Here is a 112432-nt window from a genome sequence, read left to right on the forward strand (position 1 = left end):
CTCCAATGGCGAGAGCGAGTTGCGCTGGGTGATCCGGGCCGATGTGCGCATCGGCGGGCGCACCTGGCCCATCGAGGTCACGCTGACCAACCGGGAGACCATGCAATACCGCATGCTGCTGGGCCGTTCGGCGATCCTGGACGATATGGTGGTCAATCCCGGCCAGTCCTGTATGCAGGGCCAGCTTTCCTATGACCTGTATGGCGACGTGCCGCGCCGCCCGCCCGTGCCCCGGCCCTTGCGCATCGCCATTCTGACGCGCGAGCCGAAGAATTACTCGTCCCTGCGCCTGAAAGCGGCGGCCGAGGCGCGCGGCCATGTGGCCGAGATGATCAATACCGCGCGCGTGACCATGGCGATCAACACGCTGGCGCCGGCGGTGTATTATGACGGGCGCAAACTGCCGCGCTATGACGCGGTGATCCCGCGCATCGGCGCGTCCATGACCAATTACGGCATGGCGGTGCTGCGCCAGTTTGAAATGACCGGCGCCTATATCCTCAATTCGGCGTCGGCCATCGGCGCCAGCCGTGACAAGCTCTATGCCCACCAGTTGCTGGCGCGCGCCGGGATCGGCATGCCCACCACCGCCTTCGCCCACTCGCCCAAGGACACGCGCAATCTGATCGAGCATGTGGGCGGCGCGCCCCTGGTGGTGAAGCTCTTGGAAAGCACGCAAGGGCGCGGCGTGGTGCTGGCCGAGACCAGGAAGGCCGCCGAGAGCGTGATCGACGCCTTCCGGGGCCTGGACGCCAATTTCATCGTGCAGGAATTCGTCAAGGAGGCGGGCGGGGCGGACATTCGCTGCTTCGTTATCGGCGGCAAGGTGGTCGCGGCCATGAAGCGCCAGGCACAGGCCGGCGAGTTCCGCTCCAATCTGCACCGGGGCGGGGAGGCCGCGCCCGTGCGCATCACCCGCGACGAACGCAGCGCCGCCATCAAGGCGGCGCGCGCCATGGGTTTGGCGGTGGCGGGGGTGGATTTGCTGCGCTCGGAGACCGGGCCGAAAGTGCTGGAGGTCAATTCCTCGCCCGGCCTTGAGGGGATCGAGGCGACGTCAAAGAAGGACGTGGCGGGATTGATTATAGAACATCTCGAAACCCACGTGCGCACGGTCTCGGCGCGTCCTGCGAGACGAAGACCTAAGACTTCGGGCGCGTCTTAGGTCGTGTTTCAACCGCAAACGAGGTGCGGAAGGGGCTCGTTTAGTCGCAGGCGTCCGTCTCTCTAAGGGCGGGTGAAGCGGTCGCATCGCCCAAATGCACAACCGCGTCATAGTTCCTTATCGTCTCTGTACGCACCACTCCGGGTGTGCTGGCCGGTCCTCGATAGCGACCAGGGATATCATGTGTCTGGCAACGTGATCGTTGGCAGTTCCACGCCTGTCCTCCGGAAAAACGCTGCGCCACGCGCGTGATTGGCCGGCCATCATAGGCAGCGTCGACGAGGAGGCGCTCTCGAATGCGAGTCGGATGGGCGGCGCCGACATTAACAATAACTATTGCATGATCAGAAAGCGCTTTGGAGATGCGCTCGGTCATGGCTGCAGCACGGCTCTTGGCGTGCTGAGATAAACTGTGCGCCTCGCTCCGGCCCCAGCTGAGATCATGCGCTCCAAGCGTCAAACCATTCGCGCTCGAGCCTCGCATCTCGGCCAGATTGACCCACGCGCTCAATAGGGCGTGCGTGCCGCGACCATCCCGTGACCAGGCCCAGAATGGCTCCATGTGTTCGCACAGATGGGCCTGTGCTGCCTCGCGCCGGCCCGGCGTTGAATTGAGAATTTCGTCAAATTGACCCGGCGCTTCGAATAATACTGCAGTACGCAGATTCCGAGTGATTGCGGCACAAGCCAGATTGCTCAACAGAGCAGGACCCTCCTCAGTCCCGTGGAGCTCGCCGATAACGATTATGCCGCGGCCAAGGTCATCAATCAGGTGGTCGAAGCCAGGGACATCGCATTGTACGGATGCCGTTTCCACGCCTGCCAGCAGCACCATATGGGAGAAATATAGCGCAGCTATATAATTCATAGTTGTGTTCCGTGGTAAACAGTTATGCAACACTAACGTGTTTCTAGCACAGGCAATGACGCCCACGCGACAGCCGTCGCGTGGGCGTTCCAAAATACAAGGCCCCGCAGCTCGGGATGCAAGCTGCGGGGCCGGGACGTCAGGGCGCGAACAGGGGAGGACGCGCCCCGATAGCGTGCGCCTTACGGCAGGATTACCGCGTCGATGACGTGGATGACGCCGTTTGAGGCTTCGATGTCGGCAGAGATCACATTGGCGCCGTCCACGGTGACCGCACCGTCTTCGCCGATGACGACGGTGACGGTGGAGCCTTGCAGGGTCGGCAGCTCATACGTGCCCGCCGGGGTCTCGGCGGCCAGATAGCGGCCGGACACCACGTGATAGGTCAGAACCGCGGTGAGCTGGTCGCGATTGCCCTCTTCCAGAAGGCTTTCGACCGTGCCTTCGGGCAGGGCGTCGAACGCATCATTGGTGGGCGCGAAAACGGTGAACGGGCCTTCGCCGGCCAGGGCGTCAGCCAGATCCGCCGCCGTCACGGCCGCCACCAGGGTGGAGAAGGTGTCGTCGGCAGACGCGATTTCGACAATGGTCGGCTGGGCTTCAGCGCTATAGCCGTCGCCATGATGATCGGCAACGGCGGCGGCGCCGACCGCGCCAAAAGCCAGAACGGAAGAAGCAAGCAGGGTGGAGATACGCATGGGGAGCTCCTGTTTGGGTTGCTCTTGTCTGATCTCGACGCTGCGGGCGCCTCTGCGCCGCAACGGTTCTATTGCATATAGAACAGACAATAGTACGCGGCCCGGAAGCGTCCGGATCATGGCGAACTGCATTGGGCGCAAAACAGGGTGCTTTATCGGTCCGGGCGGGACGCGGCGCGGTTATCAATCAGACGGGTGGTTCCAACCCTCACCGCGGCGAGCACGCGGGTGGGCCGGTCCGCCGGTCCCGGACCCAGTATTTCAAGGGTCTGCGCACATCTGGCCGTGACATAATCCACCGCGTCGAACGTTTCATGCGCGGCTTTGAGCGCGGCGGCTTCCGCCTCCGCCACGGCGCGCCCTTCGGTCAGATCGCGGGCGAAGTCGTCCAGGATCACATTGAGCCGGGCGGCGCGCTGACGCTCTTGGCCCGAGAGATAGACATTGCGCGAGGACAGGGCGAGGCCGTCCGCCTCGCGCACCGTCTCGCCCGCCTCGATGGCGACCGGCAGGTCGAGATCGGCGGCCAGGCGCTTGATCACCAGATATTGCTGATAGTCCTTCTCCCCGAACACCGCCACGTCCGGGCTGACCTGGGTAAGCAGCTTGGTCACCACGGTGGCCACGCCGGCGAAGAAATGCGGGCGCGCCTCGCTTTCCAGCCCCAGGGCCGGGCCCTTGAGGCTGACCGTGGTGGAGAAGCCGTCGGGATACATGGCGCGCGCCGTGGGCGCGTAGAGCAGGTGGCAGCCCGCTTCAGCGAGCTTGGCGGCGTCAGCGTCGAGCGTGCGCGGATAGGCGTCGAAATCCTCGCCCGGCGCGAACTGGGCCGGATTCACGAACACGCTCGCTGCAACCCGGTCGCAGCGCGTAAGCGCCTGACGGACCAGGGCGATATGACCGGCGTGGAGCGCGCCCATGGTGGGTACGAAACCGATGCTGAACCCTTGCGCGCGCCAGCCGGCGATGACGGCGCGCAAGTCAGGGACGCTGTGAACGCTGGGCAGGGGCAAAATCACCGGCAAGGCTCCGTGCGGGCAGGAGGGTGAGCCAAGGCTAGCGCGTTTCCCGGGCACACGGGACTGGCCTTTCGCAGGCGCATCACGCCGGGGGCGCGCATTGCGCGCGACTCGGTGTAAGCGCATGTTTCATGATGCGATGGCTGATCCTTCTGCCGGCCCTGTGCCTTGGCGCCTGCTCGGCCCTGTCGGGCGCGGACGGGCGTGACGAGACGCGCGCCCAGGCGCTGGCGCGCCTGCTGGTGGAGACCGAGCGCAGCGCCCCGGACCGGGTGCGCGGCGCAGCGCCGGAAATGGCCGCGCTGGAGCGTGCGCTGAGCGCGCGGGCCAGGGCGGAGCACGCCGATGACGCCGGCCAGGATGATAGCGCGCTGATGCCTTACGACCCAACGGCGGGACTGGCTCCGGCGCCCGATCTGACGGGCGCGCGCTCGGTGCTGCACGCCATCCATCTGGCGTCCTATCGCGATCCGGCCCATGTGCGTGCGGGATGGCGGGCGTTGCGCGCCTCTCACGCTACGCTGGCCGGTCTGGAGGCGCGCGTGACGCCCGCCGATCTGGGCGAGCGCGGCGTGTATCTGCGCCTGAAAGCCGGCCCGTTCGACACAAGCCAAGCCGCCGCGCGCGCTTGCGCCGCGCTGCAGGCCGAGGGACTGTGGTGCCAGACGCTTGATTTCACGGGCGAGCCGGTCGCCCCTGACGGCGCATGACCCCTTCCCTGTGCGCCGGACTGGTGTATCCATGACGCCAGCCCGCAACAGGGTCGCCGCGCCATGAGCCATACCGACACCGCTGACCAGATCCGCACCGATGACGCCGCCCGCGCCGCGCCGCAGGGCGCTCATGTCATTGTCGTGGGCAATGAAAAGGGCGGGGCGGGCAAGTCCACCATCGCCATCCATCTGGCTGTGGCGCTGTTGCGCATGGGCAAGCGGGTGGGGGTGATCGATCTTGATCTGCGCCAGGCGACGCTGACGCGCTATCTGGAGAACCGTCGCCGCTGGGCGCACAAGCGCCAGGTCTCCCTGCCCATGCCGGTGGAGCGGCCCGTGCCGGCCTCGGCGTCGCGCAGCCTTGACGATGTCGAGGCCGAGGAGCGCGAGGCCTGGACGGCGGCGCTGGCCGAACTCTCGGGCGCGTGTGATTTCATCATCGTGGATGCGCCCGGCGGCGACACCCATTACGCGCGTCTGGCCCACGCCAGCGCAGACACCATTGTCACCCCGGTCAATGACAGTTTTGTCGATTTCGCCCTTCTGGCCGATGTGGACCCGGATACATTCGAGGTGGGCCGGCCCAGCGTCTACGCCGCCATGGTCTGGGAAAGCCGCAAGATGAAGGCGAAGGCCACACGGCGCACGATTGACTGGGTGGTGATGCGCAACCGGGTCTCCATGCTGGACGCCCACAACAAGCGCCGGGTGTGGGAGGGGCTCAAGAGCCTGTCCGAACGCATCGGCTTCCGCCTGGCGCCGGGCTTTTCAGAGCGCGTCATCTATCGCGAGCTGTTCCCGGCGGGGCTCACCCTCATTGATCTCACCGAAAGCGGATCGAGCGTGGCCTTCACCATGAGCCATGTGGCCGCGCGCCAGGAATTGCGCGAGCTGATCATTATCCTCAAACTGCCAGGCCTTGCCGGCGCGCGCATGCCGTTCTGAGCGGAGGGCTTTGGATGAGCCTGATCATGCCCCTTCTGGCCGCCGCCCTGGCGGTTGCGTTTCTGGCCTATGCGTTTTCGCGCATGAAAACGGCGCAGGCCGCCATGATGCTGCGCGTCTTGCTGGGACTGGTGGGCGTGGGCGCCGGGGTGGTGCTGACCGTGCGGGGCCTGGCCGTGGCGGGCATTCCGGTGCTGGCCGCAGGGCTGGGCCTTCTGGGCGCTTCGCTGCGTCCTGGTCAGGGCAGGGCGCAAGGACAAGGCCAGGACGGCGCGTCCCATGAGCAAACCCGCAGGCCCTCACGGCGCAGCACGATGACCCGGCGCGAGGCGGCGCAGATTCTCGGCGTCGCCGAAAACGCCTCCGCCGACGAGATCCGCCAGGCCCATCGCGAGCTGATGAAAAAACTCCACCCCGACGCCGGCGGATCCGGCCCCCTGGCCGCCCAGGTGCAGGAAGCAAGGGATGTGCTGCTGGGGCGGTGAGGGCTACTTCAACCGCGGCACCGCGATGCCCAGCGCCCCCGCTGGCGCGGGGCTTGGTTTGTACCGGTAGAGCTCGGCGGGGCGCCCGCCGGTGCGGCTTTCGAGCTGACCGGTGCCTTCCACGAAGCCGGCCCGGTCCAGGGCGCGGCGGAAATTCTGCTTGTGCAAGGCGAAGCCGGAGATGGATTCGGCAAGCTTTTGCAGGTGGGAGAGGGTGAACAGGTCCGGCGTCAGCTCAAACACGATGGGGCGGTATTTCACCTTGCCGCGCAGGCGCGACAGCGCGGTGGCGAGAATCCGCCGATGGTCGGAGGCCATGGCCTGGCCGGCCTGCACGCCGCCGGCCGGTTCGCCCCGGTCGCGTGCGGCTTCCGCCACCAGCCCCGCCTCGTAGAGCAGTTCATACCGGTCCAGCGCGCGCTCTTCATTCCAGGGCGCGCCGTCCAGGCCGAACGTGGCGCGCACGCGCTGCAGGCGCGCGGCGCGCCGCCCGGGTGCGGCGGCCTCGTCGGCCCATGAGCGCAAGGCCGGCTCGATCAGATCACTGAGCACGCCGGACCGGCCCTCGCGGTGATCCTCCCAGGGAAAGAAGCGCGTCAGCTCCACCCAGTGCGCTTCGGCGCTCTTGAGCGGGCGCGCTTCATGGGCAAGGCCCAGATATCCCACCGAAATGACGCGCGCGCCCTGGGCGCCGGCGAGTGCGGCCACCGGCGCCTCGCGGCCCATATCCCCGAAGGTGTAGAGCTGCTCCACATAGCCCAGTTCAAACCCGGTCTGGCCGCGCACCCATTCGCGCAGGCCGATCTCGAATGTGCGGTGGGCGTCCGGGTCGAACGGGCCGAAGGGCAGGGCGGCGTATTCGCCTTCCAGGCTCTCGGTGACCAGCACCTGCAGCTCGCCCTCGCCATCCGCGGCGAAGATCACCGCGTTGAGGCCGACCACCAGCCGGCCCTGTTTTTCGGGATCGATGGCCGGTTTCATCGCGCGCGCTCACGCTCGGCGCCGGACAGTAATTGCTCGAACCGGTCGAGGAATTGCGCCTGGGCCTTTGAGGGCGGCAGGGGGTCGATGGTCAGGCGCACGCCCGCAGGCGGACGCCCGAACAGCTTGCGGGCCTCTTCCGTGGTGAAGCCAGCGATCTGGGTGGCCTCGAAGAAGGCACAGGCCTTGTCGGCGCGCTTGATGACGGCCTTGACCCCGGCAGGCAGGACGGCGGGCAGTCCGTAGCGCATGTTCACCGCTCCCTCCAGCCGGGCCTCGACCACCTTGTAATCATAGCCCAGAGCAGCCTTGAAGGGCGAGATCATGTCGCCGATCACATATTCGGACGCGTCATGAAGGAGCGCGCCCAGGCGCCAGGCATAGGGCCAGTCCGGCTTCAGGCGCAGGCAGACGCGCTCCACGATCACCGAATGCTCGGCCACGGAAAAAGCGTGCTCGCCAAAGGTCTGCCCGTTCCAGCGCGCCACCCGCGCCAGGCCATGGGCGATATCGGTGATCTCGATATCCATGGGCGAGGGGTCCAAAAGGTCCAGCCTGCGTCCTGACAGCATGCGCTGCCAGGCGCGGGGCGGAGGGGAGGTGGAAGGCGCGCGCGTCAAAGGGTCTCGCTCCGGGTTATCGCTCTATGCGTTCCGTCCTATCGGGAAACAGCGTAAGTTCAAGAGAGGCTTGGCGCACAGCCGCCAGCACTGCTCCAAACGAAGGAGAGCCGAGATGAAATCCGAACGCCTTCTGGTCGCCCTTCAGGGTACCGAAGCTGACGCCGCCCCGCTTGACGCCGCCCTCAAGCTCGCCGCGATCTTCGACGCCGATCTGCGCGGGGTGTTCGTGGAGCCCGATCCGGCCGCCTATATGTTGTGGACCGGTCCGGGCGCTGCGGGCGCCTCGGTGGTCTCCACCGCGCTTGATGCAGTGCGCGAGGAGGCTGACGTCTACGCCAAGGCGGCCATGGAGCGGTTCAACACGGCTGTGGCCGCATCGGATCTGGCCGACGCGGCGAGCTTCCGGCGCATCACCGACAGCCCGGCCGAAGCCGCACAGCAGGCCCGGCTGGTGCGCCTGCTTGTGACCTGCCCCGAGGCGGCGGCGGGCAAGGGGCCGCTGGCTGATTTCACCACTGCCTGCCTGGTGGAAGAGGGCTGCCCGCTCTTTGTCCCGCGCGGCGGCGCGATCCCGGCGCGCAAGATCGCCGTGGCCTGGGACGGGTCGAAGGAAGCCGCTCGCGCCGCCTTCGCCGCCGCGCCGTTCTTCACCAAGGGTGTGGAGGTCTCCATCCTGCACAGCCCGAAAAACCTTGATTACAACGACCGCGCCGCGGCTGCGCCTAACCGGCTCGCCAACTGGCTGCGCCCGCGCGGGATCGAGGCCAAGGCCGTCGAGATCAAGCCTGACGGCTCGCTGGGGACGGCGCTGCTGGAGGCGAGCGAGGGCGCAGACCTCCTGGTGGCGGGCGCCTACGGCCAGTCGCGCATCGCCCAGTTCATTTTCGGCGGCGTCACACGCACGCTGCTGGGGGCCAAGGACGGCCCGTCGCTGCTGATTGCTCACTGAACGGCGCCCCACAGCCGTGCATGAGCGCTCCATTAGCGGGCGCCAGAGCGCTGCATTGCAACAAAATGTGCGCGGTACGCTGACAATTCATTTCTGACACGCTCCGCTTTGCTGCAATCGCGAAGGGGAGAGCAGCGATGGATGCAACAGGGTTTGCCGGCGGCGATGTGGCGTGGATCCTCACGGCCTCGGCCCTTGTGCTGATGATGACCGTGCCGGGTCTGGCGCTGTTCTATGGCGGCATGGTGCGGCGCACCAATGTCCTGTCCACCCTGATGCAGTCTCTGGGCGCTGCGGCGCTGGTCACCCTGACCTGGGTGATTGCCGGCTATTCCTTCGCCTTCGCCGGAGACGGCGCGTTGTTTGGCGGGTTCGACCGGCTGTTCCTGTCCGGCCTGACGCTGGACAGCGATGCGGACGGGATACCCGAGAGCGCCTTCATCCTGTTCCAGCTGACCTTCGCCATCATCACCGTGGCGATCATCGCCGGGGCGGCGGCCGAGCGCCTGCGCTTTTCGGCCTGGATGATCTTCGTGCCGGTCTGGCTGCTGGTGGTGTACGCGCCCATCGCCCACTGGGTCTGGGGCGGCGGGTTTCTCGATGAAGCCGGTGTGCTCGATTTCGCAGGCGGCGCGGTGGTTCATATCAATTCCGGCGTGGCGGGGCTTGTGCTGGCGCTCAAGCTCGGCCCCCGGCGCGGCTGGCCGCAGGAGGGAGCGCCGCCGCATAATCTTGTCCTGACCGTTATTGGCGCAGGACTGTTGTGGGTGGGCTGGTTCGGCTTCAATGGCGGCTCGGCGCTGGAGGCCAATGCCCTTGCGGCCCATGCGGCCCTGGTCACCCAGATCGCGGCGGCGTCTGCGGCGCTGGCCTGGGCGGGTCTGGAATGGGTGTTCCGGGGCAAGCCCAGCGTGCTGGGCGCGGCTTCGGGCGCGGTGGCGGGCTTGGTCGGCATTACCCCGGCGGCGGGCTATGTGGAGCCCTATGCCGCCTTCATCATCGGTGTTGCGACGGCGGCGGCAGCCTATTTCGCGGTGACCGGCCTCAAGCGGGCGCTCAAATACGATGACAGCCTGGATGCGTTCGGCCTGCATGGCGTGGGCGGGTTCGCCGGCGCGGTGCTGACAGGCGTGTTCGCTGCGACAGCCATTGGCGGCGCCTCGGGCGGGGTGGAAGGCAACTGGCTCGCGGTCTGGACCCAGACCTGGGGCGCGCTGGCGGCAGCCGCCTGGTGCGCCATCGCCACCTTCTCGATCCTGTGGGTACTCGAACGCTTCATGACATTGCGTGTGGACGCCGAGGACGAGGTCACCGGCCTCGACATCGCGCTGCATGGGGAGAGCGCCTGAGGCGCCCTCCCATACCGGTCCTCCCTGACTGGTCCCCGGCGGTTCGCCCGCCGGGGATTTTTTTTTAGGGGCGAGATCAAGCCCGTGCTTCAAGTCTGCAGCTTGCGGCCCTATTCTGGGGGTCACAAAAGACAGGCTGGAGGCCGTGGGGTTGGATAAGCCGGGCGCATCCCGTATCGCGGAGCCTCATATCCAGCAGGCTCTGGAGGGTATCCGCGAGAGGGCGTCGGGTCCGGCCCTGCCGGCGGCCATGTCCGTCACCCTCAATTTCCACCCCGACTGGGCCTATGAAGGCGAGAGCGTGCTGGCGCGTATCGCATCCGAGGGCGTTTACCGGTCCCAGTTCGAAACCGGGACCAGCAATGGCGGTTTGACCGCCTTTCAGGGCGGTGCGCGCTGGATGTGGGAGAGCCGCATCTTCTCCGGCGCCTACGATAGCGCGCCCGCGCCGCTGCGCCCGAAATACGGCGCCTTGAATGATCGCGGCTCGCCTTATGGCGGGTCGCCGCGCTTCGGATCGGCCCATTTCCGTGTGCGCGCTGAAGTCCTGGAGCGCACCACGTTCTGCTTTCCCGACAGCTATCTGGACCCGGTGGATTTCGGGGTGGCCGAGCGCATGGCTCTCATTGAGCTGAAGGCTGCGCAATTGGACAATCTCGAACCGCTCGACCGCTATATTGAAGCCCATGTGCACGGGCCGCTGGAGATCGGCGCGTCCATGGACGCCCTGGTCCTCGATCCCAGCTATCGGGGCACGCAGATTGAGGCCTTCGCCAACGCCCTGGCGTGTCCGGTCGAATGGCATCCGGGCTTCAGGCTGCCGGTTGACCGGTATGAGGACTGCGCCGCCTACCGGGGCCGGGAGGTGGCGGACCTGATCCCGGCGGTGGCGGAAAACGGCTGCATCACGCCGCGTCTGATCGGTCAGGCGCAAAACCGCGGCGTGGGGTCACCGCTTCTGCTCAAACGCCTGTGGCACTGCCTTGCCCATTTCGGCGCGCAAGGCGGGCTGTGACCGCGCGATAATCAGGCCTATTTCGGCCCGATCATCTGTTCAGGGCGCACCACCTCGTCAAACTCTTCCGAGGTGACAAAGCCCAGCCGGACCGCTTCCTCGCGCAGGGTGGTGCCGTTCTTGTGCGCTGTCTTGGCTACTGTCGTGGCGTTGTCATAGCCGATCTTCGGAGCGAGCGCCGTCACCAGCATGAGCGAGCGCTCCATGATGTCGGCGATGCGCGCCTCATTGGCTTCGATGCCGATCACGCAGTTCTCGGTGAAGCTGATCGCGGAGTCAGCCAGCAGGCGGGTGGAGGTCAGCACGTTGTAGATCATCACCGGCTTGAACACGTTGAGCTGGAAATGGCCCTGGCTGCCGGCGAACGTCACGGCGGCGTTATTGCCCATGACCTGCGTGCAGACCATGGTCATCGCCTCGCACTGGGTGGGGTTCACCTTGCCCGGCATGATGGAGGAGCCCGGCTCGTTCTCGGGCAGGGCCAGCTCGCCAATGCCGCAACGCGGACCCGAACCCAGAAGCCGGATATCGTTGGCGATCTTGAACAGCGAGACGGCGAGCGAGTTGAGCGCGCCATGGGCTTCCACCAGAGCGTCCTTGGTGGACAGCGCCTCGAACTTGTTGGGCGCCGTCCTGAAGGGCAGGCCAGTGAGATTGGCGACTTCCTCGGCGAATTTCACATCAAAGCCCGGCTTGGCGTTCAGCCCCGTGCCGACCGCCGTACCGCCCTGCGCCAGCTCGTACAAGGCGGGCAGGGCCGCTTCCACGCGCCGGATGCCATTATCGACCATGGCCACATAGGCGGAAAATTCCTGACCCAGCGTGATCGGCGTCGCATCCATCAGATGGGTGCGGCCGATCTTGATGATGTCCTTGAAGGCCCTGGCTTTGTCGTTCAGCGCATTGCGCAGCACCTGCAGGGCTGGAACCAGGGTCAGGTGCAGCTCGCGCGCAGCGGCGATGTGGGTGGCCGTCGGGAAGACATCATTGGAGGACTGGGAGCGGTTCACATGATCGTTGGGGTGAACCGGGCTTTTTGACCCCATCTCCCCGCCCAGCATTTCAATCGCGCGGTTGGAGATCACCTCGTTGGCGTTCATGTTCGATTGCGTGCCGGACCCGGTCTGCCAGACGACCAGCGGGAAGTGATCATCCAGCTTGCCTTCGGCGACTTCCAGCGCGGCCGCCGCGATGGCTTCGCCCAGCTTCGGGTCGATATTGTCCAGCGCCATATTGGCCTTCGCCGCGCAGTGCTTGACCACGCCCAGCGCGCGCACCAGCGGGACCGGCATGGTCTGGCCGCCAATCTTGAAATTGATCAGCGAGCGGGCGGTCTGGGCGCCGTAATACCTGTCGGCGGGAACCTGAAGCGGGCCAAAGGAGTCGGTTTCAGTGCGCATCTGGGTCATCGGTCAGCTTCCGGTCTTGTCTGGCGGCGTCCGCAGGCGGACAATGGGATGAGAGGCGAGTCGGACGTGTAGCACCCGGTCATGGCAGATCAAGCCGCACATGAAGGCCGGGACTGGCGCGTTGAGGACTGGAACGCCCTCGACTGGCAAGGGAGAGGCAAGGTGCAGGCGGCTACGCAGAACGGTTCGCTCCATGTGCGCGTGGACGCTGTCACCTCCCAGACAAGGCGTTTCAAGAGCCTGATCGGGGAATTCTTCCGCACCGAGTTCCGCCGCGTGCGCCCGCGCTATGGCGCGTTCGAGGTGGTGATCGAGATCGAGCGCGGTCCGGACACGCCGGTCCATGACGTGGACAATGTGGCCAAGGCCGTGCTGGACGCGCTGACCGGGGTGGTGTTCCACGACGACAGCCAGGTCGAGCGCCTGCATGTGGAGAAGGTCACCGGCGAACGCCCGCGGGTGAAAGTGCGCGCCCGCCCGATCCGGGCCGCCGAGCCGGCTTAACCTACGCGCCGGTAAACTCCGTCAATCACCAGCTCGCCTGCGCGCGCGTCCAGATAAGCGCGAATCACGCTTTCGAGATGGTCCAGATCGCGGATGCGGCAAAAGCCGTCATCATCGGTCTCCACGCCCGCCTCTTCGCGAACGGCTTCTGACATCGCGGTGCAGTCGGGCATGTGATAGCTCACCATGGTTCCGCGCTCATAGACGAAGGCCACGCCATAGCCATATCCGGCCTGGCCGGGGAACTGGGCGATATAGATGTCCTCGTGCAGCCGGCGGAAGCGCAATCCCTCATGGGGGAAGTTGGCGTCGCGCGAGGTTAGGCGGCGGCGCTGGTTGCGGATATCCCCGCGCCAGGCGTATCCCCCCCATTCGCTGCCATCGGGATGGGTGGGGGTGTGGATCCATTCGCCTGCGCGGATGGGCGTGTGCGCCGCGCGCCAGCCGATCAGCTCGTCTTGCGAATAGAAACAGCCCGCCAGACACAGCGCGGCGGCCAGCATGACCGCCGCGCGCGCCAGAACTGGCCTCACGGCGTCGCCCCGTAAAGCGGCTCGGTGGCCTTGATCAGCCAGGTGGCGGCCTCGCCGTCCAGACGTGGCAGGACGCGCTTGCGCACCTCGGCGTGATAGGCGTCGAGCCAGGCGATCTCAGACGGGCTCAGCAGCGTGGTGTCGATCAGCCCGCGATGAATGGGCGCCATGGTCAGGCTCTCAAAGCCCAGCATGGCCCGGTTCCCGCCCTCCACCGGCGCGGGCGGGGTCACCACCTGCAGGTTCTCGATGCGGATGCCATAAGCGCCGATCTCGTAATAGCCCGGCTCGTTGGAGACGATCATGCCGGGCCTGAGCGCGACGGCGTTGGGCGCCTTGGCGATGCGCTGCGGGCCTTCATGGACGCCCAGATAGCTGCCTACGCCATGACCGGTGCCATGGTCATAATCGAGCCCGGCCATCCATAGCGGCGCGCGCGCCAGCGCATCGAGCGCCGAGCCGGTGGTGCCTTCAGGAAAGCGGATCACCGACAGGGCGATATGGCCCTTGAGCACCAGGGTGAAATGCCGGCGCATCTCGGCCGTCGGCTCGCCGATGGGCACGGTGCGGGTCACATCAGTGGTGCCGTCAGGATACTGGCCGCCGGAATCCACCAGATAGAGCGAGCCCGGCGCCAGTTTCAGCGCCGAGGCGGTGTTGACCCGGTAATGGGGGAAGGCGCCGTTGGGCCCGGCCGCCGAGATGGTCTCGAAGGACAGATCCTTGAGCTCGGGCAGGGCCTTGCGGAATTCTTCCAGTTTCAGCGCTGCTGTGATCTCGTCCTCGTGGCCGGACTGGGCTTCGGTGTCGAGCCAGTGCAGGAAGCGCACCAGCGCCTCGCCATCGCGGATATGGGCCTGGCGCGCGCCCTCGATCTCTACCGCATTCTTGCACGCGCGCGGCAGGGCTGCCGGGTCGCTCTGGCGCACGACGCTGGCGCCGCCCGCTTCCAATTGCTGGAACACCCAGACCGAAGCGCTTGCCGGATCGGCCAGCACGCGCTTGCCGGACATGGCCTTGAGCGCATCGCCAAACTCGCTCTCGGGCCGCACGGCGACTTCATTGCCCAGATGGGCGCGGGCGGCGGCGGTGAGCTTGCTCTCCTCAATGAACAATGTGGCGCGCGCGTCACTGTCGAGCAGGGCGGCGGCGAGCGGCAGCGGCGTACAGGCCACGTCCCCGCCACGCAGATTGAAGAGCCATGCGATGGAAGCTGGCGAGGTGATCACGCAGGCGTCCGCGCCCTGGGCTTCCAGCTCGCGGGCGATGCGCCGGCGCTTGGCGCCATGGTCTTCGCCCGAGAACATCTCCGGGTGGGGGACTACAGCCGCGCGCGGCGCAGGGGGGCGATCGCGCCAGGCGGCGTCAATCGGGTTGTCGTCAAGCGCGATCAGCTCCGCGCCGGCGGCTTTCGCGCCGTCCTTCAGGCGCGCCAGCGCGTCCGGGGCGTGCAGGCGCGGGTCATAGCCGATGCGCGCGCCCTTCGGGGCGTGAGCCTTGAGCCAGCCCGCCGGGCCGGGCTCCATCAGGTCGACATACTCGAACAGCTTGGCGTCCACCTGGGCCTTGACCTGTTCGGTATAGCGCCCGTCCACGAACACCGCGGCCTTGCCGGTGAGGACAATGGCGGCCCCCGCCGAGCCGGTGAACCCGGTGGCCCAGGCGAGCCGTTCGGCGTTCGCTGGCAGGTACTCGTTATTGTACTCATCCTCATGGGGGATGATGAAACCGTCCAGCCCGGCGGTCTTGAGCGCCGCGCGCAGGAGGGGGAGATGGTCGCGGCCCAGATGCGGGCCGCCTTTGACGTCGAAATTCTGGATGGGCTGGGTCATGGCGACACGCTACGCCTGCGCGCAGCGCTGATCAATCGCGACCTGCGGCGACAGGCTGCTGCGCGCGAAATCGCATGGACGTCTTGCATTTTCGGTGCTGGCGGGCGGGATGGGCGCGGCGCATATCCTGCGCGCAAGCGCCGCATGTTGCGGTGCATAAAGCCTAACGGGAACCCCGCCCATGTTTCACGCTGACGATTATCTGCGTCTGACGGCCACCATCACCGCCGAACCCCGACGCACGCGCATCACCAGCCGCATGGCGGCGCGCAATACCGACGTGAATGCTCTGTTCGAGCGCATGGGCCTGTCGCATCTGGCCCGCCGGGCCTGACAGGCGCCGCTTGTGCTTGCCTGCGCACGCGCCCTTGAGGCATATCAGGCCAGTCGCGGGTATGATGTAATGGTAGCCTGTCAGCTTCCCAAGCTGAACGCGCGGGTTCGATTCCCGCTACCCGCTCCAGCGCCTCTCTCATAATGGACGAGACCCTGCTCGCGCCCGCATCGCGGCTCTCTTCCGGATGGCTGCAACCCACCAGGGTGTGAATGCCGTTAACGCAACTTATTATAATTAATTCAGGCCGTTACCCTAAGACGTCATTAACCAAACCACTTTGGTGTGGCTTAGCGCCGTGTGGCGTTTTTTGCTCCAAGGAAATCAGTCATGATCAAGCTTTCAGATATCAATGTGCAGGGCAAGCTCGGGGTGATCGTGGCGATCTTCCTGCTGGCGCTCATGGTTGTCAGTACAATTAGCTATTTCTCGCTGGGGCGGCTGGCGAACCAATCGGAATATATCGCCGTATCCGGCGCCGAGATCCGGCTTGTCGGCGAGATGAGAGAGCAGGCCATGATCATGAGCCGCTCCGAATACCGTATCGCCCTTGAGCCGGAAGCGATGGGTTATATCCGCGATGTCACATCGCAAGCGCGCGAGACGTTCCAGGACCGCTATGCGCAGCTGCGCGAGTCGGCCAATCCGCAACAGAGCGCCGCGCTGGACCGGGTCGGTCAGGCGTATCGCGATTACCAGCGCGAACTGGAGCATACCCTGAACACGGCGGCCGGCCTGAACGGCGCGCGCGCCGCTGATGATCGCACCATCGTGTTTGAGTCAGCGCGCGCCTCGCGCCCCTTTCTTGACACTCTGGTCACCGAGATTGGCGGTTATGTGCGCCTGACCAACGAGCGGGCCAATGAGGCGGTTGGAGAAGCCCATAGTGTCGCCGCGCAATCGCGCACCGGCATGATCATCACGGCGATTGCGGGCGCCTTGATCGGCGCAGGTCTGGCGCTGGCGCTGGCGCAGATGCAGCTGGTGCGTCCGATCCGGCGCGTCATCGACAATATCGCTCTGCTCAACAAGGGCGATTTCGAGTTTGAAGTGACGGGCGCCGATCGCGGCGACGAGATCGGCGATCTGAACCGGGCTGTGGTGCAGTTCCAGCAGGATGGGCGCGAGCGGGTGCGCCTGCTCGAGGAGCAGGAGGCCGAAGCCCGGCGCAAGGCTGAACGCGCGGCGCGGGTGTCCAATCTCACCGACGATTTCCAGAAGAATATCGACGAGGCCGTCTCGGCGCTGGCTGCTGCGGCCGAGGAAATGCAGGCGACCGCCACCTCCATGTCCTCCACCGCCGAGGAGACCAGTGCGGAAACCGCCAGCGTGTCCTCGCTGACCACCCAGACCTCGGCCAATGTGCAGACCGTGGCCTCGGCCACCGAGGAATTGTCCGCCGCGATCACCGAGGTCTCCAGCCAGATCGGCCGCGGTGCGGATATCTCTGATTCGGCCAGCGCCCGGGTGCGCAATGCGCTTGAACGCATGGACACGCTTGCGGGTTCGGCGCGCGCAATTGATGAGGTGACCACCCTGATCGTCACCGTCACCGAACAGACCAAGCTGCTGGCGCTCAACGCCACCATCGAGGCGGCGCGCGCTGGCGAGGCCGGCAAGGGGTTCGCCGTGGTGGCCAGCGAGGTCAAGCAGCTGGCTGAGCAGACCGAAAAGGCCACCTCTACCGTGGCCGAGCAGATCCAGGCGATCCAGACCGCCACCAGCGCGGCTATGGAAGCGGTGCGCGAGATCGAGCAAGTGGTGGGCGAGGTGCGCGAGATCTCCACATCTGTCGCCTCTAACGCCGAAGAGCAGGTGGGCGCCACCAACGAGATCAGCCGCAATGTGGCTGAAGCCGCCTCGGGCACGGCCCAGGTCGCTTCCTCGCTGGATTCCCTGGAGCGCGCCGCCCAGACGACAGCATCCGCCTCCACCCAGGTGGCCTCCACGGCCGAGGAGCTGTCGCGGCGCAGCCAGGACCTGAAAGTGCGCATTTCCGACTATCTGGCCGCAGTCGAAGCCGCGTAAGTGCAGGGCGGTAACGGGCCTGGCGCCTGTTACCGCCGCATCCCCGTTCCGGTTTCAAGCCCGAAATGGCCGAACAGATGCGCCAGCAGAAACAGGAAGCCGGCGCCGGCGAGAATGGCTGCGCCGGTCCAAGGGATCAGGCGGGGTTTGAGCGGATTGCTGGGCCGCCCCCCCTGCCAGGCGCAGAACAGGAACAGGCCGGCGGCTGCGCCCATGGCCAGGATCGTGTGAAGCAGGGACATCAGGATTGTCTCGCCGGGCGGTGGAGACCCCGTGGCGGGTCTTGACCCACAGATAGGGCCGGGCGGGAAGTTCGCGCAAGGCCCGCATCATGGCCGGCGCCTGCAACAGCCAGTAGGTGGGCATGGATGCCAGATCGCGCCAGGCCGGGCGGAAACCGGCCCGCCTTGCGCCGCTGCGCGCGCACGCGATGGCCGCAGCCAGCGCCGCCAGACCAGCGAATGCGCCGGGCAGGCCTTGCGTCCAGCCGGTCCCGGCCAACACCAGCGCGATGATGATGGCGGCCAGCCCCGCCGGGAAAACCAGCGCGCTGATCGCATTGGCCGCCATGGTCAGATGCAGGCAGGCCAGCGCACCCGGGCCGGCGGCGTCGCAAAGCTGGCGCGCCTGGCGCATTTGCACCAGCCATGTGATGAAATGGCCTTTCAGCCAGCGCGAGCGCTGGCCGGTCCAGGCCTTGAGGGTGACTGGCGCCTCTTCCAGCGTGCTTGGCCCGATCAGCCCGGCGCGCCAGCCATGCAGCGCCAGACGGAAGCCCAGATCGGCATCCTCGGTGACGTTGAACGGATCCCATCCTCCGCACTTATCCAGTGCGGCGCGGCGGAAAACATTACTGGTCCCGCCCAGCGGCAAGGGCCAGCCCAGGCGCGCATAGAGCGGTAAAAGGGCGTGGAACTGGGCGGCGTATTCCAGCGCGAACTGGCGCGTGAGCCAGTTGTCGCGCGCATTATACCACCCCAGCGGGGCCTGCACGACGCCCAGGCGCGCATCGGCGGCGAAGGCTTCGGCGGCGGCGCGCAGCTGGGCCGGATGGGGTGCATCCTCTGCATCATAGACCGCAATCAGCGATCCGCGCGCGGCCTGCAGGGCGTAATTGAGGGCGCGCGGTTTGGTGGTCGGCCCGCAGGGCGGGGCGGCCAGCACCCGCCACCGGCCCCGCCTGCGCGCCGCGCGGGCGGCGGTGCAAGTGGCTGTATCGTGCGCCTCCAGCGCCAGGATGATGTCGAGCTTGCCGCGCGGGTAATCCAGGCGCGAGAGGGCGGCGGCCAGGCCCGGCACCACTTCAGCTTCGTCATGCAAGGCGATGATGACGCTGATCACCGGCAAGCTGGCGTCGTCCAGGGGATGGCGCGCGCTCCATCGCGGAGCCAGGACGCTGGCGCTGGCGCGCAGCGCCGTCACGCCCATCACAAACAGGAGCGCCAGAGTAATCGCCAGGCCCGCCACGATCTCCGGCGCCTCCAGCGCCAATCCGGCCAGGAACACACCTGGCCCTGCCCAGAGAGCGGCAGGCGGCGCAAGCGGCGCGCCGGCGCTGGCCAGGGGCCGGGCGTCCAGCAGATCAAAGGCGGCGCAATACGCGCATGGGCGCTGCGCTTGAACATGATATGCGCCGTGAAGGCTGTCGGGAGATGTGCCGTCCATGCCGCCGCCCGCCCCGTGAGAGGCGAGGACATAAGCATAAGTTCACCTGTAAGGCGAATCAGCGCGCCGCCTTGGGGTCGAAGGCGAAGGTGAGCGCAAGGGCGTTGAGGCTTTTCACGCCTGGGGCGATATCAAAGGCGGCTGCCGCGCTGGTCGGCCAGCCCGCAGGCATGGCGCGCGCGCGTTCGCCGGTTCCCGCCAGATCATGGGCGAGCCCGCCAAGGCCGGGATTATGGCCAACCACCACAATGCTTTGCGCGCCCGCGTCCAGCGCCTCCATCACGGCGCGCGCCAGCATGGAGGCCGAAGCGTGATAGAGCGCCAGCGGATCGCTCACCGGCGGCGCGCCCAGGGTATCGGCCACAATCGCCCAGGTCTCGCGGGTGCGCCGCGCCGGGCTGACCAGCGCCTGATCTGCCTTCAGCCCGGCGCTGGCCATGGCCTCCGCCGCGCGGCGCGCATCATCGCGCCCGCGCTGTGTCAGGCCCCGTTCGAAATCATCCTCGGCCTCCATCCGGTCGACGGCTTTGGCGTGGCGCATGAGGATAAGCTGGGGCATGGCGGGGATTCCGGCAGGGAGGGTTGAGCTTTTCTAAATCCGGCCCGGAGGCCTCTTGTGTGGCGCCGGTCCGCCGCCCACGTTAAGCGGAGTTCGCCCTTGGCGGCAAACATTCGGGATGGAGGATACACATGGGCCTTTTGCTGGGCGATACCGCCCCGGACTTCACCGCCGAAACCAATGAAGGACCGATCCGGTTCCATGACTGGATCGGGGATCAGTGGGCGATCTTCTTTTCTCACCCGGCCGATTTCACCCCCGTGTGCACCACAGAGCTCGGCTTCACCGCCAAGCTGAAGGACGAGTTCGCCCGCCGCAACGCCAAGGCCATCGCCCTGTCGGTGGACAGCGTGGAGGATCACAAGGCCTGGATTGGCGATATCGAGGAGACCCAGAGCGTCAAGCTCAACTTCCCGATCATCGCCGACGTGGACCGCAAGGTGTCTGCGCTCTACCAGATGATCCACCCCAACGCCGATCCCAAGCTGACCGTGCGCGCGGTCTATGTGATCGATCCGAACAAGAAGATCCGCGCCACCTTCACCTATCCGCCCAGCGCGGGCCGTAATTTCAACGAGGTGCTGCGCCTTCTGGACTCTCTGCAACTGACCGACGGTCACAAGGTGGCTACGCCGGTCAACTGGGAGGACGGCCAGGACGTGATCGTGGTCCCGTCCTTGTCAGACGCCGACGCCGACAAGCTTTTCCCCAAGGGCTACAAAAAGATCAAACCCTATCTGCGTGTGACGCCGCAGCCGAATAAGTAGACAGAACAACATGTTGGCGGCACATGGCAGCCAGCCCGGCCCGGGCTGGCTGCTTTTTTAGGTAAAGGGTGCTTGACGCAAAGCGTGCTTTACTTTTAAAGGTAAAGCACGCTTTACAAAGGAGAGCCGTCATGTCCCGCACCAAGAACTTTCGCATCGCATTTGCCGCCATTACCATACTGGCCCTGATCGCCGCCTGGGCCGGCGTGGGCGCGGCCTATTTCCTGGACGCGCCGCGCAGCGTATTCGTCCTGGCGGTCGTCGCCGCAGCCTTCGCCACTGAGGGGGCCTTCTGGATCATCCTCTTCCTTCTTGGCTGGTCGGCGGTGGCCAATCGTCACTGGCTGCTGCGCCTGATAACTCGCCGCAATGCCGGGCGCCCGGCCACCCAGCCGCAGGAGCGCTGAGATGAACGAGACCCCCGACAACCATCCAGCCAGGCCGCTTCATCCCATACGCGCCTCGGGAACGCTGGCCCTGATCTTCCTGTTCATCTTCATCGGCCTGTTCATCGCCTTCACCTTCGCCATCGCATCTGAAGACAGCTGGAAGGTGATCGCCGGGCTGGGGGCGGGCAGTGTGGTGATGTTCGCCCTGTGGGCGCGGGAGAACCACATGGCGGTCACGGCGCCCAATACGCCGCGGCCCGCCCGCAGCGAGTTGCGCACGCTGAAAATGATGCCGGTGCAGGTCGCCCTGGTGATCTTGTATGTGGGCGCGGTTGTGGCGTCCGGGTCTTACGCCCCGCAGCTCTCGGGCTTTCTCAAGGGCATGCTCCAGAGCCTGCCCATCGGCTTGCTGGCTGGATGGGTGGTGGCGTTCGTCTATATCATCGTGGAAAGCGACGAGATGGTGCGCCGGATGCATGTTCTCGCCGTTGCCATTGGCGCCGGGGCGACCTTGCTGGCGGCGACGGTCTGGGGCCTTGTGACCATGCATACAGGACAAGCTGATTTCGCCTCCATCTATCTTTTCCCGGCGTTCGCCGTGTTCCATTCCATCGCTTCCGCTTTGGTGTCGCGGCGCTTCACATGAACAACTCGCTCAAGGATTTGCGCGCCGAGCGCGGCTGGAGCCAGGCGCATCTGGCCGAATTGCTCGACGTGTCGCGCCAGACCGTGATCTCCATCGAGAACGGCAAATATGATCCCTCCCTGCCGCTGGCTTTCCGTATTGCGCGGGTGTTCGGCCAGCCCATCGAGGCGATCTTCCAGGAGGATGAGGCCTGACCAGGATGGCGCGGCCCGGTTGACCCGGGCCGCGCTCAGGCCTAACTCGCCCTCGCCTATATCCTCCAAAGACAGGACGCATGCGCGCCATGACCGATCTCGCTCCGCTCGCCGCCGACGCCAGGGCCTGGCCCTTTGAACAGGCGCGCGCGGTGCTCAAACGCATCGAGCGGTCGGGCATGACGGGCGATAGCGTGATTTTCGAGACCGGCTACGGCCCGTCGGGCCTGCCGCATATCGGCACGTTCGGCGAGGTGGCGCGCACCGCCATGGTGCGCCACGCCTTCCGCGTGCTCACCAACGATGCCTATCCCACCCGCCTGATCGCGTTCTCCGACGATATGGACGGGATGCGCAAAATCCCCGGCAATCTGCCCAATGCGCACCTGCTGGAGCCGCATCTGGGCAAGCCGCTGACCGATGTGCCCGACCCGTTCGGAACCCATGAAGGCTTCGCCCAGCACAATAATGCGCGCCTGCGCGCCTTCCTCGACAGCTTCGGCTTCGAGTACGAATTCTATTCGGCCACCGAGCAATACCGGTCAGGCGCGTTTGACGCGGTGCTGCTGCGCGCGCTGGAGCGGTTTGACGACATCATGAAGGTGATGCTGCCCACGCTGGGGGCGGAGCGCCAGGCGACCTACTCGCCCTTCCTGCCCATATCGCCCACTACCGGCCGGGTGCTCTACGTGCCCATGAAGGCGATCGACGCGCAGGCCGGCACGATCACATTCGAGGACGAGGGCGGGACGGACGTGACCCTGCCGGTCACCGGCGGGAACACCAAGCTGCAGTGGAAGCCTGATTTCGGCATGCGCTGGGCCGCGCTGGGCGTGGATTTCGAGATGTTCGGCAAGGACCATCAGGCCAATGCGCCGATCTATTCGAAAATTTGCCGGATCCTGGGCGTCGAGCCGCCTGTGCAATATGTCTATGAGCTGTTCCTGGACGAGCACGGCGAGAAAATCTCAAAGACCAAGGGCAATGGCCTGGCGGTGGAGGAATGGCTCGCCTATGCGCCCCAGGAGAGTCTGGCGCTCTACATGTTCGCCAAACCGCGCACGGCCAAGCGGCTCTATTTCGATGTGATCCCCAAGGCGGTGGACGAATACCGCCAGCATCTCGAGGCTTATCCCGGCCAGAGTCCTGACCAGCAGATCGAGAACCCGGTCTGGCATATCCATGCCGGCCAGCCGCCTGAAGCGGGCGCGTCCATCAGCTATGCGCTGATCCTCAATCTGGTCGCGGCGGCGAACGCCAGCACGCGCGAGCAGGTCTGGGGCTTCATCACCCGCTACGCGCCTGATGCGGATGCGGCGCGCGAGCCCTTTCTCGACCGGCTGGTGGATTATGCGCTGGCCTATTACGCGGACCGCGTCAAACCGTTCAAGACGCACCGCGCAGCCAGCGCGGCCGAGCGCTCTGCCATGGAAGGCCTGATCGCCCGCCTCAAGGCCCTCGACCCGGGCGAGACCGATGCCGAGGTGATCCAGACAGAGGTCTACGCTGCGGGCAAGGACGCCGGGTTTGAGAACCTGCGCGACTGGTTCAAGGTTCTCTATGAGGTCCTGCTGGGCCAGTCCCAGGGGCCGCGCTTTGGCGGGCTGGCGGCGCTGTACGGCGTGCCCGAAACCATCGCTCTCATTGAGGCGGGCCTGCGCGGCGAGCTGGTTTCAGACCACGCCTGAGCGCGCTATGGACGGGCCGGCTCGCGGCCCAGCGTCTCGGCGTCAGGGGCGGCGAGCTGCACGCCTGCAGGCTGCTGGCGCGCTTGCAGCGCCGCTTGCACTTCGGGCAGGGACATCAGCGCATTGAGGTGAACCAGCGCCTCCACGCCTTCCGCACTCAGGCCGAACAACTGCTGGAAAGCTTCCAGCGCCGTGGGCTGGGCCGGGAAGCGGCGCAGGCGCACCGGCTCGTCAGCATCCAGACCCGCCAGCTCGCGCGCCGCGCTGATGGCCTCCTGCAGTCCGCCAATGCGGTCCACCAGGCCCAGCTCGGCGGCCTGGGCGCCGGTCCACACGCGCCCGCGGGCGATCTCCTGGACCCGGGTCATGGGCAGATCGCGGCCATCAGCCACCTTGGTGGTGAAGTCCTCATAGATCTGCTCGGCCAGGCGCTGATAGGCGGCGCGCTGGCTGTCGCTCCAGCCCGTGGCGCCCGAATAGGCCAGCGCATACTCCCCGCCCACGCTCAAAGGTTCGAGATTGAGGCCGATGCGCTGGAGCGCGCCGTCGATGACGATCTTGCCGCCCAGCATGCCGATCGAACCTGTCAGCGTGCCGGCGTTGGCCACGATCATGTCTGCGGGAGCGGCGATATAGTATCCGCCCGACGCCGCGACGCTGCCCATGGAGACCACCACCGGCTTGCCGTTCTGGCGCGCGCGCATCACGGCGTCCCAGATCTGGTCGGATGCTGTGGGCGAGCCTCCGGGACTGTCGATGCGCAGCACGATGGCGCGCACTGATGAATCGCGTCCGGCCGCATCAATGGCCTGGGCCATGCGGTCCGCGCCGATCACTTCATCGCCGCTGAACCCGCTGGCGGGGTCGCCGGTGACAATGGCGCCCTGACCGGTCACCAGGGCGATCACGGGACGTGAGGCGCTCCCGCCCGAACTCTGGGGCGTGCGGGCATAGGTCTCTATGGGCACGAAGCGGGCCCGGCCGGAAACCTCCCGGCGGGCGGCCTCGCGGGCGTCAAACACATGCCCCAGCCGGTCCACCAGCCGCGCCTCATAGGCCTGGCTGGCGGTATAGGGCCCAGCCTCGATCACGCCGCGCAGCGCATCAGGGGACATGGAGCGGTCGCGCGCGATGCCCTCGATTGCTGTGTCATAGAGATTGGTGAGCAGCGAGAGGGTCGCTTCGCGGTGGGCGTCGGTGAAGCCGGCCCGGGTATAGATGTCAGCGGCGTTCTTGTACTCGTGTAGCTGGACGAACTCGGCCTCGGCGCCGAACTGCTCGATCAGCCCGCCCAGGAACAGGGTCTCGGACGCCAGCCCCACGGCTGAGAAGCTGGCGGTGGGCTGCAGCCACAGCTCGCCCGCGCCGGCCACGGCGAAATAATTCATCACCCCGGTGCCTTCAAAGCCCTGGGCGTGGACCACGGCGAACTTGCCCGATGAGGTAAACTGGCTGAGCGCGCCGCGAATCTCCTCGGCCTGGCCAGGGCTCATGGCGAATTCATTGGCGCGCACGAAAACGCCGGCCACCCGGTCATCGGTGCGGGCGCGCTCAAGCGCCTCCACCAGATCAATCAGAGCCAATGGGCGCGAGAAGGCGAAGGGCGAGCGTGAGGGCTGGTCCAGCCGGGGCAGGCGCAGGTCAAGCTCCAGCACGATGCCGCTGGCGGGCAGGGCGCGGTCGGCTTCGCTCTCGGCGCTCTGTATGGCGGAGGCGATCAGCCCCCCGATCATCAGAACCAGAAAGACGCCCAGCATGATCGCGCCGATTAGCACGCCCAGAACAGAGCCGAACAGCGAAAACCAGAACTGTTTCATGATGATCCCTCAAACACCCTCATCCCGCCTCATGTCCGGGCGGCTGGTGTTGAAGACTAGAGGGCGAAACCGGCCCGGTCGAGCCGCACGCTCGGCGGCGGCGCCATTTAAGGCTTCAGGCGTTGCACGGGAGAGACTCGTGCAGCCAGGGCGTTACGGGGCCGGGAGAAGGGCTGGTCGGAGCAGCAGGATTTGAACCTGCGACCCCCGCCTCCCGAAGACGGTGCTCTACCAGGCTGAGCTATGCTCCGATCAGAGGCGCGGTGTATAGACAAAGGCGCGGTGGGTGGCAATCACCCTGACACAGGGTGATCGCAGGGGGTGCGGCCTTCCGCTCACGTGTTGCAGCACAGGACGTTGCATCGCTCCCAAAGCCGGGCTATCTAGCGCGGCCCGTCGCCGGATCGGCAAGGGTATTGGGGCGTGGCCAAGTGGTAAGGCAGCGGTTTTTGGTACCGCCATTCCCAGGTTCGAATCCTGGCGCCCCAGCCATCCTTTTGATTCTCCATCTTGGACCGGCCTGATCAGGCAAGCCGCGCGCGTTAAGGCCCTGACCGGCGCCCTGTGAGCGGCGACTGACAATTATTTTCAGCACTGTGGCCCTGGCGCCGCCCGGCCCGGGCGCGCCGCCGCTTAACGCGCTGACGCGCTTGTGATAGCGTTCTGGCCAATCTGGTGCAGCGCTGTCGTAATTTGGCAACGCTTGCGCCCTACAACCCCTCTGCATGACTGCTTGATGGCATGCTCATTGCTGTCAGAGCGGTTGATTGATGCGCGAAGCCGGTGCTAGCGTCGCGTCAAACGACACAAGACAGCGGTCAACGCTGCCGAGCCGAGGGGATAATGTGTGCAATTGGTGCATTGTTTCCTCATGTCATTTTGAGCAGCCATAAGGCTGTTTAAGCACGGCGCGCTCCGGTTTTTCCGGGGGAGCTGGATCGGCTGATCGGCCGGACCGCGCCGAAGCGAGGGAAACGGAAGCGCGCGGGCAACCGTCCGCGCCGGCTACTGTGAGGCGAGAAATGTCCAAGACTTTGAAGGCAATCCGCATGGGTATGGCCGCGGGCGCAGCAGCGCTCGTCACGGCGGGCGGCGCGTACGCCCAGCTGGACGAGGCGCTGCGGGTCGCACGTCAGTCCACTCAGGATGGGGCTCAGGCCCAGGAGCAGATCAACCAGCTCGCCGATGCGGCTGATAACGCCGAGCGCCAGTATCTGGCCACGCGCGAAGAGATCGAATCCCAGCGCATCTTCCTGGAGCAGCAGCGGGTCTTCCTGCTGTCGCAGGAAAACGAGCTGACCGCTCTGCGCTCGCAGCTTGAGCGGGTGGGTTCCATCGAGGTCGATCTCGCCCCGATGCTTCTGGACATGTATGTCGCCCTCGAAGAGTTCATCGACTCGGACATGCCTTTCCAGCTGGACGTGCGCCGCACGCGGCTGGACCGCATTCAGACCGCTCTGGGCGACGCCAATATCTCGGCGGCCGAGCGCTACCGTCTGCTGCTGAACGCCTATGAGATCGAGATGGGTTATGGCCGCTCGCTGCGCGCCTACTCCGAGGAAGTCGAGGTGGATGGCACGCCCCAGGAGGCCAATATCCTCCAGATCGGCCGGGTGGCTCTGGTCCGCGACATTGGCGGGCGCCTTGAGATCATGACCCAGGACAATCGCGACTGGCGCCCCGTTTCGGGCAGCATGGCTGTCGACGTGCAGCGCGCCTTCCGCATCGCGCGCGAAGTGACCACGCCGGAGGTGTTCACCGCGCCTCTGCCGGGTCCGGTCGACGCGCGCTAATCGGATAGAGACGGGAGACTGAACCAATGAAACACCTGATCAGCATGATCGCCGCCGTCTCGATCGGGGCCGGCGCCCTCGCCGCCCCGGCTCTGGCCGCGCAGCAGGACCGCGAGCCGGTCCGCTCCATCCAGGAACTGCTCGACCGCGTGCGCGCTGATTCGCGCGACGCCGCCGCGGAAAATCAGCGCCGCTTGCAGGAATTCCGCCAGCGCCGCGATGAGCAGGCCGCCCTTCTGCGCCAGGCGCAGGGCACGCTGTCCTCGCTGCGTTCGGAAGCGGAGCGTCTTCGCGAAGAATTTGAAAGCAATCAGCGCGTCATCGCCGAGCTCGACGCCGAACTGCGCGCTGCGCAGGGCGAGTATGGCGAGCTCTTCGGTGCGGCCCGTCAGGCTGCCGGCGAAGTGGCGGCCCTGATCGAGGGCTCGCTGATTTCCCACCAGTATCCGCGCCGGCACGAGCCGCTGCGCACGCTGGCGGAGACCCGCACCCTGCCTGACCGCCGCGATCTCGACCAGATCTGGCGCGCCCAGATCACCGAGATGGAGGCTCAGGGCCAGGTCGTGACCTACAGCGCCCGGATTGTCGGCCAGAATGACGGCGAGCCGTTGGACGTCACCCGTGTGGGTCCGTTCGTGGCGATGGCTGACCGTGGCGGCGCCAAGTTCGTGCAATGGTCGGTCGACTCGTCCAACCGCGCGGCCGGTTACCGCATGACCGAGCTGAGCCGTCAGCCTCCGGGCCGGCTGGTGAGCGCGGCCAACACGCTGATCAACGCTGAGGCGGGCCGTATCGTGGCCGGGCCGGTTGACCCGTCCCGCGGCAGCCTCCTGCGCGTCTATCTCGAAGTGCCCAATCTGCAGGAACGCTTCAACCAGGGCGGCCTGGTGGCCCAGATCATTCTGGCGCTGCTGGTGTTCTCGTCTGCGTTCGGAATCTTCCGCCTGTTTGTCCTGATGGGCGTGAACTCGGCCATCAACGCCCAGAAGCGCCGCTCGACGGCCTCGTCCTCCAACCCGCTGGGCCGCATCATGCTGGCCTATGAGGAGGTGAAGGATAAGCCGATCAACACCATCGAGCTGAAGATCGACGAAGCGATCCTGCGCGAGACCCCCAAGCTGGAGTTCGGCCTGAACTTCCTCAAGCTCGCCGCCGCCGTGGCGCCGCTGCTGGGCCTGCTGGGCACCGTGACGGGCATGATCCGGACCTTCACCCAGATCACCCTGTTCGGCACCGGCGATCCCCAGATCATGGCCGGCGGTATCTCCGAGGCGCTGGTCACTACGGTGATGGGCCTGATCTCGGCGATCCCGCTGCTGTTCATCCACTCGTTCGCGGCGAGCTTTGCGCGCGGGGCCCAGAGCACGCTCGAAGAGCAGGCGGCGGGCATCATCGCGCGTCACGCCGAAGAAAAGTCCGCGGGCTAGAGGGGACAGACCCATGGATCCCACAACCGCCTTCAATAACCTCCAGATGTTTCTGGAACGGGGCGGACCGGTCCTGAACTGGATCATGGCCCTCACCTTCGTGATGTGGGCGTTCATTCTGGAGCGGCTGGCCTATTTCAGCTTCGCCCATAAAGGCGTGCGGCAGCGGGCGCTGCGGGAATGGGGGGCGCGCAGCGACCACCATTCCTGGTACGCCATGGCCATCCGCGACCAGCTGATCAGCGAGGTCAAGCAGAAGGTCGATCAGAATGTGGAGCTCATCAAGACACTGGTCGCGGTGGCTCCCCTGTTCGGCCTGCTTGGCACTGTGACCGGCATGGTGGCCGTGTTCGACGTAATGGCGATCATGGGGTCCTCGGACGCCCGCGCCATGTCGGCGGGCGTCGCCCGGGCCACAATCCCGACCATGGCCGGCATGGTCGCCGCGCTGTCGGGCCTGATGTTCTCGAGCCAGATCGAGCGCATGGCCAAACAGCGCGTGCACGAGCTGGCTGACGAGCTTGAAGTGGATTAAAGCCCATGCGCCGTAAAAAACAGCGGGGAAATGATCAGGCCGACGTCAATATGACGCCGATGCTGGACATCGTGTTCATCCTGCTCATTTTCTTCATCGTCACCGCCACCTTCCTCCAGGAAGAAGGCATCGACATGCGTCCGCCGCCGCCCTCTGACGAGCCGGCCCAGGACAACCCGGTGATCCTGGTTCAGATCGATGATCAGAACCGCGTGTTCGTGAACCAGGAATCCACCAGCGAATTCCGTGTTCTGGCCGCCGTGTCGCGCTTGCGCGCCGAGCAGCCCCAGTCTGCGGTTCTGATCGAGGTGGCCGATGACGCCCGTCATGGCACTACGGTCATGATCTGGGACGAGATGCGGGCCAACAACATCCCTGTGTCCATTTCCCGCCAGGCGGCGGGTTCGGGCTCGGGCAGCTAGACCGGCAGGAGAGATACCATGGCTCGCCGACAAAGCCGCGTCATGAAAGATGACGAAGAGGTGGAACTGAACATGACGCCCATGCTGGACGTTGTGTTCATCCTGCTGATCTTCTTCATCGTGACAGCTGTGTTCGTGAAAGAACCCGGCATTGAAGTGGAGCGTCCGGAAACAACGACTCAGGAGCGTGAGCGCCCGACCATGTTGTTTGCGGTCAATGAGGCCGGAGAAATTTGGGTCAATCGCCGCGCTTATGATATATCTGAACTGCGCCCGGTGGTGGAGCAGCTCCAGAGCGAGAATCCGCGCGCCGAAGCCATGATCCAGGGCGATATCGGCGCCCCGATCGGCACGGTTCTGGATATCCAGGAGCTGGTGTCCTCCATGGGCATTGACGTGACCATATCAACCGAAGAGACGGGGTTCTAAGGCCATGGCCAGCATCATCCGGCTTATCATCGGCGTTCCGGTTGCAGCAGTGATCACCTTCTTGCTGTTCACGCTGATGCAAATCCTGATCTTCGAAGATGAGACCCCGCTTGAGCAGGAGCGCGAAGAGATTCGCATTACCATCTCGGATGTTGCCGAGGACGTGACCGTGCGTCAGCGTGATCTCACCCTGGATGATGTGCAGGCTGCCGAGCCCCCGCCGCCGCCTCCGACCATCCCGCGTCAGGCCGCCGATGCGCCGTCCGAGGACATGCGCACCACTATGGGCGCTCTGCCGGACTTCGATGCGCCGTCCCTGACGGGCGACCAGGTCAATTTCGACGTGTCTGACCGGGACGCCCAGCCGCTGGTGCGCATCGAGCCGCAATACCCGCCGCGCGCCGCCGAACGGGGCGTTGAGGGCCATTGCACTGTGCAGTTTGATGTGACGCCGGATGGCCAGCCGACCAATATCAGCATCTTGAATTGCTCGAGCTCGCTGTTCCAGTCCGCCACTATCCGGGCCGTGGAGCGCTGGCGTTACGAGCCTCGCGTCGAGGGCGGCACCGCCGTCTGGCGCCGTGGCGTGCAGACGCGTCTCGACTACCGTCTGGAAGGTTAAATCGCGACCAGGGGCGGCGGCGCTGCTGTCAGCGCGCCCCTGAGTTCGAGGAGAATGAAGAGATGATGGCAATCCGTTCCGCTTCGGCACGCTTCCTGACCGGCTTAGGCGTGGTTGCATCAGCGGCTATTCTGGCTTTCGCGACCGTGGCGCCGGCTGAAGCCCAGCGGCGCTCGCAGCAAAATTCCAGCGAAGAGCAAGACCCTTCCGAAAACCGCCAGATGAGTTCAGCCATTGGCGAGCAGGTTCTGCGCGCCAATGAGGCTGTGAGCGAGGAGCGTTACCAGGAAGCGGTGACTATCCTCAACGCCGTCATGAACCGGGAAATGACGGCTTATGAGCGCTCGGTCGTGCTGCGTATCCGGGGGGTCTCTCACTATAATCTCGACAATACCTCGCGCGCGATTGATGACTGGCTCGCCGCTTTGGCGACCAATGCTCTGGTGCGTGATGAAATTGTCGCCCTGCGGACAAATGTCGGGCAGGTGATGCTGATCTCCGACAGGATCGACGAAGGCATCCGGCAGCTCGAGATGGCGCTGTCGGCCGGTGCCGAGCTGACGGTTTCGCTCGCGCGCATGATGGCCCAGGCCTATGTCCAGGCTGAGCGTTTTCAGGACGGGCTGCGCTATGCGGAGTTTATGTACAACAATCAGAGCAGCCGCTCCGAGGGCGACTACAATCTGATGCAGTATTACTACAGCCAGCTGGGCCGGACCCAGGACGAGCTGCGTGTCGTGCGGTCTATGCTCAACTCCTTCCCGGCTTCGCGCCGGTCCTGGCAAAACCTGCGTGCGCTCTACGCCCGCCTGGATCAGGAAGAAAATGCTTTTGAGACCGCCAAGCTTATGTATCTCAACGGCCTTCTCCAGGATCAAAGCGAAATTGTGGGGATGGTTGCCTATTACAGCAACTTCAACAATCCCTATCGCGGGGCGCGTATTCTGGAGCGTGAGATCAATGCCGGGCGCGTTGAGGCATCGGAACGTTTTCTCAATCTTCTGAGCAATATGTGGCGTCAGGCGGACGAGTTCGAGCGTTCGATCGCTCCGCTGGAACAGCTCTATCGTTTGCGTCCGACGGGTGAAACGGCGCTGAAGATCGCCGAGGCGCGCTTCCAGATGCGTCAATGGGCCCAGGCCGAGCAGACCCTGACCCAGGCTTTGGACCGGGGCGGATTGTCTAGCGCGGAAACCGGGCGGGCCTGGGAGCTTCTGGGCAGCGTGCGTTTTCAGCAGGAGCGGATTCAACCGGCGCTGGCCGCCTATCGCGAAGCAGCCCGTTTCCCCACCAGCCGCTCCAACGCCAATGGCTGGATACGCTTCATCAACAGCCAGATCCAGGGTGCCGAAATGCGCGCCGTCCAGCGTGAACAGGTGCTCATCGACGAATGCCGCCTGACGCTGGAATCCGAGCGGCGCTCCATCGTGCTGACCGGCGCCGTGGATGATGATGGCCGTGTCCGCTTTTCGGATATCCCGTCACGCTGCGAGCCTTACTTCAACCTGTTTGGCGAGCAGATTCGTGAAGCGGGCATGTCTGATGAAGAAGCTGCAGAGGCCCAGCGCGAACGCGATGCCCGCCAGGAGGCGGCTGCATCCGGTCAGGGCTGATCTGCGATCTGACAGTTCAAGCCGTCAGGCTGAAAACCCCGCGAGCGCTGCTCGCGGGGTTTTTTCTGTGTAATGGCGGCCCGTTGTGCAAGCGCAGCAATCATGGCGGGTTGTGTGCCTGATATTCGCCTCAAAGGCGCAACATGCTGATCCGGTCATGGTTACGGGGGGCGGACCACCTGTCCGTCCGAGACAGGGAGGACGCCGTCATGACCGCTTTATCCCAGACCACAACGCGCCGCACCGGTTCGCCTGGCGCCGTCATGCGTTTTCTGTTGGCCGGCCTGCTGGCCCTTGGCGTGACGGGAGCACTATTTCTGTTCATGCGCGCCCTGATCGAGGTGGCCGCGCCGCCGCCTGAAGACGCGCCGCCAGTTGAGCGGATCGTGATCAATTTCAAGATTGCGGACCGCGAGCCGGCGCCGGTTGCAGTGATGGACATTCCCGCTGTCGAGCCGCCGCCGCCCTTCGTGCAGATCCGCACGCCAAGTGCTGCGGTTGAAGGCGTCGAGGGCGTCCATTTGACCCCGCCGATTATGGCGATCCAGCTTGATCCGATCACCACACCGCCGGTCGCGTTCACGATTCCGTCCCTGACGGGCCGGGTGGAGCCGGTCTATCCCCAGCGCGAACTGGCGCGCGGCATTCAGGGATCGTGCACCGTGCGCTACGACATCCTCGCCTCCGGTGCGACGGCCAATCTGCAGGTGCTTGATTGCGACAGTCCTGGCTTTGCGCGCGCCTCGTTTTCGGCCGTCCAGCGCTGGACCCACGCCTCCGATCTGGGCCGGCCAGGCCATGAGATCGTGCGCCGGGGTGTGGAGACCCGCCTCGATTTCCAGCTGGAATAAGGACGCAAAAACCCGCCCTGTCAGGCTCAACGGCCAGGCAGGGCGGGTTTGATGCCTTGAGGCTTATTCGGCGGCGGCCGCCGCTTCAGCGGCTTCAGCGTCCGCCAGACCTGCGCTCATCAGGGCGAAGGCGTATTCCTCGGCGCGTTCACGCAGGGCGTCGAACCGGCCCGAGGCCCCGCCATGGCCTGCGCCCATATTGGTGCGCATCAGGGTGAGGCCCTCATCGGTGCGCATCTCGCGCAGGCGTGCAATCCACTTGGCCGGCTCCCAATAGGTGACGCGCGGATCGGTCAGGCCGGCCGTGGCCAGCACGTGGGGATAGGCTTGCGCGCTGACCTGATCATAGGGGCTGTAGGAGAGGATGTAGTCATAGGCCGCCTCGTCCTCGATCGGGTTGCCCCATTCGGGCCATTCAGGCGGGGTCAGCGGCAGGCTGGGATCGCTCATGGTGTTGAGCACGTCCACAAACGGTACCGCCGCAATGGCGCCGGCGAACAGGGACGGGTCCTGATTGATCGCCGCGCCCACCAGCAACCCGCCCGCCGAGCCGCCATGGGCGACCAGCCGGCCTTCGCTTGTAAAGCCCTCGGCCACGAGCATCCGGCCAGCATCCACGAAATCGTTGAAGGTGTTGTGCTTGCGGTCCAGCTTGCCGTCCAGATACCACTGATAGCCCTTGGCCATGCCGCCGCGGATATGGGCGATGGCGTAGATCATGCCGCGGTCCACCAGCGATAAGCGCGAGGTGGAAAAGCCCGCCGGAATGGTGATCCCATAAGAGCCATACCCGTAGAGCAGCACCGGCGCGGAGCCGTCCAGCGGCGTGCCCTCGCGGTAGAGCAGCGTGACGGGGATCATTTCACCATCGCGCGCAGGCGCTATCAGGCGGCGCACCACATAATCGCCGGCATCGTGGCCCGACGGGATTTCCTGACGCTTGATCAGGGTGCGCTCGCGGCTGGCCATGTCGAAATCAAAGATCTCGGTGGGCGTGGACGGGCTCTCATAGGAGAAGCGCAGCCGGTCGACCGCGTACTCATATCCGCCCCAGGCGCCCAGAGCATAGGCTTCCTCGTCAAACGCGATCTCGTATTCGGTTGCACTGGCGAGCTGGCGCACCACCAGGCGGGGCAGGGCGTTGGCCCGCTCCAGCCGCACCAGCCAGTTCTCAAAACCGATCAGGCTGGTGACCAGAACACCCGGGCGGTGATCGATGAAGTCACGCCAGTTCTCCCGGCGCGGATCGTCCAGCGGTGCGGACATGATCTTGAAGTCCACCGCCCCGTCCTGGTTGGTCAGCACATAGAGGCGCCCGCCCGCCTCGGTCAGCGAATACTCCACCCCGCTCTCGCGCGCAGAGACAAGCAGCGCTTCGGCGCCCGGGTCATTGGCATCGAACAGGCGCATCTCGGTGGTGGTGTGGTCGCTGGCTTGCAGGACGATCCAGCTATTGCCGTCAGTCTTGCCCACGCCCAGGAAGAAGCCTGGATCACTTTCTTCATAGACAAGCTCCCGGTCGGTGGACTCGATGGCCTGGCGGTAGACCCGGCGCGGGCGGTTATTCTCGTCGCGCCACACCCAGTAAAGGGTCTGAGAATCGTTGGCCCATTCCATGGAGCCATAGCTCTCCTCGGTCAGGGTGGCGATATCCTGGCCTGTCTCCAGATCGCGGATGCGCAGCTGATAGAATTCCGAGCCCGCCGTATCCACCGCATAGGCCAGCCAGCGATGATCCGGCGAATGCTCCACCGCGCCGAGCTGGTAGTATTCAATGCCTTCGGCTTCCGCGTCGCCGTCCAGCAGGATCTGCTCCTCGCCGGTCATGGCGCCGTCTTCGCCGGCCGCGCGCCGGGCATAGACCGGATACTGGCCGCCTTCGCGGTAGCGCGTGTAGTAGAACCAGGGCCCGTCGCGCTCAGGCGGGGAGGAGTCATCCTCCTTGATGCGCCCGCGCATCTCGGCGTAGAGGCGCTGGTGCAGCGCCTCGGTCGGGGCCATCACCTGGTTGTAATAGGCGTTTTCGGCTTCCAGATGGGTCCGGATATCGGCGCGCAGCACTGAGGGGTCACGCATCACTTGCTGCCAGTCGTCATCACGCATCCAGGCGTATTCATCCACGCGCGTGCGGCCCAGCTGCTCGATGGTCACCGGGCGCTGTTCGGCCACGGGCGGGGTGAGGGTCAGGGCGCGGGCCAGAAGGTCCGGCGCCTGGGAGTGCGTTGCGTCCATATCGGTCGGGGTCTCCGGTGTGGCTCCGCCTGGCGCGTCCTGGCAGGCGGACAGAAGAAACGCCGCGCCAAGGGCGGGCGCGGTCAGGCGGATCAGGCTGTGAAGCATCTCAATCGTCCGGGCGCGCCCGGCTCCCTCAAAACATGATGCGGCATTACGCGCCTGCGCCGGGGCGAAAGTCCAGCACCCGGCCATTGACGCACCAGCGCTGTCCAGTCGGGGGCGGACCGTCGTCAAACACATGCCCGCCATGGGCGCCGCAATTGGCGCAGTGAAACTCGGTGCGCGGCATGATCAGCTTGAAATCGCGCTTGGTGCCCACCGCATCAGGGGAGACCGGTTCATAGAAGCTCGGCCAGCCCGAGCCGGACTCATACTTGGCCGCGCTGGAGAACAGCGCCTCGCCGCAGACCCGGCAGTGATAGGCGCCGGCGCGCTTTTCTGCGTTGAGCGGGCTGCAGCCTGGCGGCTCGGTGCCTTCATGGAAGGCGATGGCCTCCACGTCCGCGGGCAGGGCTGCGCGCAGGCGGGCGATCTCGTCCGGGCTCAGGCGGGGCATGGCGGTGGTCTTTCTGGCGGGGAAGGGAAGGTCAGGCCGGGGTCAGGCCCTTGTCCTTGAGCAGGGCCTGCAGCTCGCCGGCTTCAAACATCTCCTTGACGATGTCGCAGCCGCCGATGAACTCGCCCTTCACATAGAGCTGGGGGATGGTGGGCCAGTCGGAATAGACCTTGACGCCTTCGCGCACATTCATGTCGTCGAGCACGTTCACTGCGGCGTAGGCGACGCCCAGATGGTCGAGCACGCGCACGACCAGCGAGGAGAACCCGCATTGGGGAAACATGGGCTCGCCTTTCATGAACAGGACGATGTCGTTGGCGTTCACGGTGTCGCGGATGGCGTCGAGGGTGGCCTGGTCGGTCATGGGAGAATGTCCTTGGTTGAGGCGGCGCGGGTTACGGCGTGCGGGTTTCCAGGGCGAGGGCGTGCAGCTCTCCGCCCATGCGCCCTTGCAGGGCCTTGTAGACAAGCTGGTGCTGGCGCACGCGCGGCATGCCGCGGAACGCCTCGGCGGTCACCACCGCCTTGTAGTGATCACCGTCGCCGGCCAGATCGATGATCTCGACCTTGGCGCCTGGCACGCCCTCGCGGATCAGGCGGGCGATATCTTCGGCGGGCATGGGCATGGCGTCCGGCTCCGGCTTGGCGTACAGCTAAACTCCAATATAGGTCCGCGCACGCGCGCGGCGCTACGGGGTGATATGAAAATGCTGAGACATGGACTGTTCTTCGCCGCCACCAGTGCGGCGCTCCTGCTGGCGGCCTGCGAGCCGCGCGCAGCCGAGGCGCCGGGTCCGTGCGACGGGCTGACCGCCCAGCCGCTGCGCGATGTGTGCATCCTGGCCGCCGACGATATGGAAGGGCGCATGGTGGGGTCCGAGGGCGGCGCCCGGGCGCGCGCCTACATCCTCTCGCGGTTTGAAGAGATCGGCCTGTCCCCGGCGCAAGGCGGGTTCGAACAGGCCTTTGACGTGACCCGCCCGGTGGACCCCACAGACCGCGACGGTCCGCGCCACAGCCTCACGGGCGTCAATCTCATCGGCGTGATCGAGGGCGAAGACCCCTCTCTCTCCATGGTGATCACGGCCCATTACGACCATCTGGGCATCATGCCGGACGGCCAGATTATGAACGGCGCCGATGACAACGCTTCGGGCGTGGGCGGGTTGCTGGCTGCGGCGGAGTATTTTCTGGCCTCACCGCCGCGCCACACCGTGGTGATCGCAGCGCTCGATGCGGAAGAGGGCGGGCTGGACGGCGCGCGCTATTTCGTGGCGAACCGCCCCGAAGGCATTGGCGAGATCGCCTTCAATCTCAATTTCGACATGCTGGGCCATAACGAGGACGGGCGCCTGATCGCGGCGGGCTCCTATCACACGCCCGAGCTTCTGCCCCTGATCGAGGCGGCGGCTGCAGCTTCCTCCATCACGCTTGAGCCCGGTTATGACCGGCCCAGCGACAATCGCGGGGATGACTGGACCATGATGTCCGATCATGCCGCCTTCCACTTGGCGGGCATTCCGTTTCTGTATCTGGGCGTGGAGGACCACCCCTATTACCACACGCCCGGCGACACGTTCGACATCATCATGCCTGGGTTCTATCTGGGCGCGGTGGACACGGCGATCGACGTGGCCCGGCGTGCTGACGCCATGCTGGCCGAGATCAATGCGGCGCGCCTGGCGCGGGCTGAAGCGGCCGAGTAAGGCGTTTCATCGCGGAGAATGATCCTGGCCGGACGCCATTGCGTCCGGCCAAGTCATTGATGCGCTGCAAAAATGCGCTGCATTACCGGATTTTCACACAGAAATGAACGCTGTTCACTTTTCAAGAGGCGGTGAGCGTACTAATTTGACGTCAGAAATACAGGGGGCCGGGACTGGCCTGGCCGGATTAGGAGATCTCCCCATGACTGCTCTCGTTCGTGTGCTTTTCGCTGGCGCCGCATTGAGCCTCGCCGCCATTCCCGCCGCTGCGGCGCAGGAATGCCCCGCCGGGCCGTCCTTCGTGAGCGTGTCCACCGCCAACGCCAATGTGCGCGCTTCGGCCAGCCGGATCGAGCGCGGCGACTGGTCCACCGCCGAGCATTTCGCGAACTCCGCGATCAATTCGGGCACGACCAGCCGCAACAAGGCCGCCGCGGCGGTCAATCTGTGCGCGGCGCTGGCCAATCAGGGCAGTGAGTCAGCCGCAGACGCCTGCAATGACGCCGCTGAACGTACGGGCGGCTCGTGGGAAGCTCACACCAATCGTGGCGCGGCCCTGTGGCTGGCGGGCGATCAGGCGGGTGCGCGCGCCGACTTCACGCGCGCAGGCGAACTGGCCAGTGGAGAAGCTGCGGTCCAGACCAATCTGACCCTGGCGTCCTGCGCCGGCTAAGCGTCTCATACCGCCTTAAAAGACAAAGGCCGGAGCGGCGCCGCTCCGGCCTTTTTCGTTTGCAGAACCGCCTGCGGCCTATTCGGCGGCGCGCGCTTCGGGCTCGCCGGCCATCAGGCGCTCCATCCAGGTCTCGTGGGCCTGTTTGAGGCCGATGAGATCTATGGCGTGGGCGCCGTTGACGGAGACATGGCGCCCGCCCGCCAGGCCGATCACGCTGACCGGCACGTCCGCCTCGCGGGCGTTCGCGCGGATGGTTTCAGCGGTCTGGGCGTCGGCGGCGATCAGATAGCGCGCCTGATCCTCTCCGAACATCCAGGCGAAATGGGGCAGGGGGCCGCTATAGGCCAGCTTCACCCCGACGCCGGACGCCATGGCCATTTCCGCCGCCGCGCAGGCCAGGCCCCCGTCAGACACGTCATGAACCACTTTGGCGCGCCCGGCGCGGATCTCGGCCCGAACGAAATCGCCATGGCGCTTTTCCGCGGCCAGGTCCACGCGCGGCGCGGCGCCGTCCTCGCGTTCCTCGATATGGCGCAGATATAGAGACGCGCCCAGCGCGCCGTGAGTCTCGCCCACCATGAGGAGAACATCGCCCTCCTTCATGCCGCCAAAGCCGGCGCGCACGGTGACGTCGGGGATGAGTCCCACCCCGCCCACAGCCGGGGTGGGCGGGATCGCCTTGCCGTCAGTCTCGTTATAGAGCGAGACATTGCCCGACACGACCGGGAAGGAAAGCACCCGGCAGGCCTCGGCCATGCCCTCCACGCAGCCCACGAACTGACCCATGATCTCGGGCCGCTCGGGGTTGCCGAAATTGAGGCAGTCGGTGATGGCGATGGGATCAGCGCCCGCAGCGGTCAGATTACGCCAGACCTCGGCCACGGCCTGCTTGCCGCCCTCGAACGGATCGGCGGCGCAATAGCGCGGCGTGCAGTCGGTGCTGATGGCCAGCGCCTTGCGTGTGCCGTGCACGCGCACGATGGCGGCGTCGCACGGGTCTTCGGAGCTCGCCGCCGTTTCAGCCATGACGTGGCGGTCATACTGGCTCCAGATCCAGCGCTTGGAGGCCATGTCCGGCGAGCCCATGAGCGCGGCGATTGTCTCGCCCAGATGCTCGGGTGTGCGCAGGGTCTTGGGATCGATGCTGGCGCGCGCTTCGGCCGGGAACCAGGGGCGCTCGTATTTGGGCGCGTTCTCCCCGATCGGGTCGAGGGGCAGATCGCATACCACCTCGCCCTTGTGGCGCAGCACCAGGCGGCCATGTTCGGCGGTCTTGCCGATGGTGGCCACGTCCAGATCCCATTTGCGGAAGATCGCCTCGGCCACGTGCTCGCGGCCCGGCTTGACGATCATCAGCATGCGCTCCTGGGATTCCGAGAGCATCATCTCATAGGCCGTCATGGCGGTTTCGCGCTGGGGCACATGATCAAGATCCAGCTCGATGCCCAGCCCGCCCTTGGAGGCCATTTCCACGCTGGACGAGGTCAGACCCGCCGCACCCATGTCCTGGATGGAGCTGATCGCGTCCTCGGCCATCAGCTCAAGGCACGCCTCGATCAGCTTCTTCTCGGTGAAGGGATCGCCGACCTGCACGGTGGGGCGCTTCTCTTCCGAGCCTTCGCCGAACTCGGCGCTGGCCATGGTGGCGCCGTGAATGCCGTCACGCCCCGTCTTGGCGCCCACATAAAGCACCGGGAAGCCGGCCTCGCGCGCGGCGGAGGTGAAGATCTTGTCGGCATCGGCGATCCCCACCGCCATGGCGTTGACCAGGATGTTGTTGTTGTAGCCCTTGTCGAAATTGGTCTCGCCGCCCACGGTGGGCACGCCCACGCAATTGCCGTAGCCGCCAATGCCCGCCGTCACGCCGGAGACCAGCTGGCGGGTGCGCGGATGGTCCGGCGCGCCAAAGCGCAGCGCGTTCATCAGCGCCACCGGGCGCGCGCCCATGGTGAACACGTCGCGCAAGATGCCGCCCACGCCCGTGGCCGCGCCCTGATAGGGCTCGATGAAGCTGGGATGGTTGTGGCTTTCCATCTTGAAGATGGCCGTCTGGCCGTCGCCGATATCGACCACGCCGGCATTCTCGCCGGGTCCGAAGATCACGCGCTCGCCCTTGGTGGGAAATTTGGCCAGATGCACCCGGCTCGACTTGTACGAGCAGTGCTCCGACCACATCACCGAGAAAATCCCCAGCTCCACCAGGTTCGGCGCCCGGCCCAGCTCGCGCAGGATGATCTCGTACTCATCCGCCGTCACGTGATCGAGCACGATCTCTTGCGTGATGCCGGGGGCGTAGCGATTGGGGTCGGTCATGGTTATTGGCCTGCTGAATGGGTGCCGCACAGTTTTGTGCGCACACTATTGATGTTTTCGCGTCTGACGCTAGATTGTGGAATGCTGGATGCATGAACGGTAAGGAATTCATCCGGCGCGCCCGCGCCTATGCCTGCGCGCAGGATCTGCCCTTTGAGGTCTCGCCCGAGCGGGGCAAGGGCGGTCACCAGCTGATCCGGGTCGGCGCCAGGCCGACGACGGTGAAGTCGGGCGAGATCGGGACGGGCCTGTTGCACAAGATGCTGCGCGATCCCGCCATCCCGAAAGACGCGTTTTAGGAGCCCCCCATGAGCGAACATCTGGTCTACGCCTACCCGGTAAGCCTTGAACCGGACGAGGACGGGCGCGTCATGGCGTTCAGCGCGGACTTTCCCGAACTGGCTACTGACGGCGCTGATGAGGCCGAAGCGCTGGCCAATGCGGCGGACGCGCTGGACGTGGTGCTGCGAGAGCGCCTGCGCCGGGGCGAGGAGATTCCGGATCCGAGGCCGCCGGGCGATGGCGAATGTTCCGTCGCTGTGGTGCATGTCACGGCCTACCGCATCGTGCTGTCGCAGTGGGCGCACGATCATGGCCGGGGCGCACAGATCGAACTGGCGCGCCGGCTCGGCAAGGGCGAGACCCATGTGCGCCGCCTGCTCTCGCCGGAGGGCGGGGCGCGGGTGGAAAGCCTGGTCGAAGCGCTGCGCGCGCTGGGCTGGTCGCCTGCGCCGTCCATCGCGCTGACGCCGGAGCGCCGGGCGCCGGCAGGCGAGACCCGCCGCGCCAGCTGACCGCCCCGGGCGCGCCATCGCCATCACCCCTTCTCCAAAACGCTTTCGAACACGCCGAGCCCGTCCGTGCCGCCATGCACCGGGTCCACCGCGCGTTCGGGGTGGGGCATCATGCCCAGCACATTGCCCCTGGCGTTGGTGATCCCGGCGATGTCGCGCGCCGAGCCGTTGGGATTATTGCCATAGCGGAAGGCCACCTGCCCCTCGCCCTCGAGCCGGTCGAGGGTATCGGCGTCGGCGAAGAAATTGCCGTCATGGTGGGCGATGGGGATCACCACCTCGCTGGTACCGGCATAGGCGCGGGTGAAGCGGGTATTGGCGCTCTCCACATAGAGCGGCGTCTTCTCGCACACGAAGCGCAGGCCCGCATTGCGCATCAGCGCGCCGGGCAGAAGCCCCGCCTCGATCAGGATCTGGAAGCCGTTGCAAACGCCCAGCACCGTCACGCCCGCTTCGGCCCGGCGGACCAGATCGGCCATGATGGGCGAGCGCGCCGCGATGGCGCCCGAGCGCAGATAGTCTCCATAGGAGAACCCGCCCGGGATCATGATGAAATCCAGACCGTCGGGCAGGCTGGATTCGCCATGCCAGACCATGACCGGCGCCGCGCCGGTGACGCGCTCGATGGCCACGGCCGCATCGCGGTCGCAGTTCGAGCCGGGGAAGACAATGACAGCGCTTTTCATGAGCGCAGCGTTTAGCAGGCGAGTCGCGCCTTGGCGAGCGCTTCGCGTGTGCGGAGTTCAGCCCTTTGCTGCGAACGGAAACCCGGTCACCGCCCCGTCCGAGGCCGAGCCCACCAGCGCGGCGTATTTGGCGTAGGCGCCGCTCTCATAGCGCGGCGCCGGGGCGATGAAGCCCCGCGCCATGCGCGCTTCAAGATCGGCGTCCACGTCCAGGCGGCGCGCGTCCACATCAATGGTGATCACATCGCCCTCCTGTACGAAGGCGATGGGGCCGCCGCGCGCGGCCTCAGGCGCGATATGGCCGACCATGAAGCCGTATGTGGCGCCGGAGAACCGTCCGTCCGTGATCAGCGCCACGTCATCGCCCAGCCCAGCGCCCTGCAGGGCGGCGGTGACGGCGAGCATTTCACGCATGCCCGGCCCGCCCGCCGGACCCTCATAGCGGATCACCACCACATCACCCTTCTGGATGCGGCCCTGATTGATGGCCTTGAAACAGGCTTCCTCGCTGTCGAAAACCCGCGCCGGGCCCGATGCGACCAGCCGGTCATGACCGGCGAGCTTCACCACGCAGCCTTCGGGGGCGAGATCGCCATAGAGCACGCCGAACCCGCCGCGCGCCTTGACCGGCTTGTCCGCCGTGCGGATCACGTCCTGGCCGGCTTTTTCTTCAGCGCTGTCCGCTTCCTCAAACAGGGTCTGGCCGGTGATGACCGGGGCGTTGTTGAGCAGACCAGACTCCTTCAGGCGTTTGACCAGCAGGCGCGTGCCGCCCGCCGCGCTCATGTCCGGCGCCATATAGCGCCCGCCGGGCTTCAGGTCGGCGATCACGGGCGTGGCGCGCGAGATGGCGTCGAAATCATTGATATTGAACGCGTCCTGGGGCACGCCCGCCTCGCGCGCAATGGCCAGCAGATGCAGCACCGCATTGGTCGATCCCGCCGTGGCGGTGACGGCGGTGGCGGCGTTTTTAAGCGAGGCGGGGGTGATGAGGCTGCGCGCATTGCGCCCGGCATTGAGCGCCTCCACCACCAGACGCCCCGCAGCTTCGGCCGCTTTCGGCTTGTCCGGATGGATGGCCGGCAGATCATTGAGCGCCATCGGGCTCAGCCCCATCACGCCCAGCGCCAGAGACATGGTGTTGGCGGTGAACTGGCCGCCGCACGCGCCCGCGCCAGGGCAGGCGGCCTTCTCGACCTCGACCAGCTCGGCTTCGGTGATGCGTCCCGCCGCGCAGGCGCCGACGGCTTCAAACACGTCCTGGATGGTGATTTTGCGTTCTCCCAGAACGCCTTGCATGATCGAGCCGCCATAAAGAATGACGCTGGGCAGGTCGAGGCGGGCCGCCGCAATGGCCGCGCCGGGCAGGGTCTTGTCGCAGCCGACCAGGAACAGGACCGCGTCCAGGCAATGGCCGCGCACGGCCAGCTCGGCCGAATCGGCCACGCAATCGCGGCTCATAAGGCTGGCGCGCATGCCATCGGTGCCCATGGCGATACCGTCCGTGACCACGATCGTATTGAAATCCACCGCCGTGGCGCCGGCGGCCTCAATGCCCGCACGCGCATGATCGGCGAGACCTGCCAGATGCATGTTGCAAGGCGTGACGCTGGTCCAGGTGTTGACGATGGCCACCAGAGGGCGGCTCAGACGCTCATCGTCATAACCGGCCGCGCGCAACATGGCGCGGGCCGGGGCGCGGGCGGGGCCCTGGATCAGGGTGTGGGAGGGGCGCTTGGCGGTCATGTCAGGATGGGGTCTTTCAGGCTGTCGAGATGGCGGATGAGAGCGGAGAGCTCAGCTTTCGCCTGCACGGCGCGGGAGGGCCGCGAGAGCACGGACTTGAGCGCCGGGGGCGGATCGATGGCGCGCCCGATCAGGGGCTCCACGATGTCGGCGAATTTGAACGGATGGGCGGTGGCCGCCACGATCCAGGGCCGCGCGGTCTGTTCCCTGGCGGGCAGCCGGGCGAAGGCTTCCGCGCCCGTGGCCGAATGGGGACACCAGACATATCCCGAGGCGAGGAAGTCGCTGATGATGCGCGCGGCGATGGCGTCATCCTCCACCCGCTCCACGTCCACCCCGCTGAGGGCGGCGGGCAGGGCGTCCAGGCGTTCAAAATTGCTCGGCGCGCCCACATCCATGGCGTTGGCCATGGTGGGAAGCGAAGCGCGCGGGCGGTATGCGCCCGTGGCCGCCCACTCGGACAGAGCCGCGTTAGCGTTGGTGGCCAGCACGACCGGCCCGATGGGCGCGCCCATGGCGCGGGCGTATAGCGCGGCGACGCCATGGCCGAGATTGCCGGTGGGGATGATCAGGCCTGGCGTGATCCCGGTCTTGGCGCGGGCCTGGGCGGCGGCGCGCGCGAGATAGGCGCCCTGGGGCAGGAGCCGGGCGAGATTGATGGAATTGGCGCTGGTCAGGCGGTGGCGGGCGGACAGGGCTTTGTCAGCAAAGGCCGATTTCACCAGCGCCTGGCAGGCGTCGAAATCGCCCTCGATCTCCAGCGCGCTCACCGGCGCATCCCAGCAGGTCAGCTGATGGCGCTGGAACTCTGAGACCCGGCCCTTGGGAAACAGGATGACGGCGCGCACGCCCTTTCGCCCTTCTGCTGCGCACCCCACCGCCCCGCCCGTATCGCCGGACGTGGCCGCGAGCACGGTGAGGGGTTCGTCTGGCGGGGTCAGGCTGGCCAGGCAGGCCATCAGCACCCGCGCGCCGAAATCCTTGAACGCGCCGGTGGGGCCGTGAAACAGCTCCAGCGCCAGCAGTTCGGGACGGGCCGGATCAGGCGTCACCAGCGGCGCTTCGAAACTGAAGGCCTCCGTGCAGATGGCCGCCAACTCAGCCGCCAGAGCGCCGTCGCTTGCGACGGGCGCCAGCAGTTTATGTGCGGCGCCGGCCAGGCTCTCATCGCCGGTTAGGCTCGCGAGCACGCCTTCGGGCAGGCGTTCAGGCGCATACAGCCCGCCATCGGGTGCAGCGCCTGCGCGCACCGCATCCTCGAAGCGGACCGGCGGGCTCTCGCCGCGTGTGGAGACAAATCTCACGCCGCCGCCTCCACGGCCTGTTCCACGCGCACGCCCGCGCTGTCGAGCGGGGCGCGATAGGTGTCGGCCTTGCGGCCCGCGCGCTTGAAGGCGCCGGCCATGGCCGCCTCAACCGCCGCCACATCGCCATCCAGCGCCCAGGCGAAAACCGATGGGCCGGAGCCGGAGAAGGAGCATCCCAGCGCGCCCGCCTCTATGGCCGCCTTCTTCACATGCGGCAATTCAGGCAGCAGGTAGCGGCGCTGGGGCTCGATGAGAATGTCTTCAAATCCGGCGCGGATGAGCTCCGGGTCATTGGTCGCGCAGCCCAGCGTGAAGGCGCTGATGCGCCGGGCGTGCTCGACGGCGGTGTGCAGCGGCACGGAAGGCTTGAGTATGCCGCGCGCGGCGCGGGTTTCGATCCGGGCGTCGGGGTGCAGCAGCACAGCGGTGACCCCCTTGGGCGCGGGCATGCGCCGCACCAGGGCGGGCTCCAGCCGGGCCGCGATCACCAGCCCGCCATGCAGGCTCGCCATCACATTGTCCCAGGGCGGAGGATCGGCTGACACCGCTTCACCCTTGAGGGCGAAGGCGAGCAGCTGATCGGTCCCGAACGGCGCGTCCAGAAGCGCATTGACCGCAGCGGCGGCGGCGACGGCGGAGGCCGCCGATCCACCCATGCCGGCGCTGACCGGAACGCCCTTGCGGATCGATATGGTCACGCCAAAAGGCGCGCGCGCGGCTCTCAGCACGGCTTGCGCGGCGGCGAGCGCGGTATTGGCCTCAGGCTGGTCCGGCAGGGTGTCGACAAGCCCGCTGACAGCGCCTAGCGCGACGCCACGCTTGCCCATGCGCTCGGCGGTGACGGTATCGCGCACGGCGTCAAAGGCCTGACCCAGGACATCAAACCCGACCGAGACATTGCCGATGCTGGCCGGGGCGCTGGCGGTGGCGGACTGGATCATCACGCTGGGCTCCTCTCAGGCGCTGGCGGCGAGGGCCGCGCGCCCGGACGCATCACACGCGCAAGCGCGCGTAATGTCCATCACATCTGCAAACACCGAGGCGGCGGTGGGCCAGCGCCCGGCGCCCTTGCCGTAGAGCGCGTGAACCGATCCGTCATTGAGGGTCAGGACGAAGCGGTTTTCCTCATTGACCGCGCCGGCCAGCGGATGGTCGAGCGGCACGCTCTTGACCTGCACGCTGGCCTCCACACGCCCGTCCGGCAAAAGCGCGCAGCGCCCGATCTGCTTGAACACCTCGCCCTGGCTGGCTGCGCCGGCGAGCCGCTCAGGCGTAGCTTTGCGCAAGGAGTCCTTGGGGATGGCGGCGGGCGGCACGTCCTGGCCGAACGCTTCGCGGATCAGCAGGGACAGCTTGTCCGCTGCATCATGGCCATCCACGTCGGCGCTGGGATCGGCTTCGGCGAACCCCAGGGCCTGGGCTTCAGCCACCGCATCGTCAAACGCGGCCCCGGCGCGCAGGCGCGACAGGATGAAATTGCCGGTGCCGTTCATCACCCCCTCCACAGCGGCCACGCCGTGCGGTTTGAGGCGTTCAAGGGCTTCCAGGATCACCACCCCGCCGCCGACGCTGGCGGCATAGCGCAGCTGGCGTCCGGCGCGCCGGGCGGCGTCATGCAGGCCCTCATAGCGCGCGGCCATGGCCGCCTTGTTGGCGGTGACGACGTGGGCGCCGCCGGCCAGCGCCTCCAGAAGGAGCGAGGCGGGCTGGTCCACCCCGCCCATGGCCTCGATGACGATGTCCGGCCGCTTCGCCAGCGCCTCGCCCGCCTCCCTGGTGAAGCGCGCGCGGGCGTCGCCGCTGCGCTTTTCGGGATGACGCACCAGCACCGGATTGAGCGCGAACAGGTCCGGGCGCGCGGCCAGATGGTCGAGCACGCCCGATCCCACCGCGCCGCAGCCCAGAAGCGCCACCCGCAAGGGCCGGCGGCGCACGTCTGCCCCGATCACCGCCGGGCCGGGCGCGATGCGCGTGGCGTGACCGGCGCCCATGGCCGCGATCTCGATGACCAGGCCCGCTGCGCGCGCCGCCTCGATGGCCTTGGGCTGGATCAGCCCGCGGCTGGCTTTCAGCGCGGCGTCATGATCGAGCCGGTCATAGCGCCGGGCCTGGGGATCGCGGGCCGGGTCATCGGTATAGACCCCGTCCACATCCTTGATCAGGCGCACGCGCCGCGCTCCGGCCTGTGCGGCGAAGAACACGGCGGTCAGATCCGTCCCGCCCCGGCCCAGCGTCACCGCGCCATGGGCCTTGTGACCGGCGGTGAAGCCGGGCAGCACCACCGCCTCCACATCCTCGAGCGCCGCATCAAGGCGCTGGCGGTCAAGGCGGACGAGATCCGCGTCCAGCGGGTCGCCTTCGGCTTCCAGCCCGATCTCATGGGGGTCGAGGACCCGGGCGCGCACGCCCAGCCGGGCGAGCTCCAGACCCATCCGGGCGGCCGAGCGATATTCACCCAGCCGCACCAGCCTGGCGGTCATGGCTGCGCTTGCGCCCGCGCCTGCGGCTTCGGCCTCGGCGAACAGGGCGTCGGTCTCGCCCTGGAGGGCGGAGACGATGATGATCACCGTCTCGCCTGCGCGCACATGGCGGTAGGCTTCAGCGCCCGCCGCGGCGTAATCGGCCGGGGCGGTCAGCACCGAGCCGCCGAATTTCAGCACGCATAGCGGCCGGGCGGCGTCGGGGCGGTCAGGGGCGGCGGTCATGATCGTCAGTCCTTATTGAAGAGGGTCAGGTCTGGGTTCAGTCGGCGGCGTGAAAGCAAGAAAAAACCCGCTTCCGGGGCCGGGAGCGGGTCGGTTCGGTTCGGATTTGAGAAACTCGCCTCAGCCCGCGCCGCACCGCCCGCCAATAATCGTGGTGGTGGTGGTCACGGTCATGGAGCCGCCAAGCATGACAAGAGCGCCGCCAAACATGGCGAGGCCACCCGCCGCAGAAGCGGCGGTGACGGTCAGGCCAGAACGGGCGGCGGCGAGCGCCATGAGACAGGCTCCGGATGAGGCACGGCGTTTGTGCAGTGCGATGGTGACGATGTCCGGCTTTTCCACATGGCGTCAACCGCTCACCTGTTGCGAGAAAGCCACAAACTGGCGTCCTGGCGGCCACGTGTGGAGGATAAGTCGTTGCTAAATAAGATCAAAAATTTTTTCTCATGGTCCGTACATATTTCCTGTTGCCAAGAGAGCGCACTCCCCCTTAGCTTTTCAACACACAGGCGGGCTCGCAAACGCAGCATCGCCGCAGCGCCGGGATGTCTCCGCCGCTGCCCATGAATCGAAGACAAGGTCCGATGCGCAACGCGAAGGCCATTGCGAAGACTGCAGACGCCCGGCTGAACGCCGTGGCGCTGTCCTCGCTCGTCCTTCTCGTCGTCGTCCTTATTACCTCCCTTGGCGGAGCGGCGGCCCCTGTCTGACGGAAGTTGACCTTCCAGAGACCCACAGGACCCCCGCTCTGCCGAGCGGGGGTTTTTTCTTGTTCCGATTTTCACCCTGGAGACTGAAACGTGACCCGCATCCATACCGACGACGACGCCAACGCCGAAGCGATCAGGCCGGGCCCCATCGCTATTATCGGCTATGGTAGCCAGGGGCGGGCCCATGCCCGGAACCTGCGCGATAGCGGCCATCAGGTGATCGTGGGCGCACGCCCTGGCGGCAAGGCTGCCCAGCGCGCGGCTGGCGATGGCTTCGAGGTGTTCGCGCCCGGCGAGGCGGCCAAGCGCGCCAGCTTCATCGCCCTTCTGACCCCGGACATGACCCACCGCGAGGTCTATGAAAACGACATCGCGCCCAATATGGCGCCGGGCGAGACGCTGATGGTCGCCCACGGGTTTTCCATCCATTACGGCCAGGTGCGCCCGCGCGGCGATATCGACGTGATCCTGGTGGCCCCCAAGGGCCCGGGCGATCTGGTGCGCCGGGAATTCGAAATCGGGCGCGGCGTGCCGAGCCTGTTCGCGGTCTGGCAGGACGCCTCGGGAGAGGCGCGTTCGCGTGCGCTGGCCTATTGCAAGGGCAATGGCGGCACTGCAGGCGGCGCCATCGAGACCACATTCGCCGAGGAGACCGAGACCGATCTGTTCGGCGAGCAGGCCGTGCTGTGCGGCGGCGCCAGCGAGCTGGTGGCCGCAGGCTACGAGACGCTGGTGGAGGCCGGCTATCAGCCCGAAGTGGCTTATTTCGAATGCCTGCACGAGCTCAAGCTGATCGTCGATCTGATGTATGAGGGCGGGCTGGCGCGCATGCACGACTTCATCTCGGAGACCGCCAAATACGGCGATCTGGTCTCCGGCCCGCGGGTCATCAATGACGAGACCCGCGCGCGCATGCGCGAAGTGCTGACCGACATCCAATCCGGCGCGTTTGCGCGCGACTGGATCCTGGAAAACCAGGCCGGCAAGCCGCGCTATGACGCGCTTCTGCGCCAGGATCTCGAACAGGATATCGAAAAGACCGGAGCGCGCCTGCGTGCGCGCATGGCCTGGTTGCAGCCAGGCGCCAACACCAAGGCCGCAGAGTAACGCCATGATCCCCGCCGCCGCCCCCCGCACCGTTCCGCCTCCCACGCCCCGCACCGGCGCCCATCTGGTCGTCGAGGCGCTGGAGCGTGAGGGCGTGGACTATGTGTTCGGCTATCCCGGCGGGGCGATCATGCCGGTCTATGACGCGCTGCCCGGCTCGCGCCTGAAGCATGTTCTGGTGCGCCATGAACAGGCTGCGGCGCTGGCCGCGGACGCCTATGGCCGGGTGTCGGGCGAGCCGGGCGTGTGCATGGCCACGTCCGGGCCGGGGGCGACCAATCTGATCACCGGCATCGCCAACGCCTTCATGGACTCTGTGCCAATGGTGGCGATCACCGGCCAGGTGCCCGCGCCCCTGATGGGCACGGACGCGTTTCAGGAAATCGACGTGTTCGGCGTCACGATGCCGATTGTGAAGCACTCCTTCATCGCGCGCAGCGCGTCCGACATTCCTCAGATCTTCGCCGAGGCCTTTGCACTGGCGAAGAGCGGGCGTCCGGGCCCGGTCCTGATTGACCTGCCCAAGGACGTAACCCAGGCGTCCGGGCCGTTCCCCCCTGCAGGTCCGGTCCCGGCGCCCGCCAGCTTTTCGACGCCTGACCCGGACGCCTTGCGCGCCGCCGAGGCGCTGATCCGCGATGCCCGCCGGCCGGTTCTCTATTTTGGCGGCGGCATCGCCATCGCCCGGGCGGAAACGGCGCTGCGCGATTTCCACAGCCGTACGCGCATCCCGGCGGTGGCGACCCTCAAAGGCCTGGGCGGCCTGCCCACCGACATCCCCGATTTTCTGGGCATGCTGGGCATGCACGGCACGCGCGCGGCCAATACCGCGGTGATGGAAAGCGATCTTCTGATCTGCGTGGGCGCTCGGTTTGATGACCGGGCCACAGGCAAGCTGGACACATTCGCGCCCGGCGCGCGCATCATCCATATCGATGGCGACGCGTCTGAAATCTCCAAGCTGCGCCGTGCCGATGTGGCCCTGCCGGGCAATATCTCCGCCATTCTGGCGGCGCTGGAGCCGGGGCGGCTGGAGATTGACGCCTGGCGCGCGCGCTGCGCCCAGAACGCGGCAGACTGGGCCTTCCGTTATGACGCGCCGGGCTCGGGCGTGTATGCGCCGGCCCTGCTGAATGAACTGTCGCGCCAGGCCGGCGAGCGCTTCATCGCCACCTGCGATGTGGGCCAGCACCAGATGTGGGTGGCCCAGCATTGCCGCTTCTCAAGGCCCCAGGCCCATCTGACCAGCGCCGGGCTGGGCGCCATGGGCTATGGCATCCCCGCCGGCATCGGCGCCCTGTTCGCCGAGCCGGACGCCACGGTGGTGACGGTCACCGGCGACGGCTCGATCATGATGAATATCCAGGAGCTGGCGACCCTGCGGCGCTACCGCCTGCCGCTGAAAATCGTCCTGTTGGACAATTCCCAGCTGGGCATGGTGCGCCAGTGGCAGGAGCTGTTCTACGAGGAGAATTTCTCCGAGGTCGATCTCTACGACAATCCCGACTTCGCCGATGTGGCCCGCTCTTTCGGGATCGAGGCGTTCACCGTGGACCGGCGCGCCGACGTGCCCAGCGCCATCGAGCGCCTGTTGAAGACCCGCGGACCCATCCTCGCCCATGTGCGCATCGACCCGGCCGAAAACGTCTGGCCGCTGGTCCCACCGGGCAAATCCAATGCTGACATGATGGAGGCCTCATGACCTGCCGCATCGAGATCGAGTTCCGTCCCGAAGAGGGCGCGGTGCTGCGCCTCCTGGGGCTGGTGGAGCGCCGCGGCTATATGGTGCGCGCCATGACCCTGCCGTCGATCCGCGCCGGATCGACGGCCTGGCTCTCCATGGATGTGGCGCCGCGCGATGCGGGCCGCCGGGTGGAGACGGTCTGCGCCCAGCTGGCCAAGATGCATGACGTGGTGTGCGTGCGCGCCGGTCAGGACGCTCCGGCCCTGGAGGCGGCGTCATGAGTGACCGGGTCATTATTTTCGACACCACGCTGCGCGACGGCGAACAGGCGCCCGGCTTCTCCATGAGCGAGGCGGGCAAGCTGAAAATGGCCAAGGCGCTGGCGGCGCTGAAAGTGGACGTGATCGAGGCCGGTTTCGCCATCGCCTCGCCGGGCGACTTCCGCGCGGTGGAGCGCATCGCAGGCGAGGTCGAAGGCCCGGTCATCTGCTCGCTGGCGCGTGCGGCCCGGGGCGATATCGAGGCGGCGGGCAAAGCTCTCAAGGCCGCGCCCAAGAAGCGCATTCATGTGTTTCTGGGCACCAGCCCGCTGCACCGGGAGTTCAAGCTGAAAATGAGCCGGGCGGAGATACTGGCCCGCATCGCGGAGATGGTCGCCTATGCGCGCGAGTTCACCGATGATGTGGAGTTCTCCGCCGAGGACGCCATCCGCACCGAGCGCGACTTTCTGGTCGAAGCGCTGTCCACGGCGGCGCAGGCCGGGGCCCGTACGCTGAACGTGCCCGATACGGTCGGTTACGCCACGCCCGAAGAGATGAGCGAACTGTTCGCTTTTCTGAGTGGTGCGGTGGAAGGCCCGGACGGGGTGATCTTCTCGGCTCATTGCCATGATGATCTGGGCATGGCGGTGGCCAATTCGCTGGCCGCCGTGCGCGGCGGGGCGCGCCAGATCGAGTGTGCGCTCAACGGCATTGGCGAGCGGGCGGGCAATTGCGCGCTGGAGGATGCGGTGATGGCCCTGCGCACCCGCAAGGACCAGTTCGGCCTGACCACCGGGATCGACACCCGCCAGATCATGGCCGCCACGCGCACCTTGTCCCAGGTCACCAACACTCATCCCCCGCGCAACAAGGCGATCGTGGGGGCCAACGCCTTCGCCCATGAATCGGGCATTCACCAGCACGGCGTGCTGATGAACCGGGAGACCTATGAGATCATGAAGCCGGAAGATGTGGGGCTGGCGTCCAATGCGCTGGTGCTGGGCAAGCACTCGGGCAAGCACGCCCTGGCCGCGCGCGCCGCAGAACTGGGCTGGACACTGGAGGGCGAGGCCCTGCAGCGCGCCTTCGAGGCGTTCAAGGCGATGGCTGACGAGGTGGGCACGGTGGATTCAGCCCGGCTGGCCGCGATCCTGGCCCGTCTGGACGGAGAGGAGGGCGCGGAGATGTGGACCCTGTCCCGGCTGGAGATCCGCGCGCCCATCTCGCGCCAGGATCAGCCTGTGGCGCGCATTGAACTGGAGCACCCCATCCGCGGGCGGATCAGCGATGTCGCCCGCGCCAGCGGTGCGCTGGACGCGGCCTATCAGGCGGTGAGCCAGATCATGGATATGCCTGCGCGCGTGGCCGGCATCGACATGCAATACATCGCCGCCGACCCGTCAGAGACCGGCGCGGACCAGCAGGGCGCGGATGTTCTGGTGGAGCTGGACGCCGAGATTGACGGTGAGCGCTTCCCCGGCCGCGCCCGCGCCCGCGACATCATTCCCGCCTGCGTCAGCGCCTATATCGACGCGCTCAACAACGCCCTTGCCGTGCGCCGCCGCCGCGACGCCCGCGCCGCTGCCTGAAGGACCTGAACACAAATGGCCATTACCGAGACCGACTATATCTGGCGCAATGGCGCCTATATCCGCTGGGCCGACGCCCAGGTGCATGTGCTCAGCCACGCCCTGCACTACGGCACCTCCATGTTTGAAGGCATCCGGGTCTATGACACCCCGTCCGGCCCGGCCGGGTTCCGGGTGCGCGATCATATCCGCCGCCTGATCGATTCCGCGCGCATCTATTCGCTGGACCTGCCCTTTCCCGAGGACGAGATCGTCACTGCCTGCAAGGCGCTGGTGGCCAAAAACAAGCTCAGCTCGGCCTATATCCGGCCCCTGGCCATGATCGGCTATGGCTCTATCGGCGTGGTCCCGGCCAAGGATGCGCCGGTGGATGTCTATATCGCCGCCTTTCCCTGGGGCGCGTATCTGGGCGAGGAAGCGCGCACGCGCGGTGTGGACGTGATGGTCTCGTCCTGGAACCGGCTGGCGCCCAATACCGCGCCCACCGGCGCCAAGGCGGGGGGCAATTACCTCTCCAGCTATCTCATTTCCCGCGAGGCCAAGTCGCGCGGCTATGCCGAGGGCATCGGTCTTGATGTGGACGGGCGCCTGTCGGAAGGGGCGGGGGAGAATTTGTTCCTGGTCCATGGCGGCAAGCTGATGACCCCGCCTGCGGCCAGCTCCATCCTGCAGGGCATCACCCGCGATACGGTGATCACCCTGGCCAAGAAGGAAGGGCTCGAAGTGGTCGAGCAGGCCCTGCCGCGCGAGATGCTGTATCTGTGCGACGAGGCCTTCTTCACCGGCACCGCCGCTGAAATCACCCCCATCCGTTCGGTTGACGACAAGACCACCCGCGCCGCCGGCGCCGGGCCGGTCACGCGCCTGATCCAGGAGCGTTTCTTCGGCCTGTTTGATGGAAGCACCAAAGATGAATGGGGCTGGCTGGAGCCGGTCCGGGCCGTCAGCGCCGATGAAGGAGCCAGCCATGCCGTCGCCGTCTAGAACCCTGTTCGAGAAGATCTGGGACGCCCATATCGTCACCCCGGAAACCGGCGACGCGCCCGCGCTCATCTATATCGATCTGCACCTGATCCATGAGGTGACGAGCCCGCAGGCCTTCACCGAGCTGGACGCGCGGGGCCTGAAGGTGCGCTGCCCTGAACGCACCTTCGCCACCCTCGATCACGCCACCCCCACCACGCCGCGCGCGCCGGGTGTGCGGCCCGTCTACGCCAGCGCCGCAGCGCGCCAGCAGGTGGAGACGCTGGAGGCCAATTGCCGCCGTCACGCCATCGCGCTGGCCGGCTGGGACAGCCCCGACCGGGGCATTGTCCATGTGATCGGTCCGGAGCTGGGCCTGACCCAGCCGGGCCAGACCATTGTGTGCGGCGACAGCCACACCTCCACCCATGGCGCGTTCGGCGCGCTGGCGTTCGGCATCGGCACCACGGAAGTTGGCCATGTGCTGGCGACCCAGTGCCTGTTGCAGCGCAAGCCCCGCACCATGCGCGTACATGTGGATGGCGAGTTGCGCGTGGGCGTGGGGGCGAAAGACCTCATTCTGGCGATCATCGCCGAGCTGGGCGCTGGAGGCGCGGCCGGTCATGTCATCGAATATGCCGGGCCGGGCATTGAAGCCCTGTCCATGGAAGAGCGCATGACGGTGTGCAACATGTCCATCGAGGCGGGCGCGCGCGCCGGCCTGATCGCGCCGGACGAGACCACCTTCCGCTATCTGCAGGGCCGCGCCCACGCGCCCAAGGGCGCTGCCTTCGAGGCCGCCAAGGCGCGCTGGGCGCAGCTTAAATCGGATCCGGACGCCCGCTTCGACGCCGAGGTTCGCATCGACGCCTCGCGCTTGGCGCCCATGGTCACCTGGGGCGACAGCCCGGACATGGCCGCCCCGGTGGACTCCAGCCCGCCTGCGCCGTCTTCTTCGAAAATGGCCGAGGCGCTGGCCTATATGGGCTTCAAGCCGGGCGAGGCGCTCCTGGGCGAGAAGATCGATGCTGTCTTCATCGGCTCGTGCACCAATGCGCGCCTGTCCGACTTGCGCGAGGCGGCTGCCGTGATGGCCGGGCGCTGCGTGAAGCCGGGCGTGCGCATGCTGGTGGTGCCGGGCTCCGAAGCGGTCAAGCGCGCGGCGGAAGCCGAAGGGCTGGACGCCATTTTCCGCACCGCCGGGGCCGAATGGCGCGAGCCGGGCTGTTCCATGTGCATCGCCATGAACGGTGATAGCGGACGCCCGGGCGAGCTGGTGGTGTCCACCTCCAACCGCAATTTCGCCGGCCGCCAGGGCAAGGGCGTGCGCACCGTGCTGGCGAGCCCCGCCACCGCCGCCGCGTCCGCCGTGGCCGGCGCCATCGCCGATCCGCGCCGCATTCTGGAGGCTTCCCATGCGCAATGAGCCCGTCCGCACCCTCACCGCGCCGGTCTTCACCCTGCCCGACGCCAATGTGGACACCGACCAGATCATCCCCGCGCGCTTCCTGACCACCACCGAGCGCGGCGCGCTGGGCGAGGCGTGCTTTCATGACTGGCGCTTCCATATGGACGGCTCGAAGACAGGCCATCGGCTCAATGCGCTGGCGCCGGGCCAGCCGCACATTCTGGTCGCCGGTCATAATTTCGGCTGCGGCTCCTCGCGCGAGCATGCGCCCTGGGCGCTGAAGGATTTCGGGTTTCAGGCCGTAGTGACCACCCGGGCCGCCGACATCTTTCGCTCCAATGCGCTCAAGAACGCGCTGGTGGTGTGCGAGATCGACGAAGCCTCCCACGCCGCCCTGATGGACCGGGACGGGCTGGAGATGACGATTGATGTGGCCGCAGGCGAAATCATCGCAGGTAATATCAAGGCGCGCTTCACGCTGGAGCCCTTTGCGCGCACCTGCCTGATCGAGGGCGTGGACCCGCTGGGCTATATCCTAGCGCAAGACGAGGCGATCCGCCGCTTCGAGGCTGGCCGCGCGGCATGACGGCTCACATCCTGCTTTTGCCGGGCGATGGCATTGGCCCGGAGGTCACTGCGGCTGCGCGCGTGTGCCTGGAGGCTGCTGCGTCGCGCGCCGGTCTGTCGCTGAGCTTTGATGAGGCGCCGTTTGGCGGCGCCGGGATTGATGCGTGCGGTTCGCCCTTGCCTGAAGAGACCCTGCAAAAGGCGCGCGCCAGCGATGCGGTGTTCCTGGGCGCGGTGGGCGGACCGGCCTGGGATAGCGCGCCGCAAAGGCCGGAGGCCGGGCTGCTGGGTTTGCGCAAGGCGCTGGGCCTGTTCGCCAATCTGCGCCCTGTCAAAGTCATGGCGGGGCTGGAGGATTTTTCCCCGCTGCGCCCGGAGCGCGTGCGCGGCGCGGATTTGCTGATCGTGCGCGAACTCACAGGCGGGCTGTATTTCGGCGCACGCGAGGAGGGGCGCGAGCGCGCCTCGGATTCCTGCGTCTACACCGCTGAAGAAGTCACCCGCATCGCCCGCGTGGCGTTCGAGGCCGCGCGCGGTCGCTCGGGGCGCGTGACCAGCGTGGACAAGGCCAATGTGCTGGCCACCTCCCGGCTCTGGCGGGCGGTGGTGGAAGATGTGGCGCGCGACTTCCCGGACGTGGCGCTTGACCACCAGCTGGTGGATTCGGCGGCCATGGCGCTGGTGACTAACCCTGCGCGCTTTGACGTCATCCTCACCGAAAACCTGTTCGGCGATATCCTGTCAGACGAAGCCGCCGTGATTGCGGGCTCCATCGGCCTGCTGGGTTCCGCCAGCCTGGGCGCGGACGGTCCGGGCCTGTTTGAGCCCATCCATGGCAGCGCGCCGGACATCGCCGGCCAGGACAAGGCCAATCCCGCCGGCGCTATCGCCAGCGCGGCGCTGCTCCTGCGCCATGGCCTGAAACAGGCTGAGGCGGCGGACCGGCTGGAGGCTGCGCTGGAGGCGCAATTGCGCGCCGGCCCGCTGACGGCCGATCTGGGCGGAGACAGCGGCTGCGCGGCCTTTGCCGAAAAAGTTGCAGCGCACGCCGCACAGGCGTGAATTGACGCAAGCGCCCGGCAAGGCCAGTTAGGGACGGTAATCTTCCCGCCAGAGCGAAAGCGCATCCCATGGCCGATTTTGACTATGATCTCTTCACCATCGGCGCCGGGTCGGGGGGCGTGCGCGCCTCGCGCCTGGCCAGCCTGTCGGGCGCCAAGGTGGCGGTGGCCGAGGAATACCGCCCGGGCGGGACCTGCGTGATCCGCGGCTGCGTGCCCAAGAAATTCATGGTCTACGCCTCCAGCTTCGCCAAGACCTTCCGCCACGCGAAAGGCTATGGCTGGACGCTGGGCGTGCCGGAGTTCAGCTGGCCCGCCTTCCGCGACGCCATGCTGGGCGAGGTGGACCGGTTGTCGGGCATATACGCCAGCAATCTGGCCAAGGCCGGGGTGGAGCTGATCGAGGACCGCGCCGAGCTGGCCGGCCCGCACGAGATCCGCCTCATAAAATCGGGACGCACCGTCACCGCACGCCATATCCTGATCGCCACGGGCGGGGTTCCCAATGTGCCCGAAGGGCTGGAAGGCGCAGAGCTGGCGCTGAGCTCCAACGATCTGTTCCATCTTGATCACCTGCCCGAAAGCCTGGTGATCGCGGGCGGCGGCTATATCGCGTGCGAGTTTGCGCAAGTGTTCGCAGGCCTCGGCGTGAAGACCTGCCTGGTCTATCGCGGTGACACGGTGCTGCGCGGGTTTGACGATGATGTGCGCGCCTTCGTCCATGAACAGCTCAAAGAAAGCGGCGTGCGCGTCATCACCCACGCCGTGATCAAATCCATCAAGCCGTCAGACCGCGAGGGCTGGCGCGCGGTGACGCTGGATAAGGGCGAGGTGATCGAGGCCGATGCCGTGGTGCTGGCCACCGGGCGCGATCCCTGTACCGCCGGACTGGGCCTGGAAAATGCGGGCGTGAAGCTCGATGACCGGGGCGTCATTGCGGTGGACAAGTTTTCACGAACCAGCGTGGATCACATCTACGCCGTGGGCGATGTGACCAACCGGGTGAACCTCACCCCCGTGGCGATCCGCGAGGCGATGGCGTTTGTGGAGACGGTGTTTGCGGGCCGCGAGACCGCCTATGACCATAGCGATATCGCATCGGCGGTGTTTACCCAGCCGCCAGTCGGGGTGGTGGGCCTGACCGAGGCCGAGGCGCGGCGCGCCCATGGCAAGGTCGATATCTACAAATCCAAATTCCGGCCCATGAAGGGCATGTTGACCGACAAGCCGGACTGGATGTTCATGAAGCTGGTGGTCCGCGCCGAGGACCAGGTGGTGCTGGGCGTGCATATCGTGGGCGATGACGCGCCGGAAATCATCCAGGCTGTGGGCATCGCGGTCAAAGCGAAGCTGACCAAGGCCCAGTTCGACGCCACTTGCGCGGTTCATCCCACCGTGGCCGAAGAACTGGTCACCCTGCGCGAGAAATGGGTGGATCCCACGCTGGGCGGGGCGGTCTGAGGGCCTCTCAAGGCCTCACCCCGCCTCCGCCCATAAGGCGTCTCTAGTCTTCGTGACCGCCCATCTGGGACTGCATGTAACGCTCTTCGCCAACCCGTTCGATCAGGCCCAGCTGGGTTTCGAGGAAGTCGATATGCTCTTCCTCCGACTTCAGGATCTCGTCGAACAGCTGGCGTGAGACATAGTCGCCCGAGCTCTCACAATAGGCGACGGCCTCTTTGTAGATCGGATGGGCGCGGCGTTCGGCTTCCAGATCGCATTCGAGGATTTCCTTCACGCTCTCCCCGATCAGCACCTTGCCCAGATCCTGCACATTGGGCAGGCCTTCCAGGAACAGGATGCGCTCGATCAGCGCGTCGGCGTGCTTCATCTCGTCGATGGATTCCTCGTATTCCTTCTTGGCCAGACGGTGAAAGCCCCAGTCCTTGAGCATGCGCGCATGCAGGAAATACTGGTTGACCGTGGTCAGCTCCAGCTTGAGCGCCTTGTTGAGATGCTCGATGACTTTGGGATCGCCCTTCATGATTCCGGCTCCGTCTGGGTATGGGGATGTTGGTTGGCAATATATCACCGATTCATAAGCTTCCAAGTCATTGAAAGATAATTATTTAAGTCACTGAGAAGCATTTGCGCCGCTATATTGAGACGCGTTTGCACAAGTGCGTTGGGAGCGGATTTTGAACCGGCCTGCCGTGGCCGCCGCAGTGATCGCCAAAAAGTATGTGAACGCTGTTCACTTTTTGCGCGGACCGGGTTAGGCTTCACCAACGATCATCCACCAGCCGGGGCTGCGTCATGTCCGCCGTTATCGATGACATTCCCTTTCCCAGTCAGCCTGTGCGCCCCCTGGAGGCGCTGGCCGCGTTCGGCGATCTGATCCGCAACAAGGAAGACACGCGCCATGTGTTTCGCTTCTTCGCCGCCACGCAGGGGCGAACGGGCGAGGCGGGTTTCCGGCGCTTCTGCGCCAGCGAGCTGGGCCAGCGCGTCATCGCCGACCGTCAGTGGCTGGCGGACCAGCTGATGGACCGGGCGCGCCTGGAGAGCTACGGGCCGGGCACGTTCGCCTCGGCCTATCTGCATTATCTCGACAGTGAGGGCCTGTTCCCGCTGGGCGTCTATGAGGCGGCGGTGGCCAACAACCCTGAGCATTACGCGCTGCTTGACCGCGATTTCCCTCAATTCAGCGCCTACACCTGGGCCATGAGCCTGACTCACGATCTCTATCACGTGCTCACGGGCTATGGCCGCGACGCGCTGGGCGAGGCTCTGTTGCTGGTATTCACCGGCGTGCAGTCCGGCTCGCGCGGCTCGCGCCTTCTGGGCGCCATGGGCGGTCTGAAAATCCGCTCGGAAATCCCGCGCTGGCCGGTGGGGCGCATGATGCGTAACGCGGCGTCCATGGCGCGCACCGCCGCGCCCATGCCGGTCACGGATCTGACGGCCTTGTTCCCGCTCAAACTGGACGAGGCGCGCCAGGCGCTGCGTCTGAGGCCCGACCCGCTCTACCGCAACACGCTCGACACCTGGCAGGGCCCGGCGCCTCTGACGGTCAAGGCGTAGGCAGGCCAGCGCGTTTCCTCACTCCATAAACAGCGTCGCCGGGTGCTCCAGATAGCCCTTGACCGCCTGGATCAGGCGGGCGGCGTCGTAGCCGTCGACGATGCGGTGGTCGAAGCTGGAGGAGAGGTTCATGATCTTGCGCGGGGATACCCGGCCCTCTGCGTCGTAGCGCGGGAGGGTCTGCAGCTTGTTGACGCCGATGATGGCCGTCTCGGGATGGTTGATCACCGGGGTGGTGACGATGCCGCCCATGGCGCCCAGCGAGGTGATGGTGATGGTGGAGCCGGTGAGCTCCTCCTTGGTGGCCTTGCCGGTGCGCGCGGCTTCGGCCAGACGTTTGACCTCGGCGGCGATCTGCCAGACGTCGAGCGCCTCGGCGTGGCGGATCACCGGCACCATCAGGCCCTTGGGCGTGGCCGCCGCAATGCCGCAATGGACGCCCTCATACTGGGTCAGCACCGCGTTCTCGGTGTCGTAATGGGCGTTGGCCTGGGGCACGCCGGGCAGGGCGCGCACCAGCGCGGCGACCAGGAAGGGAATGAGGGTCAGCTTCTCGCGGCCTTCGGTGCGGCTGGCGTTGAGATGGGCGCGCAGCTCTTCCAGCGCGGTCAGATCAATCTCCTCCACATAGGCGATGTGGGGGATGGTGCGCTTGGCCAGCGCCATGTTCTCGGCGATCTTGCGGCGCAGGCCGATCACCTTGATGGTCTCTAAGCCGGTACGCGGCGCGCGCAGGGTCCCGGACCCGCCCGCCTTCGAGGCCAGGCGTCCGCCTGAGGCGATGAAGTCATCAAGATCTTCGTGTGTAATGCGCCCGGCCGGCCCCGTGCCCGGCACGGCGGCCAGATCAATATCAGCCTCCAGCGCGCGCTGACGCACGGCGGGGCTGGCGAGCGGGCGTTCGCCGGAGGGGCGTGACGTCGCGGCGCTCTGTCCTCCCCCGCCTGCGGGGGAGGTGCTGGCGGAGGCAGCGGAGGGGGCGGGCGTAGAGGGTTTGGGCTCAGCGGGCTTTTCGGCAAGGGCGTTTCCCCCCTCCGTCTGGCGCTTCGCGCCATCCACCTCCCCCGCAGGCGGGGGAGGAGAAGATTCCGCCTTCGCCCCGTCTTTCGCCGGTTCCGCTTCCGTCTCTTCGGTGGGCGGGGTGCCGTCGATCTCGATCACCAGGATCACCGTGCCCACTGCGATAATCTCGCCGGGCTCGCCCACAGTGGTCTTAACCACACCATTGACTGCGCAGGGGATTTCCACCGTCGCCTTGTCGGTCATCACATCCAGGATGTGCTGGTCCTCGACCACCTTGTCGCCAGGCTTGACGTGCCACTCTACGATCTCGGCCTCGACCACGCCCTCGCCGACATCGGGCATCTTGTATTTGTATTCGGCCATGGCTCAGGCCTCCGTGACGGTCTTGAGCGCGCGGATGAAGCGGTCGCGGGTGGGGAAATAGGCCCATTCATGGGCGTGGGGATAGGGCGTATCCCACCCCGTAAGGCGGAAGACCGGCGCCTCGAGCGCGTAGAAGCACTCTTCCTGGATCTGGGCGGCGAGCTCGGCGGCGAAGCCTGATGTGCGCGGCGCTTCCTGGGCGACCACCACCCGGCCGGTCTTATTCACCGAGGCGGCGATGGTCTCGATATCGTAAGGGACGAGCGTCTTGAGATCGATAATCTCGGCGTCGATGCCGGCATGCTCGGCGGCGGCCTCGGCCACATGCACCAGCGTGCCATAGGCGATCACCGTGCAGGCCTCGCCCGGGCGCACGATCTCGGCCTTGCCCAGCTCTACGGTGTAGCGCTCCTCGGGTACTTCGCCCTTGGGATGGCGCGCCCAGGAGGACAGCGGCTTGTCGGGCACGCCGTCAAACGGGCCGTTATAGATGCGCTTGGGCTCAAAAAAGATCACCGGATCGCCCGACTCGATGGACGCGATCAGCAGGCCCTTGGCGTCATACGGGTTGGACGGGACCACCACCTGCAGGCCGGGCACATGGGTGAAGAAGGCTTCCGGGCTCATGGAATGGGTCTGGCCGCCCCGGATGCCCCCGCCCCACGGGCTGCGCACCACGCAGCCGGAGGTGAACTGGCCCGCCGAGCGATAGCGGATGCGGCTCATCTCCGAGACGATCTGGTCAATGGCCGGGAAGATATAGTCGGCGAACTGGATCTCCGCGATAGGCTTGAGCCCGCGCGCGGCCATGCCCACCGCCATGGCGGCGATGGCGGCGATGGCGGCCTCGTTGATGGGCGCGTCAAACACCCGGTCCAGGCCGTATTTCGCCTGCAGGCCGTCAGTGGCCTTGAACACGCCGCCGAAATAGCCCGCGTCCTCGCCGAAGATGACCACGTCCGGATCAGCGTCCAGCAGCACGTCCATGGCCGAGTTGAGCGCCTGAATGATGTTCATCGCGGGCATGGCTCAGATCCCCAGATCCTGGCGCTGGCGGCGCAGCCGCCAGTCGGGACGCGCATACACGTCCTCGAAAATGCTTTCAGTGGGCGCCAGCGGGCCGTCATGCAGCGTGCCGTGGCTTTCGGCTTCCTTGTAGGATTTGACCACCAGCGCGGTCATGGTCTCTTCCAGCTTTTCGTGGCGGGCCTCGTCCCACTCGCCCTTGCCGATCAGGTGCTGTTTGAGCCGCTCGATGGGATCGCCCAGCGGCCAGCTGTCAAACTCGCCCTTTGGCCGGTATTTGGATGGATCGTCCGAGGTGGAGTGGGCGTCGGCGCGATAGGTGAACAGCTCGATCAGCGTCGCCCCGCCGCCCTTGCGCGCCCGTTCGGCGGCCCACTGGGTCGCGGCGTAGATCGCCAGGAAGTCATTGCCGTCCACGCGCAGCGAAGCGACCCCGTAGCCCAGCCCCTTGGCGGCGAAGGTCGGCGCATCGCCCAGGGCGATATTCTGGTGGCTGGAAATGGCCCACTGGTTATTGACCACGTTGAGGATCACCGGGGCGCGATAGGTGGAGGCCAGCGTCAGCGCGCCGTGGAAATCGCCCTCGGCGGTGGTGCCGTCGCCGATCCAGCTGGCCGCGATGCGGTCCTCGCCCTTGTAGGCGCAGGCCATGGCGTAACCTACCGCTTGCGGGAACTGGGTGCCCAGATTGCCCGAAATGGTGAACACATGGCCCTCTGCCCAGGCGTAGTGCACCGGCAGCTGGCGGCCTTTGAGATTGTCGCGGCTGTTGGAGATGCAGTGGCACATCATGTCCACGATGTCGCGCCCGCGCGCGAACAACAGCCCCTGCTGGCGGTAGCTGGGAAAGGCCATGTCGGTGGGGCGCATGGCCATGGCGCCGGCCACGGAGACGGCCTCCTCGCCAGTGGACTTCATATAGAAGCTCATCTTGCCCTGGCGCTGCAGCTTGAGCATGCGCTCGTCATAGATGCGCGTCAGCACCATGTGCGAGAGCCCCTCGCGCAGGATTTCAGGGCTGAGCCTGGGGTCCCAGTCGCCCACCGCCTGGTGGTTATGGTCCAGCACGCCCACCAGGCCCACCGCCAGATCCGATGTCTCGCGCCAGGAGGCCAGCGCGTCGGGGCGCTTGGCCGTACCCGCCTTGGGCAGGTTGAGATAGCTGAAGTCCGGCGCATCCCCGGGCCGGAAGGGCGGAGTGGGCACGTGAAAGCGAGACTGGGCGTCCGACATGTTTTGTCCGTACGTTTCTTCTTGCCCCGCAAGGCGTTTGCGCGGGCGAGGTAGCCGGACGGGGCGCTTTTGGCAACTGCGCGGGCGGGTGCGAACAGCATGCTGCATCTGCGAAGGGGTGGCTGGGGCAGGCGGCGCCTGTGTCCTCTGCCGCCCGCGGGAGAGGTCGTCCGAAGGACCGGAGAGAGGATTGGCGCATCCGCCGTTCATGTGGACGGGCGCTGGGCCTCCATCCCTTACGCAAAGCGGCGCGCGAAGCCGTCCATGGCGCGCACCAGGGCGTCGACAATGCCCGGTTCGCCTGCGGCGTGGCCGGCGTCGGGTATGAGGTCGAGGCGGGCGGCGGGCCAGGCTTTAGACAATCGCCAGGCGGTTCGCGCCGGGGTGACCATGTCATAGCGGCCCTGGACGATGACGCCGGGCAGATCTGCGAGATGGGCGGTGTCTTCCAGCAGCACGCCGTCGCGCTCCAGGAAGCCGCCATTTATGAAGTAGTGGGTCTCCATGCGCGCCAGCGCGTCGGCCCGGCGCGGTTCAGGGGCGGCCGCCGCGGGGTCGCCCTGCAGGCTGATCAGCGCGCTTTCCCAGCGCGCCCATTCCACAACGTCCGACCGGCGCTCATGAACATCCTCCACCATCACCCGGCGGTGATAGGCGCCTAGCACGTCCTCGCATTCGGTCGCCGAGAGCCGACCTGTGAACCGGTCCCAGACATCGGGGAAGAGGCGGTTGGCGCCATCGCGGTAGAACCAGTCGATCTCCTCGCGGGTGCAGGCGAACACGCCGCGCAGGGCCATGGCGATCACCTGCTCGCGGCAGGCGCGCGCATAGGCCAGCGCCAGCGTGGCGCCCCAGGAACCGCCGAACACGATCCACTGGTCCACGCCCAGATGGGCGCGCAGGGCCTCGATATCGGCCACCAGCCGCGGCGTGTCATTTGCGCGCACCTCGCCATGGGGGGTGGAGCGCCCGCAGCCGCGCTGGTCGAAAATGATGATGCGGTAGATGCGCGGATCAAAGAAGCGGCGCATGGCCGGCGCCGCGCCGCCGCCCGGGCCGCCATGGAGCGCCACCACCGGCAGACCGTCAGCGCGTCCGCACTCTTCGAAATACAGCCTATGGCCCTCGCCCACGTCCAGCATGCCGGTGCGATAGGGGTCCAGGGGCGCATAAAGCCCCAAGCGTCTGGTGTTGCGATGCGTGTCCATGGCGCCGGCCCGTCCCCCCACCTGCTTGAGCGCCGTCCCCGGGGGCGCCGTGCGAGGTGTGATTTTTCGTTTTGTTAACCGGGACAGTATGCGTTTTTATAGCGATAAGAAAGCGGCGTCAGTGGGGGCTGGGCCGCACGGCATGATCGAGGGAACATGATCCGTCCTGACAGGGCATTGCGCGCCATTGTGAGCGCCTCCGCTATGGCTGGCGCGCTGATGCTGGCCGCCTGCGCAGGCGCGCCCATGGACATGTCGGCGGGCCTGAACAATGGCGCAAGCGTCACGCGCGCCTCCGAGGTGCGCCATAGTGCGATCGAATTGCGGACTCTGATCGAGACCGAGGGCTGGGTGCTCAATGGCGGCACGCCGCTCATGGCCCGGCTCATTCGCGGATCGGCTCCCGGTGAGACCTCGCTGGCGCGCTATCTGGACGCCGCGCAGGATCCGGTCAGCGAGCAGATGACCGAAGATGCGCGGCGTGTCGCCGACCTGACGCGTCAGACCGTGCGCCTGGCGCTGGACGCGGCGGGTCAGAGGGGGGCGGGGCCGGACTATCTCGCCGCCGATCTGGCGGCGGTCGAAGGCGCGCTGACGGCCGTGCGCCGGTCCGGCCGGTTCTTCGCGGCGGCCGCGGGCGAGGCAGGCTCTGACAGCGAAACCCTGATGCGCGCGCTGACCGATCTGGACAAGGCCGAGCATGATCTGGCGTTGGCCGCCGATGCACTGGCCGAGCGGCGCTGGGCGCTGCGCACCGGCGCGGTCAGCTGACCTCCATGCCGCTCTCCATCCCCGGCGACCGCCTTGATCCGCAAGACGTGAAGGGCTTTCTGGCCCGCGATGAAGGCGAGGCGCTGGCCGCGCGCGCGCTGGAGGCGGCGGCATCTGCGCCGGGCGCGATGGTGGAGATCGGCTCCTGGTGTGGGCGCTCCAGCGTCTATCTCGGACGCGCGGCGCGTCAGGCGGGGCGGCTTTTATTTGCCGTCGATCACCATCGCGGCTCGGAAGAGCACCAGCCCGGCGAGGGCTATCATGACCCGGAGCTTTATGACGCCGAGCTCGGCCGGGTGGAGACGCTGCCGGCCTTGCGGCGCACGCTGGCGCTGGCCGATCTGGAGCGCTTTGTGGTTCCGGTGGTGGGGCCGTCAGCGGCGGTGGGCGCAGCCTGGTCCGGACCGCTGGCCTTTGTGTTCATCGATGGCGGCCACGCCATGGACACCGCGCTGGCCGACTATCGCGCCTGGGCGGGCCATGTGGCGCGCGGCGGCTTGCTGGCCATTCACGACGTGTTTCCCGACCCCAAGGATGGCGGGCGCCCGCCCTATGAAATCTGGAAGCTGGCCGCAGCCTCGGGGCTGTTCGAGCCGGCGGGCCGGGTCAATACGCTCGAGTTTCTGCGCCGGGTTTGAGCCAGGCGTCGGGCCGGGCGTGACTGACCATCAGTTCATGGCCGGGCGCCAGCGCAAACAGCGCGTCAGCGGCCAGCACCACAGCCGCCGAGGTCCAACCCGGGCGCTCCTTGGGCCAGATCATCCCCAGATCAAACTGCCAGCCCATCCAGTAGCCGCCTTGCCCGCGCGCCAGCGGGGCGAGATCGCTGATCAGGGCCAGCGCCCGCTCGCGCCAGCCAACGCCGAGACAGGCCATGGCGAGCTCGGCGGTTTCAGCCGCTGTGATCCAGGGTTCTTCGGCCACGCACCGGCAGCCCAGATCGGCGACCACGAAGCGGTTCCATCCCGCCTCCAGGCGCTGGCGCGCCGCCTCGCCGCGGATCGCGCCGGTGAGGACGGGATAGTACCAGTCCATGGCATAGCGCGTGCGGTCCTCGCCCAGCCGGTCGAAGCGCTCGGGCGCATGGTTGAAGGCGTGGGCTACAGCCTGGCGCGCACGCGCCCAGCCGGCCTTTCGCTGGCCCAGCGCGTCGGCAATGCGCAGGCCCGCCTCGAAGCTCTTGAACAGCGACGCGTTGCCCGCGCGCAGCGAGTCGATCTCCTCCAGCGGCTGGCCGGGATCTGGATCGCGCCAGACGATATCGCCAAATTCGGTCTGGCGCGCCGCGACCCAGTCCAGGGCGCGGGTCACCATGGGCGCGTGGCGCGCGATCAGGCGCGGCTCGTCCAGCGCCAGCGCGCAGCGCAGCACGGTGACGGCGGCATATCCCGTGAAATTGGTGTCGCGCGCGGTGACGGGAATGGCGGGCGGGGCGATGCGCTCGCCGCTTTCATCCATGGGCACGCCCGCGCCCAGCTCACCGGTCCAGCCGCCATCAGATTCCTGACGGTCCGCCAGCGCATCCAGCGCCCGAGCTGCAGCTTCGGCGCGCCCGGCCACCGCCAGCGCCATGGCGCTCTCGCCATGATTCCACGGGTCCCACACCCCGGCCTCGACCCAGGGAATCGTCCCGTCACGGCGCTGCAGCGCCTCGATCCGGTCGGCGCAGGCGGCGACATCAACGCCCGGATGAAGCGCGCGCGGGCTCATGGGGCGCCTTTCGTGAAATACATGGCCACCGATTTGCCCATGAGCGGGTTGAGCGCGGCTTCCAGCCAGCGCGTCAGGCGCGGGCGCTTCATCAGATCCCATTCCAGGAAGCGCTTGTAGAGCGCCACCGTGCGGCTCTCCTCCTGGCGCGCCCATTTGGCGCAGCGCAGCCACCAATAGGGGCTGTGCAGGGCGTGGGCGTGGTGGGCGGCGAAGCGTGACATGCCGCGCGCCTCCACCTGACGGCGCAGCGCCCGGGGGCGGAAAATGCGCACATGGCCGCCGGGCGTGTTGCTGTAATCGTCCGAGAGGCGCCAGCAGATCGCCTCGGGCCAGTAGCGCGGCACCGACAGGGCGAAGCGCCCGCCGGGTTTGAGGATGCGGGTGATTTCAGCCAGCGCTCCGTCCACATCGGGCAGATGCTCAAGCACCTCAGAACAGATCACCACGTCAAAGCTGGCGTCCGGCCAGGGCAGGCGCGCCGCATCGCCCACGCACCACACTGCACTGCGCGGCGGATGTTGCGGCGGCGGGGGCAGTTCGAAGAAGCCGTCGACGGCGCCCTTCAGGTCGTCCAGCGACAAATCCAGCATGACCACGTCCAGCGCCTTGTCATGCCAGTAGAGCGCATGGGAATGCCGGCCCCGCCCGCAGCCGAGATCAAGCACGCGCTGACCGTCTTTCAGGTCCAGCGCATCCAGGCGCACGGTCACCATCATGACAGGGGTGCGCCTTCGCGCGCGGCCAGGATCTCGTCATAAAGCGCGATGGCGGCCCGGGCGTGATCCTCCCAGCGGAAGGCCGTGCGCGCGCGCTGGGCGCAGGCTTTGCCAACCCGGGCGCGGCGTTCGGGATCGTCCATCAGGCCGGCGATCGCCTCGGCCAGCGCCGCGCTGTCGCCCGCGGGCGTCACGATCCCGGCCTTGCCCGCCACCTCGGGCAGGGCGCCGCCATCGGACACGATCACCGGCGCGCCGCAGGCCATGGCCTCGGCGGCGGGAAAGCCGAAGCCTTCAAAGCGCGAGGCGGAGACGAAGATCGTGCAGCGCCGGTAAAGCTCGGCGATGGCCTCGCGCGTCAGGCCGGAGACGAACTCCACTTGCGCCATCAGCCCGGCGCGCTCCAGGGCGCGCTTGGCCTGACCCTCGCGCAGCTGGCCAATGACGGTTAGCCGTATCTGGCGGTCCCGGCTTTTCAGCGCATGAAGCGCGTCAATGAGCACGTCGAGGCCCTTGATGGGCACGTCAGCGGACGCCAGCGCCACCAGCCGGTCCTCGTCACGCGCGATGGACGGGTCGGGGTAATAGACGGCATGATCAATACCGTTATGGGCCACACACACCTTGGCCGGGTCCACGCCGCAGCGCGCGTGATAAGCTTGGCGCGACGCTTCTGAAACGCACAGGAAATGCTCCAGCCTGCGGGCTGCGCGCGCCTGCACCTCGACAAAGGAATGCCAGCGGCGGGTGAGGATGCGCCCCATGCGCGTGGCTGCGCCCGCCACTGCGAAATCGCGGTCGATGGCGATGGGGTGATGAAGGGTGGTGATCAGGGGCGTGCGCCTGGCGATGCGCGCCATGGGCAGGGCCAGGGTCTGGTTGTCATGGATCACGTCATACCGGCCCGGATGCGCGGCCAGAAACGCCTCCAGCCGCAGGGCGAAGGCGGTCATCTCCCCGAACGCGCCGGTATTGTGAGCGGCCCATTCATGGCGGTCGGCGCGTGAGGTGAGATGCCTGAACCGCAGCGCCATGAAGGCGTTGGACGTGCTGAACAGGTCCAGGGAGGGCAGTTTTTCCAGCGTCACGCCCTCATCCAGCTCAGGGTAAGGCGCGCCGGAGGCCACGCTCACCTGGCAGCCCTCGCCCATCAGGGCGCGGGCCAGCTCGCGCACATACACACCTTGCCCGCCGACATGAGGGTGGGAGCGATAGCTGGTGACCAGAACCCGCAATGGCGAAGGCCGGCGCGGAGAAGGGGCGAGGGCGTCTTTCATCGGCGCGGGACGCTATAGCGGGCGCGCCCCGCCGCCAAGAGCAAACGCTGTTCACCGGGGCTGATTTTCAGCGCCGCAAAACCTCCTCGCGGCTTTCACTAACCGCTCCGGCGCGCTAGAGCCTGCCCCATGGTCCTGCGCCTCGATCCGATCCCGCGCCCGGCGCGCTTCGCGTTGTTTTACGCCGCGTTCTATATCGGGTTCGGCGCCTATCTGCCCTATATGCCGGTCTGGTTCGAGGCCAGGGGCCTGAGCCCTGAACTGATCGGGGCGGCGGGCGCAGCAGCCATGGCGGGGCGGGTGCTGGCGGCGCCGCTGGGCGCCTATTTCGCCGACCGGGCCGCCAGGCGCCGCCATGCGGTCTCCGGCTTCACCCTGGGGTCCGTGCTCATTTTCCTGGCCCATATTCCCGCCCATGAGCCCTGGCTCATCATCGCGCTGGCGGGTCTGGCGGGCGGGGCCTTTACCGGCATCAACCCGATTGTTGATGCGTTCGCCATGAGCGAATCGCGCCGCCGGCGCTTCGCCTTCGGGCCGCCGCGCGCCATTGGCTCGGCGGCGTTTATCCTGGGCAATATGGGCTGCGGCGCGCTGATCTCCCTGATCGGTGGAGAGGCGGCGCTGTACTGGACGCTGACCGGAGCGGGGCTGGCGCTGATCGCCTCATTCTGGTTGCCCGAGGGCCGCCGCGCCCCCGCGCCGCCGCCTGGCGCTCCGCGCGCCGGGCTCATGGCCGCGCTGCTGGCCGGCGGCATGCCGCTGGCGTTTGCCGCTTCGGCGTTGATCCAGGGCGCCCACGGTTTTTATTACATATTCTCCGCCGTGGCCTGGAAGACCCAGGGCATCGCTCCGGTCTGGATCGGCGCCCTGTGGGCCACGGGCGTGGCCGCCGAGATCGTGTTTTTCGCCCTGTCGGCGCGCTATCTCGCCCGGCTCAATCCCGCTCTTCTGATCGCTATTGCGGGCGCGGCGGCGGTCGTGCGCTGGATCGCGCTGGCCGCTGCGCCGCCCTTGCCGGCGCTGTTCGCCCTTCAGGGCCTGCATGCCCTGACTTTCGGAGCGAGCTATTTGGGCTTTCTGCGCTATGCCGCCGAGCATGTGCCCGAGCGGTTCGCCGCTACCACCCAGGCCGTTAACTCCGCCCTGGCGGGCGGCTTGGTGCTGGCTGCAGCGAGCCTTATATCGGGATATGCCTATGAAGCGTTCGGCGCAGGCGGGTTTGCGGTGATGGCCATCCCTTCGCTTGCAGGCATGATCTGTGCGCTGGCTCTCGCGCACCGGGCCAGAAACAGGCCATAATGACGCCGCAACCGGAGACAAGTCTCGCTAAAGCCTCGCGAAAGGGCGCATGACGGGGACATGAACGCCGACACGCTACATCCCGACAGAGCCAGCCTGTCTATGCGCCGGGACGGCGCGCAGCTTGTCCTCGAGCCGCGCGGAGACTGGCTTGTGGATACGATTGCGCGCCTGGAGCCGTCCCTTCACCAATTGGAGCGCGAAAGCGGGTTCAGCGTCCTGACTATTGATGTGTCCGGAATCGGACGAATCGATACGGCGGGCGCTTATCTTCTGGGCCGGCCGCTCAAACATGCCGGCGCGGCGGACGCCGCCATCAAGTTTGCCGGCGAACATCCCACCGCCGAACGTCTGATCACGGAGATGCGCGCGCGCCAGATCGATGGCGGGCCGGAGCCTGATATCGACCGCTCGCTGGCGGGGGTTATGGCGCGCATCGGGCGCGCCGCTGACAGCATATGGCGCGAGACCTATGACAGCTTCGCCTTTCTCGGGCGCACCACGACCACTGGCGCGGCTGTAGCCTTGCGGCCAGCGCGCTGGCGGGTGACCTCCATGGTCTATCTGATGGAGACCGTAGGCGTGAACGCCCTGCCCATCATTGCGGTTCTGTCCTTCTTCATCGGCGCGGTGGTCGCTTATATGGGCGCCAACCTGCTCGATTTCATCGGCTTTTCGGTGTTCACCGTGGAGCTGGTGGGGATTGCCGTGCTGCGTGAGTTTGCGGTCCTGATCACCGCCATCCTGCTGGCCGGACGCTCGGCCTCGGCCTTCACCGCCGCCATAGGCTCGATGAAGATGCAGCAGGAAGTCGACGCCATGAAGGTGATGGGGCTCGATCCCTATGAGGTGCTGGTGCTGCCGCGCGTGTTCGCGTGCGCCATCATGGCGCCGCTTTTGACTTTGGCGGCCATGCTCAGCGGAATCTTCGGAGGCATGCTGGTGGCCTGGGCCTCGCTGGGCATTTCGCCAACCTTCTTCATCGTGCGTCTGCAGGATACGGTGCCGATTGATCATCTGTGGGTGGGCCTTTCGAAAGCGCCGGTCTTCGGTCTGGTGATCGCGATCATCGGCTGCCGCCACGGCCTGAAGGTGGGCGGGGACGTTGAAAGCCTGGGCTCCAGCGTGACCACTGCTGTGGTGCAGGCCATCTTTGCGGTGATCCTGATCGATGCGCTGTTCGCCATGCTCTATCTGGAGATGGGCATATGAGCGCGGACCTGATCATCGAGGTGCGCGGGCTGCGCACCCAGTTCGGGACCCATGTGGTTCATGACGGGCTGGACCTGGAGGTGCGCCGCGGCGAAGTGCTGGGCATTGTCGGCGGTTCGGGATCGGGCAAGTCGGTCCTGCTCAATTCCATCATCGGCCTGCTGCAGCCGGCGGCGGGGGAGATATTCATCGATGGCCGCTTGCGCTCGCGCCTGACAGACAGCGAGCGCGCGGCGCTGGAGCGGCGCTGGGGCGTTTTGTTCCAGTACGGCGCGCTGTTTTCGGCCCTGAGCGTGCGCGAAAACGTCATGGCGCCAATGCGCGAGCATCTCGAAATCAGTCACGCCCTGATGGCCGAGCTGGCTGATCTCAAGATCGCCCTGGCCGGTCTGGGGCCGGAGGCGGCGGGCAAGCTGCCCTCCGAGCTGTCAGGCGGCATGCGCAAGCGCGCCGCGCTGGCCCGGGCGCTGGCGCTGGACCCGGACATATTGTTCCTGGACGAGCCCACAGCGGGGCTTGATCCCATTGCAGCGGGCAAATTCGACACACTGATCCGGGAATTGTCACAGACGCTGGGGCTTACGGTAGTGATGATCACGCACGATCTTGATACCCTGCATGCGATTTGCGACCGGGTGGCCGTGATCGCGGAGAAGCGGGTGATCGCCAATGCGCCGCTGGATGAGCTCACGCGCCATCCCCATGTGTGGATACAGGAATACTTTGGCGGGCCGCGCGGACGTGCTGCGTTGCGCCAGGGCGCAGGCAGCCGGTAACAGAAGCCAAAGAAGGCGGACGGACCCATGGAAACAAAAGCCCATCACGCACTGGTCGGATTCTTTGTCGTTTTCCTGACGATCGCGGGCGGCTTTTTTGCGCTCTGGCTGTCCCAGATCGCGTTTGACCGGGAGTATCGTGAGTTCGATGTCATTTTTGACGGCCCGGTGCGCGGCCTGCGCGAGGCTTCGGAAGTGCGGTTCAACGGCATTCAGGTCGGCGAGGTCACGGAGCTGGGCCTCAATCCCGAGGACACCACCCAGGTGATCGCGCGCATCCGGGTGGATGCGGCCACGCCGGTCAAGGTGGATTCCACCGCCCAGCTTGAACCCCAGGGCCTGACCGGGCTGTCGCTGATCCAGATTTCCGGCGGCTCGGCGGAGGCGGCCCGTCTGGAGAGCCGGTTTGGCGACCGGGCGCCGCGCATCTATGCGCGCCAGACCCAGCTTGATGAGCTGTTGTCGGGCGGAGAGACCTTGCTGGAAAGCTCCCAGCTGGCTTTCACCCGGGTCGCGGCGCTGCTGACCGATGACAATATCGCCTCGGTGTCGCGCACATTGAGCCATATCGAGACCCTGACCGGCCAGCTGGCCGAAGAGGACGGGCTGGTTGCGGAGATGCGAATCGCGGCGCGCAGTCTGGACCAGGCCGCCCGCGACGTGTCGGAAGCGGCGGTGGGCATCGAGCGGTTCGGCCGCACCGCCGAGGTCTTCCTGACCGATGAGGTCGGCCCCATGGTGGCCGATGTCTCGGCAGCCTCCATCGAGGTCGACAAGGCCTCCCAGGAAACCTACGCCATGCTGTCCGCCCTGCGCCCCGGGCTGGAGCGGTTCACCGATGAAGGCCTTGGCCAGCTGACCGCCGCGATCCGGGATCTGCGCGGGGCGCTGGCGGCCATGGAGCGCATCATGCTCGATTTGGAAGAAGATCCGTCGGCGTTCGTTGCCCGTACGTCCGGTGAGGAAGTGGAGGTGCCGCGATGAGGGGCCTGACAATCAAGCGCCTGGGGCGCGCCGCCGCCGTGCTGGCGGGGGCTGTTGTCTTGAGCGGGTGCATCTCGCTTCTGCCAGAGACCCAGCCGCGCACGCTTTACCGGCTGGCGTCGGCTGAAATTCACGCCGACGCCATGCCCCGCCGCGCGGCCATTCCGGTCAGCCTGGAGCGTATTGACGCGCCCCGGGCGCTGGCCACCGACAAAATCGCGCTGGAACGCAATGGCGCGATCGCCTACATGGCCGGCGCGGGCTGGGCGGCGCCTGCGCCGGTGCTCTTCCAGAGCGTGCTGGAGGACGCCTTCTTTTCAGAAGCTCCGCAACTCTCAGCCGTGCGCGCCGAGGACGGGGTCAGCGCGCGTTACCGGCTGGACGCCGAGCTGCGCCGGTTCGAAGCGGTCTATGATCAGGGCGAGAACGCCGCGCCACTGGTGCGCGTGACCGTGCGCGCCCGTCTGATCGACCGGGGTGAACGCACGATGGCCGCTCGCCGGGTGATCACCCGCGAGGTGCGCGCCAGCGCCCATCGTCAGAGCGCCATTGTGGACGCCTTCTCGCGCGCTTCCCACGACGCGGCGCGGGAGCTGGCGGGCTGGACCGGGAGGGAGGTCTGCGCCATCGAGCCTGAAGCGCGCGCCTGCCGCTAGCTTGCCGCCGTGAAGTTCAGCCAAGCGCGCCAGATACGCGCTTGGCGTAGGCAACATGGTTTACACCCTGTTATCCGCATTCCTTCAAAGCTGGCTTTGTCTAGTCGCTTTGGGAGGCGGTCATGAGCATTCGCGTCAAGATTCTCTGTGTTATCGGTGTTCTCGGTGTGGTGGCCATTATTCTGGCCGGGCTCGGCATTCAGAGCATGCAAGCCTACAACGAGCGGGTAGCGGCTTATGAGAGAGCTTCTGACCGGGCCTATTACGGGTCGCACATCAACCGGCTTGTGACCGGCGTGGTGATGGAATCACGCGGCATCTACGCCTCCACCACTACCGAGGAGGCGGCGCCCTTCGCGCAAGGCTTGCTGCGGCGGCTGGACGAGATTGATGCGCTGCTGGAGAGCTGGAGCCGTCTGGTTCCGGAAAGCGGAGAACAGCGTGACCTGTTCGAGGCTGTGCGCACACGCACCGCGGAGTTTCGCAGCTTCCGGGAGGAAACGGCCCGTCTGGGGACCCAGGTCGACCCCGCTCAGGCCAATATCCAGGGCAATAACATGGCCAACAGGACCAACCGGCGCGCCTATCAGGAAGAGATTGATGCGCTGGTGAACCGCAACCGCGAAGTCCTGGAGGCGATCGAAGCCGAGCTGAGCGGGTATTACTCCTCGCGCGTCATCATACTGTCCATCATCGCGTTTATCGGCGTGGCGGGCGGCCTGCTGTTCGGTCTGTACATCGCCATCTTCCAGGTCAGCCGTCCCCTGAAACAGGTCACGAACGTGCTGGGCCAGGTGGCGGGCGGTGATCTGTCGGTTGAGTTGCCTGAAACCCGCTCGCGCGACGAGATCGGCCAGTTGTGGAGCACGGTGGGTGTGCTGCGCAGCGCCCTTCATGAGGCCGAGACGCTCAAGGCTGAACAGGCGCAGGCGGAAATGCGCCAGCGCGAAGCGGCGCGCAAGGCGACCATCGAGATGGCTGAGCGCTTCGAGGCCGAAGTGGGTGATTTGATCGAGGATGTCTTCCAGGCCGCCTCGCAGGTCTATAATGCTGCGGGCATCGTCAACACAAACGCCAGCCGCTCCAATGAGGAATCCACATCCGCTGCGGCGGCTTCAGAGGAGGCCTCGGCCAATGTGCAGACTGTGGCGGGCGCGTCTGAAGAGCTGTCAGCCTCCATCCAGGAAATCTCGCGTCAGATCAGCGATGCGTCGGGTCTGATCGGCGAGGCGGTCTCCCAGGCCCAGGCCACGGATGCTGATGTGCGCAAGCTGGCCGAGAACGCCGGCAAGGTCGGCGAAATCGTTACACTGATCCAGGGCATAGCCGAACAGACCAATCTTCTGGCCCTGAACGCCACCATCGAGGCGGCGCGCGCCGGCGAGGCGGGCAAGGGCTTCGCCGTGGTCGCCGACGAGGTCAAGGCGCTCGCAACCCAGACGGGTCAAGCCACTGGCGAAATCGAAGCGCAAATGTCAGCCATGAAAGCCGCCACCAATCAGACTGTGGAGCGCATCGCTGATATCGTGAAACGGATCAACGATCTGAACGTGTTGACCGGTGGTGTCGCCGCATCGGCGGAGCAGCAGGGCGCGGCCACGACCGACATCGCCAACTCCATTTCCGAGGCGGCTGCGGGGTCAAGCCAGATCGCCGTGGCGGTTGAAACCCTGAAGCAAATTTCTGACGGCAATACCGAGGCGTCGGGCGAGCTGATGTCGGCTTGCGAGACGCTCAATGGCCGCGCCGGCCAGCTCAAGGACGAGATGACGCGCTTCGTGGCGGGCATCAAGGCGGCCTGATCAAGGTCTGACGCAGCCGGGCCGGGCGGGCTTGTCTCCCGGGCCGGCTGCGCCGCAACTCATATCCCGCCCAGCAGGAAAGCCGCCGTCAGCAACAGCCCGGTGTGCACGCTCATCTTGAAGCGGGCGAGGCAGTCGTCCGGCTTGCCCGGATCAAAGCTCTGAGCGATGTGGAAGAGATGGGCGGCGTAAAGCGCAAAGCCCAGCGCAAACCCCAGCCCCGCCCCGCCGGCCAAACCCGCCGCCAGCGCCAGCGCCGCCGAGGCGATATAGCAGGTCAGAACAAAGGGCTTGACCGCGCTCCCCAGCCGCAGAGCCGAGGATTTCACCCCCGCCAGCGCGTCGTCTTCCTGATCCTGGCAGGCATAGATGGTGTCATAGCCCAGCGTCCAGATCACGGCGGCGGCGTAGAGGAAGAGGATGGCCGGGCTGAACACCGCATCCGCCGCCGCGCCCGCCACCAGCACCCCCCAGTTAAAGGTCAGCCCCAGCCAGGCCTGCGGCCACCAGGTGATGCGCTTCATGAACGGATAGGCCGCCACCAGCGCCAGCGCCGCCAGCGCCGTCCAGATCGCTGGCCAGGGCAGCATGACCAGCACGATGAACCCTACCAGCAATTGGCCGGCGAGGAAGTATTGCGCCTGGCGCAGGGTGATCGTGCCCGCCGCCAGCGGCCGGTCCGCCGTGCGCGCTACGCGCGCGTCCAGATCGCGGTCGATCATGTCATTCCAGGTGCAGCCCGCCCCGCGCATGGCCACCGCGCCGATGGCGAACAGCAGCGCCAGGCGCAGATCATCCCAGCCGAGCCCGGTCTCCAGCCGCGCTGCGGCCAGGCCCATCCAGCACGGAATCGCCAGCAGCCAGAAGCCCACAGGCCGGTCATAGCGCGCCAGGCGCAGATAGGGCCGCGCGAACTCCGGCGCGCGGTCCACCCAGCTCTTGGGCAGGGAATCAGGGACGGGGCGGTCTGGGCTGAGGGTCATGACTTGATGATATGGCGCCGCCCGGGGCCCGGCAAAGCTCGCCTTGCCGCAGGACGCCCGCGCGCGATACACCCGCGCTCATGAGCACCGATCCCCGCCTCTTCGTCGACGCGCCCCTCAATCAAGGCGCCGCCCTGATCCTGGAGCGCGATCAGGCCCATTATCTGGTCTCGGTCATGCGCCGCCAGCCCGGCGACGGCGTGCGGGTCTTCAATGGCCGTGACGGGGAATGGCGCGCCGTGCTTGAGACGTCGGGCAAGCGCGAGGCGCGTCTGGCGCTGACGGACCGCCTGCGCGACCAAACCGCCGGGCCGGACCTGACGCTGTATTTCGCGCCGGTCAAGAAAGCGCGCACCGACTTCATCGTGGAAAAAGCCACCGAGCTGGGCGCGCGCGCCATCATTCCTGTCATCACCCGCCGCACAAACGCCGAGCGGGTGCGCACCGACCGGCTGGGCGCACTGGCGCGCGAAGCGGCCGAACAGACCGAGCGCCTGGACGTGCCGCAGATCGGCGAACCGCTGCGCCTGGACGCTCTGCTTGATGACTGGCCGCCAGGGCGCCGCCTCATCTTCTGTGACGAAACCGGCGGCGCTCCCATGCTGGAAGCGCTTCTGAGCGAGCGGGAGCGAGGGCAAAGCTGGTCTATCCTGATCGGGCCGGAGGGCGGGTTTGCGCCTGAGGAGCGTGACCGGTTCAAAGCGGCGCCGGGCGTGCTGGCGGTCAGCCTCGGCCCGCGCATCTTGCGCGCCGACACCGCCGCCGCTGCCGCGCTCGCCCTGTGGCAAGCCGTGATGGGCGACTGGGAATGAGCCTGGCGAAAGGCGGTGCTGGCGCAGGCTTCAACCGAATATCTGGTTCCACAGAAAGATCACCAGAACGCCCTGAAAAAAGATCGGGACCGATACAGAGAGTGCGCCGATGAGGGCGGCCAGGATCAGCAGGAGGCTGCGCGGGAGGCCCTGAGCGCGCGCGCCCAGGCGTTCAGCGGGCGTGGCGTAGGGCGAGCGGATGATTTCGTCGAGATCGCCAAAACCGCCGCGGGTCAGCAGTACGGCGATCCAGGTCAGGGCCAGAACGCCAAGTGCGATGCAGATCAGCATCCAGTTTCGATAGACGCCGGGCTCGCCGAAGACGGCCCAGTCAATCTCGATCCCCCAAAGCTCCATGACCGGCCCTTATGACAGGCGAGCGCGTCAGGCTTCCGCCCAGCGCGCCATCGCCTCGATCCCCTCGACAACACGCCGAGCATGGCGGTTCAGGAAGCCTGCGTCGAGGGTTTCACCCGCCGCCAGAGCGTCGAGGGCCGCTGCGCCATCGAAATCCACAAACGCTAGCCGCAAGGACAGCTCATGAGCCGGGCGGCCAAAGGCAGAACCGGGCAGGGTGGCCGCGCCGGCCTCTTCCAGCAGGCGCTCGCACAGGGTCTCGCTATCGGTGATCCCGCGCGCCGCCAGCCGCTCGCGCAAGGGATCGAAATTGGGGAAGGCGTAAAACCCGCCCCGGATCGGATTGACCAGGGCGCCGGCTCTCGTGAGGCGCTGCGATACATGATCAGCCAGCGCGGCCAGTATGGCGCGCGAGCGTTCCAGATAGAGCTCGATCTCCGGCCCGCCCTCGAAGGCGGCGATGGCCGCATGCTGGATGGGGGCCGAGACCGAGGTGTAGGTCTCGCTCGCCGCGGCCGCCATGCCCCGGCGCAGCCATGCCAGCGCCTTGGGGAAGGCGAAAAAGCCCAGCCGCCAGCCGCCTGCGCCCGCCCATTTGGAAATCCCGTCCGAAATGATCGTGCCGCCGCGGTAGAAGCAGGCGGTGGAGCGGTGGCGGCCGTCAAACTGCACCCCGCCATAAATCTCGTCCGACAGGAGCAGCATGCGGTGCTCAAGCGCCGCCGCGGCGATCTCGCCCAGCGCCTCGGGCGTGTAGGCCGTGCCGGTGGGATTGCCGGGCGAGTTGAGGATCAACAGGCGCGGGCGTTCGGGGTCCTGCGCGCAGACATCGCGCAGCGCCCCCGCCGTCACGCCCAGCCCGGTTTCGGGATCGGTGGGCAGCCAGGTGATGGGCCGGCCCAGAATCTGGGCCTGGGGCGCGTAGCTGACCCAGCTCGGGGTCGGGATCACCAGATCGCCGTAATAGACCATCTGCAACAGGAACATCAGCTCCTTGGTGCCCGGTCCGACCAGAATGTCCTCCGGGTCGAAATCGAGATCCTGGGTGCGCTTGAGATAGCCGCAGATCGCCTGGCGCAGGGCCGGCAGGCCCTGGACCGCCAGATAATCCTTCTCATGGACATGATCGCGCAGGCGGCGCTGCATCACATCGGGCACGGGGAAGGGGGACTGGCCCAGCCCCAGCCGGGCGATGGTGCGGCCCTCAGCCTGCAGCTGTGCGGAGCGCTCGTTAATGGCCAGGGTCGCCGACAAGCCAAGCCCGCGCACATTGAGGTTCAATTGCACGCTGGGCGAGACGCTCTGCAGAGCAGCGGCGGCGGATTTGGGATCGGTCATGGAAGGATCAATCAGATTGCTTCAGCCCGTGCGAGAACAGGGTGGCCAGATCGGCGAAGAAGGCGCTCATGTCCAGCGGACGCGCTTCGGCGCCCTTCAAAAGGCGCTGGTGCAAAACCGCGATCAGCACGGGCGCATAGAGCGCGAGAGCGGCATGACGCACCCGGTCAGGCGTCTCGCCTGCCGGATCGACGCCCGGCGCCAGTCGCTGCTCCAGCGCCTGCAGGGACGGTTCGATAATGGTGTCGAGATAAGCCCGCGCCACCATCGGGTCATGGATCGATTCCACCAGGGCGAAGGCGTGGGCCTGCGCGAACAGATCGGTATTGGCGCCTTCCAGCGCCAGCGCTCCATAGCCGCTTACCGCCGCCTCCACGCTGGCCTGCGGGGCGGCGGAGCGGGCGAGCCAGTCGCGTGCGCCCTCGGCGAAAAAGGCGATGATGGCGATCACTACCCCGCGCCGGTCGGTGAAGTAATGGCGCAAGGTGGGCTCTGATACGCCAGCCTGTATGGCGAACTGGCGCAGGCTCACAGGAGCATTGCGCTCGGCGATGGCCGTGCGCGCCAGGATCATGAGCAGCTCGGTCTTGCGGTCGGTCACGCCGCGTTCTGCGCGGGCGGTGGACATCGCCATATCAGCCCCTTTGTCTCAGTCCCGGCCTGCAGACGGCGCTGATACGCCGGGGAATCAACGCCCGCCCAGCGGGCATCTTAAGCCCCGCATCCTTTCAGGTCACCTCAGGTGTGGCGTTTGCGGGGCATGGGCGGGGCCGGGCACTGAAAAATATGGCTCCCGCCCTTGTTTCCAGTAGTGTGTATTGCATATACGATACTCGAGTTTCAACGGCTCGTTTCATACGCCCGGATCCGGGCTTCACACTGGGAGGATCCCGATGAGCAAGATCGCCAAATCCGTCTCCGCCCTCGCTCTGGGCGCAGCGATCATGGGGGCGGGCGCTGCGGCGCACGCCCAATACTATGTCTCCGGCTCGGCCGGCTTCAATTTCCAGACCGACAGCAAGAATTCCGGCGCCTTTACAAGCGACTTCGTCACCGGGGACGGCGTCGCCGTACCTGCTGGCGTGACGCTGCCCACGGGTACGGATGTGGGCTGGACGACTGAATTCGACACCGGTCTGTTTGTGGCCGGCGCGGCAGGCTTCCGTTTCAGCGAGGTTCTGCGCGTTGAGGCCGAGCTATCCTGGCTGAGCGCGGACGTGGACACGCACCGCGATGTGCAGGCGGGCGGCAATGCGCTTGGCGCAGCGGATGCTGCGGTGCTGATCACCGGTTCTGCGCCTCTGGGCGTGAGTGTGGCTGATCTGGTCGCGGACGGACGTGGTGATTTGCGTTCGCTGGGCTACGCCATCAACGGCTATTACGATTTCGCAATCCCTGACACCGATTTCAGCCTGTATGGCGGCATCGGACTTGGCGTGGCTGAAGTCAAGGTGCGTTACCGTCCCTCCGACGTCGACATCGTCGATGACACCAAGATGGTGGGTTTCTGGCAGGTGATGGCCGGCGCGTCGTTTGATGTGGCCCCCAACACCGCCCTGTTCGCGGGCTATCGCTACCGTCGTCACAATGACGCCAGCGTCCAGTCCTCCCTGATCCCGGCAGATCTGGATGTCCAGTCGCGCAGCCATATTCTCGAGGCCGGGGTGCGCTTCACCTTCTAGCCCCCTGTCCCTGGTGGACTCACCCACGGTCCGCGAGAGCGCCCTGCAGGCCCCTGTCTGCAGGGCGTTTCCTTGTGTGCAGGGGCGAAGCGGGCCTATCGTGCGCCGCAACACGGCCTTTCAAGCAGGAGACACCCCCATGCGCGCCCTTATCTGCAAGGATTTCGCCCCCTATCAGCAGCTCACCGTGGAGGAGGTGCCCGAACCGGCCCTCACCGACGGTTTCGTAATGCTGGACGTGAAGGCGGCGGGGGTGAACTTCCCCGACATCCTGCTGGTGGAGGGCAAATACCAGATGAAGCCTGAACTGCCCTTCGTGCCGGGCATGGAGGCGGCGGGCGTGGTGAGCGCCGTGGGCGGGGACGTGAGCGGCGTCAAGGCCGGCGACCGGGTGATTGCGGCCACCATGCTGGGCGCTTTCGCCGAGAAAGTGCCTGTCCACGCCAGCCAGGTCGTGCCCATGCCCGATGGCATGAGCTTTGAGGAGGGCGCGGCCCTGACCACCATCTATGGCACCAGCTGGCACGCCCTGAAGGACCGCGCGAAGCTGAAGGCGGGCGAAACCGTGCTGGTGCTGGGTGCTGCGGGCGGCGTGGGCATCGCCACGGTGCAGCTGGCCAAGGCGGCGGGCGCGACGGTGATCGCGGCGGCGAGTTCTGACGAGAAGCTGGCCTTCTGCCGCGAGAACGGGGCGGACGAGACCATCAATTACGCCACCGAAGACCTCAAGGCGCGCGTCAAGGAGCTGACCGGCGGCAAGGGCGTGGACGTGGTCTATGATCCCGTCGGCGGCGATCTGGCCGAAGCCGCGCTGCGCGCGTCGGGCTGGGATGCGCGCTATCTGGTGATCGGTTTCGCAGCCGGCCCGATCCCGAAAATCCCGCTCAATCTCGCTTTGCTCAACTCGCGCAACATACTGGGTGTGTTCTGGGGCGCCTGGGCAGGCCGTTTTCCGCGTGAGAACGCAGGCAATATCAAGGAAATCTTCGACATGTTCGAAGCTGGCAAGATCCGGCCTCCGGTATCGGCGAGCTATCGTCTGGACGACTATGCGCGCGCCTTCGAGGACCTGCTGGAGCGCCGGGTCCGCGGCAAGGTGGTGCTCACCCCGTAGGCGGCGCGATCAGACCAGGCGCGGCCGGGGGCGTTCGCCGCGGATATGGACCGTCTCCACGTCGGAGAACTCCGAAGGCGGCACGTAATCGCGCCGGAACCAGGGATAGCGTGAGGAATCGAAGATCTCGCGCAGCCAGTCGATGGCCTTGCGCGAGCGGGTCACCTTGCGCTGTTCGGGGTGGTAGACCATCCACAATGTGATGGGCACCTGCAGCTCCAGATCCAGATGGATCAGCGAGGGCTCGACCTTGGCGGCGTAGGTGGGCAGGAGCGAGATCACCGCTCCTGCCTTGACCGCCTCGATCAACGCAATGGCGCTGTCCGTGGTCAGGGACGGATTCAACATCTGCTTGATGGCGGCCGCTTCGCGCGGCCAGTGTGTCTGTTGCTCGCGGTAGCTGACAATATCGGCTGTGCGGTGCATCAGAACATCCGCCAGTCCCTTGGGTGGTCCGTAAGTATCAAGATAATGGCGTGAAGCAAAGGGAACATAGTGCAATGTGGCCAGTTCTGTGGCTACATGGCTCATGCGTTTTGATTCGGACATCTGGAGGGCGATATCGCACTGTTCCAGGGTGTTTTCACCATCAGTGCGCGTGCTGATCTCCAGCGAAATATTGGGGTTGGCCTCCACAAAGCCGGTCAGATGGCGCGCAATCCAGTAGCCGGCCACGCCTTCCGGGGCGGACAGCCGCACCCGGTCAGAATCAGCCCGGTCCGCTTGGTGGGCGATGCGCTCGATATCGCCCGCCGTGCTCTGCATGATCTGGACCTGGGTCCAGATGCGCTCGCCAACATCGGTCAGCTCGATGCCTTCGGCCAGGCGCGTGACCAGGCGCGCGCCGATGCGCGTCTCCAGCTGGTCGAGGCGCCGGCTGACCGTGGGCTGGCCTATGCCCAGCTTGCGCGCCGCCCCGCTCATCGACCCGGCCGAAACCAGGGCGTGAAAGATGCGCAGATCGTCCCAGTCGAAAAGTGGGGCTTTTCCAGTCATGCGTGCAACCTAAACGTTTTTCGCATGGGGGTCATTCCAAGATCACAGAGGCGCAGGCGCATCAGAATTCGTAAACGAAGTCTTAACCTTGAGTGGGGGTGAGATGCGAGACCACATTACGCTTTCCAGTGCCGAAGGGCCAGACGCCCTGCGGACAGAACGGCTGCGGGCCGTGCTGGGGGCGCGTGGCTTCTCAGCATCCGCTGATATTGACGATATTCGCGACGCCCTTGAATTGGGCGCCAGCGCGTTGGGCGAGGCGCTGGTGGCGGCTGAAACGGTGGCGGCCTGCGAGGCGCGCACCGGACGCTGTTTCTTCATCCGCCGCGGTCCTGACGGACGCGCAGACGGCTTTATCGCCCTGCTATATCTCAATGATGAGGGTTATCAGGCGCTCATGTATGGCCGTTTTACGCCCGAGGCGCCTGAGCTGTCCCATCTCGCTGCGCGCGATGAGCGGGCGCTGGCGATTTATGTGTGGTGTCTGGCCGGGCGCGGCGTGGACGACAAGCGCGCCGTGGTGCGCGCCGTCACCGAAGCGCGCCGCGAGGCGTTTCCCGACATCGCCCTGTTCGCCCGTCCGGTGAGCCGGGAGGGGCGCATGATGACCGCGGCGCTGGATGCGCCCTCCGCCGGTGCGGCTTGGCTCGGATGGGTGCCGGCCTCGCCCCCCGAATTGCGGGGGAGCTGATCATGGACGGCACGCCCCTGTCCCAGTTCGAACCTCCGGTCACGGTCCGGGTGGCGCGCACCATGGATGATCTCCAGCGCGTGGCCGTGGTGCGCGCGCTGGTCTACATGTCCGAACAGGCTTGCCCCTATGAGGAGGAGTTTGACGGCAATGACTTCGCCGGCGCCACCCATTTGATCGCCGAGGCGGGCACGGAGCCGCTAGGCTGTCTGCGCCTGCGCTGGTTTGCTGATTTCGCCAAGGTGGAGCGGGTGTGCGTACGGCCGGGCCACCGCTCGGGCCGGGTCGCGCGCACCCTGATGACCGACGCCATCGCGCTCATCCGCCGGAAAGGTTACCGGCGTTTTGTCGGGCATGTGCAGCAGCATCTGATCCCATACTGGAAAAGATATGGCTTCATCCACCGGGCCGAGCGCGGCGTGTTCGTGTTCTCCGACCGGGCCTATGCCGAGATGGAAGGGCGCTATGAGCGCCTGCCCAACGCTTTGAGCGTGGATTCCGACCCGCTGGTGCTGGATCGCCCCGAGGGCGAGTGGGACCGGCCCGGACCGCTGGACAAGTCGGTTCAGCGCGGCGTCTCGCCCGACCAGTTCAACCGCCGGCCCGCGCCGGCCCCGCAGAAGGCGGACTGATATGTTGCCAGGCGTTCCCGTACTGCTGTGTCTTGATCTGCAACAGGAGTTCGTGGCCCAGGGCCGCCCCTGGGCGGATCCGGACGGGGACTGCGTGGCCGCGACCTGCGCGCGGATTATCGCCGGGGCGCGCGATTCAGGCTGGTCGCTGGTTCATACCCATCTCTATCAGGGCGCCCCGATGATCGCCGGGCACGGCTTGACCCAGCCGATACCGGGCTGCGAGCCGCGCCCGGGCGAGGTTTTGCTGCGCCGCGCAGGCGTCTCGGCCTATGCCCACCCTGATCTCGAGGGTCTGCTCGAAGGCTGGGGCGGCCGGGCCTATCTGATCGGCTTTTCTGCGCCCATGTCGCTGACCGCCACCCTGTTTGATTCCAGTGATCGCGGCCATGGCCTGACCCTGATCGAGGAGGCGGTGGGCGCCGCTGATGTCGGTGAATGGGGCGCCGAGCACACCCGCGCCCTGTGCATCGACACGGCGCGCAAGATGGACCGTGCGATCCGCCTTAATGATGTGGAGGGGCTGTCGCTTCCTGCGCCTGTATCCGCTGGGGGGCTGCGCATCGCGTGAGCGCCCGCGCTTGCCTTTGACGGCGCATGATGGTGGTCTGGCCTGGAACAGACATGCCCGGAGGCCGTCATGATCCGCACCATTTCAGCCCTTCTCGCCGCTTCAGGTTTGAGCCTTGCCAGCACGCAAGCTGGCGCTGAAGAGCGCCCCTGGGCGCTGGTCCTGCATGGAGGCGCGGGCGTGATCGAGCGCGCCGACATGGATGCCGACACCGAGGCCGCCTACCGCGCCGCCCTGAGCGATGCGCTGGCGCTCGGCGCGGCCATGCTGGAGAGCGGCGCTCCGGCCATTGATGCGGTCGAAGCAGTGATCCGCATCATGGAAGATGAGGCGCTGTTCAATGCCGGGCGCGGGGCGGTGTTCACCTCGGACGGCCGCATCGAGCATGACGCTTCCATCATGCGCGCCTCGGACCGTCAGGCGGGCGCGGCGGCGGGCGTGCGCGGCGTGCGCCATCTCATCTCGCTGGCGCGCGCGGTGATGGACGAAAGCCCCCATGTCATGCTGCAGGGCGCGGGCGCTGAAAGCTTCGCCGACGAGCAGGGGCTGGAGCGAGTGGAGGAGAGCTATTTCTTCACCGAGCGGCGCTGGGCGGCGATGGAGCGTCAGGTGCAGTCCCTGGGCCTGCCGGTTCCGCCCCGACCCGAAGGCGCACCGGAACCCGAACCGGTGCGCGAGGGTTCCTTGCTGGAAGATGCGCGCAGCCATCGCTTCGGCACGGTAGGCGTGGTGGCGCTGGACCGCACAGGCGAGCTGGTGGCGGGCACGTCCACAGGCGGCACCACCGCCAAGCGCTGGGGCCGGGTGGGTGATTCACCCGTGATCGGCGCGGGCACCTATGCGGGCGGAGCGTGCGGGGTGTCAGCCACGGGCACGGGCGAGTATTTCATCCGCCTGTCAGTGGCTGCGCGCATATGTGCGCGCATTGATCTGGCGGGCGAGGACGGCCAAACCGCCGCGGACGCCGTGATCCAGGACGAGCTTACCGCTATGGGCGGCGATGGCGGAGTGGTGATGATCCATGACGGTACTCCGCTTTGGAGTTTCAACACCTCGGGCATGTACCGCGCTTCCCAGATCGCGGGCGGCGAGCCGGTGGTGGCGATCTTCGATGATGAAGGCTAGCGCGACTTACGCCGCAGGGACGGGTCGTCGCGCAGGCGCTCCACGCAGGCTTTCAACTCGGGCGTGGAGGAGACCGGAAACACCTGGTGTATCTCTGTGTCCAGCGGGAACAGGGTGACGCCGGGCACATCCTCGAGATGTCGGGCATGGCCCGTATCCATGGGGTGAGGCTTTGGGTAGTAGAGATGGACTGCGCCCTTCCAGTCCCTGAACAGGGGCTTGGTGTCCAGAAGCCGCCCGGGGATGCGCGCATCCAGGCGGTCGCGCAGCGTCTTGACCCGGGTTTCCTCGGGCGGGGTATGGGTGGCGCCTGAAAAGGAAATCGCATTGCCGACTGATGTGACCGCCGCATATTGCAGGGCCGGAAAGCCGGACGCGGAATTACCCACATAGAAGGCGAAGGGATAGGGCTCAGCCTGCGCCTCGATCCAGCGCATGCCCTCCTCCAGGCGCCCGAAGAAGGGGCCGAAACCGTGCTGGAAAATCAGATTTTGACGGTCCCCCAGGATCAGGAGCGACATGTCCAGCTCCTGCAGCGCCCGCCACAGGAAGAATTCTCCCCATTCGGCGCCCTTGGACGGCCCGTTGCTGCGCGCCATCATGATCGCCAGCCCGCTCTTGCCGGTCTCGAAAAGCCGTGCGCCATTGCGCGGCAGCAAGACCTTGCCGGTGCGCGCAAACCGGCGCAGCTCGGCCATGTCGGTGCGTTCCACCCGGCCCTTGAACTGCCCCTGGAACACCAGCGCATCCGGCAAAGGGCTCAGGAGCTCTTCGCAGGCCTTAAAAAAAACGTCGATGCCAGCGCCAGAGCGCTGGTTCCAGACGGCTTCGGCCAGCTGGAAGAAATCGTAGAAGGATGCGTGGCCGTAGCGTTCATACCGCTCCAGGCATTGCGCCACATGGGCTTCCAGCGCATCCCGCGATGCGTCAACAGATATCCGTTCCATTATTGTGCAAGCGCCTCTTGGCTGAGCGTCCATCGGGAGATTGCACATTTGCACAAGGGTCGTCGAGAAGGCGCGCCACGTGCGACTTGAGGTCCTGGGTGGAGGAGATCGGGAAGATTTGGTGGACCTCGGTCTCCACGGGAAAGAGGCTGACGCCGGGAATATCGGCTAGGTGACGGGCGTGAATATTATCCACCGGATGGGGCGCGGGAAAATACAGATGCGCCGCCCCGCGCCAGCCCTCAAACAGCGGCTTCACGTCAAGAACCCTGCCGGGAATGCGTGAGTTCATGCGCTCGCGCATGAGCAGGACGCGCGTCTCCTCGGGCGGATGATGCGTGCCCCCTGAATAGGTGATGGCGTTGGCGATGGTCGTGGTGGCTGCAAACTGCAGGGCCGGAAAGCCGGACGCGGAATTGCCCACATAGATGGCGAACGGATAGGGCTCTGCCTGCGCCTCGATCCAGCGCAAGCCCTCCTCAAGGCGCCCGTAAAACGCGCCAAAACCGCGCTGGAAAATCAGATTTTGACGATCCCCCAGGATAAGCAGCGACATGTCCAGCTCTTGCAGCGCACGCCACAGGAAGAACTCGCCCCATTCAGCGCCGCGCGATGGTCCGTTGCTACGCGAGAGCATAATCGCCAGGCCGCTCCTGCCGGTCTCAAACAGGCGCGCCCCGTCATGTGGAAGCAAACGTTTGCCGCCACGGACAAAGCGGCGCAGCTCGGCCATGTCCGTGCGCTCGATCCGGTCCTTGAATCGGCCCTCGAAGACCAGCTCTTCGGGTAGAGGGCTCAGGAGTTCTTCGCAGACGGCGAAAAATGTGTCGATCCCGGCGCCGGAGCGCTGGCGCCAGACCGCTTCAACCAGTTGGAACAAGTCGAAAAAGGATGCCTGCCCAAAGCGTTCATAAGAGGCCAGACAACGTCTGATATGCGCTGTGAGCGCGTCTTGAGAGGCGTCAATCGGCAAGCGGTCCATACAGCCTCATCTGCCCTGTTTCGGGGGTCAGGCATGAAATGTAACCGATCTCGGCCCTGCTTCCTATGGGGGCGCCCGCGCAGGCGCCTTAGCGCCGCCCGTCGCGGATGAAGTCGCGTGTATCGCGCGCCAGCGCCTCAATGGAGGGCTGGTGCAGATACATCATGTGGCCGGCCTCGTAATAGGTCAGCGTGATCTGGTCGCGGTCAAAGCCGGGCCGGTTGAACACCAGCTCCACCGGATAGAAGGGCGTGGCCAGATCATAAATCCCGTTAGCGGCGAACACGCGCAGATCATGATTCTGGCGCATGGCGCGCGCGATCCAGGTGGCCACATTGACGTAGGAATTGCGCCCGCCGGCCTCTCCGGCATCCCAGTTCCAGCTGGGGATTCCGCCCAGCGTCACATAGGGGCGGGTGATGTCGACGCCCAGATTGCGGGTGAAGTGGTCGAGCATGGCGGCGGTATAGGCGCCGTCAATGCCATAGCCGGACGGATCGCCCTCCGGGTTTTCGCGCGCAGCGTCCGGCTCGATGCCGGTGAAGCGCGAATCAAACCGGCCCACCGACAGGCCCTGATCGCGCAACAGCTCGGTGCGGAAGCGGTTGAGACTGACGCGCAGCTCGGCGCGGCGGACGAAATCGGCCGACAGGCCGGTAAAGGCCGCATAGCGCGCCGCGATCTCGTTCTGGCGCTCGCGCGGCAGGCTTTGTCCGGCGAGAATCGCGGGCAGGTATTCGTTGCTGGCGAAGGCGCGCGCCTCATTGAGGAAGCGGTCGTGATCGCCGTCCCAGGCTGAACGGTCCACCAGATCGTGATACCAGGCCGTGGCCGCATATCCGGGAATGGCGGCGGCGAAAGCGATCTCATTGCCGTCATGGGTGCGGTTCAGGGAGAAGTCGAGAATGGTGGAGACCAGCACCACGCCATTGACCGCCACATTGTTCCAGCTCAGCTCCAGCTGGCGCATCAGCGCGCCGATGCGCGTGGTGCCATAGCTTTCCCCGATCAGGTATTTGGGCGAGTTCCAGCGCTGATGCTCCGACAGCCAGCGGCGCATGAACTGGCTGATGGCTTCCGCGTCCTCATTGACGCCCCAGAAGGTGGAGCCTTGCGTCTCGCCCAGCGTGCGGCTCCAGCCCGTGCCCACCGGATCGATGAACACCAGATCGGCCGCGTCCAGCAGCGTCTCGGGGTTTTCGCGCACCGTGTAGGGCGCCGCGCCGTCATCAGCCGGATCAGACGGCAGCACCACGCGCTGGGGCCCGTACATGCCCATATGCAGCCAGAGCGAGGCTGAGCCGGGCCCGCCATTGAAGATGAAGGCCACGGGCCGGTTGCGCGGATCACTGACGCCCTCGCGCAAATATGTGGTGTGGAAGATGGCCGCCGTGGGCGTCTCGTCCGCGTCGCGCAGGAACATCTCCCCGGCGATGGCGCGATAGCGGATGCGCTCACCATTGACGCTCACCTGTCCGCGGCTTTCCCAGGTGCGCGGCTCGCTCTGGGCGGGGGTTCCCGCATCGCGGGCGGAGGCGGCGGGCGCAGCGAGCAGAACGGCGCTCAGCATCAGGACGATCAGACGGACCATGGTTTTCCTCCCCCTTGGGATATCTGGATTTTCTGGCGCGCATCGGACCGCCCCCGAAGCCACGGGTCAAGCGCAGCGGCGCTCACGCTGGCGTTACCGGCGTCTTGGCGGGCGCAGAACATTGCCATCACCCGGGTGCGGGGCTAATCGGGTGAATGACGGATTGCCCAAGCCTGAATGCGGACCCATGACGCCATGACCCTGACGCTCGCCGACCCCAAAGCCACGCCCTTCCTGGCCGATCTTCAGGCGCGCGGGCTCGTTCACCAGACCACGCCGGAGCTCACCGATGCGCTGATCGCGGCGGAAAAACCGCCGCTCTATGTGGGCTTCGACCCCAGCGCGCCGAGCCTGCATGCGGGCAATCTGATCCCGCTTCTGGGCATGGACCGCTATCGTCAGCGCGGCGGGCAGGTGATCGTGCTGCTGGGCGGCGCCACCGGGCTGATCGGCGACCCGTCAGGCAAGGACGCCGAGCGCAATTTGCAGGCGGAAGCCGATGTGCTGGCCAATATCGAGAGCCAGAAGGCCCAGTTCGAGACGATGTTCGCGCGCACGGACGGCCCGGCGCCGATCTTCGTCAACAATGCCGACTGGTATCGCGGCATGGATGTGATCACCTTCCTGCGCGAGATCGGCAAACACTTCTCGGTCAATGCGATGCTGACCAAGGACTCGGTGCGCAACCGCATCGAGAGCCGTGATCAGGGCATCAGCTTCACCGAGTTCTCCTACCAGCTCCTGCAGGGCTATGACTTTGTCCACCTGCACCGCGAGCACGGCTGCCGCATCCAGATGGGCGGCTCGGACCAGTGGGGCAATATCGTCGGCGGGGTTGATCTGTTGCGCCGCATGGAAGGCGTTCAAGGCCACGCCCTGACCTATCCCCTGCTGACCAATTCGGAAGGCAAGAAATACGGCAAGTCGGAGAAGGGCGCGGTCTGGCTCGATCCCGAACGCACCAGCCCTTACGAATTCTACCAGTTCTGGCTCAACACCGCCGACGCGGACGCGCCACGCTTCCTGTCCTGGCTGACCGATATTGATCTCGGGGCCCTGAAAGAGCTGAGCGACGCGCCGGCCCATGAACGCCGGGCGCAGAGGGCGCTGGCCGAGCTCTTGACCGTGCGCGTCCATGGCTCACGAGCCGCCGCGCTGGCCGAGGAAGCCAGCGCGGTGATCTTCTCGGGACGCTCGGACAATCTCAGCGCCGAATTGATCGAGATGATCGCCAGGGCCGTCCCGACTCTGGAGGCGGGCGAGGGGCCTTGCGTGCTCATTGACGCCATGGTGGCGCTGGGTGCGGCGGGCTCCAAGGGCGAGGCGCGCCGGCTGATCGCCCAGAATGCTGTGTCGGCCAATGGCCAGAAGCTGAACGAGGACAGCGCCGACCTCGGCGATCACCGGGCCGGCGCGGGCGCCGTGGTGCTCTCGGTGGGCAAGGCCAAGCGCTTCCTCGTGCGGTTTCCCGCCCGGTAGGGCTCAGTAGCCGGGGCGCCAGATACCGTCCGCGCCCTGGCACATGAAGACCTGGGCGCCATTGCCCGAGGCCATGTAGCGGCAGGCCGCGCCCGGGGGCGGAAGCTGGGCAGAGCTGGCGGTATAGGTGCGGGCCGGGGGCTGCTGGGGATGGCCGTAGTCTTCCCCGCCCATCAGGACGCCGCCGGAGGACGGCGCGCCATACCCGTCATAGCCGTAGCCGTAATCATCACCCGCATAGCCGTCATAGCCATAGGAGGAGTGGCTGTAGGCGTGAGGATCATGGCTGTGGGCGTAGCCGCCATGATATGCGCCGTGATGGCCATGATGACCGTGAACGGCTTGCTGGCGCGGGAACTGGTTGCAATTGGTGTTGCCGGTCACCGCCGCGCCCGCCAGCGCGCCGATGGCGCCGCCAGCCACCACTGCGCCGGCATTGGACGAGTTCGAGCGCTGCTGATGGTGATGATGACGCCCGCCCCTGTGACCCCGGTGCCCGTATCGCGGGGGCGGGGCGGTGTTGCGCGGCTTGGTGGCGTTATGAACCTGCGCCCCGGCCACAGCGCCCAGAAGGCCGCCGACCACGGCGCCTGTGACCTGGCGGTTCTGCTGCTGACGCACGCACTGCTCATAGGTCATCTGCGGCGCATAGTGGGAATGGGCCGAATAATGCTGGGCCATGGCGCCAGGCGCTGCGAACGCGCCAGCCGACAGGGCGGCGAGTGAAGCAAGGGCGTATTTCATGGCGGTCTCCTTCGCATGACCGGGGAGGCGGGGCCTCCATGACAAGTCTTACGCAAATCCTAAGCCGTTGGCGATGAGCCTGAGATGAACAGAGCTCGGGTTCTTTGTTCTTGCGGCGGCGGATACAGAAACGGGCCCGGTGCGAACCGGACCCGTTTCCCCTGTCCCCGGTCCCGTCCCCATGGGCCTGGTAAGGGAGCTCAGAGGGTTATTGCAGGCGGGCGACCTGCCACTGGCCATAATGGTCGCGGCACATGCGCACCCGGTCATAGACGATCTGGCCGTTGGGCATGAAGATCTCCGCGTCGCCCCAGCGGCACTGGCGCGAATTCCAGGTGTGATAGTCACGCGCATAGACCACGCCGCGCACGCCCGAATGCGGATTGTGCCAGTAGAACGGGTTGCCGGTATTGAACGACTGGTAGACGCCGTAGGTGTAATGGCCCCGGTCGCATTCATTGAGCGACGCCCCGATGCCTGCGCCCAGCAGCCCGCCGCCCAGATAGCCGTACGGATCGCCGTCGGTTACAGCCGCGCCGAAGATGGCGCCGATCAGAGCGCCCGCGATCACGGCGTCGCCGCGCGGACGGCAGAAGCTGTCCACATAGTTGAAGGTGTGGCGCGAGTAATGCGTGGTGAAGCGCGTATGGTAGCGCCAATTGCGCTGCACCGGGAAGTGATGGATGTGCCTGTAAACCACCCGGGTGCGCGGTGCGCGGTGATGATGGTGGTGCACCGTGCGCGAACGGTGAGTCGCGTGGCGATTGGACTGGTGGTGGCGCTGCTGGCTGTGATGCTGGCGCTGCTGAGATCCGCGGTAGGACGGGCCGGAACGCTGTTGGCCGCCGCGCGCATGCTGGCTGCGCTGCTGATTGCCCTGATACTGGCGTTGCCGGTTCTGCTGAGCGCTCTGCGGACGGCGTTGCTGCTGTGCGCCTTGAGAGCGGCGCTGTTGCTGCGCGCCCTGCTGGCGGCTTTGCTGCTCGGTCGAGACCTGGCGCGCGCCGCCTTGGCGGCCTTGCCACTGGCCGCCACGCTGCTGCTGGGCCTGCGGACGCGGGGTTCCGGCGGGCTGGTTGCGCATTTGCGGGTTCCGGGCGCTGCGATTGGCCTGTGAAGCTTCACGCTGCCTGGCTTGCGCGCTCTGCTGGCGCTGGCGCTGGGGCGCGCTTTGCTGCCGCTGGGGCGCGGGGCGCGACTCCCGGCGTTCAGAGCGGTTATTGCGCGATTGGGCAGCGGGCCGGCTCTGGCGCTGCTGGGGCGCGGCGCGGCGGTTATTACCCCGGCTTTCACGGCTGCGGCGTTCCTGGGCCGCCTCAGCAGCGGCGGAAGCGGCGGCCTGGGGCGCAGGGGCGGGAGTGACGAGATCGGGAGCGCCAGCCAGGACAACCGCCAGCGCCGTTGCAGCGAGGAGCTTTGTAAGCATCGCGCAGGGCCTTTCTGTTCGGGCGCCGGATTGTCTCCGGCAGATTAATGTACGTTAAGGATTGAAGCCTGACCTGAACATGAACAGGCCGGTCATGTTCGTGCAGCCCAGTCCTGACAGGGTTTGCGGCCATGCCGCTTGACCGTTGCGGCCTGCAGCGTTCACAAGCGCGGCCATGAAAAGACGCCGCCCATCTCCCGCCCGCAGCGCGCCCCGTCGCGCCACCCTGACCGCCCAGACCCTGGGCGCGCGTGGCGACGCCGTCTTGCCCGGGCCGATCTATGCGCCCGGCCTGCTGCCGGGGGAAACCGCCGAGCTGGAGGTGCGCGGCGAGCGCGGTCGGGTGGTGCGCCGGCTGACCGATTCCCCTGACCGCGTTGCGCCGTTTTGCCCGGTGGCTGACCGGTGCGGCGGTTGCTCGGTTCAGCATTTCAGACCTGAAGCTTATCGCGCCTGGAAGCGCGATCTGGTGGTTCAGGCGCTATCACGCGCCGGGATCGAGGCTGAGGTGAGGCCCCTGATGGACGCCCATGGCGAGGGGCGCCGGCGCGCGACCTTTCACGCCATGATGATTGGCGGCCGGCTGGTGTTCGGCTTCATGGAGCGCGCAGGCGACCAGATTGTCGACCTTGAAGACTGTCCTGTCGCCCACCCCGCCATACGCGCCGCCATCCCGGCCCTGCGCACGCTCGCCCGCGCCGCAATTCACCCCAGGCGCAGGCTGGAGATCGCCGTGGCGGCCAGCGATGCGGGCCTGGATGTGGCGCTGACGGGGGCGGACACGCTGGAACTGGCCATGCGCGAAAGCGCGGCGGACAGCGCCGGCCGTCATGGCTGGGCGCGCGTGACGATCAATGGCGATCCGGTGTTCAAGATGGCCGATCCCGCCCTGAAAGTCGGCCGCGCCTCGGTCATGCCGTCTCCCGGCGGGTTCCTGCAGGCGACGGCGGCGGGCGAGGCGGTGCTGGCGGCCATCGTGATGGAGGCGGCGCAGGGCGCTGCGAAGGTCATTGATCTCTATGCCGGGTCGGGCGCCTTCGCCCTGCGCCTGGCGGAGCTGGCGCCGGTGCTGGCGGTGGAGGGCGATGCCGGGCCGTTGGGCGCCCTTAATCACGCCGCCCGGCGCACGCCGGGGCTCAAACCCGTCGACGCCAAGGTGCGCGATCTGGCGCTGGAGCCCTTGAGCGTGTCTGAGCTGGCCGGCGCTGACCTGGTCGTTCTCGACCCGCCGCGCGCCGGAGCGAAAACCCAGTGCGAGCGCCTGGCCGACTCGAGCGTCCCGGTGATCGTCTCCATCTCCTGCAACCCGGCCACCTTCGCCCGCGACGCGGCGATCCTCATCGAGGGCGGTTACCGCATGGGAACCGTCACCCCGGTCGACCAGTTCGCCTGGACCGGCCATGTGGAAGTGGCGGCGGTGTTCAGGCGGGGGTGAACCTCACCCCTCCAGCGCCTTCACCAGATACGGCAGGCTCACATCCATGCGGTAGTCGATGCCCGAATGGTCGTCGGGGAATTCCTGATACTCGTGCGGCACGCCCAGCGCGTTGAGGCGGGCGTGGAGGCGCCGGGCGCCGTAGACCAGGTCATACTGGTCCACATCGCCGCAATCGATGAACAGGCCTTTCAGGCGCTTGAGATCGCCGTGATGGCGCTCCACCAGGGTGAGCGGATCCCATTGCAGCCAGTTGGCCCACAGCGCATCAATCCTTTCGCAGGTATCGGGCGTCACCGGCAGGCGCACGCCGAAGGGCTGACTGGGGTCCGGGTCATAGGTGGCCGCCATGGCCAGCGTCATCAGCACATGGATGTCGGAGCCGGCGGGTTTGGGATTGGCCTCGAACGCTTCCATGAAGCCTTTCACTCCGCCCTTCTTGGCCAGCGCACGCAGGGCGCCGGGGAAGTCGCGCGCATAGCACAGCTCGAACCCCATATCGCCCGAATGACAGGCCGCTGCGGCCCACACATCGGCGTGGAGCATGGCGTGCACCATCGCGCCATACCCGCCCGAGCTCTTGCCGAACACCGCCCGGCGCCCGGCGCCGCCGCAATTGAAGCGCGCCTCCACCGCGGGCACGAACTCGGTGGTGACCACATCGGCCCAGGGGCCCATGACCGTCGAGTTGATATACTGATTGCCGCCCAGCCGCGTGAAACAGTCGGGGAAGGCCACCACCGCCGGCGCCATGACGCCAGAGCCGATCAGCCGGTCGAGGCGCTCGGGCACGTTCTCGCCGAAATTCTTCCAGGCGGTATGCGACAGCCCGCTCCCCGTATAGCCGGTCAGATCCACCAGCAGCGGCAGGCCCGCGCCATCGTGGCCGTGGGGCGTATAGATATCGATGGCCCGCACATGCGGATCGTCCAGGAAATTGCCCTTCAGGAGCGCGCTCTCCACATTCATGCGCGTGATCGTTCCGGCGGGGTGATTATGGCGGGCGGTCATGGCAGGCTCCTTTTACGCGGGGCGGCGGCTGCGGAAGGCGGCGGTCAGCGTGCCGTCATCAAGATAATCAAGCTCGCCCCCCACCGGCACGCCGCGCGCCAGCGAGGTGAGGGCGACGCCCGTCCCGGCCAGCTTGTCGGCGAGGAAATGGGCGGTGGTCTGGCCGTCCACCGTGGCGTTGAGGGCCAGGATGATCTCGCTGACATCGCCATCGCGCGCGCGCTCGATCAGGCGGGCGATATTGAGCTCGTCCGGCCCGATCCCGTCGATGGCCGACAGCACGCCGCCCAGCACGTGATAGCGCCCCTTGAACGCGCCCGCGCGCTCCAGCGCCCACAGATCGCTCACCGTCTCCACCACGCAGATCACGCCGGGTTCCCGGCGCGGATCGCGGCACACCGTGCACGGATCGGTGATGTCCAGATTGCCGCACACCTGACACGGCGTGATCTTCTCGGCCGCCTCGGCCAGAGCCTGCGCCAGCGGGCGCATGACCGTGTCACGTTTTTGCAGCATCTGCAGCGCCGCCCGCCGTGCCGAACGCGGTCCCAGCCCGGGCAGTTTGGCCAGCAGTTGGATCAGCCGCTCAATCTCAGGTCCGGCCGCCGCCATGGGACTTGGTCTCCACACTTTGATTCGCTGATGGGGAGTGTAGCGCGGGCGGATGAAGCGTGCGCGAGGGCGGAGCGGTAGGGCTGGGTTTGTCTTTTCTCCGCGCTTGCACGGTAGGGGGACCCTCGAAGGACTGGAGGGGGAATCGGCAGATCACATGAACTCATGTCCTGCCCCCCGCGTTTCCCCGGCGCAAGCCGGGGTCCAGATGCGCCGGTGTTTCCGGGTCCCGGCGTGCGCCGGGCAAACGCAGATTGGGGGATGTTGGGGAGAGACAGTCAGACGCCGGCGCGCCTCACCCTTGTGGGACAGTTTGTGGGACAGTCCAAAGGCGAGAAAGCCAATTATGCCAGTGAGATAAGGGCTTAGGAAAAATTGGTAGCGGGGGAGAGACTCGAACTCTCGACCTCAGGATTATGAGTCCGGTTTCAGCTCAATAATATCAATATATTAGCCCCTCCGTGCAGCGTCCGTGCAGCGTGATTTAGCCGGAGCGGGTGTAACTGGGCGGGAATGCGTTCCCGTTTATTTCTCGCTCCGGGAAAGCGAAGTCCTAGAAAAACCCGGGTCCTGGGAACCGGGTCATGAGGGTGCTCGCGGTGATTTTGGCGCCCTAACCCATATGGGCCTAGCCAGAGCCCAGCAGCCTGGCCGCAACACCTTCAGCCGCCTGGGCATCCCGGTCGTCATCGCGGAACAGATACCCATAGGTGTCGAACGTCATCTGGATCGAGGCGTGGCCCATGAGGTCCTGGATGCGTTTTGGACCCATACCCTGCTCGATGAACAGCGCCGCTGCTGCGTGCCGGAGATCGTGAAAGCGGAAGACGGGTTTGCCTTCCTGATCGACAAGCCCTGCGGCCTTCATCGCCGGGACGAAACGCCGGTTCCAGATGTTTGAGCCGCTTTCAACGCGCCCAGCCCCGTTTGGGAACACCAGCTGTGCCGGGCCTGTGGGGCATCTCAGCTTCCAGGCCTTGAGCTCGTGAATGAGATTGGCGCCCATGGGAATGTCACGATGCCCCTTGCGGGTCTTGGTTGCCTTGATGGTCCCCGTCTCACGCGCAGAGCGCCGGACGCGGATCACACGCTCCTCAAAACGCACATCATCCCAACTCAGGGCGCGCAGCTCGCCCCGGCGCAAGCCGGTGAGCATGGCGGTCAGAAACAGGACGCGCGTGTCCGGATCGGATGCGGCCAGCAGCCGTTGCAGCTCTCTGCGCTCGGGCAGGCGTTTTTGAAACTGGCTCGCCCCACACACCCTGATCTGCTTGTCGATGATGACATTGCGGCCAACCTGCCCGCGCCGCTGGGCGTCGGTGATGATCCGCTTGAGCGTGGCCAGAACCTTGCGCGCCATCACCGCTGATGCTTCCGCTGTAAGACTGTCTATAAATTCATAGACCCGGCGCTCTGATAGGTGGGTGAGCAGCAATTCGCCCAGGCGCGGAGAGATATGCACCCGCACATGCTGCTCATACTGGTTCCAGGTGGACGGCTCGAGCGTCTTGACGGCGGCGGATTCCATATAGGCCGCACAAGCCTCGCGCACCGTGACGGTCTGATCGTCCATCACCAGCGTGCCCGCCCGGATTTGCGCCTTCACCTGATCCAGAAAGGCGTCTGCGTCTCTCTTGCGATCAAAATTCCTGTTCCGACGGTTTCCCGCCGGATCGACGAAATCCACCAGCCACCGCGTCTTCCCGGACGGCAAGACACGTTTCCTGACCGATGCCATTTTTCCGCTCCCTTGATAAAAGCCTATTGACGCAGTCATTCGCTTCAGGCATAGACATGCAGCGAATGATTTCAGACGTCAAGGGGCAAACAAGTGGCAAGTGGCAATTTTGACGATATCGAGTGGGTCGCCTCTCAGCTCCGGCTAGATTGGCGTGAGCGGCAGTTCCTGACCGACGCAGAGGCCATTGGCAGCGCTGTTGAAGAACCTGTCGCCAGGAAGCGTACCGCCACCGAAAAGCAGGGGGGCGCGCTTTCCCGGTTCGCCAGCGAGGCGGCGCTTAGGCATTTGCAGTCCGCTGGATGGATACGATCAATCAAGGTCCAGAAGATCGGGGACGATTATCGACCCGCGGTAGGCTGGATGCGCCTATGGCGGCTTCGGGACATACTTAAGGCGGAGCTGGCCTTGGGGCTGGCGGACTACGCCGATCTACACCTGCTCAGCGCGGTCAGCCTTTTGCGCGGTATACCCGGCCAATCAACACAGGAGCCGGGCTGCACGGTCGCTGATGTCATATGCGAAGATTGGGTGCGGTATACGCTATTCTGGTTTGCCTTGGAGAGCGCAGACGCACAGACCCGAGTTGACGCGGCAGAGGCAGTAACGAGCGCTCCAGAGAGCGCTGTTGAATATCATCATGCGAGGGACCCGCTGTTGCGTCTGGTAGATCGCAGGTGGCTGTTCGGCACGAACCTTCCTGTGCCACCCCAGTACGTCACCGGCGAAAGCTGGGAGCTTCTGGCAGACGTGAGGTCGCTAGCGAACCGGACATTCGATGTCGAGTTCCTGTTCGACCGGTATGCCAGCACGAATACCGCTGAGTGCAGACTTGTTGAGCTTGATGACAATCGGGTCAATGTGGCGCGCAGATGCTTTGACCAGCCCGTCGCGGCAGTGGAGCTCAACCTGGCCCAGCCTCTGAGGCGGTTCCTTCACCGGAACCGGGATCAAGGGAGGCGCCAGATGCCGTAGCCGCGCCCTCGCCAAGAGCGGTCAATCCCGACCGGCAAAACCACCCCCGAAAGGAGGTGTCCCAAAATCAGCAATAACGAGACAATCACCATGATACCAAAATTGAGCAGCTTGACGGAAATAGCTGCATCTCTCGGGATTGGCGCAATTGAATTGTGCGATCTCCCTTCTCGATCAGGCCTATCTGTGTGCCGCGAAGAAGGCATCATGACCTTCGCCATGACCACTCATATGGGCGATGGCCAATCCCTGCCCGACCCCGACTATCTGTGGGGCGCCGAAGCCATTGCCCGCTGCCTGGGACTGACCGAGCGGCAGGTGTTTCACCATGCTGAGCGGCGGACTCTGCCCATTGGCAAGGTCGGCAACCGGCTCTTTGCCCGGCGATCCAAACTGGACGCATTTCTCGACGCCCAGATCGGCGGTTCCAGCACGGGAGGCCGTCATGAAGCGTAGAAACGCCCACGACAATACCCGGGTCAACCAGCGCAAGGACGCAGCTGCCCTTGTTCAGTTCATTGCCGGACTGCAGCCCGACATTATGGTTACGCTCGGCACGAACCGGCCGATGTCCGCCAATCGGCTTCTCGAGCTCGTCAACGATACGATCTTCGAGTTTGAGCAGATCGTGATGCGTACCCGCCGACCGTACAAGAAGTCCGCCAAGGACCGGCTTTGTGCGTTTATCCTGCCGGAAAAGCTGGACGTGAATGCGCACGCCCATCTGCTGATCTGGTTCCCCCACAAGAGCGCTTGGCAGCGCAGCGAAGCCCGGATGTCTCTTGTGAAAGGGCGGCACTGGGATCACTTCATCGGGTATGGGCGCAACTACGACCGCCACGACTCGTACGATGATCAAGTTGACCGCGCCCCGCTCCTGGAGCAGCTGTGGCGCAAAAGGGGCAAGGGCTTCCACTACCACGCCCAGTTCATTGACGGGACGCCGGAGATGGTCGCGCAATACGTGTCGAAGGAGCAGTACCGCGTAGGAGCGCAGCCCTTCCACATGACCTGCTTTGACTGGTCCAGCAACCAGCCCGATATCAATGCCGTGATGGATGTATTGCGGTGTTGATTATCACGCACTGCTAAGATATAATTTGCATGATCGTATAGTCTAACGTCGCATGCTCGAGTTAGATGATCATCGTCCTCCCCCAGCCAATGAGCAGTGGATCAGAAAATGGTCCACTGCTCTTGTCTGTCCGGAACCAAGCAGCGGTGATCATCCCACCCCAAGAGAGACTTGTTTCGATCAATTGGCAGGGAACGGTCTTGGTGGCGTAGCTGTCGCCCGAAGGGCGCGCGGAGCCACCAAGACCTTCACCCGACGCGAAGCGTCGGTCCAGCGACCCCCGAACATGCCTTCCCATTTCAGACGTCCCGGTTAAGCTCTCTTTCATAAACCGGTGGGGGCTGGGATGAATGATCTGAATGTGGAAGCGGTCGCGTCTGCCTTGCTTGAGGCTTTGACGTCGCAGGTTTTTCTCCTGGCCTATAGCTGGCTAGGCGTTGTGATAGCCCTTCTGTTGCTGCTTTGGTTCGGCTTCCGGCTCTTGAGCGTGATCCGGGATTTCAACGAAGCCGAGATGATCCGCCGATCTCGTGGCAGCCCTCCCAGGAAGCCAGAGACAATCAGGAATCGCATTCTGAGCCTTGAGGAACATGCCAGGGGCGGCCTTCAGGCCGCCGTGAGGCGGAGCCTTGGGCTGGTCCTGTACGGTATAGTTGCACCCGGCGCTCTTCTTCTGATTATCCTAGTGTTCGATGACTGGTTCATACCCGGCATGCCCTCGCTGCTGGACGGAGAAGACCTGATAGATGGCTCCGGCGTCGAAGCATGGAGGCTTGCCGTCTTCATCGCCGATCAGGCCCTGAGAGGCGCCTTGACCGACACCTTCGAGGTTTTCGGCCTGTCTGTTTCCAACCTCAGCAACAACAAGGACAACATCCTCCTGTCCGGGCTGATCCTGGCATACCGGTCCCTGTGCGGTTTGGTCCTGATCTCGATCCTTGTCCTGCTCTGGAGAATACTCTCGGCGCTGCCCGGTCTGGCCGCAGCCATTAATGCTTATCGGAGCGAGCTGAGAAAGCTGGAGGAGGCCGGAGATCGGAGCTGACCGGCTTCCCCGTGCTTCATGTTTCCTTCCTTTTTGGCCATCTCCGGCCCCTGCCAGGGAACCTAGGCGGAAGAAAAGGCGAGGTTTGTGCCGTAAGGGACACCCGGCACTGGCGAAGCCAGCTTAAGGCTGGCGATATATAGCCATATATATCAGCATGTTGGATCGGCCTTCCGGCTACGACCCGGATACGTTCCGCCCCTGGAGGCCTTTCGGGATCGGGGCTTGGGATCTGCAGGCGAAATCTTCTGGAGGCAGACGCAGGCGAAACAGGGCTCCCGGCGTGTATGGGGCTCGGCAGGCTACGGGCCAGTGCAGGCGAAACGGCGCATCGGGTCCGCCTCTCCTCCGGCGCGCACAAAACGCCGCCCATACCCTGCGCCCTCTGCCCGCGAATGCCTGCCGGGGCGCACTGCTTGGCATGCAGCCCTGAGCGATTTCCCAAGTGAACGGGACCCTGTGGTCGATATCGTGATGGTCAGACGGTCGCAGCACGCGCTGGACCGGACACCAACACACATGGAGACCCCATCATGACGACCCACGACCAACCGCCTACTGCCCCCGCTCCGGCCTCGCTGATCGCGCGCTGGCTCACCGAGAACCTCAACACCCTCTCCGGCATGGACGACCTGCAGATCGCCCGCCGCTTCGGCTACGCCCAGCAGGGCGCCATCCGGGCCTGGAAGGACGGAACGCGGCCGGTTCCACCCGGCGCCATTTTCACGCTGGCCGAGATCACCGGCGTGACGCCCGAGGAGATATTCGCGCTGTGGGCCGCGCAGCTTCTGTCGCCTGAGAGCGTCGAGGGCAAGGCGCTGACCGAGCTTGCCGGACGCTGCGTGCGCCCCGAAGCGCATGCGCTCCTCTCCCGGATGAAGCGCACCGGCATCAAGCTCGGCGCGGTCACCGACGAGCACCTTGACCTGCTACGCTGGATGACCGCATCCGGACACCAGCGGCGCGACGCGCTCAGCGCGCTCGAACCGGTCTGACGGAGAGCAAGAGGAGGACGCAGCCATGGGCTACACCGCACCCAACCGCATCAAGGGCAAGGGTGGTCCGCGCGCAGGCGCAGGCCGTCCTCCCGGCGATAAAGAGACCGGCCCCGGCTATGAGCTCGCCATGTGGATCGATGAGCGCGTCGACGAGCTACTCGCCAGCCGGGGCTGGTATGCCAACGACCTGACATCGAGGCTTGGCTATCAGAAACCGAACATCCTCTCGCAATGGCGTTCCGGCCGCAGCCGCATACCCATCGAGAAGCTCGTCCAGCTGTCTGAGCTGTTCAACATCGAGCTCGCGCTTCTGCTCCGGATGTGGCTGGAGCAGTATATCGGCGCTCACCAGGACGCCCCCGCCCTGCTCGGCGTGTTCGACCGGGTCGTCACCGAGGAGGAGTTCGAGATCGTGAAGGCCCACCGCGCGGCCAAAGCGAAGGGGGAGACGGTCTAGCGGACCTCATACACCGGGATGCTCGCCAATGACTCACCAGAGCTCGCTGGCGAGCGTCCCGGTGTCTGGTGCTGGTGGGGTAGCGTAAACGTGGAGAGCGCGTCTGGCAGCGTTATAGAGTTATTTACACGAGGTGCACTGGCAGGCTCACAAGGCCCTTCAGCTTAAAACCAAATAAATAATAGAGATATGGCGATGTCTATTCGCCACCTAATGATATACTGATATCAATGTAAATCCTAAAAAATGCAATTATATAGATATTTAATATTTCGATTACATATAAAGCGAAATTATGAATGAAAGTATCTAGAAAGTTGCTGAAAACGAAATTTCGTAGGGGGGGGCTCTATAGGCCCTATACACTCGGCAATTAATGAATTGATTTGTAAGGGTTTAATATGCTATTGAATTTGCAATCTATATCCGCCGCCATTTACTGTACATGGCCTATTTTTCATTAATCAATCCGAAATAGGTGCGCCCAGCATCGCACTTTATCAGAGCATTCATTCGACCCAGCTCTTTAAATTGGATACTAATCGAATTAGAGAAATCAAACCGCACCGGACGAATAGGTTTCCACGCCCCCACTCCCTGGTCCAAAACAAGAACAGCTTTTGCGCCTGACTGCGTCTCTACACTCAGCGTGCGCCAATGGGGGCATTCCTGCCGCTCAAGCACACTTGCTGGCACTCCAACATCCCTGAAAAGCGCGCTGAGTACCTCGTTGCGATCCTCGATATGTGGCCAGTCATGGGTCAGAAGATCAGCGCGACGCGGCTCATCATAGCGTTTCGCGCCTCGCGTGATCACATTGCATTTCGCGCCCGGCCCTGCCAAAGCACCTATGATCTCAGCGTAAAGGCGCACCGCTAGTGGATTGTAAATGTAGCGATCATGGATCGTGATCCTGACAGCTGGCTCAGCCTTCGCTCCAAAAACATCCGGGGCAAGCTCCGCCGCCAACGCTTTGAACCGCTCTCCAAACCCCAACACCGGTCCGTCCAGGTCAGGACCGACAAATCTGATGCCGCCGCGCTGGTCACCTTGGAGCCATGCGGTTACATCGACAGCCGCTCGTGCCAGCTCCGCATCTGTGATCAGCCGCGTCTCGGCTGACACATTTGGTGCATCGACCGCAAATCCCCATTCAGGGCCAGGAGCGCAAGTTATATCTTTGGCGCCAAAAAAGCGGGCTTGATCAGCGGAGCGGCAATATAGTGCTGCGTTTTCAAGCCATGACAGTGCCGCTGCGTCCAGAATGCGTGCGCCAATTCGTTCAGCGTTGAGCGCGAACTCAGCCTTGATATTAGGAGCGCATGCCTTGATTTCAGCGGCATTGACTACAAACCAAAGCGATCCGCCTCCAGCACTGAAACGTTTGAGGAACGGACCGGCTGACCACTCAGAGAAGTCCCAGGCATCAGGTGCACCGGTCAATCGGACCACCAAACTGGGGTCCTTGCGAGCATTTAGCCGCCCCAAAGCGGCCTCAAGCAAAGGCGCACTCTCATAGCGTGTGACGTCACCCAGGACTTTAAAGCGCCGGGGCATGTCCAAGCGCAAGCTCGCCTCTCTCAGCGCTTTAAACGCGGATGCGCGATCTGACCGTTCAGCGAGATGCTGAACATCTGGCCCAAGCACACAGGCTGAGCAGATTTTTTTCGCATCAGGGTCTCCGCATCGTCCCGTTTTCGAGCAATCGAGCAGCTCGGTAGCCAATCTTATGCGGTCTATTGGGTCATCGCCTATTGACGACGCGAATCCAGCCCCGCCGACGGCATGATCATAAACCACCGCCGTATGCGTCGGGCGGCCCTGACGATCCCGCGTTTGCAGCGCGGCCACACCCATCTCAGTAGGTTCGACGCCTAAACGGCGTGCATTTGCCTCACGCAAAGCGAGCGCTGTAGCCAAGGCAGCTTCACGGCTTTTCAAACCGGCCAATTGCAGCTCGAATACGCTGGTGCGGGTCTCTTCACCCAGGCTAAGGCGGCGCTGCATCTTGAAGCCGCCGGACGATCCTGGACAGACCTCCAAGGCCTCGCCGCCTTTAGATCGGCGCAGGGGCCGGTGAGCGGACATGGATTTTGGCAAATCGCCGTCAGGGCTTGTCTCCGGCTCAGCGCGACCGCACTCCAGACAAAGGGCGTAGCCATGCCCATGGGCACCAGGGTTGAACGTGAACACCAAACCCGCTGCATCCGTGCGAAGCCGGCCAAGTTCGGGATCAGGCAAGTCGCGCCAGTCGGCGTTCAACGACCCGACCCAGGCGTCAGGCCGCGGCGAATACGGCGCTCCTTCGGGTTGATCGCTCGTCGCAACGGCGGTGTCGACGGTAAAGCCAGCGGGTGCCAGGTAGCTAATGTCAACCGACCTCGCTTCGCCGCAATCTGGGTTCGGGCACCCTCGATCCTCGGACGCAGTAGATTGACTTCGCAAGCGTCCACAGCCTCGGCACTGGCGCACAGTGCGAAGGCTTTGGGTTTCTTTAACTGGCTCATCGCCGTCTGGACGCTTCCAGTTCAGCGTGACGCCAGCGCTGCGCCTAACAATGCCATCAACCACCACCTCGGCGCCTGGGGCGTATTCGAAAATGGCCATGTTTCTTTGCCGGCTCGGCAATCCCCGCGCCCGCAGCCTCCGATCCTCAAGGATCGGCCGGCCGCTCTCCTCCTGACGCTTTTTTTGCTGAGCGATCTCTTGTCCAGAATAGGGCCAGAAGGTCACCACGCCCGTCGGGAAGCCGTAGGCCGGGAAAAATCCCTGGCCGGACAAAGCAGACAGCAGATAGTCGCGTGAAAGCCGGTCGCGCTGAGCTGATCGCGCACGTTCCTCCGCCGACTGATCCGTCAGCGCGCCGTCGAGCGCTTCCCATTCAATCTCCACCGCCTCCTTGATCGCAAGGACCCTATCGCGCGACGCCAATATAACATCGACGCCCGGCGCCAAGGGCGTACCGGCCAGCAGCGCGTCGAGATCGGCGTCCTGAGCTAATACGTCAGCGCGCGCCTCAAGCCATCCTGCAAAAGCGTCCACGGGTGCGCGCTCGACCTCAATATCGAGCGCGAAGAATGCACCCACCGTCATCTTATAGAGCTCTTTGCCCTCGTCGCGAAGAAAGCGGGCGAGCAGCCATGCGTTGACGTGGCGCTGAACGATCATCGCACTGTCTAATGACACCCGTGGCGCGACCTGTTTGCGCTCGAAATAGCTCATGGGGTCATTGACAACCTCGCGGTCCAGCGGTCGGTCCTTGCAAATGGTCAAACCCAAAGAAATCGACTGGCCGCCCCGGCCCGCTCGGCCCACGCGTTGCTTGTAGTTCGCGATGGATGGCGGAGCGTTCGTCAGAATAACGGCCTCCATTTGACCGATATCGACGCCCATCTCCATGGTGGTGGAGCAGCTTAAGACATTGATTTTTCCAGATTTAAATCCCGCCTCGTAGGCTTGGAGAATGGGTTGCTCGAGTTGTGCGGAGTGTTCAGCGGTACGAAAATAGCTGTCTAGGCGAGCGGCCCGGTCATTGCGCCCATCCCAGAGCCGTTGAGTGCGAAGCTCGCCAATGAGGGGGTCGCTTTCCAGCCAATCGATAATGTCTCCGCTCGGGACCCCGAAGCCGCTTTCATCTTTCAGGAGTGGAAATGGGTGGAGCGGGAAGACTGCGCGCTGAGTTTCGGGGTGACGGCCTTGGCTGTCGCGATAGATTGATCGCCCTTTGAACGCAGCTTGCAGCGGAACACGGGTGATCGGGCAAATGTCTGCCTCCTGCACCGGGACAACGGCCAGCTTGGTCCAATCGAGACGGAATCCTCCATCACCGTCTTTCAGCACGCCTGAGCCCTTCACCGCCAGGAAAGCGGCGTCGAAAAGATCGGCCAGCTCCGCACGGCCCGCCTTATCTTCAGGGGATATCTTCAAAGCTTGGAATGCCAAACTTACAATCGCGTTGGCGTCAGGCCGAGGTCCATAGGGGTTGGTCCAGACTTTCTGGCGTGCTTTGTCGTGAACGTCATTTTGACTTCTAACAACAAAGCGTCCGCCGCCTTTAATGTTGGCGAAAATCATCCATGCGCCATTGCGCACGGTAATCATCTGGTTCTGGCGCAAGAAGTGCGTGACAAGCAGCTCCAGCAATGCCTGCCAATCGGATTTGAGCAGGCCAAGTTGGCCCGCAACCACTGGCGGAGGCGCGTAATCGGGCAATTGCAGGCGGACAAAGCCGAGTGTCTCAGCGCTTGCAGCCCATTTCGGCCGTCTTGCAAGCTCCCGCAGCAATAAAAATTCGGCCAACTCGTCGGCAGTTTCAATGCGGCTTGTTCGAGGAGACCAGAGGGCTAGAAGCGCGCCTTGAACGTCGGAATGGCGCGCCAGATCCTGAACAAGTTCATAAATGGGTAGCGCACGAACGGCCCCGCCGCCCTCCTTCTGTTTGATTTGCTCGCGCACTGTTTTGATAACGCTCGCCAGTGCGGGGTTGCTTTCAATCAGTGCGAGCTGCGCCTTCAGCTCCGCCAGGCCGGCATCGTCTTTAGTAGCCGCCTTACGGGCCGAATTTTGGACCGAGTGATAGAGCCAGGCGCGGACAAATTCGCGCTCGGCGCCGATCTGGAGCGCGGAGGCGTGCTTTGCCGTCCCCTGTCTGGCGTCGGTGAAGCTGATCAGTTTCCGGCCTCGCGCTGGCAAGCCGGTGGAGTCCGGCTCTGGGGTGAGCATAGGCAGCAGGGCTGGAACAAGCTGCCTGAGCAAATAAGGCGCACCGGCGCGGAGCGGCCTGACGGGGCCATAAGTCTCATGCTTTTCGGGTGCTGCGCCGCAGTGCGGGCAAAGGTTCGGATTATCATGGCGACGCAATTCAATGGAGCCGTCCATTGGAAAGTCGAGAATGCGACCGGTTCGAGGCTCCATTTGAAGCGCGACGCCATTCCGGTTCGAGGTCAGCAAGCAGCGCATTGAAGCCGTGTCGTGCTCTGGCTCCAGCGCGAGGGTGGCGTCACTAAGTGGCAAGTCATCATCCTCGACGTCCGGCGGCGATGCATGAAATTCAGGGTCGAGATCTTGAGCGAAGTCCGCACCAGGGTCTTCGGTTGGGCGACTGAGTCTGACGCCATCATCTGCTGCGCTCAGCGCGCCGTCACCGCAGGTTCGGCAACTGACCCATTCAAACATAACTGAGCGGCAGTGGGGGCAATGCTCATGCGCTTCAGTGTCCACGAACCCGTAGGGCCAATCGGCCATGGCTGGCGGCTTGCCTGAACATGCTGAATTGGGACAGACGTGAACGCCTGAGAGCACGTTATGGAACATATGCAGGCGTATCGGCAGTACCGCTTCAGATCGCGACTCTTCCGGATTTCGGCGGGCCTGCAGGGCATGCACAAGCAGGCTGACCGCTTCATCCTGTCCAGCTGCGGGGTCGCCGAGAATATCGCATGCCGCCTGGCGCCATTGCGACCAGGTTAGGGGCCGGTCGGCCCGCAGGCGTTCGCGCACTTTGCGCAGTGCAGCGTTGGCGAACAACGCCCGCGCCCGCTCTTCATCACTGCTGCGCTGAAGCTGCGAAAGCGAGAGCGGCGACGGCTCCAGCGGATCCTCCGGCAACACCGCCCTCTGGCCCAGAACCACATGCACTTGATCCAGCGGCGCTCCAGAGAGCTGAGAGAGGAAAGCGCCCAGCGGTGCGGGATCACCATCCCCAATGGTCGCGGAGGTCGCGACGTAGCGAAGCTCTTCGGGGCGCTTTCCGAACGCCGCAGCCACCCTGCGCAATAGCAGAGACAATTCGGCGGCCTGAGCCCCGATATAGCTGTGGGCCTCGTCGAGAACGATGTACTCCAGCGTGCCGTCAGATTGCTCGAGAATCGGCGCGTCTTCGCGGCGTACGAGCATGTATTCGAGCATGGTGATATTGGTGACCAAGACCGGCGGCGGCGTCGCGCGCAAGGTCTTGCGGTCAGCCACTTTGGCCGGATTCATCCGGGCTTCATCGGCTTTGATCTCGTTGGGGGTGGCCCCATTATAGAGACAGTAGCGGAGCGATCCGCCAAAGGGCTCGAACCAGGCTTTTAGGCGCTCCTCCTGGCTATTGATAAGGGCGTTCAGCGGATAAAGCATGATGGCGCGCACGCCGGTGAGGCGGCGCTCGCCGCTATTCGACAGCTCAACAAGCCGGTCTAGTAGCGGCGCCAGAAAGCACTCGGTTTTGCCTGATCCTGTGCCGCTGGAGACGATTACCGACCGCGGGTCGTCGGCACGCAAGTGCGACCAGGCTTCCACCTGATGGGCATAAGGCGGAAACATCTTCTCGCTCAGCGTGTCCACTGTGCGGGTTTGAAAGAGCTCGCGCACCCCATCCCAGCCCGCGTCCGCCGGCTTCCAGGGAAATGCACCCTCCAAGATCAATTCGCTGCCGCGCGCGTTTAGCCGTGCCAGCGCGGCCTGTTCTAGGCCTGGAGTGCGCAGCTTGGAGATTTCAAGCAAAGACCGGCTGGTCTCTCGGGGGATGCGCGAAAGCAGGGCTTGGATGTCGATCATGGATCACTTTCCAGCAGAAAGATGGAGGTCAAGCATGGCGCGGGATACGCCGTGATCAAAGAAATCAGGGTCGTATAGTCGCGCCAACCGGAACTGGCTTGCCGCCTTTGGCCCAAACTCAGAGAGACCGAGCGCGATGCGCGCAGCGGCTCGAGGGGCCGCGAGAACGCAGTCAAATTGACACGCGAACCGACCCCGCAAATCACCAAGGACGCCCGTATCCAGAGTCAATCTTGGCGGCGGGACGCCATCGACCCGCCGCTTAACCATCGCCTGAGCCAAATCCGAGTAGCTATATTCTCGAATCTCACAAAGCGCCCGGCTGAACGGCGCTTCACGATCACGGCGCTCGGCCTCGTCCATGCCTGATTGCAGCATCACCGCATGGGCGGCTTGAGCTGCATGCAGCCGAAGGTCAGGCCTATGGCTAACCTGTGCCAAATGCTCAATGAGCGGGCTGGCCGCCATATATGGACTGTCGATTCCAGCTTTGAGAAGCTGCGTACGGGTAAATTCAAATTGCTCTGTGAAAGCAGTGACCCAAGTCTCTGCCTTGATAGTGGGCCAAACCAAAGCCAGCTCACTCTCCAGGTCGAAGACTGCGTCCAGATCAGTGCGCCCGGTTGCTCCAGCAAGCATGTAAACCGCTAGCTGGGGCGTTTGGGCCAGCACGCCTAGGATATCAAAGCTAATCGGCGGAACCTGATATTTGCGCGCGGCGTTGACAGTAGCCAGGGCCAAGCGTGCGAACTCACGGCGATCTGTAGCCGTATCCCCGACAGCCATCAGTGCATTTCGACGGCCAGACGCCAGCAATGACGCCGCCTGAACCTTGTTGGCGGGGACGCTGCTTTCGCGGGCAGCAATAAACACTGGCCGCATACGGCTGTGGTTTGCGCCGCGGCCAGTCAGGACCCATGGCCCGGGGCCCGACCTATGGTGGGCTAACGCCTCAAACGAGATCGCGGTAGCCGCCTCCTCGAGGGTGAGCTGGCACCCGTTCTCAGGCGCCAGTAACGGGATGAAGATGAGGTGCTCAAAGCCTAAGGCGCGCAGATACGCGACCGTTTCATCTACCGGTCTTTCCCACGTGGATCGAGGCGGATCCAAGTCATAGCGGCGCACCGTGAGGGCGCGCCCGCCGCCTCGCCAGAGAATATCCACGCGGGCTTCGTGGTCGTTTGTTTGGCTCAAAAGAGCGCGAATATCGTCGCGATAGACCGTCAGGGGAGTGTCGCCCGTGACCTTTCGGACAAATCCTACACGGCTTCCATAACCGGCCAACTCAAACAATAAAAGGTCGCTGGACTGGCTCCACGCCGAATAGCGAAAAAGCGAGCTGGCACCGACCGTCTGCGCCCCTTTTATCGGCAGATCATTCTCCAGTATTGCTTTTGAGAGCGACGTATCCCTTAATTTTAGCCGAACCCGACGATCACCCCAGCTTAACCCAACCTCAAAGACTGCGCCTGGAGTGAGTTCGGCGAGATCAAGCTCCACGTTCGGTCCTTGGGCAATGGCTTTGACACCATCAGTTCGCGCTTTCACCAGCGCGCCTGCGAGGCCGGATAGGATAACGCGGCGCGCGCTGCTGCTTGGGGCAAAATCAATTTGGAATTCGTCCGGAAGCAAAACTACATGCGCGGAGCCGATCAGCACGCCCTCCTTCGCTAGGCCGATTTCCACATCACCGAACGGCGCTTCATTGCGATACAGTCTCCATTGTCCTCGCCCCTTCGGCCGCCATAGCAAATCGGCACGCGACGCTTCAACGAGGGCACCACGGTCACGACACAACACACGTGGCTGACCGATGAACGCCGTCGGCTTGCACGCGGTCGTGTATCGGCCATCCAATAGTAGCGGGGCGCCCGAACTCTCGGCGCACCCTGTGCGCCATACACGTGTAAGGCCGTCACACTCAAGACGCGCTTCGCCTGAAAAACCAACGAGGACATATTTCTCATCGACCGGCTCTGGATTTTCGCGTTCTGATCCGGGCCGCCAATCGATTTCGTCCAAACGTTTCCGATCAACTAACAGGAACAAGCGCTCACCAGGGTGATCGACTGAAGCATTTGAGACCATCCGTAACCGATCAGCGGAATCTCCGCCGCTGTAGGACGCGAAGACCAACACATCTTCCAGCTGGGGGGACGCCCCGCGCGGCGCGATCAATACGGGCGGGCGCTCGCCGACTTGGCATACCAGTGTGACATCGTCAGCTAGAGCCAGGTCAAATTGGCTCCGGCCGAGCGGGCGGACGGTCAGAGCTTCGCCTTCACTTGAAAAGCTGCGTTCAATCAGGGCGATGGCGCGCGATGACGCCCGGCCTTTAGATGTGCGTAGGAAAAGCTGTGCGCGCGATGCGCCTTCCAACGCGTCCCGCAGCTCGGCGCTGATATCAAAGAGGTCGATTTCGCCTTCCAACCCGATCTCAAGGGCAGGCCTCCAGGCGCCGCCAGAGCGGTAGAGCACGCGCTCAGCGGAGAAGACGTCCTCTCCACGGGCGGATGTGCGCAGAGCGTCGGCGATGAGCGCGCGCAAGTCCTCCGCTTCGGCAGGCACTGGCAGTTCATCCAGCCAGCCGGGCCTGATGCGGGTCAGGCGAAGCACCGGATCTTCGCCTGACAGGCTGTCGCCGACCCCGACCAAGCGCTTGAATTCAAATATTTTTTCGACCAGCTCACAGACGACTTCGGAAATGACCTCGGAAAGCGTCTCGCTGTTGGCCCGGCGTTTGCGCTCCTGCTCGACAGCAATCTTGAGCGGGACCCCTTTGAACATCTGCACCACGCTGCCGCACACCCACGCCCGAAGCCAGCTTGCGCGGCGCACTTCTGACAGCGGCAGGCCGCTCTCCCGGACCACAGCCCAGACGTTTCTCAATCCCTCAATATCTTTTGAACCGGGCCGCTTCCACCATCTGAGCCCTTTGAGGACGGCATCGCGCATCTCAGTGTAGCGAAGCGAATTGCGCCCGCCTGCCCCCCTGTCCTCGCGCTTGAATCCCAAGGCTGCTAAAGGCGGGTCCCAACTCCAGCCGCCGCCGT

106 protein-coding genes and 4 tRNA genes (2 of these 110 only partly in view) are annotated in these 112432 nt (G+C 65.6%); 63 read left to right on the plus strand and 47 right to left on the minus strand.

Annotated elements, in window-relative coordinates:
• On the plus strand, nt 1–1165 hold the 3' portion of the coding sequence (gene rimK, locus F1654_RS12935) for a 30S ribosomal protein S6--L-glutamate ligase (protein ID WP_150023982.1). The gene continues 245 nt to the left of window position 1, outside the view; 1165 of the gene's 1410 nt are visible here — the last part of the coding sequence; its start codon lies off the left edge, out of view; its stop codon occupies nt 1163–1165.
• A 40-nt stretch (nt 1166–1205) separates the two neighbouring features.
• Here the strand turns inward: rimK and F1654_RS12940 are convergent, their stop codons facing one another.
• The 3 genes from F1654_RS12940 to panC all read right to left on the minus strand — a co-directional run bounded on the left by F1654_RS12940 (nt 1206) and on the right by panC (nt 3744).
• Entirely contained in the window at nt 1206–2033 is an 828-nt protein-coding gene (locus tag F1654_RS12940; protein WP_150023983.1) for a hypothetical protein, read from the minus strand.
• 182 nt (nt 2034–2215) lie between these two features.
• On the minus strand, nt 2216–2731 hold the full coding sequence (locus tag F1654_RS12945) for a fasciclin domain-containing protein (protein ID WP_150023984.1): 516 nt from the start codon (nt 2729–2731) through the stop codon (nt 2216–2218).
• 152 nt (nt 2732–2883) lie between these two features.
• Nucleotides 2884–3744, minus strand: coding sequence for a pantoate--beta-alanine ligase (gene panC / locus F1654_RS12950; protein ID WP_408628267.1), 861 nt, complete (start codon nt 3742–3744; stop codon nt 2884–2886).
• Between the two features lie 137 nt (nt 3745–3881).
• On the opposite strand from panC, the gene F1654_RS12955 reads away from it, so the two are divergent.
• The 3 genes from F1654_RS12955 to F1654_RS12965 all read left to right on the plus strand — a co-directional run bounded on the left by F1654_RS12955 (nt 3882) and on the right by F1654_RS12965 (nt 5893).
• The gene (locus tag F1654_RS12955; RefSeq protein ID WP_150023986.1) at nt 3882–4460 is read left to right on the plus strand and encodes an SPOR domain-containing protein; all 579 of its coding nucleotides are present in this window, start codon (nt 3882–3884) and stop codon (nt 4458–4460) included.
• A 63-nt stretch (nt 4461–4523) separates the two neighbouring features.
• The gene (locus F1654_RS12960; protein ID WP_150023987.1) at nt 4524–5408 is read left to right on the plus strand and encodes a division plane positioning ATPase MipZ; all 885 of its coding nucleotides are present in this window, start codon (nt 4524–4526) and stop codon (nt 5406–5408) included.
• 14 nt (nt 5409–5422) lie between these two features.
• The gene (locus F1654_RS12965; protein WP_150023988.1) at nt 5423–5893 is read left to right on the plus strand and encodes a DnaJ domain-containing protein; all 471 of its coding nucleotides are present in this window, start codon (nt 5423–5425) and stop codon (nt 5891–5893) included.
• A 3-nt stretch (nt 5894–5896) separates the two neighbouring features.
• Here F1654_RS12965 and F1654_RS12970 read toward each other — a convergent pair whose 3' ends face one another.
• Nucleotides 5897–6874, minus strand: coding sequence for an NUDIX hydrolase (locus tag F1654_RS12970; protein WP_150023989.1), 978 nt, complete (start codon nt 6872–6874; stop codon nt 5897–5899).
• A complete protein-coding gene (locus tag F1654_RS12975; protein ID WP_150023990.1) occupies nt 6871–7446 on the minus strand; it encodes an HD domain-containing protein in 576 nt (191 codons plus the stop codon). The genes F1654_RS12970 and F1654_RS12975 overlap by 4 nt, the downstream gene beginning before the upstream one ends.
• A 163-nt stretch (nt 7447–7609) precedes the next feature.
• Here F1654_RS12975 and F1654_RS12980 point away from each other — a divergent pair, with 163 nt between their 5' ends.
• From F1654_RS12980 to F1654_RS12990, 3 genes are all read left to right on the plus strand, one after another.
• Complete coding sequence (locus F1654_RS12980) at nt 7610–8446, plus strand: universal stress protein (RefSeq protein ID WP_150023991.1); 837 nt, start codon at nt 7610–7612, stop codon at nt 8444–8446.
• A 137-nt stretch (nt 8447–8583) separates the two neighbouring features.
• Complete coding sequence (locus F1654_RS12985; RefSeq protein WP_150023992.1) at nt 8584–9795, plus strand: ammonium transporter; 1212 nt, start codon at nt 8584–8586, stop codon at nt 9793–9795.
• 145 nt (nt 9796–9940) lie between these two features.
• A complete protein-coding gene (locus F1654_RS12990) occupies nt 9941–10810 on the plus strand; it encodes a DUF3626 domain-containing protein (protein WP_233205298.1) in 870 nt (289 codons plus the stop codon).
• 17 nt (nt 10811–10827) lie between these two features.
• On the opposite strand, the gene fumC is transcribed toward F1654_RS12990, so the two are convergent.
• The gene (gene fumC / locus F1654_RS12995; protein WP_150023993.1) at nt 10828–12219 is read right to left on the minus strand and encodes a class II fumarate hydratase; all 1392 of its coding nucleotides are present in this window, start codon (nt 12217–12219) and stop codon (nt 10828–10830) included.
• An 81-nt stretch (nt 12220–12300) separates the two neighbouring features.
• Here fumC and F1654_RS13000 point away from each other — a divergent pair, with 81 nt between their 5' ends.
• A complete protein-coding gene (locus tag F1654_RS13000) occupies nt 12301–12723 on the plus strand; it encodes a RusA family crossover junction endodeoxyribonuclease (protein WP_233205299.1) in 423 nt (140 codons plus the stop codon).
• Here F1654_RS13000 and F1654_RS13005 read toward each other — a convergent pair.
• Both F1654_RS13005 and F1654_RS13010 read right to left on the minus strand, forming a co-directional pair.
• Nucleotides 12720–13256: a hypothetical protein gene (locus tag F1654_RS13005; protein ID WP_150023994.1), complete on the minus strand. Its 537-nt coding sequence runs from the start codon at nt 13254–13256 to the stop codon at nt 12720–12722. The genes F1654_RS13000 and F1654_RS13005 overlap by 4 nt on opposite strands.
• Nucleotides 13253–15088 (minus strand): aminopeptidase P family protein, encoded by a 1836-nt coding sequence (locus F1654_RS13010; protein ID WP_150023995.1) that lies wholly within the window; start codon nt 15086–15088, stop codon nt 13253–13255. The genes F1654_RS13005 and F1654_RS13010 overlap by 4 nt, the downstream gene beginning before the upstream one ends.
• A gap of 181 nt (nt 15089–15269) precedes the next feature.
• Between F1654_RS13010 and F1654_RS13945 the strand changes: the two genes are divergently transcribed.
• The 3 genes from F1654_RS13945 to F1654_RS13020 all read left to right on the plus strand — a co-directional run bounded on the left by F1654_RS13945 (nt 15270) and on the right by F1654_RS13020 (nt 17450).
• Nucleotides 15270–15422 (plus strand): hypothetical protein, encoded by a 153-nt coding sequence (locus F1654_RS13945; protein ID WP_199200581.1) that lies wholly within the window; start codon nt 15270–15272, stop codon nt 15420–15422.
• Nucleotides 15423–15477: 55 nt separating this feature from the next.
• A tRNA-Gly gene (locus tag F1654_RS13015) sits at nt 15478–15551 on the plus strand.
• 201 nt (nt 15552–15752) lie between these two features.
• The gene (locus tag F1654_RS13020; RefSeq protein WP_150023996.1) at nt 15753–17450 is read left to right on the plus strand and encodes a methyl-accepting chemotaxis protein; all 1698 of its coding nucleotides are present in this window, start codon (nt 15753–15755) and stop codon (nt 17448–17450) included.
• Nucleotides 17451–17504: 54 nt separating this feature from the next.
• On the opposite strand, the gene F1654_RS13025 is transcribed toward F1654_RS13020, so the two are convergent.
• On the minus strand, nt 17505–19115 hold the full coding sequence (locus F1654_RS13025) for a glycosyltransferase (RefSeq protein ID WP_150023997.1): 1611 nt from the start codon (nt 19113–19115) through the stop codon (nt 17505–17507).
• 58 nt (nt 19116–19173) lie between these two features.
• A complete protein-coding gene (locus tag F1654_RS13030) occupies nt 19174–19674 on the minus strand; it encodes a SixA phosphatase family protein (protein ID WP_150023998.1) in 501 nt (166 codons plus the stop codon).
• A 131-nt stretch (nt 19675–19805) separates the two neighbouring features.
• Here F1654_RS13030 and F1654_RS13035 point away from each other — a divergent pair, with 131 nt between their 5' ends.
• From F1654_RS13035 to F1654_RS13055, 5 genes are all read left to right on the plus strand, one after another.
• A complete protein-coding gene (locus F1654_RS13035; protein WP_150023999.1) occupies nt 19806–20441 on the plus strand; it encodes a peroxiredoxin in 636 nt (211 codons plus the stop codon).
• Between the two features lie 131 nt (nt 20442–20572).
• Nucleotides 20573–20848, plus strand: coding sequence for a hypothetical protein (locus F1654_RS13040; RefSeq protein WP_150024000.1), 276 nt, complete (start codon nt 20573–20575; stop codon nt 20846–20848).
• Nucleotide 20849: 1 nt separating this feature from the next.
• A complete protein-coding gene (locus F1654_RS13045) occupies nt 20850–21476 on the plus strand; it encodes a hypothetical protein (RefSeq protein ID WP_150024001.1) in 627 nt (208 codons plus the stop codon).
• The gene (locus F1654_RS13050; protein ID WP_150024002.1) at nt 21473–21670 is read left to right on the plus strand and encodes a helix-turn-helix transcriptional regulator; all 198 of its coding nucleotides are present in this window, start codon (nt 21473–21475) and stop codon (nt 21668–21670) included. The genes F1654_RS13045 and F1654_RS13050 overlap by 4 nt, the downstream gene beginning before the upstream one ends.
• Nucleotides 21671–21759: 89 nt before the next feature.
• Entirely contained in the window at nt 21760–23358 is a 1599-nt protein-coding gene (locus tag F1654_RS13055; protein ID WP_150024003.1) for a lysine--tRNA ligase, read from the plus strand.
• 5 nt (nt 23359–23363) lie between these two features.
• On the opposite strand, the gene sppA is transcribed toward F1654_RS13055, so the two are convergent.
• Entirely contained in the window at nt 23364–25175 is a 1812-nt protein-coding gene (gene sppA / locus F1654_RS13060) for a signal peptide peptidase SppA (RefSeq protein ID WP_150024004.1), read from the minus strand.
• Between the two features lie 174 nt (nt 25176–25349).
• A tRNA-Pro gene (locus F1654_RS13065) sits at nt 25350–25426 on the minus strand.
• A gap of 166 nt (nt 25427–25592) precedes the next feature.
• Between F1654_RS13065 and F1654_RS13070 the strand changes: the two genes are divergently transcribed.
• The 9 genes from F1654_RS13070 to F1654_RS13110 all read left to right on the plus strand — a co-directional run bounded on the left by F1654_RS13070 (nt 25593) and on the right by F1654_RS13110 (nt 32867).
• Nucleotides 25593–25667: transfer RNA gene (locus F1654_RS13070), tRNA-Gln, on the plus strand.
• 557 nt (nt 25668–26224) lie between these two features.
• Nucleotides 26225–26968, plus strand: coding sequence for a DUF3450 domain-containing protein (locus F1654_RS13075; RefSeq protein ID WP_233205300.1), 744 nt, complete (start codon nt 26225–26227; stop codon nt 26966–26968).
• Nucleotides 26969–26994: 26 nt separating this feature from the next.
• Nucleotides 26995–28395 carry a MotA/TolQ/ExbB proton channel family protein gene (locus F1654_RS13080; RefSeq protein ID WP_150024006.1) on the plus strand — a complete coding sequence of 467 codons (1401 nt, stop codon included), beginning with the start codon at nt 26995–26997 and terminating at the stop codon, nt 28393–28395.
• 13 nt (nt 28396–28408) lie between these two features.
• On the plus strand, nt 28409–28930 hold the full coding sequence (locus F1654_RS13085; RefSeq protein ID WP_150024007.1) for a MotA/TolQ/ExbB proton channel family protein: 522 nt from the start codon (nt 28409–28411) through the stop codon (nt 28928–28930).
• Between the two features lie 5 nt (nt 28931–28935).
• Nucleotides 28936–29352, plus strand: coding sequence for an ExbD/TolR family protein (locus F1654_RS13090; protein ID WP_150024008.1), 417 nt, complete (start codon nt 28936–28938; stop codon nt 29350–29352).
• An 18-nt stretch (nt 29353–29370) separates the two neighbouring features.
• Nucleotides 29371–29781 carry an ExbD/TolR family protein gene (locus F1654_RS13095; RefSeq protein ID WP_150024009.1) on the plus strand — a complete coding sequence of 137 codons (411 nt, stop codon included), beginning with the start codon at nt 29371–29373 and terminating at the stop codon, nt 29779–29781.
• A gap of 4 nt (nt 29782–29785) precedes the next feature.
• Nucleotides 29786–30403, plus strand: a complete 618-nt coding sequence (locus tag F1654_RS13100; protein WP_150024010.1) for an energy transducer TonB — start codon at nt 29786–29788, stop codon at nt 30401–30403.
• 62 nt (nt 30404–30465) lie between these two features.
• Nucleotides 30466–32016, plus strand: a complete 1551-nt coding sequence (locus F1654_RS13105; RefSeq protein WP_150024011.1) for a tetratricopeptide repeat protein — start codon at nt 30466–30468, stop codon at nt 32014–32016.
• A gap of 209 nt (nt 32017–32225) precedes the next feature.
• Nucleotides 32226–32867, plus strand: coding sequence for an energy transducer TonB (locus tag F1654_RS13110; RefSeq protein ID WP_199200582.1), 642 nt, complete (start codon nt 32226–32228; stop codon nt 32865–32867).
• A gap of 63 nt (nt 32868–32930) precedes the next feature.
• Here the strand turns inward: F1654_RS13110 and F1654_RS13115 are convergent, their stop codons facing one another.
• The 4 genes from F1654_RS13115 to F1654_RS13130 are packed head-to-tail and all read right to left on the minus strand — an operon-like array spanning nt 32931 to nt 36284.
• The gene (locus F1654_RS13115; protein ID WP_233205302.1) at nt 32931–35207 is read right to left on the minus strand and encodes a S9 family peptidase; all 2277 of its coding nucleotides are present in this window, start codon (nt 35205–35207) and stop codon (nt 32931–32933) included.
• Between the two features lie 46 nt (nt 35208–35253).
• Complete coding sequence (gene msrB / locus F1654_RS13120; protein ID WP_150024013.1) at nt 35254–35658, minus strand: peptide-methionine (R)-S-oxide reductase MsrB; 405 nt, start codon at nt 35656–35658, stop codon at nt 35254–35256.
• Nucleotides 35659–35689: 31 nt separating this feature from the next.
• Nucleotides 35690–36022: a Grx4 family monothiol glutaredoxin gene (gene grxD, locus F1654_RS13125; protein WP_150024014.1), complete on the minus strand. Its 333-nt coding sequence runs from the start codon at nt 36020–36022 to the stop codon at nt 35690–35692.
• A gap of 31 nt (nt 36023–36053) precedes the next feature.
• Nucleotides 36054–36284 carry a BolA/IbaG family iron-sulfur metabolism protein gene (locus F1654_RS13130; RefSeq protein ID WP_150024015.1) on the minus strand — a complete coding sequence of 77 codons (231 nt, stop codon included), beginning with the start codon at nt 36282–36284 and terminating at the stop codon, nt 36054–36056.
• Between the two features lie 81 nt (nt 36285–36365).
• Between F1654_RS13130 and F1654_RS13135 the strand changes: the two genes are divergently transcribed.
• Nucleotides 36366–37364 (plus strand): M28 family peptidase, encoded by a 999-nt coding sequence (locus tag F1654_RS13135; RefSeq protein ID WP_199200583.1) that lies wholly within the window; start codon nt 36366–36368, stop codon nt 37362–37364.
• Nucleotides 37365–37566: 202 nt separating this feature from the next.
• A complete protein-coding gene (locus tag F1654_RS13140) occupies nt 37567–38037 on the plus strand; it encodes a tetratricopeptide repeat protein (protein WP_150024017.1) in 471 nt (156 codons plus the stop codon).
• 78 nt (nt 38038–38115) lie between these two features.
• Here the strand turns inward: F1654_RS13140 and purL are convergent, their stop codons facing one another.
• Entirely contained in the window at nt 38116–40353 is a 2238-nt protein-coding gene (gene purL, locus F1654_RS13145; protein ID WP_150024018.1) for a phosphoribosylformylglycinamidine synthase subunit PurL, read from the minus strand.
• Between the two features lie 92 nt (nt 40354–40445).
• Here purL and F1654_RS13150 point away from each other — a divergent pair, with 92 nt between their 5' ends.
• Both F1654_RS13150 and F1654_RS13155 read left to right on the plus strand, forming a co-directional pair.
• On the plus strand, nt 40446–40652 hold the full coding sequence (locus F1654_RS13150; protein WP_150024019.1) for a hypothetical protein: 207 nt from the start codon (nt 40446–40448) through the stop codon (nt 40650–40652).
• A gap of 9 nt (nt 40653–40661) precedes the next feature.
• Nucleotides 40662–41147, plus strand: a complete 486-nt coding sequence (locus F1654_RS13155) for a type II toxin-antitoxin system HicB family antitoxin (RefSeq protein ID WP_150024020.1) — start codon at nt 40662–40664, stop codon at nt 41145–41147.
• 23 nt (nt 41148–41170) lie between these two features.
• Here the strand turns inward: F1654_RS13155 and purQ are convergent, their stop codons facing one another.
• From purQ to F1654_RS13950, 6 genes are all read right to left on the minus strand, one after another.
• A complete protein-coding gene (gene purQ / locus F1654_RS13160; protein WP_150024021.1) occupies nt 41171–41833 on the minus strand; it encodes a phosphoribosylformylglycinamidine synthase subunit PurQ in 663 nt (220 codons plus the stop codon).
• A 57-nt stretch (nt 41834–41890) separates the two neighbouring features.
• Nucleotides 41891–43579 carry a dihydroxy-acid dehydratase gene (gene ilvD / locus F1654_RS13165; protein ID WP_150024022.1) on the minus strand — a complete coding sequence of 563 codons (1689 nt, stop codon included), beginning with the start codon at nt 43577–43579 and terminating at the stop codon, nt 41891–41893.
• Nucleotides 43576–44883, minus strand: coding sequence for a threonine synthase (gene thrC / locus F1654_RS13170; protein ID WP_150024023.1), 1308 nt, complete (start codon nt 44881–44883; stop codon nt 43576–43578). The genes ilvD and thrC overlap by 4 nt, the downstream gene beginning before the upstream one ends.
• The gene (locus tag F1654_RS13175) at nt 44880–45827 is read right to left on the minus strand and encodes a homoserine kinase (RefSeq protein ID WP_150024024.1); all 948 of its coding nucleotides are present in this window, start codon (nt 45825–45827) and stop codon (nt 44880–44882) included. The genes thrC and F1654_RS13175 overlap by 4 nt, the downstream gene beginning before the upstream one ends.
• 15 nt (nt 45828–45842) lie before the next feature.
• Nucleotides 45843–47591: a homoserine dehydrogenase gene (locus F1654_RS13180; protein WP_150024025.1), complete on the minus strand. Its 1749-nt coding sequence runs from the start codon at nt 47589–47591 to the stop codon at nt 45843–45845.
• A gap of 120 nt (nt 47592–47711) precedes the next feature.
• Entirely contained in the window at nt 47712–47867 is a 156-nt protein-coding gene (locus F1654_RS13950) for a hypothetical protein (protein WP_199200584.1), read from the minus strand.
• 524 nt (nt 47868–48391) lie between these two features.
• On the opposite strand from F1654_RS13950, the gene ilvC reads away from it, so the two are divergent.
• From ilvC to gor, 9 genes are all read left to right on the plus strand, one after another.
• Nucleotides 48392–49408: a ketol-acid reductoisomerase gene (gene ilvC / locus F1654_RS13185; protein ID WP_150024026.1), complete on the plus strand. Its 1017-nt coding sequence runs from the start codon at nt 48392–48394 to the stop codon at nt 49406–49408.
• A gap of 4 nt (nt 49409–49412) precedes the next feature.
• On the plus strand, nt 49413–51110 hold the full coding sequence (gene ilvG / locus F1654_RS13190; RefSeq protein WP_150024027.1) for an acetolactate synthase 2 catalytic subunit: 1698 nt from the start codon (nt 49413–49415) through the stop codon (nt 51108–51110).
• Nucleotides 51107–51373, plus strand: a complete 267-nt coding sequence (locus F1654_RS13195) for an ACT domain-containing protein (protein ID WP_150024028.1) — start codon at nt 51107–51109, stop codon at nt 51371–51373. Before ilvG ends, F1654_RS13195 begins: the two co-directional genes overlap by 4 nt.
• Entirely contained in the window at nt 51370–52941 is a 1572-nt protein-coding gene (locus F1654_RS13200) for a 2-isopropylmalate synthase (RefSeq protein WP_150024029.1), read from the plus strand. Before F1654_RS13195 ends, F1654_RS13200 begins: the two co-directional genes overlap by 4 nt.
• 15 nt (nt 52942–52956) lie before the next feature.
• Entirely contained in the window at nt 52957–53925 is a 969-nt protein-coding gene (locus F1654_RS13205; protein ID WP_150024030.1) for a branched-chain amino acid transaminase, read from the plus strand.
• Nucleotides 53909–55330, plus strand: a complete 1422-nt coding sequence (gene leuC / locus F1654_RS13210; protein ID WP_150024031.1) for a 3-isopropylmalate dehydratase large subunit — start codon at nt 53909–53911, stop codon at nt 55328–55330. Before F1654_RS13205 ends, leuC begins: the two co-directional genes overlap by 17 nt.
• Nucleotides 55320–55898: a 3-isopropylmalate dehydratase small subunit gene (gene leuD / locus F1654_RS13215; RefSeq protein ID WP_150024032.1), complete on the plus strand. Its 579-nt coding sequence runs from the start codon at nt 55320–55322 to the stop codon at nt 55896–55898. The genes leuC and leuD overlap by 11 nt, the downstream gene beginning before the upstream one ends.
• The gene (gene leuB / locus F1654_RS13220) at nt 55895–56941 is read left to right on the plus strand and encodes a 3-isopropylmalate dehydrogenase (RefSeq protein ID WP_150024033.1); all 1047 of its coding nucleotides are present in this window, start codon (nt 55895–55897) and stop codon (nt 56939–56941) included. The genes leuD and leuB overlap by 4 nt, the downstream gene beginning before the upstream one ends.
• A 68-nt stretch (nt 56942–57009) precedes the next feature.
• The gene (gene gor, locus F1654_RS13225) at nt 57010–58401 is read left to right on the plus strand and encodes a glutathione-disulfide reductase (protein WP_150024034.1); all 1392 of its coding nucleotides are present in this window, start codon (nt 57010–57012) and stop codon (nt 58399–58401) included.
• Between the two features lie 43 nt (nt 58402–58444).
• On the opposite strand, the gene bfr is transcribed toward gor, so the two are convergent.
• On the minus strand, nt 58445–58924 hold the full coding sequence (gene bfr / locus F1654_RS13230; protein ID WP_150024035.1) for a bacterioferritin: 480 nt from the start codon (nt 58922–58924) through the stop codon (nt 58445–58447).
• Nucleotides 58925–59196: 272 nt separating this feature from the next.
• Here bfr and F1654_RS13235 point away from each other — a divergent pair, with 272 nt between their 5' ends.
• Nucleotides 59197–59964: a Coq4 family protein gene (locus tag F1654_RS13235; RefSeq protein WP_150024036.1), complete on the plus strand. Its 768-nt coding sequence runs from the start codon at nt 59197–59199 to the stop codon at nt 59962–59964.
• Between the two features lie 18 nt (nt 59965–59982).
• Here the strand turns inward: F1654_RS13235 and F1654_RS13240 are convergent, their stop codons facing one another.
• The 4 genes from F1654_RS13240 to pip all read right to left on the minus strand — a co-directional run bounded on the left by F1654_RS13240 (nt 59983) and on the right by pip (nt 64817).
• On the minus strand, nt 59983–61350 hold the full coding sequence (locus F1654_RS13240; RefSeq protein WP_150024037.1) for a dihydrolipoamide acetyltransferase family protein: 1368 nt from the start codon (nt 61348–61350) through the stop codon (nt 59983–59985).
• Nucleotides 61351–61353: 3 nt separating this feature from the next.
• The gene (locus tag F1654_RS13245) at nt 61354–62376 is read right to left on the minus strand and encodes an alpha-ketoacid dehydrogenase subunit beta (protein WP_199200585.1); all 1023 of its coding nucleotides are present in this window, start codon (nt 62374–62376) and stop codon (nt 61354–61356) included.
• Between the two features lie 3 nt (nt 62377–62379).
• Nucleotides 62380–63609, minus strand: coding sequence for a thiamine pyrophosphate-dependent enzyme (locus F1654_RS13250; RefSeq protein ID WP_150024038.1), 1230 nt, complete (start codon nt 63607–63609; stop codon nt 62380–62382).
• A gap of 236 nt (nt 63610–63845) precedes the next feature.
• On the minus strand, nt 63846–64817 hold the full coding sequence (gene pip, locus F1654_RS13255; RefSeq protein ID WP_150024039.1) for a prolyl aminopeptidase: 972 nt from the start codon (nt 64815–64817) through the stop codon (nt 63846–63848).
• A 156-nt stretch (nt 64818–64973) separates the two neighbouring features.
• On the opposite strand from pip, the gene F1654_RS13260 reads away from it, so the two are divergent.
• Together F1654_RS13260 and F1654_RS13265 are read left to right on the plus strand one after the other, a co-directional pair.
• Nucleotides 64974–65588 (plus strand): hypothetical protein, encoded by a 615-nt coding sequence (locus tag F1654_RS13260; RefSeq protein ID WP_150024040.1) that lies wholly within the window; start codon nt 64974–64976, stop codon nt 65586–65588.
• A gap of 5 nt (nt 65589–65593) precedes the next feature.
• Nucleotides 65594–66226 (plus strand): class I SAM-dependent methyltransferase, encoded by a 633-nt coding sequence (locus F1654_RS13265; protein ID WP_150024041.1) that lies wholly within the window; start codon nt 65594–65596, stop codon nt 66224–66226.
• On the opposite strand, the gene F1654_RS13270 is transcribed toward F1654_RS13265, so the two are convergent.
• The 3 genes from F1654_RS13270 to F1654_RS13280 are packed head-to-tail and all read right to left on the minus strand — an operon-like array spanning nt 66195 to nt 69294.
• Nucleotides 66195–67298 carry a hypothetical protein gene (locus F1654_RS13270; RefSeq protein WP_150024042.1) on the minus strand — a complete coding sequence of 368 codons (1104 nt, stop codon included), beginning with the start codon at nt 67296–67298 and terminating at the stop codon, nt 66195–66197. The genes F1654_RS13265 and F1654_RS13270 overlap by 32 nt on opposite strands.
• Nucleotides 67295–68017, minus strand: coding sequence for a class I SAM-dependent methyltransferase (locus tag F1654_RS13275; RefSeq protein ID WP_150024043.1), 723 nt, complete (start codon nt 68015–68017; stop codon nt 67295–67297). The genes F1654_RS13270 and F1654_RS13275 overlap by 4 nt, the downstream gene beginning before the upstream one ends.
• Nucleotides 68014–69294 (minus strand): glycosyltransferase family 4 protein, encoded by a 1281-nt coding sequence (locus tag F1654_RS13280; RefSeq protein ID WP_150024044.1) that lies wholly within the window; start codon nt 69292–69294, stop codon nt 68014–68016. Before F1654_RS13280 ends, F1654_RS13275 begins: the two co-directional genes overlap by 4 nt.
• Before the next feature lie 129 nt (nt 69295–69423).
• Here F1654_RS13280 and F1654_RS13285 point away from each other — a divergent pair, with 129 nt between their 5' ends.
• The 6 genes from F1654_RS13285 to F1654_RS13310 all read left to right on the plus strand — a co-directional run bounded on the left by F1654_RS13285 (nt 69424) and on the right by F1654_RS13310 (nt 76023).
• Nucleotides 69424–70593 carry an MFS transporter gene (locus F1654_RS13285; RefSeq protein WP_150024045.1) on the plus strand — a complete coding sequence of 390 codons (1170 nt, stop codon included), beginning with the start codon at nt 69424–69426 and terminating at the stop codon, nt 70591–70593.
• 60 nt (nt 70594–70653) lie between these two features.
• A complete protein-coding gene (locus F1654_RS13290; RefSeq protein ID WP_150024046.1) occupies nt 70654–71805 on the plus strand; it encodes an ABC transporter permease in 1152 nt (383 codons plus the stop codon).
• Nucleotides 71802–72581 (plus strand): ABC transporter ATP-binding protein, encoded by a 780-nt coding sequence (locus F1654_RS13295; RefSeq protein ID WP_150024047.1) that lies wholly within the window; start codon nt 71802–71804, stop codon nt 72579–72581. Before F1654_RS13290 ends, F1654_RS13295 begins: the two co-directional genes overlap by 4 nt.
• Before the next feature lie 27 nt (nt 72582–72608).
• Nucleotides 72609–73565 (plus strand): MlaD family protein, encoded by a 957-nt coding sequence (locus F1654_RS13300; RefSeq protein WP_150024048.1) that lies wholly within the window; start codon nt 72609–72611, stop codon nt 73563–73565.
• Nucleotides 73562–74221: an ABC-type transport auxiliary lipoprotein family protein gene (locus F1654_RS13305; protein WP_150024049.1), complete on the plus strand. Its 660-nt coding sequence runs from the start codon at nt 73562–73564 to the stop codon at nt 74219–74221. Before F1654_RS13300 ends, F1654_RS13305 begins: the two co-directional genes overlap by 4 nt.
• A gap of 122 nt (nt 74222–74343) precedes the next feature.
• Complete coding sequence (locus F1654_RS13310) at nt 74344–76023, plus strand: methyl-accepting chemotaxis protein (protein ID WP_150024050.1); 1680 nt, start codon at nt 74344–74346, stop codon at nt 76021–76023.
• Between the two features lie 59 nt (nt 76024–76082).
• Here the strand turns inward: F1654_RS13310 and ubiA are convergent, their stop codons facing one another.
• On the minus strand, nt 76083–77006 hold the full coding sequence (gene ubiA, locus F1654_RS13315) for a 4-hydroxybenzoate octaprenyltransferase (RefSeq protein WP_150024051.1): 924 nt from the start codon (nt 77004–77006) through the stop codon (nt 76083–76085).
• 80 nt (nt 77007–77086) lie between these two features.
• On the opposite strand from ubiA, the gene F1654_RS13320 reads away from it, so the two are divergent.
• On the plus strand, nt 77087–77818 hold the full coding sequence (locus F1654_RS13320) for a 16S rRNA (uracil(1498)-N(3))-methyltransferase (RefSeq protein WP_150024052.1): 732 nt from the start codon (nt 77087–77089) through the stop codon (nt 77816–77818).
• Between the two features lie 30 nt (nt 77819–77848).
• Here F1654_RS13320 and F1654_RS13325 read toward each other — a convergent pair whose 3' ends face one another.
• From F1654_RS13325 to F1654_RS13335, 3 genes are read right to left on the minus strand one after another with little or no spacing between them, the layout of a single operon-like run.
• Complete coding sequence (locus F1654_RS13325; protein ID WP_150024053.1) at nt 77849–78175, minus strand: hypothetical protein; 327 nt, start codon at nt 78173–78175, stop codon at nt 77849–77851.
• 27 nt (nt 78176–78202) lie between these two features.
• Nucleotides 78203–79513: a pyridoxal phosphate-dependent aminotransferase gene (locus F1654_RS13330; RefSeq protein ID WP_150024054.1), complete on the minus strand. Its 1311-nt coding sequence runs from the start codon at nt 79511–79513 to the stop codon at nt 78203–78205.
• Between the two features lie 7 nt (nt 79514–79520).
• Nucleotides 79521–80147 (minus strand): TetR/AcrR family transcriptional regulator, encoded by a 627-nt coding sequence (locus tag F1654_RS13335; RefSeq protein WP_150024055.1) that lies wholly within the window; start codon nt 80145–80147, stop codon nt 79521–79523.
• A 259-nt stretch (nt 80148–80406) separates the two neighbouring features.
• On the opposite strand from F1654_RS13335, the gene F1654_RS13340 reads away from it, so the two are divergent.
• Both F1654_RS13340 and F1654_RS13345 read left to right on the plus strand, forming a co-directional pair.
• On the plus strand, nt 80407–81195 hold the full coding sequence (locus F1654_RS13340; RefSeq protein WP_150024056.1) for an outer membrane protein: 789 nt from the start codon (nt 80407–80409) through the stop codon (nt 81193–81195).
• A 139-nt stretch (nt 81196–81334) separates the two neighbouring features.
• Nucleotides 81335–82309, plus strand: coding sequence for an NADPH:quinone oxidoreductase family protein (locus F1654_RS13345; protein WP_150024057.1), 975 nt, complete (start codon nt 81335–81337; stop codon nt 82307–82309).
• Between the two features lie 9 nt (nt 82310–82318).
• Here the strand turns inward: F1654_RS13345 and F1654_RS13350 are convergent, their stop codons facing one another.
• The gene (locus tag F1654_RS13350) at nt 82319–83305 is read right to left on the minus strand and encodes a LysR family transcriptional regulator (RefSeq protein WP_150024058.1); all 987 of its coding nucleotides are present in this window, start codon (nt 83303–83305) and stop codon (nt 82319–82321) included.
• Between the two features lie 172 nt (nt 83306–83477).
• On the opposite strand from F1654_RS13350, the gene F1654_RS13355 reads away from it, so the two are divergent.
• From F1654_RS13355 to F1654_RS13370, 4 genes are all read left to right on the plus strand, one after another.
• On the plus strand, nt 83478–83996 hold the full coding sequence (locus tag F1654_RS13355) for a hypothetical protein (RefSeq protein ID WP_233205303.1): 519 nt from the start codon (nt 83478–83480) through the stop codon (nt 83994–83996).
• A gap of 2 nt (nt 83997–83998) precedes the next feature.
• A complete protein-coding gene (locus F1654_RS13360) occupies nt 83999–84628 on the plus strand; it encodes a GNAT family N-acetyltransferase (protein WP_150024060.1) in 630 nt (209 codons plus the stop codon).
• A gap of 1 nt (nt 84629) precedes the next feature.
• Nucleotides 84630–85199, plus strand: a complete 570-nt coding sequence (locus tag F1654_RS13365) for a cysteine hydrolase family protein (RefSeq protein ID WP_150024061.1) — start codon at nt 84630–84632, stop codon at nt 85197–85199.
• 69 nt (nt 85200–85268) lie between these two features.
• Nucleotides 85269–86324, plus strand: coding sequence for an isoaspartyl peptidase/L-asparaginase family protein (locus tag F1654_RS13370; RefSeq protein ID WP_150024062.1), 1056 nt, complete (start codon nt 85269–85271; stop codon nt 86322–86324).
• Here F1654_RS13370 and F1654_RS13375 read toward each other — a convergent pair.
• From F1654_RS13375 to F1654_RS13385, 3 genes are all read right to left on the minus strand, one after another.
• The gene (locus F1654_RS13375) at nt 86321–87271 is read right to left on the minus strand and encodes a hypothetical protein (RefSeq protein WP_150024063.1); all 951 of its coding nucleotides are present in this window, start codon (nt 87269–87271) and stop codon (nt 86321–86323) included. The two genes, F1654_RS13370 and F1654_RS13375, sit on opposite strands and share 4 nt — an antisense overlap.
• Entirely contained in the window at nt 87252–88253 is a 1002-nt protein-coding gene (locus F1654_RS13380; RefSeq protein WP_150024064.1) for a hypothetical protein, read from the minus strand. Before F1654_RS13380 ends, F1654_RS13375 begins: the two co-directional genes overlap by 20 nt.
• Nucleotides 88254–88341: 88 nt before the next feature.
• Nucleotides 88342–89844: a S10 family peptidase gene (locus F1654_RS13385; RefSeq protein ID WP_150024065.1), complete on the minus strand. Its 1503-nt coding sequence runs from the start codon at nt 89842–89844 to the stop codon at nt 88342–88344.
• A gap of 195 nt (nt 89845–90039) precedes the next feature.
• Between F1654_RS13385 and tyrS the strand changes: the two genes are divergently transcribed.
• Nucleotides 90040–91323 (plus strand): tyrosine--tRNA ligase, encoded by a 1284-nt coding sequence (gene tyrS / locus F1654_RS13390; RefSeq protein WP_199200586.1) that lies wholly within the window; start codon nt 90040–90042, stop codon nt 91321–91323.
• 3 nt (nt 91324–91326) lie between these two features.
• Here tyrS and F1654_RS13395 read toward each other — a convergent pair whose 3' ends face one another.
• A complete protein-coding gene (locus F1654_RS13395) occupies nt 91327–92067 on the minus strand; it encodes a hypothetical protein (RefSeq protein ID WP_150024067.1) in 741 nt (246 codons plus the stop codon).
• Nucleotides 92068–92275: 208 nt separating this feature from the next.
• Nucleotides 92276–92737, minus strand: coding sequence for a hypothetical protein (locus F1654_RS13400; protein WP_233205304.1), 462 nt, complete (start codon nt 92735–92737; stop codon nt 92276–92278).
• A 51-nt stretch (nt 92738–92788) separates the two neighbouring features.
• Between F1654_RS13400 and F1654_RS13405 the strand changes: the two genes are divergently transcribed.
• Both F1654_RS13405 and F1654_RS13410 read left to right on the plus strand, forming a co-directional pair.
• Nucleotides 92789–93184, plus strand: coding sequence for a hypothetical protein (locus F1654_RS13405; RefSeq protein ID WP_150024069.1), 396 nt, complete (start codon nt 92789–92791; stop codon nt 93182–93184).
• Between the two features lie 484 nt (nt 93185–93668).
• Nucleotides 93669–94928: a class I SAM-dependent RNA methyltransferase gene (locus F1654_RS13410; RefSeq protein ID WP_150024070.1), complete on the plus strand. Its 1260-nt coding sequence runs from the start codon at nt 93669–93671 to the stop codon at nt 94926–94928.
• 3 nt (nt 94929–94931) lie between these two features.
• Here the strand turns inward: F1654_RS13410 and F1654_RS13415 are convergent, their stop codons facing one another.
• From F1654_RS13415 to F1654_RS13430, 4 genes are all read right to left on the minus strand, one after another.
• Nucleotides 94932–95939 carry an alpha/beta hydrolase gene (locus F1654_RS13415; RefSeq protein ID WP_150024071.1) on the minus strand — a complete coding sequence of 336 codons (1008 nt, stop codon included), beginning with the start codon at nt 95937–95939 and terminating at the stop codon, nt 94932–94934.
• A gap of 12 nt (nt 95940–95951) precedes the next feature.
• A complete protein-coding gene (recR, locus tag F1654_RS13420; RefSeq protein WP_150024072.1) occupies nt 95952–96551 on the minus strand; it encodes a recombination mediator RecR in 600 nt (199 codons plus the stop codon).
• Nucleotides 96552–96927: 376 nt separating this feature from the next.
• Nucleotides 96928–97012, minus strand: a tRNA-Ser gene (locus F1654_RS13425).
• A gap of 167 nt (nt 97013–97179) precedes the next feature.
• A complete protein-coding gene (locus tag F1654_RS13430; RefSeq protein WP_233205305.1) occupies nt 97180–98157 on the minus strand; it encodes a tyrosine-type recombinase/integrase in 978 nt (325 codons plus the stop codon).
• Between the two features lie 225 nt (nt 98158–98382).
• Here F1654_RS13430 and F1654_RS13435 point away from each other — a divergent pair, with 225 nt between their 5' ends.
• The 6 genes from F1654_RS13435 to F1654_RS13460 all read left to right on the plus strand — a co-directional run bounded on the left by F1654_RS13435 (nt 98383) and on the right by F1654_RS13460 (nt 102839).
• Nucleotides 98383–99264 carry a hypothetical protein gene (locus F1654_RS13435; protein WP_150024074.1) on the plus strand — a complete coding sequence of 294 codons (882 nt, stop codon included), beginning with the start codon at nt 98383–98385 and terminating at the stop codon, nt 99262–99264.
• 207 nt (nt 99265–99471) lie between these two features.
• Entirely contained in the window at nt 99472–99720 is a 249-nt protein-coding gene (locus tag F1654_RS13440) for a hypothetical protein (RefSeq protein WP_233205306.1), read from the plus strand.
• The gene (locus F1654_RS13445; protein WP_150024075.1) at nt 99710–100339 is read left to right on the plus strand and encodes a hypothetical protein; all 630 of its coding nucleotides are present in this window, start codon (nt 99710–99712) and stop codon (nt 100337–100339) included. The genes F1654_RS13440 and F1654_RS13445 overlap by 11 nt, the downstream gene beginning before the upstream one ends.
• 346 nt (nt 100340–100685) lie before the next feature.
• Nucleotides 100686–101384, plus strand: a complete 699-nt coding sequence (locus F1654_RS13450; RefSeq protein ID WP_150024076.1) for a hypothetical protein — start codon at nt 100686–100688, stop codon at nt 101382–101384.
• 533 nt (nt 101385–101917) lie between these two features.
• Nucleotides 101918–102379, plus strand: coding sequence for a hypothetical protein (locus F1654_RS13455; RefSeq protein WP_150024077.1), 462 nt, complete (start codon nt 101918–101920; stop codon nt 102377–102379).
• Between the two features lie 25 nt (nt 102380–102404).
• On the plus strand, nt 102405–102839 hold the full coding sequence (locus F1654_RS13460; protein WP_150024078.1) for a helix-turn-helix domain-containing protein: 435 nt from the start codon (nt 102405–102407) through the stop codon (nt 102837–102839).
• A gap of 450 nt (nt 102840–103289) precedes the next feature.
• Here F1654_RS13460 and F1654_RS13465 read toward each other — a convergent pair whose 3' ends face one another.
• Together F1654_RS13465 and F1654_RS13470 are read right to left on the minus strand one after the other, a co-directional pair.
• Nucleotides 103290–109379, minus strand: coding sequence for a DEAD/DEAH box helicase (locus tag F1654_RS13465; protein ID WP_150024079.1), 6090 nt, complete (start codon nt 109377–109379; stop codon nt 103290–103292).
• A gap of 3 nt (nt 109380–109382) precedes the next feature.
• A protein-coding gene (locus F1654_RS13470) for an STY4851/ECs_5259 family protein (protein ID WP_233205314.1) crosses the window boundary here: on the minus strand, nt 109383–112432 show its 3' portion. 184 nt of this gene lie beyond the right edge of the window; 3050 of the gene's 3234 nt are visible here — the last part of the coding sequence; its start codon lies off the right edge, out of view — the gene reads right to left on this strand; its stop codon occupies nt 109383–109385.

The organism is Alkalicaulis satelles (assembly GCF_008630495.1).
GTDB lineage: Bacteria > Pseudomonadota > Alphaproteobacteria > Caulobacterales > Maricaulaceae > Oceanicaulis > Oceanicaulis satelles.

What these genes read in the sequence shown, in the direction of transcription:
- F1654_RS12940 (WP_150023983.1), bottom strand. Translation starts at nt 2,033, where the DNA reads ATGAATTATATAGCTGCGCTATATTTCTCCCATATGGTGCTGCTGGCA.
- F1654_RS12945 (WP_150023984.1), bottom strand. Translation starts at nt 2,731, where the DNA reads ATGCGTATCTCCACCCTGCTTGCTTCTTCCGTTCTGGCTTTTGGCGCG.
- F1654_RS12955 (WP_150023986.1), top strand. Translation starts at nt 3,882, where the DNA reads ATGATGCGATGGCTGATCCTTCTGCCGGCCCTGTGCCTTGGCGCCTGC.
- F1654_RS12960 (WP_150023987.1), top strand. Translation starts at nt 4,524, where the DNA reads ATGAGCCATACCGACACCGCTGACCAGATCCGCACCGATGACGCCGCC.
- F1654_RS12965 (WP_150023988.1), top strand. Translation starts at nt 5,423, where the DNA reads ATGAGCCTGATCATGCCCCTTCTGGCCGCCGCCCTGGCGGTTGCGTTT.
- F1654_RS12970 (WP_150023989.1), bottom strand. Translation starts at nt 6,874, where the DNA reads ATGAAACCGGCCATCGATCCCGAAAAACAGGGCCGGCTGGTGGTCGGC.
- F1654_RS12975 (WP_150023990.1), bottom strand. Translation starts at nt 7,446, where the DNA reads ATGCTGTCAGGACGCAGGCTGGACCTTTTGGACCCCTCGCCCATGGAT.
- F1654_RS12980 (WP_150023991.1), top strand. Translation starts at nt 7,610, where the DNA reads ATGAAATCCGAACGCCTTCTGGTCGCCCTTCAGGGTACCGAAGCTGAC.
- F1654_RS12985 (WP_150023992.1), top strand. Translation starts at nt 8,584, where the DNA reads ATGGATGCAACAGGGTTTGCCGGCGGCGATGTGGCGTGGATCCTCACG.
- fumC (WP_150023993.1), bottom strand. Translation starts at nt 12,219, where the DNA reads ATGACCCAGATGCGCACTGAAACCGACTCCTTTGGCCCGCTTCAGGTT.
- F1654_RS13000 (WP_233205299.1), top strand. Translation starts at nt 12,301, where the DNA reads ATGGCAGATCAAGCCGCACATGAAGGCCGGGACTGGCGCGTTGAGGAC.
- F1654_RS13010 (WP_150023995.1), bottom strand. Translation starts at nt 15,088, where the DNA reads ATGACCCAGCCCATCCAGAATTTCGACGTCAAAGGCGGCCCGCATCTG.
- F1654_RS13945 (WP_199200581.1), top strand. Translation starts at nt 15,270, where the DNA reads ATGTTTCACGCTGACGATTATCTGCGTCTGACGGCCACCATCACCGCC.
- F1654_RS13020 (WP_150023996.1), top strand. Translation starts at nt 15,753, where the DNA reads ATGATCAAGCTTTCAGATATCAATGTGCAGGGCAAGCTCGGGGTGATC.
- F1654_RS13025 (WP_150023997.1), bottom strand. Translation starts at nt 19,115, where the DNA reads ATGGACGGCACATCTCCCGACAGCCTTCACGGCGCATATCATGTTCAA.
- F1654_RS13030 (WP_150023998.1), bottom strand. Translation starts at nt 19,674, where the DNA reads ATGCCCCAGCTTATCCTCATGCGCCACGCCAAAGCCGTCGACCGGATG.
- F1654_RS13035 (WP_150023999.1), top strand. Translation starts at nt 19,806, where the DNA reads ATGGGCCTTTTGCTGGGCGATACCGCCCCGGACTTCACCGCCGAAACC.
- F1654_RS13040 (WP_150024000.1), top strand. Translation starts at nt 20,573, where the DNA reads ATGTCCCGCACCAAGAACTTTCGCATCGCATTTGCCGCCATTACCATA.
- F1654_RS13045 (WP_150024001.1), top strand. Translation starts at nt 20,850, where the DNA reads ATGAACGAGACCCCCGACAACCATCCAGCCAGGCCGCTTCATCCCATA.
- F1654_RS13050 (WP_150024002.1), top strand. Translation starts at nt 21,473, where the DNA reads ATGAACAACTCGCTCAAGGATTTGCGCGCCGAGCGCGGCTGGAGCCAG.
- F1654_RS13055 (WP_150024003.1), top strand. Translation starts at nt 21,760, where the DNA reads ATGACCGATCTCGCTCCGCTCGCCGCCGACGCCAGGGCCTGGCCCTTT.
- sppA (WP_150024004.1), bottom strand. Translation starts at nt 25,175, where the DNA reads ATGAAACAGTTCTGGTTTTCGCTGTTCGGCTCTGTTCTGGGCGTGCTA.
- F1654_RS13075 (WP_233205300.1), top strand. Translation starts at nt 26,225, where the DNA reads ATGGGTATGGCCGCGGGCGCAGCAGCGCTCGTCACGGCGGGCGGCGCG.
- F1654_RS13080 (WP_150024006.1), top strand. Translation starts at nt 26,995, where the DNA reads ATGAAACACCTGATCAGCATGATCGCCGCCGTCTCGATCGGGGCCGGC.
- F1654_RS13085 (WP_150024007.1), top strand. Translation starts at nt 28,409, where the DNA reads ATGGATCCCACAACCGCCTTCAATAACCTCCAGATGTTTCTGGAACGG.
- F1654_RS13090 (WP_150024008.1), top strand. Translation starts at nt 28,936, where the DNA reads ATGCGCCGTAAAAAACAGCGGGGAAATGATCAGGCCGACGTCAATATG.
- F1654_RS13095 (WP_150024009.1), top strand. Translation starts at nt 29,371, where the DNA reads ATGGCTCGCCGACAAAGCCGCGTCATGAAAGATGACGAAGAGGTGGAA.
- F1654_RS13100 (WP_150024010.1), top strand. Translation starts at nt 29,786, where the DNA reads ATGGCCAGCATCATCCGGCTTATCATCGGCGTTCCGGTTGCAGCAGTG.
- F1654_RS13105 (WP_150024011.1), top strand. Translation starts at nt 30,466, where the DNA reads ATGATGGCAATCCGTTCCGCTTCGGCACGCTTCCTGACCGGCTTAGGC.
- F1654_RS13110 (WP_199200582.1), top strand. Translation starts at nt 32,226, where the DNA reads ATGACCGCTTTATCCCAGACCACAACGCGCCGCACCGGTTCGCCTGGC.
- F1654_RS13115 (WP_233205302.1), bottom strand. Translation starts at nt 35,207, where the DNA reads ATGCTTCACAGCCTGATCCGCCTGACCGCGCCCGCCCTTGGCGCGGCG.
- msrB (WP_150024013.1), bottom strand. Translation starts at nt 35,658, where the DNA reads ATGCCCCGCCTGAGCCCGGACGAGATCGCCCGCCTGCGCGCAGCCCTG.
- grxD (WP_150024014.1), bottom strand. Translation starts at nt 36,022, where the DNA reads ATGACCGACCAGGCCACCCTCGACGCCATCCGCGACACCGTGAACGCC.
- F1654_RS13130 (WP_150024015.1), bottom strand. Translation starts at nt 36,284, where the DNA reads ATGCCCATGCCCGCCGAAGATATCGCCCGCCTGATCCGCGAGGGCGTG.
- F1654_RS13135 (WP_199200583.1), top strand. Translation starts at nt 36,366, where the DNA reads ATGCTGAGACATGGACTGTTCTTCGCCGCCACCAGTGCGGCGCTCCTG.
- F1654_RS13140 (WP_150024017.1), top strand. Translation starts at nt 37,567, where the DNA reads ATGACTGCTCTCGTTCGTGTGCTTTTCGCTGGCGCCGCATTGAGCCTC.
- purL (WP_150024018.1), bottom strand. Translation starts at nt 40,353, where the DNA reads ATGACCGACCCCAATCGCTACGCCCCCGGCATCACGCAAGAGATCGTG.
- F1654_RS13150 (WP_150024019.1), top strand. Translation starts at nt 40,446, where the DNA reads ATGAACGGTAAGGAATTCATCCGGCGCGCCCGCGCCTATGCCTGCGCG.
- F1654_RS13155 (WP_150024020.1), top strand. Translation starts at nt 40,662, where the DNA reads ATGAGCGAACATCTGGTCTACGCCTACCCGGTAAGCCTTGAACCGGAC.
- purQ (WP_150024021.1), bottom strand. Translation starts at nt 41,833, where the DNA reads ATGAAAAGCGCTGTCATTGTCTTCCCCGGCTCGAACTGCGACCGCGAT.
- ilvD (WP_150024022.1), bottom strand. Translation starts at nt 43,579, where the DNA reads ATGACCGCCAAGCGCCCCTCCCACACCCTGATCCAGGGCCCCGCCCGC.
- F1654_RS13175 (WP_150024024.1), bottom strand. Translation starts at nt 45,827, where the DNA reads ATGATCCAGTCCGCCACCGCCAGCGCCCCGGCCAGCATCGGCAATGTC.
- F1654_RS13180 (WP_150024025.1), bottom strand. Translation starts at nt 47,591, where the DNA reads ATGACCGCCGCCCCTGACCGCCCCGACGCCGCCCGGCCGCTATGCGTG.
- F1654_RS13950 (WP_199200584.1), bottom strand. Translation starts at nt 47,867, where the DNA reads ATGGCGCTCGCCGCCGCCCGTTCTGGCCTGACCGTCACCGCCGCTTCT.
- ilvG (WP_150024027.1), top strand. Translation starts at nt 49,413, where the DNA reads ATGATCCCCGCCGCCGCCCCCCGCACCGTTCCGCCTCCCACGCCCCGC.
- F1654_RS13195 (WP_150024028.1), top strand. Translation starts at nt 51,107, where the DNA reads ATGACCTGCCGCATCGAGATCGAGTTCCGTCCCGAAGAGGGCGCGGTG.
- F1654_RS13200 (WP_150024029.1), top strand. Translation starts at nt 51,370, where the DNA reads ATGAGTGACCGGGTCATTATTTTCGACACCACGCTGCGCGACGGCGAA.
- F1654_RS13205 (WP_150024030.1), top strand. Translation starts at nt 52,957, where the DNA reads ATGGCCATTACCGAGACCGACTATATCTGGCGCAATGGCGCCTATATC.
- leuC (WP_150024031.1), top strand. Translation starts at nt 53,909, where the DNA reads ATGCCGTCGCCGTCTAGAACCCTGTTCGAGAAGATCTGGGACGCCCAT.
- leuD (WP_150024032.1), top strand. Translation starts at nt 55,320, where the DNA reads ATGCGCAATGAGCCCGTCCGCACCCTCACCGCGCCGGTCTTCACCCTG.
- leuB (WP_150024033.1), top strand. Translation starts at nt 55,895, where the DNA reads ATGACGGCTCACATCCTGCTTTTGCCGGGCGATGGCATTGGCCCGGAG.
- gor (WP_150024034.1), top strand. Translation starts at nt 57,010, where the DNA reads ATGGCCGATTTTGACTATGATCTCTTCACCATCGGCGCCGGGTCGGGG.
- bfr (WP_150024035.1), bottom strand. Translation starts at nt 58,924, where the DNA reads ATGAAGGGCGATCCCAAAGTCATCGAGCATCTCAACAAGGCGCTCAAG.
- F1654_RS13235 (WP_150024036.1), top strand. Translation starts at nt 59,197, where the DNA reads ATGTCCGCCGTTATCGATGACATTCCCTTTCCCAGTCAGCCTGTGCGC.
- F1654_RS13240 (WP_150024037.1), bottom strand. Translation starts at nt 61,350, where the DNA reads ATGGCCGAATACAAATACAAGATGCCCGATGTCGGCGAGGGCGTGGTC.
- F1654_RS13245 (WP_199200585.1), bottom strand. Translation starts at nt 62,376, where the DNA reads ATGCCCGCGATGAACATCATTCAGGCGCTCAACTCGGCCATGGACGTG.
- F1654_RS13250 (WP_150024038.1), bottom strand. Translation starts at nt 63,609, where the DNA reads ATGTCGGACGCCCAGTCTCGCTTTCACGTGCCCACTCCGCCCTTCCGG.
- pip (WP_150024039.1), bottom strand. Translation starts at nt 64,817, where the DNA reads ATGGACACGCATCGCAACACCAGACGCTTGGGGCTTTATGCGCCCCTG.
- F1654_RS13260 (WP_150024040.1), top strand. Translation starts at nt 64,974, where the DNA reads ATGATCCGTCCTGACAGGGCATTGCGCGCCATTGTGAGCGCCTCCGCT.
- F1654_RS13265 (WP_150024041.1), top strand. Translation starts at nt 65,594, where the DNA reads ATGCCGCTCTCCATCCCCGGCGACCGCCTTGATCCGCAAGACGTGAAG.
- F1654_RS13270 (WP_150024042.1), bottom strand. Translation starts at nt 67,298, where the DNA reads ATGAGCCCGCGCGCGCTTCATCCGGGCGTTGATGTCGCCGCCTGCGCC.
- F1654_RS13275 (WP_150024043.1), bottom strand. Translation starts at nt 68,017, where the DNA reads ATGATGGTGACCGTGCGCCTGGATGCGCTGGACCTGAAAGACGGTCAG.
- F1654_RS13280 (WP_150024044.1), bottom strand. Translation starts at nt 69,294, where the DNA reads ATGAAAGACGCCCTCGCCCCTTCTCCGCGCCGGCCTTCGCCATTGCGG.
- F1654_RS13285 (WP_150024045.1), top strand. Translation starts at nt 69,424, where the DNA reads ATGGTCCTGCGCCTCGATCCGATCCCGCGCCCGGCGCGCTTCGCGTTG.
- F1654_RS13290 (WP_150024046.1), top strand. Translation starts at nt 70,654, where the DNA reads ATGAACGCCGACACGCTACATCCCGACAGAGCCAGCCTGTCTATGCGC.
- F1654_RS13295 (WP_150024047.1), top strand. Translation starts at nt 71,802, where the DNA reads ATGAGCGCGGACCTGATCATCGAGGTGCGCGGGCTGCGCACCCAGTTC.
- F1654_RS13300 (WP_150024048.1), top strand. Translation starts at nt 72,609, where the DNA reads ATGGAAACAAAAGCCCATCACGCACTGGTCGGATTCTTTGTCGTTTTC.
- F1654_RS13305 (WP_150024049.1), top strand. Translation starts at nt 73,562, where the DNA reads ATGAGGGGCCTGACAATCAAGCGCCTGGGGCGCGCCGCCGCCGTGCTG.
- F1654_RS13310 (WP_150024050.1), top strand. Translation starts at nt 74,344, where the DNA reads ATGAGCATTCGCGTCAAGATTCTCTGTGTTATCGGTGTTCTCGGTGTG.
- ubiA (WP_150024051.1), bottom strand. Translation starts at nt 77,006, where the DNA reads ATGACCCTCAGCCCAGACCGCCCCGTCCCTGATTCCCTGCCCAAGAGC.
- F1654_RS13320 (WP_150024052.1), top strand. Translation starts at nt 77,087, where the DNA reads ATGAGCACCGATCCCCGCCTCTTCGTCGACGCGCCCCTCAATCAAGGC.
- F1654_RS13325 (WP_150024053.1), bottom strand. Translation starts at nt 78,175, where the DNA reads ATGGAGCTTTGGGGGATCGAGATTGACTGGGCCGTCTTCGGCGAGCCC.
- F1654_RS13330 (WP_150024054.1), bottom strand. Translation starts at nt 79,513, where the DNA reads ATGACCGATCCCAAATCCGCCGCCGCTGCTCTGCAGAGCGTCTCGCCC.
- F1654_RS13335 (WP_150024055.1), bottom strand. Translation starts at nt 80,147, where the DNA reads ATGGCGATGTCCACCGCCCGCGCAGAACGCGGCGTGACCGACCGCAAG.
- F1654_RS13340 (WP_150024056.1), top strand. Translation starts at nt 80,407, where the DNA reads ATGAGCAAGATCGCCAAATCCGTCTCCGCCCTCGCTCTGGGCGCAGCG.
- F1654_RS13345 (WP_150024057.1), top strand. Translation starts at nt 81,335, where the DNA reads ATGCGCGCCCTTATCTGCAAGGATTTCGCCCCCTATCAGCAGCTCACC.
- F1654_RS13350 (WP_150024058.1), bottom strand. Translation starts at nt 83,305, where the DNA reads ATGACTGGAAAAGCCCCACTTTTCGACTGGGACGATCTGCGCATCTTT.
- F1654_RS13360 (WP_150024060.1), top strand. Translation starts at nt 83,999, where the DNA reads ATGGACGGCACGCCCCTGTCCCAGTTCGAACCTCCGGTCACGGTCCGG.
- F1654_RS13365 (WP_150024061.1), top strand. Translation starts at nt 84,630, where the DNA reads ATGTTGCCAGGCGTTCCCGTACTGCTGTGTCTTGATCTGCAACAGGAG.
- F1654_RS13370 (WP_150024062.1), top strand. Translation starts at nt 85,269, where the DNA reads ATGATCCGCACCATTTCAGCCCTTCTCGCCGCTTCAGGTTTGAGCCTT.
- F1654_RS13375 (WP_150024063.1), bottom strand. Translation starts at nt 87,271, where the DNA reads ATGGAACGGATATCTGTTGACGCATCGCGGGATGCGCTGGAAGCCCAT.
- F1654_RS13380 (WP_150024064.1), bottom strand. Translation starts at nt 88,253, where the DNA reads ATGGACCGCTTGCCGATTGACGCCTCTCAAGACGCGCTCACAGCGCAT.
- F1654_RS13385 (WP_150024065.1), bottom strand. Translation starts at nt 89,844, where the DNA reads ATGGTCCGTCTGATCGTCCTGATGCTGAGCGCCGTTCTGCTCGCTGCG.
- tyrS (WP_199200586.1), top strand. Translation starts at nt 90,040, where the DNA reads ATGACCCTGACGCTCGCCGACCCCAAAGCCACGCCCTTCCTGGCCGAT.
- F1654_RS13395 (WP_150024067.1), bottom strand. Translation starts at nt 92,067, where the DNA reads ATGAAATACGCCCTTGCTTCACTCGCCGCCCTGTCGGCTGGCGCGTTC.
- F1654_RS13405 (WP_150024069.1), top strand. Translation starts at nt 92,789, where the DNA reads ATGATGGTGGTGCACCGTGCGCGAACGGTGAGTCGCGTGGCGATTGGA.
- F1654_RS13410 (WP_150024070.1), top strand. Translation starts at nt 93,669, where the DNA reads ATGAAAAGACGCCGCCCATCTCCCGCCCGCAGCGCGCCCCGTCGCGCC.
- F1654_RS13415 (WP_150024071.1), bottom strand. Translation starts at nt 95,939, where the DNA reads ATGACCGCCCGCCATAATCACCCCGCCGGAACGATCACGCGCATGAAT.
- recR (WP_150024072.1), bottom strand. Translation starts at nt 96,551, where the DNA reads ATGGCGGCGGCCGGACCTGAGATTGAGCGGCTGATCCAACTGCTGGCC.
- F1654_RS13440 (WP_233205306.1), top strand. Translation starts at nt 99,472, where the DNA reads ATGACCTTCGCCATGACCACTCATATGGGCGATGGCCAATCCCTGCCC.
- F1654_RS13445 (WP_150024075.1), top strand. Translation starts at nt 99,710, where the DNA reads ATGAAGCGTAGAAACGCCCACGACAATACCCGGGTCAACCAGCGCAAG.
- F1654_RS13450 (WP_150024076.1), top strand. Translation starts at nt 100,686, where the DNA reads ATGAATGATCTGAATGTGGAAGCGGTCGCGTCTGCCTTGCTTGAGGCT.
- F1654_RS13455 (WP_150024077.1), top strand. Translation starts at nt 101,918, where the DNA reads ATGACGACCCACGACCAACCGCCTACTGCCCCCGCTCCGGCCTCGCTG.
- F1654_RS13460 (WP_150024078.1), top strand. Translation starts at nt 102,405, where the DNA reads ATGGGCTACACCGCACCCAACCGCATCAAGGGCAAGGGTGGTCCGCGC.
- F1654_RS13465 (WP_150024079.1), bottom strand. Translation starts at nt 109,379, where the DNA reads ATGATCGACATCCAAGCCCTGCTTTCGCGCATCCCCCGAGAGACCAGC.